The 115,343-nt window shown below is 40.5% G+C and carries 109 protein-coding genes and 5 other annotated features (2 of these 114 running past the window's edge); of the genes, 12 read left to right on the top strand and 97 right to left on the bottom strand.

Annotation, left to right across the window (positions count from 1 at the left end):
* Positions 1-523: the beginning of an MFS transporter gene (locus tag BN1609_RS00590; RefSeq protein WP_088808922.1), read on the bottom strand. 653 nt of this gene lie to the left of the window's left edge; the window shows 523 of its 1,176 coding nt (coding positions 1-523); its start codon is at positions 521-523; the stop codon falls past the left edge of the window.
* Between the two features lie 123 nt (positions 524-646).
* Here BN1609_RS00590 and BN1609_RS00595 point away from each other — a divergent pair, with 123 nt between their 5' ends.
* A complete protein-coding gene (locus tag BN1609_RS00595; protein WP_162859578.1) occupies positions 647-1,225 on the top strand; it encodes a PadR family transcriptional regulator in 579 nt (192 codons plus the stop codon).
* A 25-nt stretch (positions 1,226-1,250) separates the two neighbouring features.
* Here the strand turns inward: BN1609_RS00595 and pflA are convergent, their stop codons facing one another.
* The 50 genes from pflA to BN1609_RS00845 form a co-directional block, all read right to left on the bottom strand.
* Positions 1,251-1,997, bottom strand: coding sequence for a pyruvate formate-lyase-activating protein (gene pflA, locus BN1609_RS00600; RefSeq protein ID WP_088840398.1), 747 nt, complete (start codon positions 1,995-1,997; stop codon positions 1,251-1,253).
* An 86-nt stretch (positions 1,998-2,083) separates the two neighbouring features.
* The gene (gene pflB / locus BN1609_RS00605; RefSeq protein ID WP_088808919.1) at positions 2,084-4,315 is read right to left on the bottom strand and encodes a formate C-acetyltransferase; all 2,232 of its coding nucleotides are present in this window, start codon (positions 4,313-4,315) and stop codon (positions 2,084-2,086) included.
* 392 nt (positions 4,316-4,707) lie between these two features.
* Positions 4,708-5,268 carry a glycerol-3-phosphate responsive antiterminator gene (locus BN1609_RS00610; RefSeq protein ID WP_088808918.1) on the bottom strand — a complete coding sequence of 187 codons (561 nt, stop codon included), beginning with the start codon at positions 5,266-5,268 and terminating at the stop codon, positions 4,708-4,710.
* Positions 5,269-5,278: 10 nt separating this feature from the next.
* Positions 5,279-7,081, bottom strand: a complete 1,803-nt coding sequence (gene mutL, locus BN1609_RS00615; protein ID WP_088808917.1) for a DNA mismatch repair endonuclease MutL — start codon at positions 7,079-7,081, stop codon at positions 5,279-5,281.
* A 14-nt stretch (positions 7,082-7,095) separates the two neighbouring features.
* A complete protein-coding gene (mutS, locus tag BN1609_RS00620; RefSeq protein WP_088808916.1) occupies positions 7,096-9,681 on the bottom strand; it encodes a DNA mismatch repair protein MutS in 2,586 nt (861 codons plus the stop codon).
* A 103-nt stretch (positions 9,682-9,784) separates the two neighbouring features.
* Positions 9,785-10,138, bottom strand: a complete 354-nt coding sequence (locus tag BN1609_RS00625) for a RicAFT regulatory complex protein RicA family protein (RefSeq protein ID WP_088808915.1) — start codon at positions 10,136-10,138, stop codon at positions 9,785-9,787.
* A gap of 15 nt (positions 10,139-10,153) precedes the next feature.
* Complete coding sequence (locus BN1609_RS00630) at positions 10,154-10,954, bottom strand: TIGR00282 family metallophosphoesterase (RefSeq protein ID WP_088808914.1); 801 nt, start codon at positions 10,952-10,954, stop codon at positions 10,154-10,156.
* Between the two features lie 32 nt (positions 10,955-10,986).
* On the bottom strand, positions 10,987-11,475 hold the full coding sequence (locus tag BN1609_RS00635) for a GNAT family N-acetyltransferase (RefSeq protein ID WP_240310276.1): 489 nt from the start codon (positions 11,473-11,475) through the stop codon (positions 10,987-10,989).
* A gap of 16 nt (positions 11,476-11,491) precedes the next feature.
* On the bottom strand, positions 11,492-12,337 hold the full coding sequence (pheA, locus tag BN1609_RS00640; RefSeq protein ID WP_088808913.1) for a prephenate dehydratase: 846 nt from the start codon (positions 12,335-12,337) through the stop codon (positions 11,492-11,494).
* An 88-nt stretch (positions 12,338-12,425) separates the two neighbouring features.
* Positions 12,426-13,715 (bottom strand): GTPase ObgE, encoded by a 1,290-nt coding sequence (gene obgE / locus BN1609_RS00645; protein ID WP_088808912.1) that lies wholly within the window; start codon positions 13,713-13,715, stop codon positions 12,426-12,428.
* A 127-nt stretch (positions 13,716-13,842) separates the two neighbouring features.
* Entirely contained in the window at positions 13,843-15,336 is a 1,494-nt protein-coding gene (gene glpK, locus BN1609_RS00650) for a glycerol kinase GlpK (RefSeq protein ID WP_088808911.1), read from the bottom strand.
* A gap of 60 nt (positions 15,337-15,396) precedes the next feature.
* The gene (locus BN1609_RS00655; RefSeq protein WP_088808910.1) at positions 15,397-16,215 is read right to left on the bottom strand and encodes an MIP/aquaporin family protein; all 819 of its coding nucleotides are present in this window, start codon (positions 16,213-16,215) and stop codon (positions 15,397-15,399) included.
* Positions 16,216-16,547: 332 nt separating this feature from the next.
* Positions 16,548-16,838 (bottom strand): 50S ribosomal protein L27, encoded by a 291-nt coding sequence (rpmA, locus tag BN1609_RS00660; protein WP_007475125.1) that lies wholly within the window; start codon positions 16,836-16,838, stop codon positions 16,548-16,550.
* A gap of 12 nt (positions 16,839-16,850) precedes the next feature.
* A complete protein-coding gene (locus BN1609_RS00665; RefSeq protein WP_088808909.1) occupies positions 16,851-17,168 on the bottom strand; it encodes a ribosomal-processing cysteine protease Prp in 318 nt (105 codons plus the stop codon).
* Between the two features lie 17 nt (positions 17,169-17,185).
* The gene (gene rplU, locus BN1609_RS00670) at positions 17,186-17,494 is read right to left on the bottom strand and encodes a 50S ribosomal protein L21 (RefSeq protein WP_088808908.1); all 309 of its coding nucleotides are present in this window, start codon (positions 17,492-17,494) and stop codon (positions 17,186-17,188) included.
* Positions 17,495-17,504: 10 nt separating this feature from the next.
* Positions 17,505-17,576 (bottom strand) — a sequence feature (ribosomal protein L21 leader region).
* A 54-nt stretch (positions 17,577-17,630) separates the two neighbouring features.
* Positions 17,631-18,962: a ribonuclease E/G gene (locus BN1609_RS00675; protein WP_088815256.1), complete on the bottom strand. Its 1,332-nt coding sequence runs from the start codon at positions 18,960-18,962 to the stop codon at positions 17,631-17,633.
* A gap of 56 nt (positions 18,963-19,018) precedes the next feature.
* Positions 19,019-19,819 (bottom strand): septum site-determining protein MinD, encoded by an 801-nt coding sequence (gene minD / locus BN1609_RS00680; protein WP_088808906.1) that lies wholly within the window; start codon positions 19,817-19,819, stop codon positions 19,019-19,021.
* Between the two features lie 2 nt (positions 19,820-19,821).
* Positions 19,822-20,496, bottom strand: a complete 675-nt coding sequence (gene minC / locus BN1609_RS00685) for a septum site-determining protein MinC (protein ID WP_088808905.1) — start codon at positions 20,494-20,496, stop codon at positions 19,822-19,824.
* A gap of 160 nt (positions 20,497-20,656) precedes the next feature.
* Entirely contained in the window at positions 20,657-21,178 is a 522-nt protein-coding gene (mreD, locus tag BN1609_RS00690; RefSeq protein ID WP_088808904.1) for a rod shape-determining protein MreD, read from the bottom strand.
* A 2-nt stretch (positions 21,179-21,180) separates the two neighbouring features.
* Positions 21,181-22,062: a rod shape-determining protein MreC gene (mreC, locus tag BN1609_RS00695; protein ID WP_088808903.1), complete on the bottom strand. Its 882-nt coding sequence runs from the start codon at positions 22,060-22,062 to the stop codon at positions 21,181-21,183.
* Positions 22,063-22,141: 79 nt separating this feature from the next.
* Complete coding sequence (locus BN1609_RS00700) at positions 22,142-23,155, bottom strand: rod shape-determining protein (RefSeq protein ID WP_088808902.1); 1,014 nt, start codon at positions 23,153-23,155, stop codon at positions 22,142-22,144.
* A gap of 204 nt (positions 23,156-23,359) precedes the next feature.
* On the bottom strand, positions 23,360-24,025 hold the full coding sequence (gene radC / locus BN1609_RS00705) for a DNA repair protein RadC (protein WP_088808901.1): 666 nt from the start codon (positions 24,023-24,025) through the stop codon (positions 23,360-23,362).
* Positions 24,022-24,732 (bottom strand): A24 family peptidase, encoded by a 711-nt coding sequence (locus BN1609_RS00710; protein ID WP_088814581.1) that lies wholly within the window; start codon positions 24,730-24,732, stop codon positions 24,022-24,024. The genes radC and BN1609_RS00710 overlap by 4 nt, the downstream gene beginning before the upstream one ends.
* 241 nt (positions 24,733-24,973) lie before the next feature.
* A complete protein-coding gene (locus BN1609_RS00715) occupies positions 24,974-26,254 on the bottom strand; it encodes a folylpolyglutamate synthase/dihydrofolate synthase family protein (protein ID WP_088808899.1) in 1,281 nt (426 codons plus the stop codon).
* Positions 26,255-26,311: 57 nt separating this feature from the next.
* Entirely contained in the window at positions 26,312-28,963 is a 2,652-nt protein-coding gene (locus BN1609_RS00720) for a valine--tRNA ligase (RefSeq protein ID WP_088840399.1), read from the bottom strand.
* Positions 28,964-29,011: 48 nt separating this feature from the next.
* Positions 29,012-29,231 (bottom strand) — a binding site (T-box leader).
* A gap of 40 nt (positions 29,232-29,271) precedes the next feature.
* Positions 29,272-30,561, bottom strand: coding sequence for a glutamate-1-semialdehyde 2,1-aminomutase (gene hemL / locus BN1609_RS00725; RefSeq protein ID WP_088808897.1), 1,290 nt, complete (start codon positions 30,559-30,561; stop codon positions 29,272-29,274).
* Between the two features lie 2 nt (positions 30,562-30,563).
* Positions 30,564-31,544, bottom strand: a complete 981-nt coding sequence (hemB, locus tag BN1609_RS00730; RefSeq protein ID WP_088840400.1) for a porphobilinogen synthase — start codon at positions 31,542-31,544, stop codon at positions 30,564-30,566.
* Complete coding sequence (locus BN1609_RS00735; protein ID WP_088808895.1) at positions 31,531-32,247, bottom strand: uroporphyrinogen-III synthase; 717 nt, start codon at positions 32,245-32,247, stop codon at positions 31,531-31,533. The genes hemB and BN1609_RS00735 overlap by 14 nt, the downstream gene beginning before the upstream one ends.
* Positions 32,244-33,176 (bottom strand): hydroxymethylbilane synthase, encoded by a 933-nt coding sequence (gene hemC / locus BN1609_RS00740; RefSeq protein ID WP_088840401.1) that lies wholly within the window; start codon positions 33,174-33,176, stop codon positions 32,244-32,246. The genes BN1609_RS00735 and hemC overlap by 4 nt, the downstream gene beginning before the upstream one ends.
* Complete coding sequence (gene hemA / locus BN1609_RS00745; protein ID WP_088815248.1) at positions 33,166-34,476, bottom strand: glutamyl-tRNA reductase; 1,311 nt, start codon at positions 34,474-34,476, stop codon at positions 33,166-33,168. Before hemA ends, hemC begins: the two co-directional genes overlap by 11 nt.
* Positions 34,477-34,596: 120 nt before the next feature.
* Positions 34,597-35,181 carry a ribosome biogenesis GTP-binding protein YihA/YsxC gene (gene yihA, locus BN1609_RS00750; protein ID WP_088808892.1) on the bottom strand — a complete coding sequence of 195 codons (585 nt, stop codon included), beginning with the start codon at positions 35,179-35,181 and terminating at the stop codon, positions 34,597-34,599.
* An 88-nt stretch (positions 35,182-35,269) separates the two neighbouring features.
* Positions 35,270-37,192, bottom strand: a complete 1,923-nt coding sequence (gene thrS / locus BN1609_RS00755; RefSeq protein ID WP_088808891.1) for a threonine--tRNA ligase — start codon at positions 37,190-37,192, stop codon at positions 35,270-35,272.
* 67 nt (positions 37,193-37,259) lie between these two features.
* Positions 37,260-37,485: a binding site (T-box leader), on the bottom strand.
* A gap of 59 nt (positions 37,486-37,544) precedes the next feature.
* Positions 37,545-38,465 carry a primosomal protein DnaI gene (gene dnaI, locus BN1609_RS00760; protein ID WP_088808890.1) on the bottom strand — a complete coding sequence of 307 codons (921 nt, stop codon included), beginning with the start codon at positions 38,463-38,465 and terminating at the stop codon, positions 37,545-37,547.
* A 9-nt stretch (positions 38,466-38,474) separates the two neighbouring features.
* Positions 38,475-39,839 carry a replication initiation and membrane attachment family protein gene (locus BN1609_RS00765; protein ID WP_088825203.1) on the bottom strand — a complete coding sequence of 455 codons (1,365 nt, stop codon included), beginning with the start codon at positions 39,837-39,839 and terminating at the stop codon, positions 38,475-38,477.
* Between the two features lie 6 nt (positions 39,840-39,845).
* On the bottom strand, positions 39,846-40,310 hold the full coding sequence (gene nrdR, locus BN1609_RS00770; protein WP_088808888.1) for a transcriptional regulator NrdR: 465 nt from the start codon (positions 40,308-40,310) through the stop codon (positions 39,846-39,848).
* A 33-nt stretch (positions 40,311-40,343) separates the two neighbouring features.
* Positions 40,344-40,952 carry a dephospho-CoA kinase gene (coaE, locus tag BN1609_RS00775; RefSeq protein WP_088808887.1) on the bottom strand — a complete coding sequence of 203 codons (609 nt, stop codon included), beginning with the start codon at positions 40,950-40,952 and terminating at the stop codon, positions 40,344-40,346.
* A gap of 9 nt (positions 40,953-40,961) precedes the next feature.
* Positions 40,962-41,783: a DNA-formamidopyrimidine glycosylase gene (gene mutM / locus BN1609_RS00780; RefSeq protein WP_088838752.1), complete on the bottom strand. Its 822-nt coding sequence runs from the start codon at positions 41,781-41,783 to the stop codon at positions 40,962-40,964.
* A 9-nt stretch (positions 41,784-41,792) separates the two neighbouring features.
* On the bottom strand, positions 41,793-44,420 hold the full coding sequence (gene polA / locus BN1609_RS00785; protein ID WP_088825205.1) for a DNA polymerase I: 2,628 nt from the start codon (positions 44,418-44,420) through the stop codon (positions 41,793-41,795).
* 144 nt (positions 44,421-44,564) lie between these two features.
* The gene (icd, locus tag BN1609_RS00790; protein ID WP_088825206.1) at positions 44,565-45,827 is read right to left on the bottom strand and encodes an NADP-dependent isocitrate dehydrogenase; all 1,263 of its coding nucleotides are present in this window, start codon (positions 45,825-45,827) and stop codon (positions 44,565-44,567) included.
* A gap of 13 nt (positions 45,828-45,840) precedes the next feature.
* Positions 45,841-46,965, bottom strand: coding sequence for a citrate synthase (citZ, locus tag BN1609_RS00795; protein ID WP_088808883.1), 1,125 nt, complete (start codon positions 46,963-46,965; stop codon positions 45,841-45,843).
* A 21-nt stretch (positions 46,966-46,986) separates the two neighbouring features.
* A complete protein-coding gene (locus BN1609_RS00800) occupies positions 46,987-47,451 on the bottom strand; it encodes a DUF441 domain-containing protein (RefSeq protein ID WP_088808882.1) in 465 nt (154 codons plus the stop codon).
* A gap of 164 nt (positions 47,452-47,615) precedes the next feature.
* Positions 47,616-47,990: an FxsA family protein gene (locus BN1609_RS00805; protein ID WP_088809076.1), complete on the bottom strand. Its 375-nt coding sequence runs from the start codon at positions 47,988-47,990 to the stop codon at positions 47,616-47,618.
* Positions 47,991-48,113: 123 nt separating this feature from the next.
* Positions 48,114-49,871: a pyruvate kinase gene (pyk, locus tag BN1609_RS00810; RefSeq protein WP_088808881.1), complete on the bottom strand. Its 1,758-nt coding sequence runs from the start codon at positions 49,869-49,871 to the stop codon at positions 48,114-48,116.
* A 230-nt stretch (positions 49,872-50,101) separates the two neighbouring features.
* A complete protein-coding gene (gene pfkA / locus BN1609_RS00815; protein WP_088808880.1) occupies positions 50,102-51,061 on the bottom strand; it encodes a 6-phosphofructokinase in 960 nt (319 codons plus the stop codon).
* 255 nt (positions 51,062-51,316) lie between these two features.
* Positions 51,317-52,273 (bottom strand): acetyl-CoA carboxylase carboxyl transferase subunit alpha, encoded by a 957-nt coding sequence (gene accA / locus BN1609_RS00820; RefSeq protein WP_088808879.1) that lies wholly within the window; start codon positions 52,271-52,273, stop codon positions 51,317-51,319.
* Complete coding sequence (accD, locus tag BN1609_RS00825; RefSeq protein WP_088808878.1) at positions 52,263-53,147, bottom strand: acetyl-CoA carboxylase, carboxyltransferase subunit beta; 885 nt, start codon at positions 53,145-53,147, stop codon at positions 52,263-52,265. The genes accA and accD overlap by 11 nt, the downstream gene beginning before the upstream one ends.
* A gap of 207 nt (positions 53,148-53,354) precedes the next feature.
* Complete coding sequence (gene dnaE / locus BN1609_RS00830) at positions 53,355-56,684, bottom strand: DNA polymerase III subunit alpha (RefSeq protein ID WP_088825208.1); 3,330 nt, start codon at positions 56,682-56,684, stop codon at positions 53,355-53,357.
* Positions 56,685-56,791: 107 nt separating this feature from the next.
* The gene (locus BN1609_RS00835) at positions 56,792-57,727 is read right to left on the bottom strand and encodes a bifunctional oligoribonuclease/PAP phosphatase NrnA (RefSeq protein WP_088815243.1); all 936 of its coding nucleotides are present in this window, start codon (positions 57,725-57,727) and stop codon (positions 56,792-56,794) included.
* A gap of 18 nt (positions 57,728-57,745) precedes the next feature.
* A complete protein-coding gene (gene ytoI / locus BN1609_RS00840; RefSeq protein ID WP_088840475.1) occupies positions 57,746-59,059 on the bottom strand; it encodes a CBS-HotDog domain-containing transcription factor YtoI in 1,314 nt (437 codons plus the stop codon).
* A gap of 17 nt (positions 59,060-59,076) precedes the next feature.
* Positions 59,077-59,760 carry a metal-dependent hydrolase gene (locus BN1609_RS00845; protein ID WP_088815242.1) on the bottom strand — a complete coding sequence of 228 codons (684 nt, stop codon included), beginning with the start codon at positions 59,758-59,760 and terminating at the stop codon, positions 59,077-59,079.
* A gap of 215 nt (positions 59,761-59,975) precedes the next feature.
* On the opposite strand from BN1609_RS00845, the gene BN1609_RS00850 reads away from it, so the two are divergent.
* Positions 59,976-61,073 (top strand): Xaa-Pro peptidase family protein, encoded by a 1,098-nt coding sequence (locus tag BN1609_RS00850; protein ID WP_088840402.1) that lies wholly within the window; start codon positions 59,976-59,978, stop codon positions 61,071-61,073.
* A gap of 50 nt (positions 61,074-61,123) precedes the next feature.
* Here BN1609_RS00850 and ald read toward each other — a convergent pair whose 3' ends face one another.
* The gene (gene ald, locus BN1609_RS00855) at positions 61,124-62,254 is read right to left on the bottom strand and encodes an alanine dehydrogenase (RefSeq protein WP_088815240.1); all 1,131 of its coding nucleotides are present in this window, start codon (positions 62,252-62,254) and stop codon (positions 61,124-61,126) included.
* Positions 62,255-62,540: 286 nt separating this feature from the next.
* Here ald and BN1609_RS00860 point away from each other — a divergent pair, with 286 nt between their 5' ends.
* Entirely contained in the window at positions 62,541-62,999 is a 459-nt protein-coding gene (locus BN1609_RS00860) for a universal stress protein (protein WP_088808872.1), read from the top strand.
* 63 nt (positions 63,000-63,062) lie between these two features.
* Here BN1609_RS00860 and BN1609_RS00865 read toward each other — a convergent pair whose 3' ends face one another.
* The 6 genes from BN1609_RS00865 to sppA form a co-directional block, all read right to left on the bottom strand.
* Complete coding sequence (locus tag BN1609_RS00865) at positions 63,063-64,631, bottom strand: restriction endonuclease (protein WP_088815239.1); 1,569 nt, start codon at positions 64,629-64,631, stop codon at positions 63,063-63,065.
* Between the two features lie 148 nt (positions 64,632-64,779).
* Positions 64,780-65,976: an acetate kinase gene (locus BN1609_RS00870; RefSeq protein ID WP_088809074.1), complete on the bottom strand. Its 1,197-nt coding sequence runs from the start codon at positions 65,974-65,976 to the stop codon at positions 64,780-64,782.
* Between the two features lie 10 nt (positions 65,977-65,986).
* Positions 65,987-66,997: a class I SAM-dependent methyltransferase gene (locus tag BN1609_RS00875; protein WP_088840403.1), complete on the bottom strand. Its 1,011-nt coding sequence runs from the start codon at positions 66,995-66,997 to the stop codon at positions 65,987-65,989.
* A gap of 208 nt (positions 66,998-67,205) precedes the next feature.
* Positions 67,206-67,703, bottom strand: coding sequence for a thiol peroxidase (tpx, locus tag BN1609_RS00880; protein WP_088808869.1), 498 nt, complete (start codon positions 67,701-67,703; stop codon positions 67,206-67,208).
* 53 nt (positions 67,704-67,756) lie between these two features.
* The gene (locus tag BN1609_RS00885) at positions 67,757-68,272 is read right to left on the bottom strand and encodes an RDD family protein (protein WP_255377281.1); all 516 of its coding nucleotides are present in this window, start codon (positions 68,270-68,272) and stop codon (positions 67,757-67,759) included.
* A gap of 7 nt (positions 68,273-68,279) precedes the next feature.
* Positions 68,280-69,296, bottom strand: coding sequence for a signal peptide peptidase SppA (gene sppA / locus BN1609_RS00890; RefSeq protein WP_088808867.1), 1,017 nt, complete (start codon positions 69,294-69,296; stop codon positions 68,280-68,282).
* Positions 69,297-69,461: 165 nt separating this feature from the next.
* Here sppA and BN1609_RS00895 point away from each other — a divergent pair, with 165 nt between their 5' ends.
* A complete protein-coding gene (locus tag BN1609_RS00895; protein ID WP_088808866.1) occupies positions 69,462-70,262 on the top strand; it encodes an NAD kinase in 801 nt (266 codons plus the stop codon).
* A 46-nt stretch (positions 70,263-70,308) separates the two neighbouring features.
* Here the strand turns inward: BN1609_RS00895 and argF are convergent, their stop codons facing one another.
* The 9 genes from argF to BN1609_RS00940 all read right to left on the bottom strand — a co-directional run bounded on the left by argF (position 70,309) and on the right by BN1609_RS00940 (position 80,189).
* Complete coding sequence (gene argF, locus BN1609_RS00900; RefSeq protein WP_088808865.1) at positions 70,309-71,265, bottom strand: ornithine carbamoyltransferase; 957 nt, start codon at positions 71,263-71,265, stop codon at positions 70,309-70,311.
* A 4-nt stretch (positions 71,266-71,269) separates the two neighbouring features.
* Positions 71,270-72,406, bottom strand: coding sequence for an acetylornithine transaminase (locus BN1609_RS00905; RefSeq protein ID WP_088840404.1), 1,137 nt, complete (start codon positions 72,404-72,406; stop codon positions 71,270-71,272).
* Positions 72,403-73,155 carry an acetylglutamate kinase gene (argB, locus tag BN1609_RS00910; RefSeq protein ID WP_088808863.1) on the bottom strand — a complete coding sequence of 251 codons (753 nt, stop codon included), beginning with the start codon at positions 73,153-73,155 and terminating at the stop codon, positions 72,403-72,405. The genes BN1609_RS00905 and argB overlap by 4 nt, the downstream gene beginning before the upstream one ends.
* A gap of 13 nt (positions 73,156-73,168) precedes the next feature.
* On the bottom strand, positions 73,169-74,368 hold the full coding sequence (gene argJ / locus BN1609_RS00915; RefSeq protein ID WP_088808862.1) for a bifunctional glutamate N-acetyltransferase/amino-acid acetyltransferase ArgJ: 1,200 nt from the start codon (positions 74,366-74,368) through the stop codon (positions 73,169-73,171).
* Positions 74,369-74,384: 16 nt separating this feature from the next.
* Complete coding sequence (gene argC / locus BN1609_RS00920; protein WP_088840405.1) at positions 74,385-75,407, bottom strand: N-acetyl-gamma-glutamyl-phosphate reductase; 1,023 nt, start codon at positions 75,405-75,407, stop codon at positions 74,385-74,387.
* A 134-nt stretch (positions 75,408-75,541) separates the two neighbouring features.
* Positions 75,542-75,988, bottom strand: a complete 447-nt coding sequence (locus BN1609_RS00925) for a GtrA family protein (protein ID WP_088808860.1) — start codon at positions 75,986-75,988, stop codon at positions 75,542-75,544.
* Between the two features lie 20 nt (positions 75,989-76,008).
* The gene (gene thiI, locus BN1609_RS00930; RefSeq protein WP_088840406.1) at positions 76,009-77,220 is read right to left on the bottom strand and encodes a tRNA uracil 4-sulfurtransferase ThiI; all 1,212 of its coding nucleotides are present in this window, start codon (positions 77,218-77,220) and stop codon (positions 76,009-76,011) included.
* Positions 77,220-78,356, bottom strand: a complete 1,137-nt coding sequence (locus BN1609_RS00935; protein ID WP_088825215.1) for a cysteine desulfurase family protein — start codon at positions 78,354-78,356, stop codon at positions 77,220-77,222. Before BN1609_RS00935 ends, thiI begins: the two co-directional genes overlap by 1 nt.
* A 135-nt stretch (positions 78,357-78,491) precedes the next feature.
* Positions 78,492-80,189 (bottom strand): septation ring formation regulator EzrA, encoded by a 1,698-nt coding sequence (locus BN1609_RS00940; RefSeq protein WP_088838743.1) that lies wholly within the window; start codon positions 80,187-80,189, stop codon positions 78,492-78,494.
* A gap of 218 nt (positions 80,190-80,407) precedes the next feature.
* On the opposite strand from BN1609_RS00940, the gene BN1609_RS00945 reads away from it, so the two are divergent.
* From BN1609_RS00945 to BN1609_RS00955, 3 genes are all read left to right on the top strand, one after another.
* Positions 80,408-80,896, top strand: coding sequence for a GAF domain-containing protein (locus BN1609_RS00945; protein WP_088808856.1), 489 nt, complete (start codon positions 80,408-80,410; stop codon positions 80,894-80,896).
* A gap of 209 nt (positions 80,897-81,105) precedes the next feature.
* Positions 81,106-81,708: a 30S ribosomal protein S4 gene (gene rpsD, locus BN1609_RS00950; protein WP_088808855.1), complete on the top strand. Its 603-nt coding sequence runs from the start codon at positions 81,106-81,108 to the stop codon at positions 81,706-81,708.
* 179 nt (positions 81,709-81,887) lie between these two features.
* Positions 81,888-82,235, top strand: coding sequence for a YxeA family protein (locus tag BN1609_RS00955; protein WP_088808854.1), 348 nt, complete (start codon positions 81,888-81,890; stop codon positions 82,233-82,235).
* A 43-nt stretch (positions 82,236-82,278) separates the two neighbouring features.
* On the opposite strand, the gene tyrS is transcribed toward BN1609_RS00955, so the two are convergent.
* From tyrS to BN1609_RS00980, 5 genes are all read right to left on the bottom strand, one after another.
* Entirely contained in the window at positions 82,279-83,538 is a 1,260-nt protein-coding gene (tyrS, locus tag BN1609_RS00960; RefSeq protein WP_088809073.1) for a tyrosine--tRNA ligase, read from the bottom strand.
* Between the two features lie 55 nt (positions 83,539-83,593).
* Positions 83,594-83,778: a binding site (T-box leader), on the bottom strand.
* Between the two features lie 58 nt (positions 83,779-83,836).
* The gene (gene ccpA, locus BN1609_RS00965; protein WP_088808853.1) at positions 83,837-84,835 is read right to left on the bottom strand and encodes a catabolite control protein A; all 999 of its coding nucleotides are present in this window, start codon (positions 84,833-84,835) and stop codon (positions 83,837-83,839) included.
* Between the two features lie 245 nt (positions 84,836-85,080).
* Complete coding sequence (locus BN1609_RS00970; protein WP_088808852.1) at positions 85,081-86,166, bottom strand: bifunctional 3-deoxy-7-phosphoheptulonate synthase/chorismate mutase; 1,086 nt, start codon at positions 86,164-86,166, stop codon at positions 85,081-85,083.
* 200 nt (positions 86,167-86,366) lie between these two features.
* Positions 86,367-86,873: a YtxH domain-containing protein gene (locus tag BN1609_RS00975; protein ID WP_088808851.1), complete on the bottom strand. Its 507-nt coding sequence runs from the start codon at positions 86,871-86,873 to the stop codon at positions 86,367-86,369.
* A 14-nt stretch (positions 86,874-86,887) separates the two neighbouring features.
* A complete protein-coding gene (locus BN1609_RS00980) occupies positions 86,888-87,343 on the bottom strand; it encodes a DUF948 domain-containing protein (RefSeq protein ID WP_088808850.1) in 456 nt (151 codons plus the stop codon).
* Positions 87,344-87,531: 188 nt separating this feature from the next.
* On the opposite strand from BN1609_RS00980, the gene BN1609_RS00985 reads away from it, so the two are divergent.
* Positions 87,532-88,644 (top strand): aminopeptidase, encoded by a 1,113-nt coding sequence (locus BN1609_RS00985; RefSeq protein WP_088808849.1) that lies wholly within the window; start codon positions 87,532-87,534, stop codon positions 88,642-88,644.
* A gap of 109 nt (positions 88,645-88,753) precedes the next feature.
* Here the strand turns inward: BN1609_RS00985 and BN1609_RS00990 are convergent, their stop codons facing one another.
* The 6 genes from BN1609_RS00990 to BN1609_RS01015 form a co-directional block, all read right to left on the bottom strand.
* Positions 88,754-89,275 carry a peroxiredoxin gene (locus BN1609_RS00990; RefSeq protein WP_088808848.1) on the bottom strand — a complete coding sequence of 174 codons (522 nt, stop codon included), beginning with the start codon at positions 89,273-89,275 and terminating at the stop codon, positions 88,754-88,756.
* Positions 89,276-89,355: 80 nt separating this feature from the next.
* Positions 89,356-90,702: a UDP-N-acetylmuramate--L-alanine ligase gene (gene murC, locus BN1609_RS00995; protein WP_088808847.1), complete on the bottom strand. Its 1,347-nt coding sequence runs from the start codon at positions 90,700-90,702 to the stop codon at positions 89,356-89,358.
* Positions 90,703-90,960: 258 nt separating this feature from the next.
* Positions 90,961-93,153: a DNA translocase FtsK gene (locus BN1609_RS01000; RefSeq protein ID WP_088840407.1), complete on the bottom strand. Its 2,193-nt coding sequence runs from the start codon at positions 93,151-93,153 to the stop codon at positions 90,961-90,963.
* 254 nt (positions 93,154-93,407) lie between these two features.
* Complete coding sequence (gene ytpR, locus BN1609_RS01005; RefSeq protein ID WP_088808845.1) at positions 93,408-94,025, bottom strand: YtpR family tRNA-binding protein; 618 nt, start codon at positions 94,023-94,025, stop codon at positions 93,408-93,410.
* 6 nt (positions 94,026-94,031) lie between these two features.
* Positions 94,032-94,808, bottom strand: coding sequence for a DUF1444 domain-containing protein (locus BN1609_RS01010; protein WP_088809072.1), 777 nt, complete (start codon positions 94,806-94,808; stop codon positions 94,032-94,034).
* Positions 94,809-94,843: 35 nt separating this feature from the next.
* Entirely contained in the window at positions 94,844-95,218 is a 375-nt protein-coding gene (locus BN1609_RS01015) for a thioredoxin family protein (protein ID WP_088808844.1), read from the bottom strand.
* A 75-nt stretch (positions 95,219-95,293) separates the two neighbouring features.
* On the opposite strand from BN1609_RS01015, the gene BN1609_RS01020 reads away from it, so the two are divergent.
* Positions 95,294-95,737, top strand: coding sequence for a YtoQ family protein (locus BN1609_RS01020; protein ID WP_088840408.1), 444 nt, complete (start codon positions 95,294-95,296; stop codon positions 95,735-95,737).
* Between the two features lie 19 nt (positions 95,738-95,756).
* Here the strand turns inward: BN1609_RS01020 and BN1609_RS01025 are convergent, their stop codons facing one another.
* On the bottom strand, positions 95,757-95,957 hold the full coding sequence (locus BN1609_RS01025) for a hypothetical protein (protein ID WP_240310277.1): 201 nt from the start codon (positions 95,955-95,957) through the stop codon (positions 95,757-95,759).
* Positions 95,958-95,961: 4 nt separating this feature from the next.
* The gene (locus BN1609_RS01030; RefSeq protein WP_088808841.1) at positions 95,962-97,035 is read right to left on the bottom strand and encodes a M42 family metallopeptidase; all 1,074 of its coding nucleotides are present in this window, start codon (positions 97,033-97,035) and stop codon (positions 95,962-95,964) included.
* A gap of 156 nt (positions 97,036-97,191) precedes the next feature.
* On the opposite strand from BN1609_RS01030, the gene BN1609_RS01035 reads away from it, so the two are divergent.
* Positions 97,192-97,503, top strand: a complete 312-nt coding sequence (locus BN1609_RS01035) for a PepSY domain-containing protein (RefSeq protein ID WP_088808840.1) — start codon at positions 97,192-97,194, stop codon at positions 97,501-97,503.
* A 123-nt stretch (positions 97,504-97,626) separates the two neighbouring features.
* Here BN1609_RS01035 and BN1609_RS01040 read toward each other — a convergent pair whose 3' ends face one another.
* From BN1609_RS01040 to BN1609_RS01075, 8 genes are all read right to left on the bottom strand, one after another.
* Positions 97,627-98,466 carry an MBL fold metallo-hydrolase gene (locus BN1609_RS01040; protein WP_088815225.1) on the bottom strand — a complete coding sequence of 280 codons (840 nt, stop codon included), beginning with the start codon at positions 98,464-98,466 and terminating at the stop codon, positions 97,627-97,629.
* 68 nt (positions 98,467-98,534) lie between these two features.
* Entirely contained in the window at positions 98,535-99,173 is a 639-nt protein-coding gene (gene trmB / locus BN1609_RS01045) for a tRNA (guanosine(46)-N7)-methyltransferase TrmB (RefSeq protein ID WP_088808838.1), read from the bottom strand.
* Positions 99,174-99,180: 7 nt separating this feature from the next.
* Complete coding sequence (locus tag BN1609_RS01050; RefSeq protein WP_088815224.1) at positions 99,181-99,957, bottom strand: phosphotransferase family protein; 777 nt, start codon at positions 99,955-99,957, stop codon at positions 99,181-99,183.
* A gap of 164 nt (positions 99,958-100,121) precedes the next feature.
* Positions 100,122-101,582, bottom strand: coding sequence for a multidrug efflux MFS transporter MdrM (mdrM, locus tag BN1609_RS01055; protein WP_088808836.1), 1,461 nt, complete (start codon positions 101,580-101,582; stop codon positions 100,122-100,124).
* Positions 101,579-102,016, bottom strand: coding sequence for a MarR family winged helix-turn-helix transcriptional regulator (locus BN1609_RS01060; protein ID WP_088838738.1), 438 nt, complete (start codon positions 102,014-102,016; stop codon positions 101,579-101,581). Before BN1609_RS01060 ends, mdrM begins: the two co-directional genes overlap by 4 nt.
* 213 nt (positions 102,017-102,229) lie before the next feature.
* Complete coding sequence (gene dat, locus BN1609_RS01065) at positions 102,230-103,102, bottom strand: D-amino-acid transaminase (protein WP_088808834.1); 873 nt, start codon at positions 103,100-103,102, stop codon at positions 102,230-102,232.
* Positions 103,103-103,177: 75 nt separating this feature from the next.
* Complete coding sequence (pepV, locus tag BN1609_RS01070; protein WP_088815222.1) at positions 103,178-104,590, bottom strand: dipeptidase PepV; 1,413 nt, start codon at positions 104,588-104,590, stop codon at positions 103,178-103,180.
* A 92-nt stretch (positions 104,591-104,682) separates the two neighbouring features.
* Positions 104,683-105,090, bottom strand: coding sequence for an NUDIX domain-containing protein (locus tag BN1609_RS01075; protein WP_088808832.1), 408 nt, complete (start codon positions 105,088-105,090; stop codon positions 104,683-104,685).
* A gap of 106 nt (positions 105,091-105,196) precedes the next feature.
* On the opposite strand from BN1609_RS01075, the gene BN1609_RS01080 reads away from it, so the two are divergent.
* Entirely contained in the window at positions 105,197-106,027 is an 831-nt protein-coding gene (locus tag BN1609_RS01080) for an NAD(P)H-hydrate dehydratase (protein WP_088808831.1), read from the top strand.
* A 67-nt stretch (positions 106,028-106,094) separates the two neighbouring features.
* Entirely contained in the window at positions 106,095-106,610 is a 516-nt protein-coding gene (locus tag BN1609_RS01085; RefSeq protein ID WP_088840409.1) for a topology modulation protein, read from the top strand.
* 22 nt (positions 106,611-106,632) lie between these two features.
* On the opposite strand, the gene BN1609_RS01090 is transcribed toward BN1609_RS01085, so the two are convergent.
* From BN1609_RS01090 to trpE, 9 genes are all read right to left on the bottom strand, one after another.
* Positions 106,633-108,246 carry a polysaccharide biosynthesis protein gene (locus tag BN1609_RS01090; protein ID WP_088840410.1) on the bottom strand — a complete coding sequence of 538 codons (1,614 nt, stop codon included), beginning with the start codon at positions 108,244-108,246 and terminating at the stop codon, positions 106,633-106,635.
* A 172-nt stretch (positions 108,247-108,418) separates the two neighbouring features.
* On the bottom strand, positions 108,419-108,844 hold the full coding sequence (locus tag BN1609_RS01095) for a hypothetical protein (RefSeq protein WP_088808828.1): 426 nt from the start codon (positions 108,842-108,844) through the stop codon (positions 108,419-108,421).
* A gap of 58 nt (positions 108,845-108,902) precedes the next feature.
* Positions 108,903-109,670 (bottom strand): tryptophan synthase subunit alpha, encoded by a 768-nt coding sequence (gene trpA, locus BN1609_RS01100; RefSeq protein ID WP_088825226.1) that lies wholly within the window; start codon positions 109,668-109,670, stop codon positions 108,903-108,905.
* Positions 109,667-110,866 (bottom strand): tryptophan synthase subunit beta, encoded by a 1,200-nt coding sequence (gene trpB, locus BN1609_RS01105; protein WP_088815218.1) that lies wholly within the window; start codon positions 110,864-110,866, stop codon positions 109,667-109,669. Before trpB ends, trpA begins: the two co-directional genes overlap by 4 nt.
* Positions 110,844-111,473, bottom strand: coding sequence for a phosphoribosylanthranilate isomerase (locus tag BN1609_RS01110; RefSeq protein ID WP_088840411.1), 630 nt, complete (start codon positions 111,471-111,473; stop codon positions 110,844-110,846). Before BN1609_RS01110 ends, trpB begins: the two co-directional genes overlap by 23 nt.
* A complete protein-coding gene (trpC, locus tag BN1609_RS01115) occupies positions 111,470-112,234 on the bottom strand; it encodes an indole-3-glycerol phosphate synthase TrpC (protein WP_088808824.1) in 765 nt (254 codons plus the stop codon). Before trpC ends, BN1609_RS01110 begins: the two co-directional genes overlap by 4 nt.
* Entirely contained in the window at positions 112,231-113,250 is a 1,020-nt protein-coding gene (gene trpD, locus BN1609_RS01120) for an anthranilate phosphoribosyltransferase (protein WP_088808823.1), read from the bottom strand. The genes trpC and trpD overlap by 4 nt, the downstream gene beginning before the upstream one ends.
* Entirely contained in the window at positions 113,243-113,833 is a 591-nt protein-coding gene (locus BN1609_RS01125; protein ID WP_088808822.1) for an aminodeoxychorismate/anthranilate synthase component II, read from the bottom strand. The genes trpD and BN1609_RS01125 overlap by 8 nt, the downstream gene beginning before the upstream one ends.
* Complete coding sequence (trpE, locus tag BN1609_RS01130) at positions 113,830-115,188, bottom strand: anthranilate synthase component I (protein ID WP_088840412.1); 1,359 nt, start codon at positions 115,186-115,188, stop codon at positions 113,830-113,832. The genes BN1609_RS01125 and trpE overlap by 4 nt, the downstream gene beginning before the upstream one ends.
* Positions 115,189-115,241: 53 nt before the next feature.
* Positions 115,242-115,343: a binding site (T-box leader), on the bottom strand; it runs 109 nt beyond the window's last position.

Raw genomic sequence — 115,343 nt, forward strand, 5'->3', positions numbered from 1 at the left:
AACATGCGATGAAAATTAAAATAGCTGTTGCTAAAAATGGATAACGCCATGAAAGATTCCCTAAAACACCACCAAGCAATGGACCAAATGCCATTCCGAGCCCCATCGCCGATTCATATAAGCCAATGGCGTGTGAGGTTGTATGAGAAAGTGAAATTAAAAGCGTCATAGCGGTCGCTAGAAACATCGAATTTCCGAATCCCCACCCTGCCCTAAAAATGGATAAAGCACCAATGCTATTTGAAAAACTACATAAGAGTGCAAAAATTGTTACTAAGAAAAGACCACCAACTATGAGCTTCTTATCTCCTACTTTACTGGCAATAATCCCGATTGGAATCATCATGATGGCCATTGTGAAAATATAGGCTGTAAACAGCATTTCAACTTGTGAATGTGTGGCACCAATACTTGAAGCGATACTCGGTAAAATTGGATCGACAATGCCGATCCCCATGAAGGCAAGTAGCGAAGCCGCAAAAGTAATCCACTTACCAGTATTTTTCTGTTGTTCAGTTAACATGTTCGTTCAACTTCTTTCTATTTTTTTCGACTTTATTAGTGTATCGCTATTTTATTTATATGTCAATATTTACATATGTTATTTTTGGCGAATTCTTTGCACAAATCTGCGAAATAGATTACAATGAGCAAGAAGAAAGCTACGAGAAAGGAAGTAAATTTTGTGAAGTCAAATATTAATTTGCTCGGCTATACTTTGCTTGAGATGATTGCCCGTGAAGCTTCAAGCGGCTATGACCTCGCTAATCGCCTGCGCATCATGCAAAATACAAATCACAGTCAGATTTACCCAATGCTCGCAAGGCTCGAAGATGAAGGCTATTTGATCGTTCACACGCAGCTGCAAGAAGGTAAACCAAATAAAAAGATTTACGCCATCACAGAAAACGGCATTTTTTTATTAAAAGAATGGTCCGAAACGGCACTTAAAATACCAGTGACGCGTGATGAATTTATTATTAAACTGCAACTGGATTGGCTGAACCCTGAACGAACGGCAATTCTTTTAGAAGAACGCATGACCTATTTAGAGGGCCAACTGCGATTGACAGAAGATAGTTTAGTCCATTTCGAGCAACTTTTAGGATTAGCCACAAAAAATGATTTTGTAAATAACATGTCCTACCAAATTTATTTGCGAAAACGCGACTTAATTCGCGCTGAAATCGATTGGTGCCGGGATATTTTAAAACATAAAAAATAAGCCTCCTATAGCGAAGGCTTATTTTTTATGCGTATGTGGCCGTTTTTAAAATCTCATTGGCCATTTTAATCGTTTCCTCATCAGGTGGTTCAATTCCTTCAAGCGGATAACGAATACCAAGTTCTTTCCATTTATAGACGCCCATCGTGTGATATACCAACACTTCAACGCGTTTTACGTTTGGCAACGTATCGATAAAGTCGCGTAAAGAAGTTAAATCAGCAGGATCATCTGTTTTTGTTGGGATTAAGACGTGGCGCACCCATATGGGTTGATTTTTATCGCGTAAATAATGCGCAAAATCTAAAATGGGGGCATTGGATTTCGTTGTAAGTTTTAAGTGCTTCTCAGGATTCATTTGTTTGATGTCAAGCAAGATTAAATCGGTCACTTCCATGAGCCGGTCTAACTTTTCAATGAATTCGGGTTCTCGTGTGAAACAACCACCACAACTATCGATGGTCGTATGAATCCCAGCTTTTTTACATAAAGTAAAGAACTCAATCAAGAAATCAATTTGCAGAAGTGGTTCACCACCACTCACAGTAACACCGCCGTCTGAAGCCTCCCAAAATTCACGGTATTTAATGGCCTCATCAAACACGTCTTGTGCGGAACGTTCTGTGCCTGTGCCAATTTTCCAAGTATCGGGGTTGTGACAGAACTGGCAACGCAGCAAACACCCCTGCATAAAAACAATAAAACGGATTCCCGGACCGTCAACCGTCCCCATTGATTCAACTGAATGTACGCGTCCCATTACTTCTGACATTACTAACCTCTTCCTTTCGATTGGCTTTAAAAAGGGGGATGCTGCTTCTCGCCTAGCATCCCCTTTTTTGAAATCTAATTTTTTAATTACATGCTTTCGTGCATTGTACGGTGGATAACGTCTAGTTGTTGTTCACGAGTAAGTTTGATGAAGTTAACTGCGTATCCAGAAACACGAATGGTTAATTGCGGATATTTTTCTGGGTGATCCATTGCATCCATTAACGTATCACGATTGAATACGTTGATGTTTAAATGATGCCCCATTTTACTAGAATAACCGTCTAACATCGCAACTAAGTTATTAATTTGAGATTCATCTTCGCGACCAAGCGCTTTTGGTACGATAGAGAATGTGTTAGAAATACCATCTTGACCATATTCATATGGTAATTTTGCTACGGAAGAAAGGGAAGCAAGTGCTCCTTTAGTGTCGCGTCCGTGCATTGGGTTCGCACCAGGTGCAAATGGTTCGCCAGCACGACGTCCGTCTGGTGTATTACCAGTTTTCTTACCATAAACAACGTTCGAAGTGATTGTAAGAACAGAAGTTGTATGAACAGAATCACGGTAAGTTTTGTGTTTTTTAACTTTTGTCATGAAGCGTTTTAGTAAGTCAACTGCAATTTCATCTACACGGTCATCATTGTTACCATATTTAGGGTATTCACCTTCGATTTGGTAATCTGTTACGATACCATCTTCGTCACGAATTGGCGTTACTTTAGCATATTTAATTGCAGAAAGTGAGTCGGCTGCAACAGATAAGCCGGCAATACCAGTTGCCATTGTACGTAAGACATGTGTATCATGTAAGGCCATTTCAATGCGTTCATAAGAATATTTGTCATGCATATAGTGAATAACATTTAATGTATTAAGGTAAAGTTCTGCAATCCATTCCATCATCGCATCATATTTTTCCATTACTTCGTCGTATTCAAGAACATCGCTCTCGATTGGACGGAAAGCTGGGCCAACTTGTGCTTTTGATTTTTCATCAACGCCACCGTTAATTGCGTATAGCAATGTTTTCGCTAAGTTCGCACGAGCGCCAAAGAATTGCATTTGTTTACCAACGCGCATGGCAGATACACAACATGCGATTGCATAGTCGTCGCCCCATTTAGGACGCATAACATCGTCATTTTCATATTGAATAGCAGATGTTTTAATCGACATTTTTGCACAGAATTTTTTAAATCCTGATGGAAGTTCAGTAGACCAAAGTACAGTTAAGTTTGGTTCTGGAGCTGGTCCTAAGTTGTCTAATGTATGCAAGAAACGGAAAGAGTTTTTCGTTACAAGCGGTAAACCATCTTCGCTAATTCCGGCGATGGATTCAGTTACCCAAGTAGGATCTCCAGAGAATAAGTCATTATAGTCAGGTGTACGAGCAAATTTAACAAGACGAAGTTTCATGATGAAGTGATCCACAATTTCTTGTGCTTCTTCTTCAGTAAGAACGCCGTTGCGCAAATCACGCTCTACATAGATGTCTAGGAATGTAGAAGTACGTCCTAAACTCATTGCCGCACCATTTTGTTCTTTAATTGCTGCTAGATAGCCCAGGTATAACCATTGGAACGCTTCTTGAGCAGTTTTTGCTGGCTTAGAAATATCAAAACCGTGTTTTTCCCCTAAAACTTTAAGTTCTTGAAGAGCACGAATTTGTTCGTTGATTTCTTCGCGTAAACGAATGATATCATCGCTCATAGTGCGAAGACCTGTGTTATTTAAATCTTGTTTCTTTTGGCTAATTAAGTAGTCAACGCCGTAAAGAGCTACGCGACGATAGTCCCCGATAATACGACCACGGCCATAAGCATCTGGTAAACCAGTAATAACCCCAGATTTACGAGCAGCACGCATTTCAGCAGTGTAAGCATCAAATACACCTTGGTTATGTGTTTTACGATATTCTGAGAAAATATGGCTGATTTCTTCATCAACTTTAAAGCCATAAGATTCTGCAGCTACTTCCGCCATACGGATACCACCGAATGGTTGTAAACCACGTTTAAATGGTTTGTCCGTTTGGAAACCAACAACTTTTTCTAAGTCTTTGTTTAAGTATCCTGGGTCATGTGAAGTGATGGTCGATACGATTTTTGTATCCATATCCAAAACGCCGCCGTTTTCACGTTCTTGCTTTGTTAAGTCCATAACTTGATCCCATAACTTGTTTGTTGCGTCTGTTGGGCCAACTAAAAAGCTGTCGTCCCCTTCATATAAGCGATAGTTTTTCAAAATGAAATCTCGTACGTCTACTTCTTCTTGCCAGTTACCACCAGTAAATTCATACCATTGTTCAGTCATTATGGAAACCCTCCTGTTATTTTGCTCATCTTCGAGCGTTTGTTAGTGAGCAAAGTTAGTTATATTTATACTGTTATCATAACATAAAATAAAAAAAATGCTACAGTTTTGTGCATCTTTTTTCAATCTTTTCTATTACATTTATGTTACATAATGCACAAATGGCTTTATTATCACTTGTTTTAAAGGTGTTTTAACTTTAGTGGAAAAAAATATTTTTATTTTAAAAATGATTTTAATTTGCCTGTATTAGTAAAAAGCACCATTTTTGTTATAGTACAGTTTTAGAAACCGCTTTCTGTTTCATATAATTGTTTTTCATGAAAACAACTACAGACTGATGACGAGGTAAAGCTTCCCTTTGTCATCAGTCTGATACGATACGCATTAGTTTAGAGTTGTTTCGTCCATAATTCTTTATTAGAAGTTGTAATTGCAGTCGCGCCAGCAGCTAAGACGGCATCAATTTGGCTTTGCCGTTCAATCAATCCGCCAGCAATAATGGGAATTTGAAGCTTTTCATGCATGTTTGCAATTTGTTCAGGTAAAATCCCTGGCAAAAGTTCAATCGCATCAGGCTGCACTTTTTCAACCAATTTCATGCCTTTTTGGTAGGCGCTTGAATCAATCATGAATAAACGCTGAATGGCCAGGACTTTATGTTGTTTGGCCTTTAAAATGACATTTCCACGTGTGGAAATAATGCCATCTGGACGAATTTGCTGGCAAATAAAATCAACCGCATAGTCATCATTCTTCAAACCATTAATTAAATCCGCATGGAGCAATACTTTTTTTCCCGTAGACTTCGCAAAATCAACGAGTGATTTCACTTGTGCCACATGTGTTTCAAGCATTACCATATACTGCACAGATTGCTCAGCGATTTTTTCAATATCGCGTTGATGATGAGCAGCCGGAATAATTTTTTGTCCGCCAAATAATTCCTTCACATTGTTCTCCTTACATGACCCGCTTAAACATTTTTTCAAGCTCATAGGTCGTATATTTAATAATAACAGGTCTCCCGTGCGGACAAGTAAACGGATCACTAGCCTCGCGGAGCGTATCAAGCAGTGCTTCCATATCAGCGGTCGTCAAATAGTGATTCGCCTTGATGGATTTTTTACAACTCATCATAATCGCAGTGTCTTCACGGAGCTTATGAATGCTAATGTTTGGAGCATGGAGCGCCTCATCCACAATTGCCCGAAGCGTCTCCTCCTCTTCTCCTTTTGGAAACCAGGTTGGATGAGCGCGAATAATAAAGCTATTTTGGCCGAAAGACTCTAAGAAAACGCCGACTTCTTTAAGCCGCTCCGTTTCAGCACTTAGACGAATGTATTCATCATTGGAAAATTCTAAGACAATCGGGACGAGCAATTCTTGTAGCTCGCGTTCCACCTCACCAATTTTCTCACGGAAAAATTCGTACTTAATGCGTTCTTGCGCCGCATGTTGATCGATGATAAAGAGCCCCTCTTCGTTTTGCGCCAAAATGTACGTCGCATGCATTTGCCCAATCGGATACATTTTTGGAATGCGCTCCTTCTTTTCTTCTGGCACAGGGGCCGCGTCCGTCACGTACTCTTCAGGCGGTTCTTTTAAAATCGAATCCCAATTCTCAACACCTTTTTCTTCAGGAATAAAGTCTGGGACATTTGGCTTTTCAAACAAAGTGGGTGGTTCTTGGCGCTTCGGTTCGCTTTCTGCTTCAAAGTCAATCTGCGTTTGTTCCGAAATGAGCTTCTCGCGTTTGGACACGCTCCCGTCTGGAATGAGCTGTAGCTTATGAAAAGCCTCTTTGATGGCCGCTGTAATCAGCTGACCGAGTTCCTTTTCTTTGCTTAGGCGGACTTCCAATTTTGCGGGGTGCACATTGACGTCAATGATAATCGGATCCATTTCAATTTGCAAAACAATAATCGGAAAACGCCCAATTGGCAATAGCGTATGGTAGCCTTCCTGAATGGCTTTCACAAGTGCGAAATTTTTAATGAAACGTCCGTTAATTATCGTTGAAATATAATTGCGATTCGAGCGATTGACTTCCGGTAAAACCCCGTACCCGCTCACTTTAAAGTCGAGTGATTCAGCAGAAATCGGCACAGTTTTCTTGGCAATTTGCACGCCATAAATCGCCGCAATGACTTGGCGTAAATCATTATTGCCGCTCGTATTTAAAAGTGGCTTGCCATTATGACTCAGGCGGAAACTAATTTCAGGATGCGCAAGCGCTAGACGGTTGACAACATCTGTAATGTTTCCGAGTTCAGTTGGCAAACTTTTTAAATATTTTAAGCGCGCTGGCGTATTGTAGAAAAGATCGCTTACTTCAATTTGCGTCCCGCGCCTTGCCGAATCACTATGCTTTTCTTTTTCGCGACCACCTTCGATGACAATTTTTGTCCCAGTTTCCCCCGTTGAAGTTGTCATTTCAACGCGTGCCACAGAAGCGATACTCGGAAGAGCTTCTCCTCTAAACCCTAGCGTGTGCACACGGAATAAATCATTTTCGTTTTTTATTTTGCTCGTTGCATGGCGCAAAAAGGCTGTTGAAACGTCTTCTGGATCAATGCCTGCACCGTTATCGATGACCGTCATTTTTGTCAGACCAGCTTCTTCTATTAAGATGTCAATGACAGTGCTTCCCGCATCAATCGCGTTTTCTACGAGTTCCTTGATGACCGAAGCAGGTCGTTCAACCACTTCACCTGCAGCAATTTTGTTCGATAGGTCGTCTGTTAATTCAATAATTTTGGCCATAAAATCACAACCCTTTATAATTTGCTTTGTAGTTCATACAATTTGTTCATTGCGTCCATTGGCGTCATCTGCATCAAATTCAATTTTTTAATTTCTTTTTCAACCAAACTACTTGCTGCCTGCTGCTTAACCGGCGTTTCCATTTCAAACAGCGGCAACTGCATATCGTCAGATACATCAGTCTTAGTTTCTTCTTTTGGAGCAGCGACCAGTTGATTCCCTTCCGCTTCAAGCGTTGCCAAAATCTCGGAAGCACGCTTAATTAAAGGGGCCGGCAATTCCGCAAGCTCCGCTACATGAATCCCGTAACTCTTATCTGCTGGACCTTCATTAATCTTATGAAGAAAAACGACTTTTCCATTTTCCTCTACCGCACTAACATGAATATTGCGCAGTTTTGGTAATTCGTCATCTAAAACCGTCAGTTCGTGGTAGTGGGTTGAAAATAACGTTTTGGCATGGACTTCACTGTGAATGTACTCAATAATCGCCTGAGCGAGCGCCATACCATCGTAAGTTGCCGTCCCGCGACCAATTTCATCGAATAAAATTAAGCTATTTGCTGTTGCATGCACAATCGCATTGCGCGCTTCAAGCATTTCCACCATAAAGGTACTCTGGCCAGCGATTAAATCGTCTGCCGCCCCAATTCGTGTGAAGACTTGATCGAAAATAGGAAGTGTCGCACGCTCTGCAGGAACAAAACAGCCAATTTGCGCGCAGATTGCCGTTAGCGCGACTTGACGCATATACGTACTTTTCCCCGACATGTTCGGTCCTGTAATGAGCAGGATTTCGCGATTCTCGTTCATCAGGCAATCATTGGCGACATAGCTCTGTGCACCCATTACTTTTTCAACGACCGGATGGCGACCTTGAACAATTTCGAGCTTGCCGTCTGCGCTTAACTCCGGGCGAATAAAGCGATTTTTTTCGCTAATTTCAGCAAAGCTTTGCAAGCAATCAATTTCACTTACCGCCTTTGCAAGCGCTTGAAGCCGCTCGATGTAGTCTTTGACAAATTCCCGAACTTCCGTAAACAATTTGTACTCAAGCTCAACACTTTTTTCTTCCGCATCTAAAATCAGTTTTTCCTTCTCTTTTAGCTCTGGAGTAATATAACGTTCGGCATTCGTCAGCGTTTGTTTTCGCTCATAACGCCCCTCTTGTAATAAATGCGTATTGGCGCGAGTCACTTCAATATAGTAGCCGAACACCCGATTGAAGCCCACTTTAAGCGATTTAATCCCCGTGAGTTCGCGCTCCTGCCGTTCCAGTTCAGCAATCCAAGTCTTCCCGTTTCGGCTGGCATCGCGGTATGTATCAAGTTCATCGTTGTAGCCATCGCGAATAATGCCCCCTTCACGAATCGAAATCGGCGGGGAATCAATTACAGCTTTTTCAAGTAAGTCAGTAAGGTCCTCACATGGATCAAGTTTTTCACCTAAACTATTTAAATGTTTGGCGCCTTCCATGTTCGTAAGTACAGCTTTAATCTTCGGAATTTGAAACAGTGAATTGCGGAGCTGAACTAGGTCGCGAGCATTGACATTTCCGTATGCAACCCGGCCAGATAAGCGTTCCAAGTCATAGACATTTTTTAAGTTTTCAACAAGTTCAACGCGCTCGAAGAAATGTTTCATCAATTCTTCTACATCATTTTGACGCCCAGTAATCATTTCATGATCAATAAGCGGGCGGTCAATCCATTGTTTGAGTAAGCGTCCGCCCATTGCTGTTTTTGTATGGTCTAGCAACCATAAAAGCGTCCCCACGCGTCCTTTGCCACGAATCGATTCCGAGAGTTCCAAGTTGCGCTTAGAATAGTAGTCCATTTTCATGAAGTGGCTCGTTTCGTAGTGAACAGCTTTTTGAAGGTGCCCTAAATCGCGTTTTTGTGTATCAGAAAGGTAGTTCAGTAATAAGGCAATCGCTTTTTTCTCCGAAAGAGCAGTGATGCGGTCAATAAGTTTATTCGCGAGCTCACAGCCTTCCGTTTCTTCATGATTTGAGATAAGCAGCCCCATTTGTTTAGTCAGTTCCTCAGATAAAAGGAGCGCGTCATCTTTACGAGCCACAAGTTCTTTTGCAGAAAGCGTTGTGAGTTCATTTAATAAACGATCTTCGCGTGATTCTAAAACGGTCGATTTGAGTTCCCCGGTTGATAGGTCACAGTAGGCAAAGCCAAATTCTTTATCCTCGTATAAATAAAAAGCCGCGATGTAGTTGTTTTCCTTCTCTTTCAACCCTTTTTCGTCCATCACGGTCCCGGGAGAAATCAGCTGAACAACTTCTCGTTTTACCATGCCTTTTGTCGTTTTTGGGTCTTCTACTTGTTCGCATATCGCTACTTTATAACCTTTTTCAATCAATGTATCAATATAGCCACTTGCTGAATGATAAGGTACACCACACATTGGGATTTTACCTTCTCCTCCGCCTTCACGCCCAGTTAGTGTAATTTCTAAAATTTGCGACGCATTTAACGCATCTTCAAAAAACATTTCATAAAAATCACCTAAGCGAAAGAAAAGGAAAGCATCTTGATAGTTCTCCTTAATACTCAAGTATTGTTGCATCATTGGTGTGTACGTTGTCATTTTCTACATCATCCCTTACTTCATCGCGTTTTTTTCATCTTTATATTATACCATAAATTTTTTATCGATTAAAAAATAAACAGACTGATGACGTTTTTTATCATCAGTCTAGATCTTTTTTCAATTCACTGTAAATCGAATCCGTAATCGTTTGGAGCAAATCATTGGCGTCGCTTTGGGCACGTCTAAATTCCCTCACAACAGGCAAATCATCAATTTCTTTTTTTAACTCTTCAATTTTTGCTTCTGACTGTTTCATTGCTTCATACTTTCCGTAATGTTCAAGGTTGACGGATTGCTTTTGCAGCTGTTTAATCTCCGCGATTTTAGCCTGCACTTTTTGGTTCGCATTAATTTGCTCTTCCGCTTTTTTATAAAATTCGATTTCCTCTGTATGTTCAAGCGCTTCTTTTAATTCCGCCGCTTTTTTCAAAATGTCTTCTTTCTTATACGGCATGCTTACACCCCTCTTTTATTCATAAAATGGATGATCATCATTGATTAAAATACGTTCAATTTTGGAAGCACGTCCTGTTTTTTCGTCTAAAGTTATTAAGCAACCAGATAATACGCCGCGTCCTTCTTTTGGTACTTCAAATCGCGTTGGCAGCTGTGTTTTAAAGCGGCGCAGCACAGCTTCTTTATTCATACCAAGAATCGCATCATACGGTCCAGTCATTCCCGCATCTGTTAAATAGGCCGTGCCTTCTGGCAAAATGCGATTATCCGCAGTTTGCACATGCGTATGTGTACCAACAACAGCTGAAACACGTCCATCTAAATGCCAACCCATCGCTTCTTTTTCACTCGTTGTTTCCGCGTGGAAATCAACAAAAATGACATTCGTTTTTTTAGTGGCTTCAGTAACGAGCGTATCAATCATTTCAAATGGATCTTTCAAATCTTGCCCCATAAACGTGCGCCCCTGCAAGTTAATCACCGCAACAAGCGTTTCATTTACTTTTACATACACAATGCCCGTTCCAGGCGTACCTGCTGGGTAGTTTGCTGGGCGCGCTAAATATTTCGCCTCATCAATAAACTCAAACACATCACGATTATCAAAACCATGATTGCCAAGCGTAACGGCATTCGCCCCTTGCTCTAAAAAGGTTTTATAAATTTTTTCTGTGATACCACGACCAGATGCAGAATTTTCACCATTCACAATCGTCACAGTAGGTTTGTATTTCTGCTTTAATTTCGGCAAATATTCCGTAATCATCTCACGACCAATCGAACCGACACAATCACCTATGAATAAAATTTTCATTTTTTGTTTCTCCGTTTCCTTCAAAAATTCGCTTAAAAAGCTTGATTTCGGCGTTCTAAAAGAGCAACATCCCGAAAAACACCATCCATCTTCCCTAAATTCTTATGTATACAAAGAGTTTCAAAACCAAATTTGTGATGGAGCGCAATGCTCGCCTGATTCTCCGGAAAAACAAGCGATGTCAGCGTCCAAAAGCCCGCTTTTTCACTCTCCGTAATCAAGCTTCTCATAAGCGCCTTGCCAACGCCCATTCCTTGTGCAGCCTTCGCAATATAAATACTTATTTCAGCAACACCACGGTAACTTGGCATGCTTGAAAAAGGCAAAAGTGCTGCCCAGCCAATGACTTCCCCCGCTTTTTTCGCAACGAAGCGGCAGTCCTTGAGGTATTTTGCATCCCATTCATAAAAGGTGAGCGGCTCAGTGAGAAACGTGGCATTTTTTGATTTAATGCCTTCTAAATGAATGGCCGCAACCTCTACATAATCATCTTGCTGCATCTTCTCAATTAAAATTTCCATCTCACATTGCCTCCCTTCAATTTAAAATCCGATACACGTTATAAATCCCCAAAACACTTGCCTTCCCGCCTAGCAAGCGAATTTCTTCGAGTGCATTTTGAACGAGCTCCGCCTTGTCTTCCGATAACAAGTCAATTAAAAAGAAATATTCCCCAAGCGCCGTTTTCAACGGACGCGATTCGATTTTGCTCATATCAATATTCCGCCAAGCAAACGTCGATAAAATTTTATGTAAGGCACCGGGAATATTGTTTGGTAGAAGAACGCTCACGGACGTTTTTTCCTCTTCTTTTTTTAAAGGAATCGACATCTTTTCCCTACTTAAAACGACAAAACGCGTTTGGTTTAACTCGATATCTTGCGCATTTTCCTTCACAATTTGAAGTCCGTATTCTAAAGCCGCCATACGCGGTGCAATAGCCGCCACAAGCTCATTTTCATGTTCACTCACCCATTTAGCAGCATAAGCCGTAGAAGGAGTTGCTTCGCGCACCGCGCCGTATAATTCTTCTTTCAAAAAAGTCTCACATTGTGCGAGCCCTTGTGGGTGACTCATGACTTTTTGAACAGACTGCCAAGAAGCCGCATTCATTTTATGTACCATAATATGTTGGGCAATGGGCAAAACAAGTTCCGCCTGAATAGGCACATTTGAAAAGTGAAACAAGTAATCAAGCGTAATATTTACGCCACCTTCAATCGTGTTTTCAACAGGAACGACAGCCGCATCGACTTCGTTATTTTGAATCGTCATAATGCACTCTGGAATAGAGGTAGCAGGAATTAAATCAGCCGTAGGAAAAGCACTCTTCGCCGCACTATGCGTAAAAGAAGCCGCAGGTCCAAGATAAGCAATTTTCATAAGGTAAACGCTCCTTTCTAACCAAGTATCAGGCTGATAAACATGTTTATCAGCCTGATTTTAGTTTTCTACGCCAAAACGGCGCCGGTTACTCTTGGAATTCGAATTCAAAATCAAGCAGGCGAACCGTGTCGCCATCTTCCGCACCGCGCTTACGGAGTTCCTCATCAACGCCCATCGCACGGAGCTGTCTTGCAAAGCGATTAATCGAAGCATCTCTTTCGAAGTTTGTCATCGCAAATAGTCGCTCTACTTTTTCACCACTTAACACAAAAGCGCCGTCTGGGTCACGTGAAATGACAAAATCAGGTTCTTCTGCTTCAAATTTATATAACACCGTATTTTCTTCTTCTTTTTCGAGCAGTTCATCGAGCGGGAATTCAGGCGTTGTTTCCAGCTTGTCAGCGATAGCGAGTAGGAGAGCATTCAACCCTGTTTTAGTTAAAGCTGAGATTGGAAAAACGGGAATATCCTCGTCTAGTTTTTCTTTGAATTTTTGCAAATTAAGTTCAGCATCCGGCATATCCATCTTGTTCGCCACGACGATTTGCGGACGCTCTAAAAGGCGTAAATTGTATTCTTCAAGCTCCTTATTTATCGTCACGAAATCTTCATAAGGTTCGCGGCCTTCCGCACCAGACATATCTACGACGTGTACAATGACACGCGTCCGTTCAATGTGGCGTAAAAATTGGTGTCCTAAACCAACACCTTGGCTCGCGCCTTCAATGAGCCCCGGCAAGTCAGCCATTACAAAACTACGACCATCGCCTGTATCCACCATACCTAAGTTTGGAACAAGCGTCGTAAAATGATACGCAGCAATTTTTGGGCGCGCCGCAGAAACAATTGAAAGTAGTGTTGATTTTCCAACGCTTGGGAATCCAACTAGCCCCACATCAGCAAGCACTTTTAATTCAAGCTGAATATTGCGTTCTTGTCCCGGTTCTCCGTTTTCAGATAGTTCTGGTGCAGGATTCGCTGGTGTTGCAAAACGTTTATTTCCGCGTCCCCCGCGTCCACCTTTGGCGATAATAGCGCGCTGTCCGTGTGCCACTAAATCTGCAATCGTTTCGTCCGTATCAAGATCTTTCACAAGCGTACCAGGCGGGACAGGAATAACTAAATCGCTTGCACCACGTCCATGCATACTTTTACTCATTCCGTTTTCTCCGTGCTCCGCTTTAAATTTGCGTTTAAAACGAAAATCGACTAAAGTACGCAATCCTTCATCTACTTGAAAAACAACATTGGCCCCTTTGCCACCGTCGCCACCAGCAGGTCCACCATTTGGAACGAATTTCTCGCGACGAAAAGCAACCATACCATCGCCGCCATTCCCCGCTTTTACATTTATCTTAACCTGATCTACAAACATATCGTTTTAATCTCCCGTTCTTTAAAAGTCTTATTTAACATTATATCAATAAAATTGCCAATCACACAACATTTTATTTACGCGCACAAAAAAAGGTGCTAGAAACATCCTAACACCTCTTCTTTTCTTATTTAAATGCTTGCGCCGCTTTAACAGCTTTGTGCCAGCCTTCATATAGCGTTTCGCGTTCATCGTCCTTCATTTCAACTTCAAATTTCTTGTCGAGTTTCCAACGTTTGACGATTTCGTTTTTGTCTTCCCAAACACCAACCGCAAGTCCCGCCAAATACGCAGCGCCTAAAACGGTCGTCTCCAAATTGTCTGGCCGCTCAACTGGAACATTCAAAATGTCCGCCTGGAACTGCATCAGAAAATCGTTTGCGGAAGCACCTCCGTCAACACGAAGGGCTTTAAGCTTAATCTTCGAGTCTTCCTCCATCGCATGAAGCACATCACGTGTTTGATACGCCAGTGATTCAAGAGTCGCCCGAACAAATTGCTCTTTCTCTGTGCCGCGCGTTAAGCCGAAAACAGCACCACGCACATCTGAATCCCAATATGGTGCGCCTAGTCCAACAAACGCCGGTACGACATAAACACCATCAGAGGACTCAATCTTTTCTGCATAGCCTTGTGAGTCGCTTGATTGACGTAACATACGTAAACCATCGCGTAACCACTGAATAGCTGATCCAGCAACGAAAATACTACCTTCTAGCGCATACTCCACTTTTCCATCTAATCCCCATGCAAGTGTTGTCAGCAAGCCATTTTCAGACCGAACTGCCTTTTCTCCAGTATTCATGAGCAAGAAGCAACCCGTTCCATACGTATTTTTCGCCATACCACTTTCAAAACAACCTTGTCCGAATAAAGCAGATTGCTGGTCACCGGCAATGCCTGCCACTGGGACTTCCTCGCCAAAGAAATGGTAAGGTACGGTTGTTTCATAAACCTCAGAAGAAGGACGAACTTCAGGAAGCATCGATTTTGGAATATTTAACATATCCAGTAGTTCATCGTCCCATTTCAAATCATAAATATTGTAGAGCAGTGTACGTGATGCGTTAGAATAATCTGTGACATGAGCTTTTCCGCCAGTTAATTTCCAAACAAGCCAACTATCAATCGTTCCAAATAGTAATTCCCCATTTTCAGCGCGTTCTTGTGCGCCTTCCACATTGTCTAAAATCCACCGAACTTTCGTACCTGAAAAATAAGCGTCAATTAAAAGACCCGTTTTTTCACGAACCATATCTTCCTTGCCTGCTTCTTTTAGCTCCTTACAAATGTCTGCCGTTTGGCGCGATTGCCAAACAATTGCATTATAGATTGGATTTCCAGTTTCCTTATCCCAAACAACAGCTGTTTCACGTTGGTTAGTAATCCCGATACCCGCAATTTGTTTAGAGGAAATATTCGTTTTCAACAGAACGCCTGCAATGACGGCTAGTATGGAAGCCCAAATTTCGTTTGCATTATGTTCCACCCAACCTGGCTTTGGGAAAATTTGTTCAAATTCTTCTTGTTCTACCCCAATAACTTCGCCGTCACTATCAATAATCATTGCCCGTGAACTGGTTGTCCCTTGATCGAGCGCTAAAATGTATTTTTTTTCCACTACAATTGCCTCCTTTAAGTATTTTGGGGATACGCTCATCCCCAGATTATCTTATGTGTATTATACTAAATCTTTTTTCTTGTCGATTGTCATTGCAAAAATTAAAACGAGTACGAATAATGCCGCAAAAACCCATAACCAGACACCCATGTCTTTATTTACGACAGCGTTATAAACAAGTGCTCCAAGTCCTCCGCCTAAAATTGGTCCAAGGACTGGGACCCAAGAATAAGACCAATCTGAGCCACCTTTTCCCGAAATTGGCCAAACAAAGTGAGCAATACGCGGTCCTAAATCACGAGCGGGATTAATGGCATAACCTGTCGTTCCACCTAGACTCATACCAATTACAACGATTAGTCCGCCAACAGCAAGTGGATTCAAGCCGTTAGCAAATTGGTTCGCTCCTAAAGATAATAACCCAAAAACTAAAATAAAAGTACCTAATGCTTCACCAAAAAAGTTAGATGTATAATGCCGAATTGCTGGTGCAGTTGAGAAAACGCCTAATTTTGTCGCTTTATCTTCTGTTTTTTTCCAGTGCGGGTAGTAGTGTAACCAGACGAGTGTTGCCCCAATAAATGCGCCGATAAACTGAGCGGCAATATACGGGAGAACATAGTCCCAAGGGAATGCTCCTGCAAGCGCCATTCCAACGGTTACAGCAGGATTTAAGTGCGCCATGCTCATGTAACCGGAAACATAAACGCCCATTGTAACGGCGAGTCCCCAGGCAATCGCAACAACGACCCAGCCTGCATTCTCAGCTTTAGACCATTTGAGTGAAACGCCAGCTACAACGCCTCCCCCAAAAAGTACCAGTACAGCAGTCCCCAGTAACTCTCCTAAGAACTGTGTGCCTAAACTAGTGTCAATCATTTAGAACATCTCCTTTTTATCCTTAAGTTTGGTCCGTCTTTCTTTTATTCCCCTTAACGAACAAGCCAAACTTCATTTTATTTCAAAAAAAGAATGACAACCAAAACATTGGCAAATTATGAAAATTGCCGTTCTGATTGTCATCTCTTCTCCTGACAAGTTGATTAACTTGGTTCTATTAAATCACACTAGGAAAGCGCTGTCAACGAATGAACTTGCTATATTTTTCACATGTGGGAAGGATATATTTCATTCTTATGTAACGATTTTCAGCTATGACAGAAATATTTTCACATAAAAAAACCAAGGTGATAAACACCTCGGTTTTGATTTTACGCTTCTTGCGCAGCAGGATAAACACTAACTTTTTTCTTGTCACGACCCATACGTTCAAAACGTACGACGCCGTCAGTTTTAGCGAAAAGTGTATCATCGCCTCCACGACCAACGTTAGTTCCTGGATAAATTTTTGTTCCACGTTGACGATAAAGGATGGAACCGCCAGTAACGAATTGACCGTCTGCACGTTTCGCTCCTAGACGTTTAGACTCGGAATCACGACCATTGGAAGTGGAACCACCGCCTTTTTTGTGGGCAAAATGTTGAATATCAAATTTTAACATGAAATACACCTCCTATTTGGAGTTTATTTTAATATGATCAGGATAGCTGTACGCTAATGACCTAAGTTGATTCACCATTCCATTTAATAGGATTTGAACATTACTGTTTGCTACAAATTCTTCTGGAACTGTGTAAAAAAGATAACCGGATTCCTCTTCAAAAATCGGGGGAACACCTTCCATATCTTCTAAAGCACCAATCATTCCAAAAACAATGGATGACGCCCCTGCACAAACAAGATCTCTCCCATTTTCCGCAAAATCAGCATGTCCACTCATTGTAAACGAAACAATTTGTTCATTTTTCCAATTAATATTGACTTGAATCATGGTTTCGTCCTTTCAAATTAAGCATTGATTGCATCAATCGTTAATTTTGTGTAAGGTTGACGATGACCTTGTTTTTTGTGGTAGTTCTTCTTAGGTTTATATTTATAAACCGTAAGTTTCTTAGCGCGACCTTGTTTTGTAAGCTTAGCCGTAACAGTTGCTCCTTCAACAAAAGGAACACCCACCTTAGCTGCATCGCCGCCTACGAAAAGAACTTTATCAAAAGTTACCACATCACCAACTTCTCCTGCTAATTTCTCAACATAGATTTCTTGGCCAGCTTCAACTTTGATTTGTTTCCCACCAGTTTCAATAATTGCGTACATACTTGCACCTCCTCATACTCAGACTCGCCATCGTTGGGGGCAAAAATGCACTTGACCCAATTCTGTGCGGTTGTAGCGTGGTGCGCTACAAACATAACAGTAAAATAATATCATACAGAGTCTCTAGTGTCAATCTTTATTCTACTCGCGCAATTTGATAAAAAGGTACCGTTTCATCTGCAATTTCCCAGTCAATTGGTGCGTCAGCTAAAACGCCTAGATCTAAAAAAGCAGATAAAACAGCTTCCGTTGTGATGATTAAAATAAAATTAAGCGAACTAAGGTTATATGTTTTGAGCTCTCGTTCGAGTTCATACGCAAGTGAATTGGCAGATTTCACATGCCCTATCCCTTTGCAACTTGGACAGACATCAGAAGTGATTTCAAGAAGAGAGGCCTCTTTTTTTCGCCGTGTTAGTTGCATAAGCCCTGTTTTCGAAAAACCAGCAACTTGTGTTGTCACGAGCTCTTCTCTCACCAAACGTTCCATTTCCTCCAAAAGTTTTGCATGATCAACATCAGACATACCACCAATAAAGTCAATCACAATAAACCCACTAATTTGTCGCAGGCGCATTTGACGTAAAATTTCAGGAATAGCTTCAAAATTCACTTTTGATACTGTTTTTTCCTTCGTGAAATCACCTGAAAAGCTCCCTGAATTCACATCAATCACCCACATTGCTTCGGTTTTTTCAATAAACAAGGAAGACCCGTTTTTTAGATGAACGATAGGCTGCAACAATTTGACAAGGCTCCCGCTCAGCTTAAACGTATCGAAAATATCATCGTCTGCCACTAACTTTGTAGCAAACGGAAAGGAAACATCAGAAAAAACTTCTTTCACCTGATAAGCCTCGATAAAACGTGTGATTTTTTCAAAAAATAAATCTTCTGATGCATGAATAAGTCCCGGACGCTTTTGTTTCGCCGCTTTCTGCTCAAGCAAAGCGAATTCCCCGCGCAATTCTTCCAAGTGCGAAAAAAGCTCCGCTTCCGCCAAATTTTCCGCATCAGAACGGATAATAACCGCTTCTTCTGGCTTTAAAATATTGGTCACTGTGTCCCGTAACCTCGTTTTCTCATTTTCAGTTATGCGCTTTGAAACCGATACATATGATTTTCCTTTCATATAAACCAAATAAGAATTTGAAACCTCGACAATCCCCGTGACAAGAGGCAATTTTGTTTTCGACCCCATTCGAACAACTTGTACAAGCAAACGTGCGCCTTGCGTTGCGGCAACGTATTCAGGCAAGTCTTTTAAATGTAGGAAGCCCTTTTCAAACCCAAGATTCAAAAAAGCAGCATCTAATTTTTTATCAATCTTTTCAATTTGCGCTAAAAAAATATGACCTACTTGAGCATTTTGGCTCGGCCGAAAAAGTTGAAAATCAACCAATTGTTTATTATGAGTGACAGCAATTCGTTTTTCCGTATTTTTTGCATTAATAATAAGTTGCGGCATTAAAATCCCCACCTTCTTTAAAAAAAGCCCCCTTTTCAGAGGGCCTGTCTCATCTATTATTTACCACTAAAAAGTTTTTTTAACCGTGCAAAAAAGCCTTCTTTTTTAGTTTCAATCGACATAAGTGGAATGGATTCGCCTAAAATGCGGCGTACAATGTTTCTATAGCCTTGTGATGCCCGATTATTCGGTAACATTGCAACTGGATCTCCACTATTTGAAGAACGAATAACCTCATCGTCATCAATAATAATACCTAGAAGTTCGATGGACAAATGCGTTGTAATTTCATCAATATCCATAACATCCCCATTTTGCATCATTTGTGTACGGATACGATTAATAATTAATTTTGGTGGCTCGATATCTTCATTTTCGAGTAAACCAATAATTCTATCTGCATCACGAACCGCAGAAATTTCAGGTGTTGTAACAACAATGGCTTTATCAGCTCCAGCTACAGCATTTTTATATCCAGTTTCTATACCTGCAGGTGAATCAATTAAAATATATTCGTAATCCGGTTTTAGCTCATCGATTAACGTTTTCATTTGATCAGCACTTACAGCTGTTTTATCCGTAGTTTGCGCAGCTGGTAAAAGAAACAGTAAATCATCAAAACGCTTATCTTTAATTAAAGCTTGATGAATCTTGCATCTCCCTTCGATTACATCTACTAAATCGTAAATAATTCGGTTTTCCAGTCCAAGTACTACATCTAAGTTTCGAAGGCCAATATCCATATCAACCAAGCAGACTTTTTTGCCTTGAAGTGCAAGTGCTGTTCCTAGATTGGCAGTTGAAGTTGTTTTTCCAACGCCACCTTTCCCAGAAGTAATGACTATAGCCTCACCCATGTTTATCGTCCTCCCTCAAAATTCGAAATTTCAGGTCTAATTTTTCTAATTTTATGTATGTCATCAATTATGATTTCATCTTCGCGAATATAGGCTGAAAATAGTTCCGTATCCGCGATATCCTTATAATCTTCACTATCAAAGCCAAAAAACTTTTCCGCAATACGCACTTGCGAAGGATATAAGAATTTACCAGCAATGACCGAATCTTTATCGCCTTCAAAACCAGCGTGTACAATTCCTTTAATCTGCCCTAAGACAAAAATATTTCCAGTTGACCGTATTTGCCCACCAGGATTAATGTCACCAATAAGAAGCACATCACCTGTAACTTGAATAACCTGCCCAGACCGAATGATTGTTGCGAGCGAATAGATTTGATCTGCTTCTTTCCACTTTTTCGCATCCGCCTTCGTCATCACGTTACTATAAAAAGCACCAATCTTCATTTGGCTATTTTGAACGATAATTTTCGCAATTCTAGCCTCTTCCTCTTCTGAAAAAAGCCGGTTCCCAATTTGGACTTGGACCGAAAGTTTCTCGCCAGAATAAGGTGCTGTTTTTTGTTCTTTTAAAAGGCTAATCAATTCTGCTTCTAGTTCGTTAATACTTGCAGTGTCGCTTAAGAAAATTTGAATACCTTCTTTTGTTCCTTTCATTTGGACATTCTTTTTCATTCCCATATCACCCCGCTAAACTCATTTTCTTAAAACCGATTGCTTGTTTTATTATAGCAGAACTTTTATCTCTTTAACATAAAAAACAGCTTAATCGTGCTTATCAAGCATAGCAACCTTCCATACTTGATAATGACTCACACGATTTTAGCTGTTTTTATTAGGATTCAGATTTTTTTAATTTGAATAAGAAATATCGGAACGGAAAGAAAACAACTAAATAAAAAGCAAAATTCAATATAAGCGTTGTCCACAATCTATAATCAATGAATTCCGGGAAACTCATTGTCGTTGTTCCAATTAAATAATAAAACGCATAAACAAGTACTTCACATAATATAACATTAAAAACAGCTATCAAGCCAACTAGAACGATATTATTCTGCAAAACCTTCAAGAACTTATCTGTTATATAAACGATGAATGGGAAAATAGCAAAGTAAATACCCATAACACCCGTATAATAAATATCAAATAAAATCCCTAAAGTAAATGCATAAATAAGCGTCGTATTTCGTCTGTAAAAAGCTGTCATAATGACTAACATAATAAGAAGAAAATGAGGAATAAACAATCTCTCTTCTCCAAATAATACGTGTCCAAATTGAAGACTAACGACACCTTCTAAAATAAAAGTACCAATCATGATTGCCGGAAGCCAAATGATTTTCTTGACATTCATGACTAATTGCCTCCAGACGAATCAGTATTTTCATCACCAGACGTAGAAGTTTCCGCAGTACGTTTTAAAATCGTCACATGATTTAAATCATACATATCAGCTCCTGGCTTTACATAAGCAGTTTGTGACAATCCCATTTTATCTGTTTCAACTTTTTCAATGGTTCCAATAAAAATGCCAGATGGGAATTTCCCACCAAGTCCCGACGTCACAATCTTTTGGCCTTTCGTAAACTTCATATCATAAGGTAATTGTTTTAATTCCAATAACTTATCATCACTATTATAACCATTAATAATCCCATAAGCCGAGGCGCTACCTTGAACCATTGCCGAAACACGATTACGCGTGTCAGACGATGTTAATAGCTCAACAGTTGATGACTTTGCACCAGTTGTCGTTATTCGCCCAACTAGCCCACCTGATGTAACAACCGCCATATCAGGTTTCACGCCATCTCTTGAACCTTTATCAATCTCAACTTGCTCATTCCAATTTGTCGGATTACGTGAAATGACAGAACCGTTTATAGGATCATAATCGCTTAAACTCGATTGAATATTAAGTGAGTCCTTTAATTCTTTATTCTCTTTTCGTAAATCTGCAACATCACTTTCCAGTTGCGCCAATTCTTCTAAACGTTCTTTTAAATGCTCATTCTCTGTATAAGTATTTTTTAAATCTTGCGCGCCACTTATAACACCAGAAACAAAGCTTGCTGGTTTCGAAACAACATTTTCTCCAAAACCAACAACATCTTTTACAAATTGTTCAGGCCACGATGCATTTTCTCTGTCTCTGAGAGAAAAACCGACAAGGGCCACAAGAACAATGATAGCTATCAGCATAATAATTAAACGCTTATTTAGAAAAAATTGTGGCATAATGAACACCTCATCTCGTTAATCCTCTTTTTTCGATTTGAAGCTAACACTTTCTAGTTGAAATAAATGAGTGTTCCATTTAGTTCATTTTTTTCTTTTTATACAAGTCCATATTTTCAAGTGCTTTCCCTGTCCCAATTGCCACACAATCAAGCGGCTCATCCGCAATAATTACAGGCATTTTTGTTTCTTCAGAAATGACAGAGTCTAAATTGCGCAGTAACGCACCTCCGCCAGTAAGTACAATACCTTTATCCATAATATCAGCTGACAATTCGGGCGGTGTATTTTCAAGTGTACTCTTAACCGCATCAATAATAGCTGAAATGGTATCGGATAGTGCTTCGCTAACTTCTTCAGGTGTTACTTCGATTGTTTTTGGTAAGCCAGTTACCAAATCACGACCACGTATACTGAAAGGTTCTAAATTGAGATTTGTAGCATCGGCAGAACCAATTTCCATTTTAATGGACTCAGCAGTACGATCGCCAATAAGTAAGTTATATTTTTTACGAATGTAATTAATAATAGATTCATCAAGGTCATCACCTGCAGTACGTACTGAACGGCTTGTGACAATACCTCCTAGAGAAATAACAGCAACTTCAGTAGTTCCCCCACCAATATCGACAACCATGCTACCAGTCGGATCCCATACAGGAAGCCCAGCACCAATTGCTGCAGCGAATGGTTCTTCAATTGTATAAGCATCTTTTGCCCCAGCTTGTCTTGTTGCATCAATAACTGCTCGTTTTTCTACGCCAGTGATGCCAGAAGGAACACAAATCATTACAAATGGTTTGCTAGCGCTCATTCCTTTGCTAGCTTTTTGGATATAATACTTCATCATGGCTGCTGTTGTATCATAATCCGCGATTACCCCGTCCTTCATTGGACGAATAGCTACAATATTGCCTGGTGTTCTACCAATCATATTTTTAGCTTCATTACCAACTGCCACTATTTCTTGCGTGTCTTTCTTCATCGCAACAACGGAAGGCTCTCTTAAAACAATACTCTTTCCTTTCATGTATACAAGTGTATTCGCAGTTCCTAAGTCAATGCCGATATCTTTGTTTCCAAATCCAAACATCTGTATTCTCCTTTTCTTTCAAAAATTAACTTTTGTATAAGTAATAATGAAGCTGACACATTTGCACAGTTCAAAAATTAAGTTTACCTTATCCCTCGAGTGCCACTATTTCTATCTAAACACATATACAACCATTACATTATAACATAACTGTTTCATCACGGCATTAATTTTTAATAAGAAGAAATAAAATTAAAGTTTTCTTTAGAAATACTTTTTTTCTTTCATACTAAGATGGCTGTTTTTGCCTATAATAATGTGGTCTAGCAGGCGAATACCTAATAGCTCACCAGAATTTGCAAGCCGTTTTGTGACTCTGATATCTTCTTGTGAAGGCGTTGGATCACCAGATGGATGATTATGAAAACAAATAAGCGAAGCAGCAGATAATTTTAGTGCAATTCGAAAAACTTCACGTGGGTGCACAACACTAATGTTTAAACTACCGATAAACACTGTTTCGCGATGAATAATTTGATTTTTAACATTTAAAAAGACACAGTGAAAATGTTCTTGATATAAAAAACTAAGTTCCGGCTGCACAATTGAAACTGCATCAAACGGTGTTTTTATCACATAAGTTGTGCTTTTTTCGTTTTGATTTAGCCTTTTTCCCATTTCAAGTGCTGCAACAATTTTCGCAGCTTTTGCAATGCCGATACCATTTATTTTTTGAAATTCTTCGATTGTAGCGTGTTGAACGCTATCCAGTTCCCTAAAGCGCATAACAATCCGATTCGCCACAGAAAGGACAGACTCGTTTTTTGTTCCTGTTTCAATAATTAAAGCCATCAATTCAGAGAGAGTTAGTGCATCAGGGCCATGCCTTACTAATTTTTCCCTAGGCGGGTCGTCCAATTTTAAATTCATTCAAATCCACCGACTTTCAAACATAAATAACTTAAATACCCAAGAAATATAAATGGGACAAAAGGAATCATTTTTTTTCGTGAAATTTTATGGGTTAAACAGGCTACACCTAAAGAAATGGCAGCAATTGTCAGCGCGTAGATAAATATTTTATAACTTGTTGCAAATCCAACTGCAGTACCTAGAATAATCAATATTTTAATATCCCCTAGTCCAAATCCTTTTTTGACAAAATAATAACAGGCACTATAAGCGATAAAGCTAATTATAAGTTGTATAGTAGCGAATAAAACCGCTTGATTTAAAAATTGAAAAATGAGTATTATTGTTAGAAAAAAGCCCAATGCAAGGTTAGGAACATGCAGAAAATAAATATCTGTTAAAAGAAAATAATACAAAAAGAGAAATACAATGAAATGAACCATACCGATATGATGCATAAGATAAAATTGATACAGGACAAGCATTAAAATTGGAAAAGTAATTTCTTGCCAAAAATACATCTTGTGTAGCGCTTTTTGACAGCAAATTGTTTTCCCTTTTTGGACGATATATGAAACAATTGGAATCATGTGTTTGAATGAGATTTCCTGTTTGCAGTAATCGCAATGAGAATGACGAAATAGAAATGGTTTCTTTTGTGGTGAATTTTGCGCGCAAACGTGTAAAAAAGAACCAAAGATCGAACTGTAAATAAAAACAAACATATAGCACAATTTATTTGAACCTCCATTTTTTCTAGATTCTATCAGTATTTTTTAAGAAAGTCATATTGATAAAAATCTATTTTGGAAATGAATTACATTTAAATTCGTAAAGTTTGCTTAGTTAAAAATGCAATTTTGTAGGCAGACTTTCTTCGTAAAATCTTTTTTTCACCGTTTGCATTTTAGTTTGCGATAAACTATATTAAAAAAACTCCCCCATCTAGGAGGAGAAAATCAAACACTACTTTCTTAATAAAAATTTTCGAACTTCCGAAATAAAATAGAGCGAGCCTGAAATATATATAGTCGTCGTCAATTTAGCCGATTGTTTTTCCTGTATAAATTCTTTCCAATCTAGTACAGCGTTTATTCCGTTTTCTTTTGAAATTCGTTTCACATCGTCCTTCGAAAGAGATCTTGGAAAATCAAAAGTTGTTAGATAGAGCTGTACATGTTGAAGTTTTTTTAGAGATTGAATCATACTCGTATAATCTTTATCACTTAAAATGCTAATTAGAAGTTCTATATTATCTTCGTGTTGTAAATTATTAATAAGCGATTGAATGCCTTCAGGGTTGTGTGCGCCGTCCAAGACAAAATTAGGCAGCCCTTGAATTTTTTCTAATCTTCCCGGCCAAAAAGCCTCTTTTAAGCCTTGATAAATAGATTTCGTAGTTAGAGAAATATCACCTATTTCCCGTAAAATAAATAACGTTTGAATGGCAACAGAAGCGTTTTGAATTTGGTGATCACCATTTAAACCTGTTTCAAGATTAGGAAGTTCTTGATTTTTTGTATGAAAAACAAAACTATTTTTTGAAACTTTTTTAGAATTAAAATCCTTGCCGTAAAAATAAATAGTAGAATTTTGCTTATTGGCTAATTTTTGCAATACATCTATCACGCTTGGTTGAACTACACCTGAAACGGTTGGGACGTTTTGCTTGATAATACCACCTTTTTCAAGCGCAATTTCTTCAATAGAATTACCTAGAAACTCCATATGATCAAGGCCTATTGTTGTAATAACAGAAATAAGTGGCGTTAACACATTCGTTGAATCAAGGCGGCCACCTAACCCAACTTCAATGATTCCAAAATCGATTTGATCATATTCTGCAAAGTAAAGAAACATCATTGTCGTGATAATTTCAAATTCTGATGGAGGGCCAAAATCGGTTTTGGCGATTTCGGAAGCTATAGGAGCAACACGATTAGCTAACGTTACAATCATCTCATCTGAAACCGGTTCATTATTGACAGAAATGCGCTCATTAAACCGTTCGATATATGGGGATGTGAAAGTCCCAATTCGATATCCTTCTGCTTCAAGAACGGAGCGAATAAATGTTAATGTAGAACCCTTTCCGTTAGTTCCAGCAACGTGAATCCATTTTGCTTTTTTCTCTGGATTTCCTAGCGTTTCTAACATTTTTTCCATTCGCGAAAGCCCTGGTTTAATTCCTAGGCGTAACGTTCCATGAATCCAATCTAAAGCTTCATCATATGAAGTGAATTTCAAATATACCAGCTCCCTTAAAAAACAGCCCTATCTTATTCAATAAGGCTGTCATTTAGATTAGTTTTTCTTCAAATTAGCAATACGTTCTTCAACGGATGCTTTTTTAGCTAAATAATCTTGTTCTTTCGCTTTTTCTTCTGCAACAACTTTTTCCGGAGCTTTTGAAATAAAGCGTTCATTGGATAGTTTGCCTTGAACTCTTGCCACTTCTTTGTTCCACTTCTCAAGTTCTTTCTCTAAGCGAGCAATTTCTTCCTCAATATTAATTAAACCTTCTAATGGTAAATAGATTTCTACACCGGATATGACTGCGGTCATTGCTGAATCAGATGGTGTCAAATCAAAAGAAATTGTCAACGTTTCTGGATTACAGAAGCGTTCAAGGTAAGAAATATTTTCTTCCAAAATGGTTTTGAATTTTTTATTGGCTGGTTTAAGTTCAATTTTAATTTGTTTACTTAAAGGTGTGTTAACTTCAGCTCGGATGTTACGCACTGCGCGAATAATATCAACCAAAGTTTTCATTGCTTCAGATGATGCACGATCAATGTGACTTTCATCTACTTGCGGCCATGCAGCAACAGTAATAGACTCGCCTTTATGCGGTAAATTTTGCCAAATTTCTTCTGTAACAAATGGCATAAATGGGTGAAGTAATCGCATTGTATTATCCAGTACAAAAGCAAGAACTGAACGAGTAGTTTTCTTCGCTTCTTGATCTTCACCGTACAAGGAAATTTTTGCAATTTCAATATACCAATCACAAAACTCATCCCAAATAAAATTGTACAATGTCCGTCCCACTTCTCCAAACTCGTATTTTTCAGAAAGTGCAGTAACAGTTTCAATGGTTTCATTTAAACGAGTTAATATCCATTTATCACTTACTTCAATAATTTTTGATAAATCAATTTCATCGTATTGTAAGCCATCCATATTAATAAGCGCAAATCGTGAAGCGTTCCAGATTTTATTAATAAAATTCCAAGATGCTTCAACTTTTTCAAAGCTAAATTTCAAATCTTGCCCTGGTGAGGTTCCTGTTGATAGTGTGTAACGCAATGAATCAGCGCCATATTTATCAATAACATCAATTGGATCTACGCCATTGCCTAGAGATTTTGACATTTTACGTCCTTCTGCATCACGTACAAGTCCATGAATAAGTGTATCTTTGAATGGACGTTCTCCTGTGAATTCCACGGATTGGAAAATCATTCGTGAAACCCAAAAATAAATGATGTCGTATCCTGTTACTAATGTGTGATTCGGGAAGAAATGCTTATAATCAGAAGCATCAGTATCTGGCCAACCCATAGTTGAAAAAGGCCAAAGTGCAGAACTAAACCACGTATCTAAGACATCTTCATCTTGTTCCCATTCAGAAATATTTTCTGGTGCTTTCTCACCAACATAAATCTCGCCAGTTTCTTTGTGATACCAAGCAGGAATGCGATGCCCCCACCATAGTTGTCTTGATACACACCAATCGTGAATGTTTTCCATCCAAGTGGTATACGTCTTCTCAAAGCGATTTGGAACGAAATTAACTTTTGTTTCTTCTTCTTTTTGTATCGCAATAGCAGCTTCTGCTAAAGGTCCCATTTTGACGAACCATTGCATAGATAAATATGGCTCTACGACAGCATCAGTACGTTCTGAATGCCCTACTGCATGCATATGAGGTTCTTGTTTAATAAATAAATCAAGCTCTTTAAAATCTTGAATGATAGCTTTACGTGCTTCAAAACGATCCATGCCGTTGTACTTACCAGAAGCTTCGTTCATTGTACCGTCTTCATTCATAATAATAATCCGTGGTAAATCATGACGGTTCCCAACTTCAAAATCATTAGGGTCATGAGCGGGTGTGATTTTAACAGCGCCAGAGCCAAAGTCGCGTTCCACATACTCATCTGCAACAATTGGGATTTCGCGATTTAAGATGGGAAGTAAAATAGTTTTCCCAATTAAATGTGTGTAGCGTTCGTCTTTTGGATGCACAGCAACCGCTGTATCGCCAGGAATGGTTTCAGGACGAGTTGTTGCCACTTCTAAAAAGCCAGAACCATCAGCTAGAGGGTATTTTAAATGGTAGAAGTTTCCTTCCACTTCTTTATGAATAACTTCAATATCGGAAAGCGCAGTTTTAGCAACCGGATCCCAGTTAATAATATATTGTCCGCGGTAGATTAAACCATTTTCGTATAGAGAAACAAAAACTTTTTTTACAGCATCTGAAAGACCTGCGTCTAGCGTGAAGCGTTCTCTTGAATAGTCTAGACCTAACCCTAATTTTTCCCATTGTTCGCGAATAAAAGAGGCATATTCTTCTTTCCATTCCCAAGATTTCTCAAGAAATTTTTCGCGGCCAATGTCATGACGAGAAATATTTGATTCTTTTAATTTAGCTTCCACTTTTGCTTGAGTAGCGATTCCAGCATGATCCATACCCGGTAAATATAATGTATCGAAACCTTGCATGCGTTTCATACGGGTAATAATGTCTTGCAATGTAGTGTCCCAAGCGTGCCCTAAATGAAGTTTACCAGTCACGTTTGGCGGGGGAATTACAACGCTATAAGGCTCTTTTTCTAAATTCCCTTCTGCTTTAAAAAAGCCCTGTTCAAGCCACCAAGCATACTTACCTTCTTCTACGTTATTTGGTTCATATTTAGTTGGCATTTCAATTTCATTTTGGTTTTCCATCTTAAAACCTCCTATTTTTATCAAATAAAAAAACTCTTCTTGTCCTTATAAAAGGACGAAAAGAGTTTGGATTCGCGGTACCACCTTTTTACTCAAAAATTTTGAGCACTTCATTCGTTTAACGATGAGTTTCACCGGCTTCTCCTACTTTATTGTTCAGAAAAGCAGCTCCGAGGCTACCTTCAATTATTTCGAATGAAAGTTTTCACCAACCACTTTCTCTCTAAAAAAACGAAAATAATTTACTCTTCCTCTTCAAAGCTTTTTATCAATATATATTTGTAGTTTACCAAAATGAGGCTATTTCGTCAATTGGCTTTCAATGTTTTACACGTTTGTTCAAAAGCTTCAAGCGTCTTATCGATTTCCTTTTCTGTATGAGCTGTAGAAATGAAAATGCCTTCAAATTGAGATGGTGGCAAGAAAATGCCTTGATTTAACATTTCGCGATAATAAGCATTAAAGAAATTCAAATCGCTCGTCTTAGCTTCTTCAAAATTCGTCACTTTTTTGTCTGTGAAGAAAAAGCCAAACATGGAACCCGCCTTATTGATAGATAGCGGCACTTCATATTTTGCTGAAATACTTGTGAGGCCTTCTTCCATGCGTTTAATTAAGCTGCGAAACTGGTCATAGTGATGTGGCGTTAGTTGAGAAATCGTTTCATAGCCAGCGGTCATAGCCAATGGGTTACCCGACAATGTACCAGCCTGATAAATAGGCCCAGCTGGAGCAATTTGTTCCATAATTTCTCGTTTTCCGCCATAAGCGCCAACGGGCATTCCCCCGCCAATCACTTTCCCAAGACACGTTAAGTCTGGCGTCACAACGTAGTAGCCTTGAGCAGAATAATAATCGACGCGGAAACCTGTCATTACTTCATCGAAAATAAGCAGACTACCATATTCAGTAGTGAGCTTGCGAAGTCCTTCTAAAAAGCCGGCAATTGGTGGAACCACACCCATATTCCCAGCAACGGGTTCAACGATGACGCATGCAATTTGCTCGCCGTAATGACTGAAAGCTAGACGCGCACTCTCTAAATCGTTATAAGGGACGGTAATAGTATCTTGTGCAAGTCCGCTCGTGACACCGGGAGAGTCAGGTAAACCAAGCGTTGCGACACCAGACCCTGCTTTAATTAAAAGAGAGTCACCATGACCGTGATAGCTGCCCTCAAATTTTAAAATCTTGTCGCGTTTTGTGTAGCCTCTTGCTAGGCGAATGGCGCTCATCGTTGCTTCCGTACCTGAAGAAACCATACGCACAATATCAATTGATGGCACACGGTCAATGACCAGTTTAGCTAATTCATTTTCAATTTCTGTGGGCGTCCCGAAACTTGTGCCCTTTTGGATAGTTTTTGTCAGGGCCTCCACCACATTTGGATTTGCATGGCCTAAAATGAGTGGCCCCCAAGATAAAACATAATCAATATAGTTGTTGCCATCGATGTCAGTTAAATAGGCACCAGTTCCGTGGTCCATAAAGACGGGTGCTGCGTCGACCGATTTAAATGCCCGAACAGGGCTGTTGACCCCACCAGGCATGAGCTTTATTGCTTCAGAAAAAGCTTTTTTTGAGTTTGAAAAATCCAATGTTATCCCTCCTGCTTGTTTAGATAAGTCGCAACATCTTTCGCAAAGTAAGTGATGATTAAGTCAGCCCCTGCGCGCTTCATGCTGAGGAGCATTTCCATCACGATTTTTTCTTCATCAATCCAACCGTTTTGGCTAGCGGCTTTAACCATTGCGTATTCGCCACTTACGTTATAGGCGACAACGGGTAGATGTGTTTCGTTTCGGACATCGCGAACAATGTCTAAATACGCTAAAGCGGGTTTGACGATAATAAAGTCTGCGCCTTCTTTTTCGTCGCTTTTAGCTTCTAAAAAGGCTTCATGGCGATTGGCTGGATCCATTTGATACGTCTTCCGGTCGCCAAATTGCGGCGCGCCATCTGCGGCATCACGAAACGGGCCATAGAAAGCTGAGGCATATTTCACGGCATATGACATGATGGGGATATTTTCAAAACCTGCTTCGTCAAGGCCACGGCGGATAGCTTGGACAAAGCCATCCATCATGTTGGACGGCGCAATAATATCAGCTCCAGCACTCGCTTGGCTGACAGCGGTTTGAACGAGAATGTCAAGCGATTCATCATTTAAGATGCGTTCACCTTGAACAAGCCCGCAATGCCCGTGGTCAGTAAATTCGCATAGGCACGTATCAGCGACTACAAGAAGATTGGGATATGTTTCTTTAATTAGTTTCGTCGCTCTTTGAATGATACCGTGCGAATGAAAGGCACCTGTTCCGATTGCATCTTTTTCAGAAGGAATTCCGAACAAAATGACTGCTTGGATACCGCACGCAACAACGCTTTCTATCTCTTGCTTTAATGCAGATAGAGGGTATTGGTACACGCCGGGCATAGAAGCAACTTCTGTCACCTCATCGCCTTCTTCTTTAACAAAAAGTGGGTATATGAAGTCGTTCATTGTTAAGGTATTTTCACGAACTAAGTCACGCATTGCGCCAGATGACCTTAGTCGGCGATGTCTATCAAAATTCATCATTTTCTATCTCCTTTAGTAAATTATCCATCGTAAATATTGTCGGCTGAACATCGACTTTAAAGCCATCTCGCTCGATTGCTTCACTTGTAACAGAGCCAATCGAAGCAATTTTAACTGATTTACAAACAGCCTTTTTTTTAATAATTTTTTTGAAATTTTCCCATGCAGAAGGGCTCGCAAAAGCGATGTAAAAGTTGTCTTCTGCTTCCATGAAAGCGCGCAACTGACTAGGTGCAACTTCCGGCATAAACGTGTCATATAAAAACACTCGGTTCACCAAAATCCCTTTTTCTTTTAGTAAAGTTGGGATAACGCTCCGCCCCTTCAAGCTTTGCGGAAAAAGGACCGCCGGATTTCCACTTATAAATTGCAACCACTCAAAAACAAAAGCCTCCGTTTCGAATTCGCTCGGAATAAAATCAGCATGCAAATTATATTTTTTTAAGGCATCTGCTGTTTTTGAACCAATGACAGCTATTTTGAGTGTAGGTGGACATTTTTTGAAACGCTTGAAAAAATAGTGCACAGCATTTTGGCTTGTAAAAAAAAGCCAGTCATACGTATCAAGAATTATTTCTTGTTCTAACGGGAGTGGGCGTGTTTCAATTAGTGGTATCGAAATAGCGCGAATAGCCTTTTTTTCTAGATTTCGAATGGCCTCGTGATTTTTCGCTACTTCACGCGTTAAAACGACCGTCTTCATAGCGAACGAAGCGCGTCAATTAGTTCTTTTGCGCCCTGCTTTAAAAGGATATTGGCCGCTTCAATGCCAATTGTTTCTGGGGTGTCGCCACTTGTTTGCACGTCTAAGCGTGTCAAGCCATCAACGCTTCCAACGAATCCAGTGAAGACAAGTCCGCCGTCAGCTTCTTTTTGGGCAAAACCAGCAATTGGGATTTCACAGCCGCCGTTTAGCGTTTTTAAAAAGGCGCGTTCAGCACGTACACAAAAAGCCGTTTCTGTATCATGGATTTCGCTAAGCATCGCGAGTACTTCTGCGTCATCATTTCGGCATTCAATTGCGAGGGCACCTTGTCCGACTGCCGGTAAGCAAGTTGTGGCATCGAGGGTTTGCCTTCTTAACGTTTCATCAGAAAGCCAGCCCATACGCGATAAACCAGCTTCTGCCAGAAGGATAGCATCGAAATCTTCCGCATACAATTTTTTTAAGCGCGTATCAATGTTGCCGCGAATTGACTTGATTTGAAAATCTGCGCGATAGCGTTTTAACATCGAAGCACGACGTAAACTACTCGTTCCAATGACAGCGCCTTGCGGAAGCTCATCCAAGTTGGTTTTTTCTGCAAAAACAACGCAATCATAAGGAGATTCTCTTTTTGGGATAGCGCCAATTGTTAAACCTTCTTGCAGTTCGGAAGGCACGTCTTTCATACTATGAACAGCGAAATCAATTTTTTTATCAACTAAAGCCTGCTCAACTTCTGAAACGAAAAGTCCTTTTCCACCAACTTTACTTAACGTGACGTCTAAGATTCGGTCGCCTTTTGTCACGATTTCATGAATTTTAAACGTAACATCTGGAAATTTTGCTTGCAATGCGCTGATGACATGCCCCGTCTGTGTTAAAGCTAGTTTGCTCTTTCTTGAGCCAACAATTATTTCACGTTTCATAGGTTTTCCTCATTTCTTTAGCGTTCTGCGAAGATTCAGTTACCTGCAGTCCAAAAATTTCTTTAAATAATTGGATTTTCATTTCAGAATCGGCGTCAATGGACATTTCCTTGATTTCTGAAACCGGATTTTTTAAAAGTTGGTTAATAATGCTCTTCATATGTTTGCCAATCAGCACATACTCACGCTCCGTCAAGCCCGGCAGCTTGTTCTCGAGACTTTTCATCGTTTCAGATTGAATGCATAGCGCCTTTTCTCTAAGTTCACGAATTAAAGGAACAACACCTAACTGCTTCTCCCATTCAAAAAAGGCAGCAGTTTCGGCTTCAATTTCAAATTCTAAGGCCTTGACGATTTGTTTGCGTTCTTCCGTATTTGCCGAAATAATACCATCCAGATCATCTAAATCATATAAGAATACATTGGCTAATTGTGCGCATGCAGGTTCGACATTACGTGGCAGAGCAATATCGATAATGAGCAGTGGCTTTGACCGTTTTAAAACGGCATTTTTTGCCATGCTTTCCGTAATAACGAATTCATTTGCCCCAGTTGAAACGATAATGATATCCGCTTGTTCCATTTCCACTTGTAATTTTTGCATCGGTGAAAACGACGCATGAAAATGACGTGCGAGCTCAAAACCAGTCTGCTCGGTTCGGTTCATAATTGTAACATTTTGCACACCACTGCCAGTTAAATTTTTTAATGCGAGTTCGCTCATTTTGCCAGCGCCAAGTAATAAGACGGATTGCTTATCTAAGTTTGTATGAATTGATTTTGCGACTTCAACGGCTGCGTAGCTCACTGAAACCGCATTTTCATTTATGCGTGTATCATGGTGTGTCTTTTTTGCAAATCGAATCGCTTCAGGAAAAAGCTGGTTTAATAGCGTTCCGGTTGTTCCAACTGATTGCGCCAATTGGAAAGCTTGTTTGACTTGACCTAAAATTTGCGTTTCCCCCAAAACGAGTGAATCCAGCCCGGCAGCAACTTCAAAGAGATGCTTAACGGCCTGTTTTTCCTCGTAAAAAAAGAGGTAATTCGCGAGTGTATCCATATCTTCTTGAAACCATTCTGCAAGAAAGCGTTTCATATAATAACGCGCTGTGTGAAGCTGATCCACAACAGCGAAAATTTCGGTTCGATTGCATGTTGAAATAATCACATTTTCAAGGATGCTTTTTTCCTTGTTTAATGTGCTCAGTGCCAGTTCTGCTGCTGATGTTTGGAAGACGAGCTTCTCCCTAATCTCGATGGGTGCCGTTTTATGGTTAAGCCCGACAGACAATATGTACATCTAAAAGTCCCCCTACAATTGAGATAATTTTATTTTAGCATTTTACTAGGTCGAAGTTCAATTAGCTAGTTTGTAAAAATTATAATCTGCCACAAAAAAATGAGCTTGAATGGTCGTCATTCAGCTCATCTTTTGTTCAATGAATTCCCATGCCTCTTCTTTCCCCATACCTGTTTCCGAAGAGAACATGACGAAATTATCATCTTTATCAAAATCGAGTGTTTCGCGTACGATTTTAGCATGTTTCTGCCATTTACTACGTGGGATTTTATCTGCCTTTGTCGCAATAATAATGACAGGAATTTGATAGTATTTAAGAAATTCGTACATCATTACATCGTCATTTGTTGGTTTGTGTCTTAAATCGACAATTTGAATGACTGCCCGCAATTGTTCGCGTGAAGTAATATACGTTTCAATCATTTCGCCCCACTTTTCACGCTCACGCTTAGAAACTTTAGCAAAACCGTAGCCTGGAACATCGACAAAATAAAATTTTTCTTCTATTTTATAAAAATTAAGTGTCTGCGTTTTGCCAGGTTTTTGTGAGATTCGCGCCATGCTTTTTCTGCGAATCATTTTATTGATAAATGAAGATTTCCCAACGTTAGAGCGTCCTGCTAGCGCAAATTCAGGCAAAGAGTCTGCCGGATATTGCTCTTGCCAAACCGCACTAATGACAAGTTCTACATGATTTACATCCATAATTTAAGCCCTCGCTTTTCTAATCTCGTTCTAGTATAACGGAAAAACGCTTTTCTCACAACAACTATTGCAAGAAAAGCGCATTTGCTTAATATTTATTCACTTCTTGAAGCACTTTTTGGATAAAGTCTTCTAGTTTTATTGTTTCGGAGTCTTTTGAACCATACTTACGGACATTTACTTCGCCGCTTTCTGCTTCCTGATCCCCAAGAACGAGTGCGTAAGGGATTTTTTGAGTTTGCGCTTCGCGGATTTTATACCCGAGTTTCTCATTGCGGTCATCAATTTCTACACGTAGACCAGCGCGTTGCAATTTGTCTTGCACATCTTTTGCATAGGCTAAATGTGCATCTGCATTAACTGGGATAATTTCCATTTGCACGGGCGCAAGCCAAGTTGGGAAAGCCCCTTTATACTCTTCAATTAGGTAGGCAACAAAACGTTCCATCGTTGAAACTACACCGCGGTGAATCACGACTGGGCGATGTTTTTCCCCGTCTTCCCCGATATAAGTTAAATCAAAGCGTTCAGGGAGCAAGAAGTCCAGTTGTACTGTCGAAAGTGTTTCTTCCTTGCCAATCGCAGTTTTAACTTGCACGTCGAGTTTCGGTCCGTAGAAAGCAGCTTCGCCTTCTGCTTCGAAATAATCCATGCCCATTTCGTCCATCGCTTCTTTTAACATAGTTTGCGCTTTTTCCCACATCGCATCATCATCAAAGTATTTTTCAGTGTTTTCAGGATCGCGGTAGCTTAGACGGAAATTAAAGTCGTTGATATTGAAGTCTTTATACACTTCTAAAATAAGTTCCAAAACGCGTTTAAACTCATCTTTAATTTGGTCAGGACGAACGAAAACGTGTGCGTCGTTTAAAGTCATGCCTCGAACACGTTGTAAGCCAGAAAGTGCGCCACTCATTTCGTAGCGGTGCATAAGACCAAGTTCCGCGATACGAATTGGTAATTCTCGGTAACTATGAATGTCATTTTTATAAATCATCATGTGGTGTGGGCAGTTCATTGGGCGAAGAACTAGCTCTTCATTATCCATTTTCATAGTTGGGAACATATCTTCATGATAGTGATCCCAGTGACCACTTGTTTTATACAACTCAACATTCGCCATTACTGGAGTGTAGACGTGATTATAACCTAAACGTTCTTCTTTATCTACAATGTAACGCTCAATCACGCGGCGAATTGTTGCGCCTTTCGGTAACCATAGTGGCAACCCTTGACCAACTTCAGCTGAGTTTGCAAATAAATCGAGCTCTTTTCCAAGTTTACGATGGTCACGTTCACGAGCTTCTTCTTGCATTTTTAAAAAGTTCGCCAAGTCTTTCTTATCGAAAAAGGCAGTTCCGTAAATCCGTTGAAGCATTTTATTATTGCTGTCACCACGCCAATATGCCCCAGCAACACTCAACAATTTGAAAATTTGGATTTTGCCTGTAGATGGCACGTGAATTCCGCGGCATAAGTCGAAAAACTCGCCTTGCGTATAAATTGTGACGTTCTCATCTTCAGGAATGGCATCAATTAATTCAATTTTATAAGGATCATTGATAGCCTTAAACCGTTTAATTGCTTCGTCACGAGAAACCACTTCGCGAGAAATAGGTAAGTTTTCGCGCACAATACTTTGCATTTCTTTTTCAATCGCAGCAAATGATTCTTCACTAATCACGCTGTCTGTATCAATGTCATAGTAAAATCCTGTGTCAATCGCTGGTCCAACGCCAAATTTAGCATCTGGATATAATCGTTTTACCGCTTGAGCTAAAAGGTGAGCGGAGCTGTGACGTAAAATGCCAAGCGCATCCGCGTGGTCAGGAGTCACAATTTCAATTGCCCCGTCTTCTTCAATTGGTGTCACTAAGTCAACCAATGTGCCATTTATTTTTCCTGCTAATGCTTTCTTTTTAAGACTTGGGCTGATTGATTCTGCGATGTCTGCAGTTGAAACGCCCTTATCAAATTCTTTTACTGCGCCATCTGGGAATGAAATTTTCATGTGATCTACTCCTTTATTTAGATTACAACTAATGAATAAAGAACAACAAAAAAACTCGCCCCTCTAAACAAGGGACGAGTTTGTATACTCGTGGTTCCACCCAAGATTTGGAATAAGACGAGCTTACTCCCTCTTGTCGCCGTTAACGTGAGCGAATCGTCTATCTTTACTAGCTAAGCGTTCCAGATAGAAGTTCAAAGGTGGTCCAACTTAATTTACTGTTAGGAGGTTCTCAGCTACCCCTCCATCTCTGAAACATGCCATTAAGCGGTTGTCCTTATCATTACTTGTGATTTATTAGTACTCATTATACGCACAAAGAAATTTTTTTGCAAGCTTTTCTTTAAAAATTTTAATTTCGGCGATTGGTGCCGTTCAATTCGATTTCTTTGGCTAAAAAGCGAATGCGCTCCATGATGCGTCGTGCTTTTAGTTGCTCTTCCATCCCGTTTTGTGAAAAAGTAAGGTGGTTTTCGAGTTGTGCCATGTTGTAGTTCGATGAGAAAAATGTTGGCAGTTGCTCTTGCATGCGGAATTGTAAAATCGCGCCGAGCACTTCATCGCGCGTCCAAGCTGTCATCGCTTCTGCCCCAATATCATCGAGCATAAGGACTTCTGTTTCTTTGGCAAACTGGATTTTTTCGCCTACGGTATTATCGGAAATCGATTGCTTAATTTCACGCATGAACTCAGGTAAATAAACAAGCGTTGTCGAAACGCCGCGTAGCGCGAGTTCTCTTGCAATGGCTCCTAGCAAATAGGACTTTCCTGTACCAAAACTACCATGAATATATAAGCCTTTTACCATGCCAGCATCAGCTTCATATTCTTTCAAAAAATTAAAAGCTTCCACGAGCGCATATTGCCGCGCATCCTCATCTGTGTAAAATTGGTCGAGCGAGGCTTCGACAACTTGTTTCGGCATATAAAGCGAGCGAATCCGTCTTTCTACAGCACGGCGCTTGTCTTGTTCGATTTTTTCTGGTGTTGGATAGTATGTCACCGTCATAAATTCACCGTTTAAAACAAGTTTTGGCGCGTATCCAGGCATAAGCGTTTCTTTCTTTTCTTTAAAATTTCGGTCTTGCGTCATAAATTCATAAAGGTTAGAAATATTTTGATTGATCATTTGTTCGGAAATATCCGTCTTGTTTTCCGCCAAAAATGCGCGAATAGGTTCATACGACAGGACTTGTTCTTTCACTTGTTGGTATTCCTTTTCAAAGTCCCGTCCTTCAAATAACTGGCCTAGCGTACGTTCGATTTTATCCACTTGTTTCACCTACCTTTTCAATTGTTCTTTTATTTTTTGAACTTGCTCTTCAAGTGCTGTTTTCTCTTTATCCGAGAGCTTACTGTCTGCTGGTTTGGTTTCTTCTTTATCGAACCAATCTGGCAGCACTTCTTTTCTTTTATTTTGGGAAAAATGACGATTTCGTTTTGTGTTATTTTCCGGTTCTTCCTTCAAACGTTTATATTTCTCATGTTCAGAAAGCGCCAGCTCCATTGCTTCCTTTGCCGTCTTCACATTTTTACGCTTCCAATGAGCCGCAATCGTCATCATGTAGTTCTTCGAAAGCTTGCGGTCAAGCCGTAAAAGGACGTATTCAATGAGCACATTCATGACGGGTTCTGGTAAATTTTGTTGTGTCATCACGTCCTCGACAACGCGTAAATCCGTTTCAGCAGGCGTTGCTCCGTCCGCAATATCGACTAAAAGTTGGAACGGGGTCACACGTTCAAGGTAGAGTTGTAACGCTGTTTCGTCATTCATTTCGAGCGGAGGCGCTGCGTCTACATTTTCCTGCTTCGTCTGCAAAGTCGGCAGAGCGCGGTGCTCAATTTGATAGCTGTCCCGAATGATTTTCCGCAAAAGTTCGCAATTGATGGAGCCGTCTGTATTTAATGCGCGATATAAAAAGCTCGTCATTTCCTTTTCAGCGGTGCCGTAAATGCTATTCATATTTAAAATCGTCTGCTCCACTTCTTTTGTGATGGCAGAACGGCGAATTAAATTCGGCGACAAAATTTGGTAGAACGTCTTGAAATCAAAATTTTTCGCGTCCAGTTCAATTTCTTTCGGCCGATTTTTAGCAAACAACTCTTCGTTTTCCACTTCTGGACTCGCAACTTCATTCAAGCGAAACGCTTCAAACACGTCTTGGAAGGCACGCGTCACTTCTTGAAAATCGGACTCATGAAAGGCATCATCAGCAAAAAATTGACGTAGCCGGTTGTACTGGCGCGCCCCGATTTTACTATACAAATAAATATTTAATAAACCATCGTTGAAGAATTGCGCAGGACTTAGCGGTGGCAAGACTTCATACACATAACGACGGTCTTCATTTTCTGTCTGCACGTAGGTTTTTAGGAGTCCCAAACCTTCAAGTTTTATGCGCGCATCAAAAAAATCCTTTAAGCTTAAAGAAAGCATATTTAGAAGTTGTGTATGCGCGTGTTCTTTGCTCCACAAGCGATTCTCCTCGACTTCAGCAAGAAGCGTCTGATAAATAGCAAGACAATTCGCGCCCATGAGCGGCTGATAAAGCATTGTCGCCACTTTTTGATCGAAATTTGTGATGACGCCGTTCATTTTGACACGATAAGCATCGACGGGTCTAAGTTCCATCCAGAATTCACTCAACTGCTATCATCCTTTTTTATTTTTATCCATAAGTTCTTTTAATTCATCTACAAACACATTAATATCTTTAAACTGACGATATACCGAAGCAAAGCGCACATAGGCAACTTCATCAAGCTTCGCAAGTTTATTCATCACTTTTTCGCCGATGAGGTCAGAAGGAACTTCGCTATCTCCGATATTTCGAAGTTCGCGCTCAATTTCCGTTACAATTTCTTCTAGTTGTTCCATGCTAACAGGACGCTTTTCACAAGCGCGAATTAGACCACGGCGCACTTTCTCACGAGCAAATTCCTCGCGTGCCCCGTCTTTCTTTACGACAACAAGCGGACTTTCTTCCACTTTTTCAAAGGTTGTAAAACGAAAACCGCATTTCTCACATTCACGTCTTCTACGAATGGAGTTTCCATCATCAGCTGGTCTTGAATCCACAACACGTGTACCATTATATTTGCACGTAGGACATTTCATTCATTCGTTCAACTCCTAAGACTCATTTCTTTTTTATTCATTATACCATGACTTTAGTCGCTGTAAAAACTCATCCACTTGTTTTCTTGTTGTAGCAAGCGAATCATCATTATCAATGACGATATCTGCATAAAGTCGTTTTTCGGCGATGGGCATTTGACTTTCTATTCTAAGCCGCGCTTCTTTTTCAGTTAAATGATTGCGTTTCTTGAGCCGCGCTAACTGCGTTTCTTCGCTCGTTGCCACGACAAGCGTAATATCGACTAAATCTGTCAATTTACTTTCAAACAAGAGCGGAATATCAAACACAACCCACTTTTCCCCTTTAGAAAAAAGGATTCGTCGTTTAGCGAGCATATCGGCACGTACAAGTGGATGGACAATTTGATTCAGCAATTCTCGTTTCGCCGCGTCTTCAAAAATGATTTCGCCAAGTTTGGCGCGATTAAGCGTCCCATCTGCTTGTAAAATATCCGTCCCAAAAGCCTCAGCAATTTGCTTGAGCCCAGTTGTACCCGGCATGACGACTTCGCGCGCTGAAATATCCGCATCAACCACTGGAACACCAGCATCTTGCAGCATTTTGCTAACCGTCGATTTTCCCGTTGCAATGCTTCCCGTAAGTCCGATTGTCATTCCCATCATTTCCACCTACTTTTGGCATTTTGGACAAAAATGCGTCCCGCGTCCATTTAATTTTATTTTTTCAATTTCCGTCCCGCAAATCGGGCAAGGCTCGCCGCTTTGACCATACACAAACAGTTTTTCCTGATAACGACCGAGTTTTCCTTCTGAATTCACATAGGTGCGAATCGTGGAGCCGCCCAGTTCAACAGCCTCTGCCATAATCGTTTTTGTCGCCTCATAAATGCGCGTAATTTCAGTATTTGTCAAGGAATTCGCCGGCCGAGTTGGCATCACTTTCGCCATAAAACAAATTTCGTCCGCGTAAATATTTCCAACCCCTGCAACTAACTTTTGGTCTAAAAGCACAGTTTTAATCGCACGTGTTGTTTTCTTTAAGCCAGCCGCAAATGGCGCTTTCAAAAACTGCGCATCAAGCGGTTCAGGACCCAATTTTTGAATGGAACGCGTTTTTGCTTCACCAAATTTTTCAATCAGTTCAAGCGTGCCAAATTTACGAACATCTAAAAAGCGCAATTCCGTTTGATCAGTAAAATGGAAAATAACATGCGTATGCTTCGAAACTTCATCGGTTTCGTGATGCAATCGAAATTTCCCTTCCATGCGTAAATGTGCCAAGATGGAACAATTCGTTAAATCAAAAATGAGAAATTTGCCACGGCGTCTGACCGCTTCGAATTTTTCTCCCACAAGCAAATGAACGAATTCATCCGCTTCAGGCTGTACAATCATTTTCGTTACATTTACCGTCACTTGGTCGATTTTTTTCGAGATAATAAGGTCTGAAAGTGTACTTCGAACGTTTTCAACTTCTGGTAATTCTGGCATAATAGCTCCTTACTTCGCGTCATACCAAGTGTTTCCAAATGCCGTATCCACTTTTAGCGGAACGTTTAACAGAGCTGCATTTTCCATAACATCCGGAACGATTTTTTCTAAAATCTCAATTTCGTGTTCAGGAGCTTCAAAAATCAGTTCATCATGCACTTGAAGTAGTAAGCGCGCTTCTAATTTCTCTTTCTCTAAACGATCTTGCATCAAAATCATCGCTTTTTTAATAATATCAGCAGCACTACCTTGAATAGGCGTATTCATCGCCGTCCGTTCAGCAAAACTACGAACATTGAAGTTTCGACTCGTAATTTCAGGAATGTAGCGTCTGCGATGTAAAATCGTTTCCACGTATCCTTTTTCTTTTGCAAAACGTACGATAGAATGCATGTATTCTTGCACATCAGGATAGCTCGCAAAATAGCGGTCAATAAAATCCTTCGCTTCTTTTCGCGTAATCCCAAGATTTTGTGACAAACCATAATCGCTAATCCCGTAAACAATCCCAAAATTAACCGCCTTCGCTTGCCGACGCATGAGCGAATCCACTTCGCCCTCACTCACATGAAAAACGTCCATCGCCGTTTTCGTATGAATATCGTAGTCATGCTGGAAGGCATAAATTAAGTTCTCATCACCCGAAATATGTGCCAATACACGAAGTTCCACCTGCGAATAATCGGCCGAAAAAATCTTCCAACCCGCGACACTCGGCACAAACGCCTGTCGAATTTTCCGCCCTTCCTCCAGACGAATTGGGATATTTTGAAGATTCGGATCCACCGAGCTTAAACGACCCGTTTGAGCTAAAGTCTGATTGAAACGCGTGTGCACCTTTTGCGTTTCCTTGTCGATCACTTTTAGCAAGCCTTCAATATAAGTTGACTGAATTTTTCCAAGCTGGCGATACACTAAAATTTCATCGATAATCGCATGACTGCCAGATAAAGCTTCCAAAACATCAGCAGCGGTTGAATAACCCGTTTTAGTTTTCTTAATAACAGGCAAATTCAGCTTTTCAAATAAAACGACACCAAGTTGTTTCGGTGAATTAATATTAAATTCATAACCAGCGAGCGAATGAATCGATTTTTCAAGCGTCGCAATTCGTTCGGAAAGCTCCGCCTTCATTTCCAGCAATCGCTTCGAATCCACACGAACGCCCTGCATTTCCATGTCTGCCAAAACAATTGAAAGCGGCAGTTCTAGTTCAGTCATAAGCGCTAATTGTTCATTGTTTTCAAGTTCACGAATGAGCGGCTTTTCAAGCTCAAATGTAGCAACCGCCTTATAAGCTAAATGTTTTGCAACAATTTCTTCTTCCGGAATAGCGCGCTTAGCCCCTTTACCGTAAATCGCCTCGTCCGTTTGCACATTATCATAATCATGGCGCACCACAACGCTCGCAAAATCATCAATGTTGTCTGACGGATTAAGCAAATACGAAGCAAGCATAATATCGAAAGTCAGCCCTTCCGAGAGAATTCCAAGACGACTCGCCGCCACCTTTGTTTTTTTCGCGTCGTACACAATCTTTTGACTTTTTTCTGAGGAAAGCCAGTTTTTAAACGCTTCACTCGCTTGAGCAGTCTTTTCATTAAAGAAAAATGTCCCTTTTGACGAATGAACGGCAAAACCAACAAAACCAGCCGTATGATAATTTTCATTTTCTAATTCAATGTAAAGGGCCGTCTTATCCGCATAATGCGCGCTCGTAAACGCAGTTATCGTTTCAAATTCAATTTCAGCAAGCGGCTGTTTCTCGGTTGCTTCATCATCAAAATTTTTCAAAATGGATTTAAAATCCATCTCCTTTAAAAATGGAACTACTTTGTCCGCCTGGAATCCAGCGTATTTCGTATCAGCAAGCGACGTTTCAATCGGCGAATCCGTATTAATTGTCGCCAGTTCCTTACTTAAAATCGCCATCTCTTTATTGTCTAGCACTTTTTCTTTCAGCTTTTTGCCAGAAATTTCATCAGCACGCGCTAAAACGCCTTCGACCGTCCCACCAAATTCATGCAGCAATTTAAGCGCCGTTTTTTCCCCAACGCCCGGAATCCCTGGAATATTATCCGAAGAATCCCCCATTAAACCTTTCATGTCAATAATTTGCTCCGGTGTAAGACCATATTTTTCCTGCAAAGTCTCCGGCGTATTTTTTTCCATATCTGTAATGCCTTTTTTAGTAATATAAACCGTTACTTTTTCGCTTGCAAGCTGTGTTAAATCCCGGTCACCTGTAATGATAACCGTTTCCATATTTTCGCTTTCTGCTTTTTTTGCAAGCGTGCCAATAATATCATCGGCTTCATAATCTTTTAGCTCATAACGTGGAATATCATAAGCATCTAAAAGCTCACGAATAAACGGAAATTGTTCCGAAAGTTCACTTGGCGTTTTTTGTCGTCCACCTTTATATTCTTTAAACGTTTTATGCCGAAAAGTTGTTTTTCCTGCATCAAAAGCAACTAACACATGGTCAGGCTTTTCATTATCGATGACATTGTTTAACATCATTGCAAAACCATACACCGCATTCGTATAAATTCCTTTGTCATTTGTTAATAATGGCAACGCATAAAATGCGCGATTTGCAATACTATTCCCGTCGATTAATACTAATTTACTCACAGGAAAACCTCCTTCTATTCAAGTTCTCACTTATGACCATTTTACCATATATATTGGCTAAAAGAAAAAGCTGGAGATCATCTCCAACTTTTCCGAACGTTTTTTTATCATTTCAAAAATACAGCCCAGTAAAACTGTACGTTTTTATAGATTTTTAATTAATTCATCCGCAAATTCCGAACATTTAACTTCGGTCGCGCCATCCATTAGACGAGCGAAATCGTATGTGACCGTTTTGCTAGCAATGGTTTTTTCCATGGAATCAGTAATTTTCTTAGCCGCTTCTCCCCAGCCAATATGCTCTAAAAGAAGTGTCCCTGAAAGAATAACAGAAGATGGATTTACTTTATCTAAACCAGCATATTTCGGTGCCGTCCCGTGTGTTGCTTCAAAGATGGCATGTCCTGTGTCGTAATTAATATTCGCACCAGGAGCAATTCCAATCCCACCAACTTGGGCAGCTAGCGCATCAGAAATGTAATCACCATTCAAGTTCATTGTCGCCACAACATCAAATTCAGCTGGACGCGTTAAAATTTGCTGCAAGAAAATATCCGCAATCGAATCTTTAATTAAAATTTTTCCTGCCTGAAGCGCTTCTTTTTGTTGTTTATCAGCTTCCGCCGCGCCGTGCTCTTCCTTGATGCGGTCGTATTGATTCCACGTAAACACTTGATCCTTAAACTCGCGTTCAGCAAGCTCATAACCCCAGTTTTTAAACGCCCCTTCGGTAAATTTCATAATGTTTCCTTTATGGACAAGTGTCACCGACTCGCGTTTTTCACTAATCGCATATTCAATAGCCGCACGAACAAGGCGCTCAGTCCCTTCTTTAGAAACTGGTTTAACGCCAATTCCAGACGTTTCAGGAAAACGAATTTTATCAACGCCAAATTCAGTTTTTAAGAATGAAATGAGTTTTTCAGCTTCTGCACTACCTTCTTTAAACTCAATGCCTGCATAAATATCTTCCGTATTTTCTCGGAAAATGACCATATCAGTGTCCTCCGGTCGTTTAACAGGCGAAGGTACACCGTTAAAATAGCGAACTGGACGAAGGCAAACGTATAAGTCTAATTCTTGACGAAGTGCAACGTTTAACGAACGAATTCCGCCACCAATTGGTGTTGTAAGTGGGCCTTTAATCGCAATGAAGTATTCACGAATTGTGTCAAGCGTTTCTTGTGGCAGCCATTCGCCTGTTTGATCGAATGCTTTTTCACCAGCAAGCACTTCTTTCCATTCGATTTTACGAGTTCCTGCATAAGCTTCTTTGACAGCAGCATCGAGGACACGACGTGCAGCACGCCAAATATCTGGTCCAGTCCCGTCTCCTTCAATAAAAGGGATAATCGGTTCATTTGGTGTATTTAAAACGCCATTTTGTACAGTGATTTTTTCAGCCATTCCATTTTCCTCCTTAAACTCTCTTTTCAATTGGTTGATAAACGCGCGCTTCTGGCCCTACGTAAATCGCACGCGGGCGAATTAAGCGATTATCACGATATTGTTCAAAAATATGTGCCAGCCAGCCTGAAACTCGACTTACCGAGAAAACAAGCGTAAATAAATCTGCATCAATTCCAAGCGCATGATAGACTGACGCCGAATAAAAGTCAACGTTTGGACGCAAATGCTTTAATTCCCAAACAGCTTCTTCTACTTGGCTAGATAGTTCAAACCATTTTTCCTCATTTTTTTCTTTTGTAAGACGCTCAGACATTTCTTTTAAATGTTTTGCACGTGGGTCGCCGCCGCGGTAAACACGGTGCCCGAAGCCCATAATTTTTTGTTTTTGGTCGATTTTATATTGAATATAGTCGCGCACATTACTAGAAGCACTATCAATTTCTACAAGCATATCAAAAACTCGTTCATTTGCTCCCCCGTGGAGAGGTCCTTTTAGAGCACCAATCGCTGCAGTAACCCCGGAGTATACATCTGATAAGGTCGCGACGCAAACACGCGCTGTGAAAGTTGAAGCGTTAAATTCATGGTCAGCGTGTAGCACAAGCGCCTTATTCATCGCCTCAACAGATAGAGGATCAGCTTCTTCCCCTGTCATCATATACAGGAAATTAGCTGCAACACTGAGCCCAGGCTTTGGTGAAATTGGATCAAGTCCTCTACGAATGCGCGCAAAAGCAGCAACAATTGTCGGCATTTTCGCCTGTAAACGCAACCCTTTTTTATAAATGGACTCACCGTCATCAAGCTCCGATTCTGTATCAAACACACCCAGCATTGAAACCGTTGTCCGGAGCACACTCATCGGGTGTAATTTTTGATGATTTTGCATGCGTAAACTCGTAATAATCGTGTCAGATATAGCCATATGCTCATTAATTTCATCTTTAAACTTAATCAACTCTTCCTTATTCGGAAGTCTAAGATGCCAGAGCAAGTAAACAACTTCCTCAAAGCTCACATTATTTTCGACTAAATCATCAATCGAGTAGCCCACATATTTTAATGTATCGTCTATAATCGAACTAATAGACGTTTCTGCTACGTAAACATTTTCTAATCCTTTTGAAACTGTCATAGAAATCCTCCTTCACGCTTCTTATTTTGTAAAGAAAGTAACCAGTTGCATGGCCATGTAGGCAATCCCTGCCGCAATAACAGGGCCAGCTGCAATGCCTCGAAATAACACAACAGCTAATATCGTCCCAAAAACGAGCGAAACCGTAATTTGCGGATCCGCAGCCATATAACTAACACCTTTTCTAGATAAAATGGATACTAAGATACCCGCCGATAAGCCAATCCAACCAGCTGGTGACTTAAACGATTCAATCAGGTCTTTAAAGCCAATTTGCCCTGTCGCAATCGGAATCAAGATGGCAATCGTAATAATGGTAACCCCCCAATTGATCCCTTTTGCTTGAACCACTTCCATAATCTTTGTATTTCCCGCAAAAAGTTTTAGTAAAATGACAACCGCCACGCCAATAATTAATGAGTTGTTTTTGGCGATAATCCCTAGTAATAAAAATAAGAGTAAAAATAGCATGCTTTCTGTAAACATTTTTGACACCCTTCTTGCTACCTTGAAAACACACAAGATAGAAAATATTATAGCATAAAATGGAGAAATAGTATAAAACAAACCTATCTTATTTTGAAAACAACATAAGAAAATGCTATTAAAGTTTTTTCAAAAAGAAGCGAGCTTTTCACAGCCCGCACTTTTTACATATCAAAATAGTAGTCTGTTTTATGTTTTTTAGTCGTAAACCATTTCGCGAGCCTTGGTTTTATGAGGTTCCGTATAAAAGGAATGAAAAGCAGCAAACCAAGAATCGTTGTTAAAATACCCGGAATGGTCAATAATAGCGCAGAAATAAAGAAACAAATTGTATCTAGCAAATACGGCGCCACCGTTCGACCATCACGAATATTTCTAAAAATATTCCGCCCTACTTTTTTAAACATATAAACGCCAAGTGTCGTTGAAGCAATTTGAACAAAAACAAGCGGCCAAAAACCAATTGCCTTAAACAGCCACACATAAATAAGAAGTTCAACAAAGCCGTATAAAATCCAATATAAAAATACATTTTTCAAGCTATCAACTCCAATGATAATCATATTTTTATTATAACGCATTTTGCTTTGATAAAAAAACAAAAGGCTAAGACACTCTTAGCGTCTTAGCCCTTTTGTTAGTTATTTTTAGATTATTTCATTTTAGTGTGTTGCTGTTTTACCGTTATATACGCTGCCTTGGCGTGCGTCAACTGTAACAGTTTCACCGTCGTTGATTAAAGATGTCGCATCTTTTGCACCCACAACGACTGGAATGCCTAAATTAATTCCTACAACAGCAGCATGGCTAGTTAAGCCACCTTCTTCGACGATAACTGCGGCACTCTTCTCAAATGCTGCCATCATGTCTTTATCTGTTGTCTTCACAACTAGAATTCCGCCTTCTTCAGCTTTAGCTAGCGCTTCTTCATTTGTTTTCGCTACAATCGCTTTTCCACTTACAGAACTACGTCCGATTCCGTGGCCTTTTACGACTTTTTCACCGATTAGTTGGATCTTCATCAAGTTTGTTGTACCACTTTCAGTTACTGGTACACCAGCTGTGATGATGATTAAATCGCCTTGTTGTGCTAATCCAGAAGCAATGGATTCTTTAACAGCAAGATCAAACATATCATCTGTATTTTGAACTGGTTCTGCTAGACGCGCATATACGCCCCATGAAAGTGCCAATGCACGACAAACATGTTCGTTAAATGTGACCGCTAAAATATGAGATTTTGGACGGTATTTCGAAATCATGCGTGCGGTATGACCACTTTGTGTCGCAGCAACAATTGTTTGAACATCTAAATTACGAGCAGTGTGTCCTACTGCTTGACCAATTGCTTCAGTCATATCCGTATTAGCATGCATTTTAAGCGCAAATTTGTCTTGCGCGATAAGTGCTTCTTCAGTGCGAAGTGCGATTTTTGCCATCATTTGAACGGATTCAACTGGATAATCCCCAGCAGCTGTTTCACCTGAAAGCATGATGGCATCAGTACCATCAAAGATAGCATTCGCTACGTCTGACGCTTCCGCACGTGTTGGGCGCGGGTTACGTTGCATAGAATCAAGCATTTGAGTAGCTGTTACAACTGGTTTTCCTAATTTATTACATTTACGGATTAATTCTTTTTGTACAATTGGAACTTCCTCAGCCGGAATTTCAACACCAAGGTCACCACGTGCAACCATTAAACCTTGAGAAACTTGAAGGATTTCATCGATATTGTCGACACCTTCTTGGTTTTCGATTTTAGGAATAATTTGAACGTGAGTTGCATCGTTATCTTCTAAGATTTTAGTAATTTCTAACACGTCAGAAGCACGACGAACAAATGAAGCCGCAATAAAATCAATACCTTGTTCTAAACCAAAACGGATGTCATTCGCATCTTTTTCGGTAATTCCAGGTAAGTTAATAGAAACGTTAGGAACGTTAACACCTTTTTTATTTTTTAAAACACCTGCGTTTAAAACTTTTGTAACTAATTCGCGGTTGCTTGCGTCTTTTTCTGTAACTTCTAAGCCGATTAGACCATCATCTAAAAGAATGCTAGAACCAATTTCAACATCGTCAAAAAGTTCACCGTAAGTAACAGAGAATTTTTCTTTTGTACCTTCAACTGGAGTCATGGAGATACGAACAACGTCTCCTGTTGTAAATTCAAGTTTTCCACCGACCATGTCATTCGTACGGATTTCTGGACCTTTTGTGTCAAGTAACAAAGCAACTGGTTTCCCAGTTTTTTTCGCTGCTTCACGGATATTTTGAATACGTGCGCCGTGCTCCTCGTAATCACCGTGTGAGAAATTCAAACGTGCAACGTTCATTCCTGATTCGATTAATTTTACTAGTGTTTCTACTGATTCACTAGCAGGTCCGATTGTACAAACAATTTTCGTTTTTTTCATTTTCCTATTCCTCCTAGAAACTACCATTCATACTTTTCATTATAAACACATCTTACTCATTTTACCAGTAACAGCCATAGGACACAAGCTGTTTGTGAACTTTTATGCAAGTTGCTATCATTCCTCATACTTTTTTGTGCAACTTGACAATCTCCACATTTTCATGAATTATTTTCATAAATCTTCGCGAAAAAAGGCCACCAAAGTTCGTCCCGGTGACCGAATTTCAATTAAATCGAAAGAATCGATGCCAGTTTAAACATGTCATCATCCAATTTATGTTTTTCTTTTAAAATTTCTGTAATGTCGTTTTCCACGATTTTATTTTCACGGATTCCGACTGCCAGACCACCGCGATTTTCAATCAATAAATCAACCGCACGTGACCCTAAACGGCTTGCTAAAACACGGTCAAAGGCTGTTGGGCTACCACCACGTTGTACGTGTCCAAGAACTGTTACACGTGCGTGATAATCGCCGTATTCAGCAAGGCGGTTCGCAAATTCATTACCAGACATTACGCCTTCAGCAACAACAATAATACTATGTTTTTTACCGCGTTCACGCCCTTTATTTAAGCGAGCAACAATTTCGTCCATTTTAAATTCTTCTTCTGGTACGATAATAGCTTCTGCTCCGCCTGCAAGACCAGACCAAAGTGCGATATCACCAGCATCACGGCCCATAACTTCAATAATGAAAGTACGTTCATGACTTGTCGCTGTGTCGCGAATTTTATCGAGCGCATCCAATACCGTATTAAGCGCAGTATCAAACCCAATCGTAAAATCAGTTCCAGAAATATCGTTATCAATCGTTCCAGGAATTCCAATGGTTGGGAAGCCGCGTTTTGTGAGCGCTTCAGCCCCGTGATAGGAACCATCTCCACCAATTACAACAAGACCATCAATTTGATGTTTTTTCAGTTGTTCGATTCCTTTCAACTGACCTTCTTCTGTAGCAAACTCCGGATAGCGAGCTGAATACAAGAAGGTACCACCACGTTGTACTTTATCGCCAACAGAGCCAAGTTCAAGTTTATGAATATTACCGTTCACTAAACCAAGAAAACCATAATTAATTCCGTAAACTTCTAACCCTGCATAAATAGCCTTACGAACAACAGCACGGGCTGCAGCATTCATACCTGGCGCGTCCCCGCCACTTGTTAAAATTGCAATACGTTTCATCTTTTACTACCACCTCAGAAAATGATATTTTTCCATTACACGCTCTTATTTTACATGAAAATACATAAAATGAAAAGTATGAATACAGACTTTTTACAAATCTTTTCCTGTTTGAAAAATATTGGTTAAGTATGCGCAAACAATTAGTTTCGCGATTCCAAGTTAATTGGTCTATACAAAAACAAGCTTGCTAAAAAGCTCACAACATAAAAAGAAGCATGATACGTTTTGCAACAAAACATACCACGCCCAATTTTACATATCGGCATATACGCCAATTTTTTTAAATTTTGTATAGCGTTGTTCTATTAATTGTTCTTTCGTAAAGGATGTTAATGTGCGAATTGATTTGGCTAGCGTTTCATCAATCCGTTTCGCCTGTTCCTTAACATTTTGATGCGCACCGCCTAGAACTTCTGGAATGATACCATCTGTAATGCCTAAGTCAAATAAATCTTCTGCCGTAATGCGCATCGATTCTGCCGCTTTTTTCGCCATGCTCGCATCTTTCCATAAAATCGCAGCAGCGCCTTCTGGTGAAATAACGGAAAAAACCGCATTTTCTAACATGAAAATTTGGTTACCTAAACCAAGCGCAAGCGCCCCTCCGCTACCACCTTCACCAATTACAATAGAAATAACGGGAACTTCTAAATCGCTCATTTCATAAAGATTGCGCGCAATAGCTTCACTTTGTCCGCGTTCCTCAGCAGCGCGTCCAGGATATGCCCCTTTCGTATCAATAAAACAAATAATCGGCCGCCCAAACTTATTAGCTTGCTTCATAAGACGCAGGGATTTTCTAAAACCTTCTGGGTGAGGCATACCGAAATTACGATATAAATTATCTTTCGTATCTTTCCCGCGCTGATGTCCAATGACCGTGACCGGAATGCCGCGGTATTTAGCCACGCCACCAACAATCGCTGGATCATCGCCAAAATAACGATCACCGTGCAGCTCCATAAAATCTTCAAACAAAAGATTGATATAATCAAGCGTTGTCGGACGCTCAGGATGTCTCGCTACTTGAAACTTATCCCACGCAGACATGTTGCTATAAATATCATCTTCAAGTTTCGCTAAACGATGTTCAAGTTTTTCAATTTCCTTTGTAAGGTCCACATCTGACTTTTCATTGTACTCTTTTAAGTCAGCAATTTTTGTTCGCAGTTCGAGTACTGGCTGTTCAAAATCCATTTCATTCGCCATTTGATTCGGTCGCCTCCTCACCTGGTTTTTGGTGAAACTCTAGCAGAAAACGCAGTTTCTCTCTTAGTTCCAGTCTTGAAATGACCGCATCAAGTTGCCCATGTTTTAATAAAAATTCTGCGGTTTGAAAATCTTCTGGAAGTTCTTCGCGCACTGTCTGTTCAATGACTCGTCTACCGGCAAAACCGATTAGCGCACCTGGTTCCGCAAAGTTAAAATCGCCTAGTGAGGCAAAACTTGCCGAAACGCCGCCTGTCGTCGGATGCGTCATCACCGTAATAATGAGCCCTTTATGATTGCTGAATCGTTTGAACGCCGCCGATGTTTTCGCCATTTGCATAAGGGAAAGCATTCCTTCTTGCATGCGCGCACCACCTGATGCCGTAAAGATGACAAAAGGCTCTCCTGTGCGGTCCGCTTCTTCTACCGCTAACAAAATCTTCTCCCCAACAACAGATCCCATACTCGCCATACGGAAACGTGAATCCATGACAGCAACAACAAGCGGCTGCCCATCAATTTCTGCATGCCCCGTTAAAATGGCTTCATTTAAATCGGTTGTTTCTTTATCTTTCTCGATTTTTTCCATGTAATTTTCAAACCCAAGAGGATTTGCTGCTGTTAGTTCTGGATTCAGTTCACGAAAAGAATTCTCATCTACCAACATTTCAATTCTTTTTCTGGCTCCGATAGGATGATGAAAACCACAATGACTACACACCATCAAATTTTTCTCGAGCTCTTTGGTGTACATAATTTTTTTGCATTTTGGACATTTGGTCATAATCCCTTCAGGAACATCGCGTTTCGCTCCTTCAGTAGGAATGGCCGCATATTTTTTCTTCTTTGGCTTCGTAAATAAATCTCCTAACAAAGATGAAACCTCCCCTATCTATGCTTTTTAAATTATCCATAACGAAAATAAAAATATATAAGTGCTTAAAATAACTGCTACGGATAGGAAAATTATTTCTTTTAAAGAAACAGCAGCCCACTAAAATGCGTTAGCAGACTGCAAGCATCGTTTTCCACTCTAAACTATACCATATTTTTATATCGTATAGGAAATGAAAAAATTATTTTACTTGAACACAACATTTTGTTCCCCTAGCCAATCTTTTAATTCTTTTTCTAATTTTGTTGAAAAGGTTACGTTTAATTTCGCGGGGAGCGCCATCGTTTCGCGCGTTCCTGAAAGATGGACGACAACAACCGATGGCCCTGGATTCGCTTTTGCAAGTTGACGTATTTTTTCAAGTGCTGATTTCTCTTCCACTTTTAAAAACAACCGTTTTGGAAGCTCCAAAGAATCCAGTGTTTGCACGTGTTGCACAACCGCCTGAAGTTCCCCGTTCCGCTCGTCCATTTTAACTTGCAGCGCAACTAAACTCCCTTTTTCAGTGAGCGCCGCAAATTGCCGATATGCTTCGGGGAATAACACAGCACTCAATTCTTTACTATCATCACTGATGGTCAAGAAACACATGTTTTCCCCTTTTTTCGTACGAATGATTTTTTGATTTAAAATATAGGCCCCAATTGTAGCTTTCTGCCCTTTTTTTAGTTCATGAAGAGCTGGCATGTTTAGTTTCTGCATTTTATCTTGATAGCGTGAAATCGGGTGTGAGGACACATATTGCCCCGTATATTCTTTCTCAAGCTCTAGCATTTCCTGCTCAGTTAAAGGCGGCACTTCGCGGTACCGCGGCTTGATGGATTTTAGGAAATCATCATCTTCCGTAAATAAATTCATACCTTTTTCATCATTTCCAAGTAAATTCGTAAATTGAAGCGCCCCGTCAATGGACGCGATGAGCGTTGCGCGCTCTTTACCAAACTCATCAAAACAGCCCGCATAAATGAGCGCTTCTAAAATGATTCGCGTCATCATTTTGCTTGGCATGCGCTCACAAAAATCAAAGAAATCTTGGAACGGCTTCATTTTACGCTCTTCGATGAAAGCCAAAATAAATTTATTCGGCACTTTTCGAATGACGCGAAAACTATAACGAATGGCGTCTCCTTCTACTTGGAAATAATAATGACTTTTGTTGATACTAGGCGGAAGCATCGAAATGCCGTATTTTTTCACTTCCGTTACATATTGACTGATTTTCGCATCATTTCCGAAAACCGAACTAAGTAAGGCGGACATAAATTCTGCGGGGAAATGGGCCTTTAAGTAGGCAAGCTGAAACGCGATTTTGGAATAGGCTGCGGCATGACTGCGGTTAAAGCCGTAATTGGCGAAGCGCACAATCATATCGTAAACTTCATTTGCACTCGATTCCAAATAGCCTTTTTTGACGGATCCAAGCACAAAATGTTGGCGCTGCTCGTTTAAAACGTCGGCTTTCTTCTTGCTGACTGCACGGCGAAGTAAATCGGCCTCACCAAGCGAGAACCCTGCCATTTGATTCGCCACTTGAATAATTTGTTCTTGGTACACGATAACGCCATACGTGACTTCTAAAATCGGCTTTAAATCGGGATGTGGGTATTGGGCGGCTTGTTTGCCATGTTTTCGCGCAATAAACGTGTCGATTTGCTCCATTGGTCCTGGACGGTACAGCGCATCGACCGCCACAATGTCTTCAAAGGAAGTCGGCTGCAAATTGCGGAGCACACGCCTGATGCCGTCTGATTCAAATTGGAACACACCCGTTGTATCACCGCGTCTAAACAATTCAAGCGTTTTTTTATCGTCTAAAGGAATGTCTTGAATGGTTAAAGACAATTTGCGATTGTAGTTTACTGAACGCAAAACGCGATCTAATAAACTTAAGTTACGCAAACCTAGAAAATCCATTTTAAGCAAACCAATAGCTTCTAAATCATTCATCGGGTATTGCGTCAAAAGGGCATCGTTACTGCCTGCCTGTAGCGGTACTTGGCTCACTAGCGGCTTGTCCGAGATGACGATGCCGGCTGCGTGCGTTGAAATATGGCGCGGCAAGCCTTCAAGCTGACAAGCGACGTCCCATATCATTTCATTTTCTTTTGTGCTCGCAATATGTCGGTCAAGGCGGTCGTTTAGCTCACGTGCTTTCGCAAGCGTAATACCAAGCTGATTCGGAATTAATTTCGCCCACTCCGCGAGTTGTACCGTGTTTAAACCAAATGTTCGTGCCGTATCACGAATCGCCGCTTTCGCCGCAAGCGTTCCAAACGTGCCGATTTGCGCAACATGTTTCTCACCGTATTTGTGAACGACATAAGAAATAACGTCATCGCGTTTATTATCTGGGAAATCCAAGTCAATATCGGGCATCGTCACCCGCTCAGGATTTAAAAAGCGCTCAAATAGTAAATTGTACAAAATCGGATCGACATCGGTAATCTGCAAGGCATACGAAACGAGCGAACCCGCAGCAGAGCCACGCCCCGGTCCCGTTAAAATATCGTGTTCCCGTGCATATTTCATCACGTCCCACACAATCAAAAAGTAATCCGCAAAACCCATTCGAACAATGACATCAAGTTCGTAGGAAAGCCGCTCCTCGTATTCAGGACGGCCGTCAAGCCCGCGCGAGACGAGCCCAGCTCTTGCCACTTCTTGCAAAACGTCTGGCGCAAGTTCCCCTTTTTCTAAAGGAAAGCGAGGTAAAAGATGTTGGTGCATAGCGACTTCTGCGTTACACCGGTCCGCTATTTCGCCAGCCCGCATTAAGGCCTCCTGCTCAAAACTAGACGTGTAGTCGCGTGCCATTTCATCAGGACTTGCAAAATAAGTTGGCCCAACGAGTTCGAGTGATGTCCAATCGACCGTTTGATTATCGCGAATAGCCTGCAAAACCGTGGTCGCTTGTATGTCTTTTGGCCGCATGTAACGCACATTTTTCGATGCGACAACGAAAAGCCCATTGGACTGCGCAAATTCGGCAACAGCCTGTGCCATATTTGCCTGATGCTTCTGAAGCGTCAAATAAAAATTAGTCTCACCAAATATACTTTGCCATTCTGAAACAACTTCTAGTGCGGCAACTTGATTTCCGTCTAAAAGTAGCTGTTCAATCTCACCCGTTCGTCCGGGCGAAAGCGCAATAATCCCATCGCAATAAGAGCGCAGCCATTTTAGTGGCATCTCCTCGCCTTCTTCTCGCGTTTTAATTGCACTAGCTATTTTTAAAAGGTTGTAATAGCCTTCTGTCGTTTCGGCAAGTAAAACAAGTTCGTATGTGTTTCCGGGATTTATGACACCTTCAATATCAATGGTCATCCCAATTATCGGCTTAATCCCTTCTTTTTTGCAGGTCGTATAAAATTCAATCGCTCCGTAAAGCGCATTTTTATCTGTAATTGCTAACGCAGAATAATGGTAATCTTTCGCCGTTTGGACGAGTTCTGAAATTCGCGCTGTGCTCGACAGCAAATGATAGGCGCTCGCCACTTGTAAATGAACAAATCCCACTATCCTCGCTCCTTTCGAGTTGTTCTCCTTTTATTATAGCTTTTGCATGCAAAAAAAGAAAGTATGTTCGTAAAAAAAGGGGGTGTCAATTTGACAGCCCCTTTTGGTCATGCGCGTTCACAAATTTGATCAAGTTTTTGTTCCATTTCCGAAACTTCCTCTTGCGTATAAACAGTTGCACCAGATGCAAGTGGATGTCCGCCGCCCCGATATTCTTTGGCAAGCCCGTTAATAATTGGTCCTTTTGAACGGAGGCGAGCGCGAATTTCTTCACCATCCTCAACGAACATTATCCACGCCTTTAAACCTTCAATGTTTTCAATAGAACTGACTAAATCAGAAGCTTCTTTTGCGGAAACATCAAATTTCTTCAAAATTTCTTTGGAAATATAAATGGTTGCGGCCCCGTTTTGATGCATGTTGAGATTTTCGAAGATATAGCCGGATAGTTTCACGGTTTTAAGCGGTCGCTGATAAAGGTTTTGAAATAGCATGAATCGATCAAACGGAAAGGTGACAAGTTTTGCGGCTAGGCGCAAAGTCTCTTCTGTTGTACTTTGATATAAAAATCTGCCCGTATCGCCAACTATGCCAGCAAAAAGGAGTCTTGCCGCAGTTTCATTCAAAACAAGCTCTTCCGAGAAGCTTTCGTAAAAAGAAGTGATCATTTCGCTGCACGAAGAAGCGCTCGTATCAACCCATAGTAAGTCGCCGTAAGCGTCGTCGTTTGGATGGTGGTCTATTTTGATTAATTTCGCGCCGCTTGAATAACGCGCATCATCAATCCGTTCAGTATTGGCTGTATCGCAAACGATAACAAGTGCACTCGCGTATACTTCGTCTGGAATCTCGTCCAGTTCGCCTAAAAAAGATAGCGTCGGTTCAGGAGTACCAACTGCAAAAACCTTCTTTTTTGGAAAAGTAGCGCGAATGATTTCCGCTAGTCCCATTTGTGAACCGTAGGCATCTGGATCGGGGCGTACATGTCGATGTAAAATAATGGTTTCATACGCTTTGATTTCATCTAAAATTTTCTTTTTCATTTCTACACCTCTTTTAAGTTAGCGCTCCATCATTTGGCAAGCGACAATGGCTTTTCCGGTTAAAATACCTTCTAAGTATAATTCAACGTCAAGTTTCCCCGCTTTTCGTCCCATTTCAAGAACACGCGGCTTAATGGAAAGAATCGCATCCATTTGAACCGGTTTTAAAAAGTACATCGTGACGTTTTCGATAGCGACATTTCTTTTTTTCATCGTAAATAATTTTTGTTGCACGACATCGCAAACGAGCTGCGTGAACACACCGTATGACAACGTTCCAAGTGAGTTGGTCATTTGCGGTGTCACTTTAAATTCATATGTATGTTCTTGGTCGTCCGTTTCTTTTTCATCAAGTTGTTTTGCAATGGTATCATCAATTGTTTCACCAATTTGAGGCTGTTTTTGAATCATTTGCATCGATTTTAAAATGTCTTGGCGACTAACAATGCCAAGTAAAGTTAAATCATCTTTTACAACAGGGATAACTTCAATGCTTTCCCATACCATCATATGCGCCACAGAGGCTACGCTCATTTTTGATCCAACCGTCAGCGGGTTCTTTGTCATGACGCGTTCAATTGAGATAGCTTGATTTTTATCAATCACATCTTTATTTGTAACCATGCCAACAAGACGATTCGCTTTATTGACAACTGGAAAGCGACTGTGCCCTGTTTTTTCTTGCAATTTATGCCAATCAGCAACTTTTCCAGATGTGTCTAAATAAGCAATGTCTTCAAGCGGTGTTGAAATATCTTCCACAAGAACGACTTCTTTTTTGATTAATTGGTCATAAATGGCGCGGTTAATCATCGTTGCGACTGTAAACGTATCGTAAGAAGTTGAAAGAATCGGTAATTCTTTTTCATCTGCTAAACGTTTCACTTCATCGTTTGTATCAAAACCACCTGTAATCAAAACGGCAGCGCCTCTATGTAGTGCCAGTTCATGTGCACGTTCGCGATTTCCGACAATGACTAAATTTCCAGCGTCGGTATAGCGTTCCATCGCTTCAACCGTCATCGCACCAATGACGAATTTATTCAGCGATTTATATAAGCCTTCCCGTCCACCGAGCACTTGACCATCAATCATATTGACTATTTCAGCAAATGTTAATTTTTCAATACTATCTTTTTGCTTCCGTTCAATTCGGAGTGTTCCAACTCTTTTTATCGTTGACACGAAACCGATAATTTCTGCGTCTTTAATGGCCCGATAAGCGGTACCCTCACTAACAGATAGATTTTTTGCGATTTTTCGCACCGAAATTTTTTCGCCAACAGCAAGATTTTCAATGTATTTTAATATTTGTTCATGTTTAGTAGCCAATTTTTTCACCTATTTCTTTAAACTTCGATTTCGTCTCCTATTTCCATCACTTTTCCAGTAATATTCGCAGATAGTGAATTTACAAACGCTTCGGCATTTTGTTCGATAAGTGGAAATGTATTGTAATGTATTGGAATAACTGTTTTCGCCTGTAAAAAGTCAGCCGCAATTTTGGCATCATCTGGTCCCATCGTAAAATTATCACCAATTGGCAAAAAGGCTAATTCAAGCGAATTTCGTTCGCCAATTAGTTTCATATCGGAGAAAAGGCCCGTATCGCCAGCATGGTAAACAGATTTTCCTTCCAAAGTAAAAACAAATCCATTTGGCAAACCTAAGTTGACAATTTGGCCGTCTACAACGGTAGAAGAACCATGGAAGGCTTGTGTCAATTTAACCGTTCCAAAGTCAAACTCCCTTTTTCCCCCAATGTGCATGGGTGCAATATTTTGGACGCCTTGTAAACTGAAAAAAGCAGCGAGTTCTGCGTTACAAATTATCGTTGCACCTGATTGTTTGGCGATTTCCACTGTGTCCCCAACATGATCATCATGTCCGTGAGTTACCGCGATATAATCTGGTTTTTGTTCCGCAACAACTAAATCACATGCTGGATTGCCTGAAATAAAAGGATCAACGAGTATTGTCCGTTCGCCCGTTGTCATTTTGATACATGACTGCCCGTGAAATGAAATTTTCACATTCAAAACTTCCCTTCGCATTTTTTGTGTTATAAACTGCTATAGTATAGATGACAAAACTACAGAAAAAACAAAACGAACCACTGATATACATAGCTTTATCTGTACCACTCTAATTTTATATTTATTAGAATAGAAAAGCAACTGAAAGCGTGCGAAAAGCTAAAAATCGTGCTATGATGAAGAGGAACTCGCTTCGGAAAGAAGGTAAAAAAATGGAGAAAAATATTGATGTTTTAGAAAATTGGTTAAAAGAGCAAAATGCCTCGGCTGCCTTTATTACCGAGCCAGAAAACATTGCGTACTTCACAGGCTATCACAGCGATCCACACGAACGCGTACTCGGATTAATTGTTTTTGCAGACCATCCGCCGTTTCTTTTCACGCCCGGTCTTGAAGTCGAAGATGCTAAGACGAGCGGCTGGAAACATGATGTTTACGGCTACAGCGACACCGAAGATCCTTTTAAAATCATTGCCGAACAAATTCAAGCTCGGGTTAAAAATCCGACCAAGATTGCGCTTGAGAAAAACCACATTACTTTGGACCGTTTTGAGCAACTTTCAGGCAAATTCAGCTCCACTTCTTTTGTGCCAATTGAGCATAAAATCCAAATGATTCGCCTTGTCAAAACACCAGACGAACTTAAAATTTTAAAAGAAGCCGCACTCCTTGCTGATTATGCCGTTCAAGTTGGCATTGATGAAATTGCTGAGGGGAAAACGGAAGCCGAGATTGTGGCCAAAATCGAATACGAAATGAAGAAAAAAGGCGTTTCTAAAATGAGTTTTGATACGATGGTTTTGACCGGCAAGAATGGCGCACTTCCACATGGAACACCGGGTGACACAAAAATCAAAAAAGGCGATTTAGTCCTATTTGATTTAGGGGTTGTTCATAAAGGTTATTGTTCGGATATTACGCGCACAGTTGCGTTTGGTGAGATTTCCGCGGAGCAAAAGAACATCTACGATACGGTTTTAGATGCGCAGCAAAAAGCGATTGCGAAAGTTCGCGCTGGTGCGCCAGCTAAAGAGCTCGATTTGACGGCTCGAAACACGATTCGTGACGCTGGATACGGCGATTATTTCCCGCACCGGCTTGGACACGGTTTGGGTGCTAGCGTTCATGAATTCCCTTCTATTACGGAAACAAATGATATGCCGCTTGCGGAAAATATGGTCTTTACAATCGAGCCAGGTATTTATGTTCCGGGTGTTGCAGGCGTTCGGATTGAAGATGATATTGTGGTGACAAAAGAGGGATATGAAATTTTAACGGAGTTCCCGAAAGAATTATTAGTGATTCATTAAGAAACAAAAAACGAACTTTTCAAGGAACGAAAAGTTCGTTTTTTGTTTGCCTATTTCGCTGTTGTATTATTTAAGAGTGTGCTTAGCTCCTTATAATCATAGCCTAAATCGCGGGCTACTGCTTGATAAGTGACGTTTCCTTCAAAGGTATTGACACCTTTATAGAGATGGAAATCGTTCGTCACGGCTTGAATGAGGCCTTGGTTCGCCAGTTTTAAGCCATATTGTAATGTTGCGTTTGTAAGTGCCATTGTTGATGTACGCGGCACGGCACCTGGCATGTTTGCTACTGCGTAATGAACAACACCATATTTTTCATAGGTTGGATTGTCATGAGTTGTCACGCGGTCGCTCGTTTCAAAGATGCCACCTTGATCGATGGCGATATCTACTAAAACAGAGCCTGGTTTCATTTGTTTAACCATATGTTCTTTCACGAGTTTCGGTGCTCTTGCTCCGGGAATTAAAACGGCGCCGATGACGAGATCGGAATTTTTCACGGACTCTTCAATGTTGAAATCGTTACTCATTAACGTCGTGACATCATTGCCAAAAATGTCATCTAATTCGCGAAGACGATGCAAATTTAAATCTAAAATCGTGACTTTGGCACCTAAACCAATTGCAATTTTAGCAGCATTGGTTCCTGCCATACCTCCGCCAATAATGGTGACATTGCTCCGCTCAACCCCGGGCACACCGCTAAGTAAAACGCCCATGCCACCGTGGATTTTTTGGAGAAACTGCGCACCAATTTGGGTCGCCATTCGTCCTGCCACTTCACTCATTGGACTTAGAAGTGGTAACGAGCGGTCATCGAGTTCTACGGTTTCATACGCCACACTGTTTACTTTATTTTTAACTAAAGCTTCGGTTAGTTCTGGTTCGTTCGCTAAATGTAAATATGTGAAAAGAAGCAAGCCTTCACGGAAATATTGATATTCAGAAACAATCGGTTCTTTTACTTTTACGACCATTTCAGCAGCCCAAACTTCTTTTGCTGTGTCTACGATTTTCGCCCCTGCACTCGCGTAATCAGCATCATGAAAATTCGAACCTAAACCCGCATTTTTTTCGACTAAAACATGGTGTCCAGCATTAACGTAAGAAAGTACGCTAGCTGGTGTCATTGCAACTCGGTTTTCATTGTTTTTTATTTCTTTCGGTACACCTATAATCATTTAAAACCTCTCCTTTTGTAGTGAAATATACCCACAGTTAACCGCTTACATTTAAATTCTAACACAATATTCCTAAATTGAGCAATAATAAAACTTCAATTTTAACAAATTTATTCATCACGTCATGCCCTGCCTTTATGCGCTTTTTATCACAATCTTTTCCTATGCAAAAGGATGAATAAACTTACCTCTTCTTATTCAAAAATTTTCGCCATTTTTGTGGTTGTTTTTTCCAAAAAGGGGTAAAATATAAAGTATAGAAAAAATTATCTTGGGAGGTTATTTTATGTTACAACAATACAAACGAATTCTAGTAGCGGTGGATGGATCAAAAGAAGCGGAGCGCGCGTTCCAAAAAGCGATTCAAGTGGCAAAACGAAATGATGGTTCCCTTGGACTTGTTCATGTTATCGATACACGTGCTTTTTCATCAGTGGCGAATTATGACACGAGCATGGCGGATAAAGCGACAGAATATGCGGATGAACTTTTAAGTGGTTATAAAGAAGATGCTTTAAAAGCTGGCGTAACAAACGTAGAAACTTACATTGAATATGGCTCCCCGAAAACAGCGATTACTAAAGAAGCTGCAAAAGCATTCCAAGCTGATTTAATTATGTGTGGTGCAACCGGTTTGAATGCGGTTGAACGTTTACTTATTGGTAGTGTTTCTGAGTACATTATTCGTCACTCCCCTTGCGACGTGCTTGTTGTGAGAAATGATGAACCTGAGTATGTAGAGTAAAAAAAAACGACTAGGATAACCATAGTCGCCAATGACCTTAGATGAAATTGTCTAGGGTCTTTCTTATTTTTCTTTTAAATCAATTCGAATATTTTCATATCCATGCTCTGATAACATGCTTAATAAATTATTCCCATTTAACAAAGAAATAGGCTTGTTTCTAGCGAATTCATAGGAATCAGGGCCATAGTCAGAAGTTGTTACTAAAATCCCTTTTGTAGCACCTTCGTTCATGATAGTTCCATACAAATCTCTAACTGCAGAAACACCAACTAAATTTGTATACCTTTTAGCTTGAACAATAAACTTCCCACCTGTTATAGGGTCTGAATCAAACATTACTGCATCAACACCACCATCTTTAGAAGAACGAGTAGTTTTGATTTCAATTCCTTTTTCCGTAAATACTCTTTCAAACAACTCTCGAACAAGATGTTCAAATTCCTCCCAATTCATCGTAGCGAGGTTTGTACCATTAATTTTTTCTCCAATAGATTTTGATTCTACAAATCTTTCATCTTCCCGATTTAATGTAAGAATCGGAACAACTGGAACTAAATCATTTAGATTCGATTTGGCAACACCTTTTAATTTTCTAAAGCATTCTTTCGGTTCAACTCTGCTTAAGTTTAGTTCTTGAAAATCTTCCTTGTTAGTTTGTAGACTCATAAGACAAAAATTCTCTAGATTTCCTGTTGCTTGATTGATATCCTCTAACCAACCGTTTATTACAACAGAATCGATATGCGCGTTTTCATCAGCTTTATAGATAACATTTGTCACCTCTAAAATAAGGCTATATAGCAAGTTATTGTATACATCATTTATTTGTTTTTCAGAAATTTGTGATTCAGTAAACTCTTTTCTAGATTGGACATACTTCATTAACTTAAGTCTAGGAATAATTTCTCGGGTTGGTAAATAATAATCAACGAGAAGTATTTTACCTGTTTCTCTGTATTCTATGTTAGATAATGTTTCTAAATCAAAATCATATATCAAGCTTTCAAATACACGGTTATAATATAATTCAATGCTTTCCTGCTTGCCCATTATTAAACCATCTTCTAATTCTTGAATATATTTATTATGCTCATCTTGTTTTTTTAGAAATTCCTCTTCGCCTTTCAAATATACAGTTAAATCTGCTTCATATTTTTTATATAAACTTGCATTGTACTCTTCAACTTTTTTGAGCTCACTATCCCATTTAATTAATGCATTATCATAGGCTTCCTTTTTCTTTAATTGCCTATTATTCGATAATTTATCTACAAAATTATATTTTAAAACAGGTTTTTCTGGATTATTCTTAGTAACAGGTGGAACAGGTTTTTCATTTAAAAATGGTGTTACTTCTTTTAAATCTTGAAAATTCGACGCCTCACTGTCAAATTGAATCGTATCAATGACATTGTTCAACGCCTCTCTTTCAGATTGTACTTCTTCAGTGGTTGATTTTGCATATTCTATTGCACGTTCTTTTTCATAAGCTAACTGTTGTTTTTCATACTCCTTTTGCCTTTTAATTTCTTCTTTACGTCGTCGTTCTACTTCTCTAGCGTTTGCTCTCGATTGACGATCGACTTCTCTACCTATTTTCTTCATTGTACTGTAAAAGCTTTTTGCCATGTTGCTTCCTCCCCATTTGTAGTTAATTCATTTTAATATAATTATATCAAATTAACTGACTAAAAAACAAAGATATATAGGGGAAAATAAAAGAAGTGGAGTCAAGCACTAATACTCTGCTTGAATTCCACTTCTATAAATCTATTCATTATGCGCGCTCAGCTTTAATCCGTTCAACATCACGTGCAATCATTAATTCTTCATTTGTTGGGATAACAATAACTTTAACTGGCGAATGCGGGTAGTTTAGGAATGCTTCTTCGCCGTGAACTTGGTTAAGTGCTGGATCCCAGTAAACGCCCATGAATTCTAAGCCGCGTAAAACACGTTCACGAATGAAAGAACTGTTTTCACCGATTCCAGCTGTAAAGATGATAGCATCAACACCGTTCATGCGCGCTGCATAAGAACCGATATATTTATGGATACGGTCAACAAAAACTTCCAGCGCCAAATCAGCGCGTTCGTTTCCTTTTGAAGCTTCTTGCTCAAGGTCACGAAGGTCGCTTGAAATACCAGATACCCCAAGCATGCCTGATTCTTTATTCAAAACGTCTAAAACTTGTTCAGCCGTTTTTCCCGTTTTTTCCATAATGAAAGGAATAAGTGCTGGGTCAATGTTTCCTGAACGAGTTCCCATGGAAACCCCTGCAAGTGGCGTGAAGCCCATTGAAGTATCCATCGATTTACCACCTTCGATAGCAGCGATACTTGCGCCATTTCCGAGGTGACATGTTAATAGGCGTAATTCTTCTACAGGACGACCTAGAAGCTCTGCCGCACGTTCCGATACATATTTATGACTTGTACCGTGGAAACCATATTTACGAATGCCATAATCCTCATAATAGCTATACGGCAAGCTGTATAAGTAGCTCGCTTCTGGCATCGTTTGATGGAATGCTGTATCAAATACAGCAACCGAAATAATATTAGGTAAGATTTTTTTGAAAGCTTTAATTCCGGTTACGTTCGCAGGATTATGAAGCGGCGCAAGCTCGGAAAGCTCTTCAATATCTTGAATAACTTGTTCATCAATAAAAATAGAATCAGGGAATTTTTCTCCACCATGTACAACACGATGACCAACACCTGTAATTTCATCATAAGATGCGATAATGTTGTTAGAAATTAATTTTTCTAGTAGCATTTGAACGGCTACTTCATGATCCGGAATATCTGTTGTTTCGGTGATTTTCTCTCCGTCTACAGAAATCGTGAAGATTGAATCCTTTAAGCCAATACGTTCGACAATACCTTTCGTAATGACTTCCTCAGAGGGCATGTCATAAAGTTGAAATTTGAGTGATGAGCTTCCAGCGTTAATCGCAATTGTTTTTTCCATTTTGTTTTGTTCAATTCCCTTCTCGTTTATTTTCACGGAACCAATCTTCAATCTGTGCCAAGATCGGCGCAGTAATGCGCGGATCAGAAAGTGAAGATAGATTGGCCAGTAAAACTTCTTTTGGCTTACGGACATTGTCTCCGTCTTTTTGTAACATTAAAATGCTTTTTCGTGCTTCTTCTGACTTAAATAGAGAATCAGGTAACTTGATGATTCCTTGCATATAGCCATATTTTTTTACAAAGCGATCTAGTTTTGCAAAATCGGCTGTGCTAAACATGGCATCTGGCACAAGGAAAAATAAATAGCCGCCTGGTTTTGTGTAACGCATCCCTTGCTCGATAAATAAATAGTGAGAAAATGAATGTCCGTCTGTTCGGTGTAACTCAAAATCTTCCGCACGTGTATCATTCGGATAGTAGCCAATAGGCAAATCGCTGATCACAACATCTACTGGATCAACTAATAAATTGCTAAGACCATCCTGATGAATCAAATTGACTGGTACACCTTGCAAATCAGCACTCACAAGGGCAAGCGAAATAAGCAAATCATCCACTTCGACACCAGTAGCCGCAACCGAAACGTTATCTTTTAATGTCAGTTGGTTCATCATCGTTGTTAACAAGTTGGCCGTTCCAACAGCTGGATCAAGCACAGTGATTTGTTCTCTTGATTTCATAGCCTTTTCCACTAAATACGTTAAAATAAAACCAATCGAATCCGGCGTCATTTGATGATTCATTTGAATTCCATGCTTCATGCCTTTTAAAAGCGCGAGTTGAAAACTTTTACGAATATCTTCTGCTGCAAAATCCGCTAATTGAATGGTGTCATATTGCGCCATCAATTTTTTGACTTGCTCATCGGATAATTCGTCTTTTTGCAAAACTTCATGTTGAAATAAATTCTCGCTAGTTTCATAAACGGCTTCCAAATAGCTCATTTCAAGTGCATTTTGCAAAATAATTGCCGTTTCATCAAGCACTTGGAATATTTCCGGAGTTGCTGTATTTCCCAAAAATAACACCTCGAATTTTTTTCATTACTAACACCACAAAATATTATACAGCATTTCCTACCAACTTAAAAGCATTTTCTTTTAAAGAAAAATGCTCTTTTAATACAGTTTCTAGGCAAAATTGATACAGGAAAACAGCTCCCTATCACAAGACAGAGAGCTGTTAAACAAGAAGCTTTACTATTTGCCATCAAGGCGACTGGTTTTATTAGGCTTGTTTAGCACTTTCAATCGCTTTTTCATAGTTTGGATGATTCGTTCCCTCTGGCACATACTCCGCATAAACAATTTTACCTGATGCGTCTACAACAAAAACGGCACGGGCGAGCAAGCGTAACTCCTTCATAACAACCCCGTAAGCTTCTCCAAACGACAAGTCGCGGTGATCAGAAAGTGTAATCACGTCTTCAAGTCCGGAAGAAGCACACCATTTCTTTTGGGCAAAAGGTAGGTCAACCGAAATCGTTAACACAACCGTATTTTCTAACCCACTCGCCTCTTCATTAAAACGGCGAGTTTGTTGTGAGCAGACACTCGTATCAATCGATGGTATGACGCTAATGATGCGCACTTTGCCGTCAAAATCATGTAGCGTGACTGGTTCTAAATCCCGATTTAACACCGTGAAATCAGGCGCCAATGCTCCAACTTTTTGTTCGCTACCTAGAAGTGTTACCGGATTCCCTTTAAATGTAACATTTGCCATAAAAATCTCCTCCTTTAGCTTTCCACTTCTCTATTGTAGGGAAAATTTGTCCTTCAAGCCATTAATCTGCTTTCAGAAAGCGCCATTAAATTTTCATGGACAACGGCTGTTTTTTCCATCAAATCTGCAACACCTTGCTTGTGCGGCGTAAAGGCAACAACGAAGTAAAGCGGCAAAATGGTTTTTTGGATAAATCTCAAGGCACCTTCGCGAAATAAAACGTTGAGCCATGTTAATTTTTCGCCGTCTTCTCGAATGACTTTTAACCCAAAAATTATTTTCCCAAGTGTTTGCGCGAAAAACTTTGTCATTAGAATAAAATACAGCAAGAAAAGAATGGTTTTGACGAAACCAACCAAACTAAAAAGTCCGCCTGACATGTCAACTTGTAATACGCGCAAAACCGGATTGACAATTATCCCATTTAAAGCGGCAATCACAATTAAATCCACGATATAGGCAAAAAAGCGAATCCAAAATCCGGCGAAATAGGGTTTTGGTATTTTCCGAAAAGGTGAACTTGGCGCTTCGTAATGATAAACTTGTCGTTCTTTTTCTTCCAAAATAATCCCCTCCTTATTCTCCGTAAAGATACATCATGCGTGGTGCTTCAAGCGTGCCGGTTTGTTTCATAATCGCGATTAAATCAGCGTTTTTTCCGCTTAGCGAAGTAGCGGCGCTTGAGAAGAAACTGCTAAAGCCTGTTGGTGTATCATATTTAAAAACCGTTGCGTCTTGTAGATCATAATCTTTTTGTAAAGCGGCGAGAGCGGTTTCTTGATAGCCGAATTCATCAATCAAGCCGTTTTCCTTTGCTTGGCGACCATCATAAATCCGACCGTCGGCGATTTTTCTCACTTCTGCTTCTGGCATGCCGCGTCCTTCTGCGACAACTTGAACGAATTCATTATAGGAATCATCAATCATACGTTGCATAATTTGCTTCTCTTCAGAGGTCATCGGTCTTGAGCCACTCATGATATCTTTATATTCACCACTTTTAATGGTATTGTCAGAAATTCCTACTTTTTTCATCAATTCACTATAATCATAGCCACGCATAATAACGCCGAGCGACCCAGTTAACGTTTCTTTACTTGCAAAAATTTTGTCGGCCGGTGCCGAAATATAATAACCGCCTGATGCGGCCATACTTCCCATCGAAACGTAAAATGGAATTTTTCGTTCAGCTTTAATTTGTAAGATTTTATCACGAATTTGTGCGGATTCCATCACTCCACCACCAGGTGAATTGACATAAAGCAATACAGCTTTCACTTTGGTGTCTTTTCGAACAGCTTCAAGCTCTTCCATAAATGTAACATGATTATAACCTGTTGAACTAAATAACGATGCGTCTTCTCCCGTGTTTTGAATGGTGCCATCTACAGATAAAATCGCTACCTTATCGGCATCTCCGGTTTTAATTTCTTCTTCTGTTAATTCATTGTTAGAAAGTAGCGAACTCACAACGCTTTTTGTACGCTGTTCTTCCTTGTCACTCGTTAAAAATGTAGAGGTGATTTTTGCAACCCCTGAGATGATGACGATAACAAAAACAAGTAACAGTGCAATCCATCGTTTAGCATTCATTATTTTCTCTCCTTTTTTATTTACAGATAATGTAAGTGTATCAAGAGAAAAACATCTCGACAACTAAAAATTTTCAGTTTTAAAAAGCAATCTTTTGAAAAGCATGATATGATAATAAAGAAGATTTTCTACTAAAATTTTGAAATTGCCACTGGAGGGACAAACATGTCAAAACAAATTTTCCACTTTTCTTACCGGAAAACCGAAGAACTGCATAAAATCGCGAAAGATTTAAAGAAAATCACAACAGATTATGGTTTTGAACTAACAGAAGACTATCAAAAAGCAACCGTTATTATTAGTATCGGTGGTGATGGTGCTTTTCTAAAATCCGTTCGTGAAACAAATTATCGTCAAGATTGCTTATACGCTGGGATTGCTCTAACTGAACAGCTCGGTCAATATTGCGACTTCCATATCCATCAATTAGATGAAATCATCAAAGCGGCTTCTGAGGAACGCTGGCTCGTTAGAAGATATCCAACGATTTACGGAACCGTGAACAATACGAAAGCTTTTTATGTACTAAATGAGTTTAACATTCGTTCTTCAATTATCCGAACGCTAACCATGGACCTTTACATTAACGGTAGCCACTTTGAAACATTCCGTGGCGATGGCATGGTTATTTCAACGCCAACTGGAAGTACGGCTTACAATAAGTCTGTTAATGGCTCTATTGTTGACCCTTTACTCCCTTCTATGCAAGTTAGTGAACTAGCATCACTCAACAACAATCGTTTCAGAACGCTCGGTTCATCGTTCATTTTAAGTCCAAAACGCAAACTTAAAATCGTCCTAGGTTCTGAAGGAAACAATGAATTCCCTCTTATCGGCATGGATAGCGAAGCACTAAGTATTCAACACGTCCACGAAATCAACTTAGAAGTCGGCGACCGTTTCATCAACATTATTAAACTTCCAGACAACTCTTTCTGGGACAAAGTAAAACGCAATTTCTTATAATGAATAAAAGAACCTGCCAAATGGTAGGTTCTTTACTTATTAAAAATCAGCGTACAGATTCTTTTAAAACGGCAACTAGCAAAGCTTTTTGCGCATGCAGCCGATTACCCGCTTGCTGATAAATAAGCGAATGCAGCGGATTATCAATGACCTCACTACTCACTTCTTCGCCGCGGTGTGCAGGTAAACAATGCAGGAAGTGATAATCTGGTTTTGCGTGGCTTGCTAGCGTTTCATTTACTTGATAATTTTCCCCAAAAGTTTGTAATCGTACTTGATTTTCCTCTTCTTGCCCCATGCTCGTCCACACATCTGTGTAGATGAAATCGGCATCGTTTACTGCGGTAACTGGATCGGCAGTGTGCTCTATACTTGCCCCACTATTTGCCGCGAGTTGCTTCGCGAGCGCCAGAATGTTAGGACTTACAGCGAAATTTTCTGGCGTTGCAAACGTCATATCAAGCCCCACCTTCGCACAGGCAAGGAGTAGCGAATGACAAACATTATTTCCGTCGCCAACATAAGCCAGCTTTACGCCATCAAACCGATCTTTCACTTCAAAAATGGTGAGTAAATCCGCTAGCGCTTGGCACGGGTGATGCAGATCGGTCAGCCCATTTATAACCGGGATTTTAGCGTGCGTCGCAAGTTCTTCAACATTTTCATGACTGAACGTTCGAATCATTATAGCGTCCAAATATTCATCAAGCACGTTAGCCGTATCGATAATCGGCTCGCCCCGCCCAATTTGAAGCTCTTTTGCGTTCATCACAATCGCTTGTCCACCAAGTTGCAAAATCCCCGCCTCAAACGAAACACGCGTCCGCGTTGAAGGCTTATCGAAAATCATGCCAAGAATTTTCCCACTAAGCGCGTGGCTATAATCGGCAGGGTTTGTTTTCATATCAAGTGCGACCGTAAGCAAATCCAAAATCTCCTCTTTTTCCCATTCCAAAAGTGTCAATAAATCTTTCCCAACTGTTTTCTCCGCTTTTATTTGCATGTTTTCACCCTTCTTTCAAAATTTTTTGTAGAACTAAAAATGCAGCATCGAGCTCCTGCCGTGAAACCGTGAGTGGTGGCATAATTCGCACAACCTTTTCTCCCGCGCTTAAAAGCAACAAACCGTTCTCCCTTGCCTTTTGAAGGATACCTCCTGCATTCGTTTGAAGTTCAATGCCTAGCAAGAAACCTTCGCCGCGGACTTCCTTCACGACCTCGTATTCTGTAAACGTAGCTAACTTCCCTCTGAAATAAGCTGCCTTTTCTCTAACCTCTGCTAGAAAAGCAGCATTTGAAATTTGCGTCACGACCGTTTCAGCCGCTGCCAGCACAACTTGATTCCCACCAAAAGTTGAGCCATGCGTTCCATTTGAAAAAGCAGCAAACAATTTCGCGTCACCAACTATCGCACCAATTGGTAAGCCATTCCCGAGCCCTTTTGCAAGCGTTATAATATCTGGTTCAATTCCAGCCTGTTCATACGCGTACATCGTTCCAGTGCGCCCCATTCCCGTTTGTACTTCATCTACAATGAGGAGCGTTCCGTTTTGCTTACATAACCCCGAAACTTTCTGCAAAAATTCATGACTCGCCGGGTGGACACCACCTTCACCTTGCACAATTTCAAGCATTACCGCGGCCACATCTTTATCCAATAAATTTTGAAAAGTAGCGAAGTCATTGTAAGGCGCATAAATGAAACCTTCTAGCATCTTTCCAAAACCAGTTTTCACCTTTTCTTGTCCCGTCGCCGCCATTGCCCCAAATGTTCGCCCGTGAAAAGACTGCTCAAATGTAATCATTTTCGTACGTCCTGTATGCTTTCTAGCAAGCTTAATTGCCGCTTCATTTGCCTCGGCACCACTGTTGCAGAAAAAAGCATATGTTAAATTCCCCTTCGCAAGTAGCGCCGCCACACGTTCTTGCTTTTGGTTTAAAAATAAATTAGATGTGTGCCAAATTTGGTCTAGTTGCGCGCTAACCGCCTGATGTACTAAAGGATTAACATGCCCCAAATTGCAAACCCCAATTCCACTCGTAAAATCTAAATAATGTTTGCCTTGTTCATCGTATACCACCGTACCGCTTCCTGAAACTAGCTCAATTGGCAAGCGTTGATAGGTTGGGAATAAATGTGTCATGATGTCGTTACCTCCTGTTTTATTTGCGTTCCTGCTATACCAATTTGGCTTGTGATGAAAACATTTTCGACGCCACTTTGAATAGCGAGCTTGGCACTTTCAAGTTTGGGAATCATGCCACCACTGACATCTCCATTTTCAATCAAAAAATTAATTTTATTTGTCGTCATATCGCGTAAAACAACATTATTTTGTTTGACACCCGGAACATCTGTTAGCAGGTAAAAGGTACGCGCTTGCAGAGCTGACGCTACAGCGCAAGCAGCCGAATCAGCGTTCACATTCCACCACTGTTGGTTTTCGTCAATGCCGAGCGGTGCGAGTAGGAGAACCGAATTGACCGCTAACAGTTCCATCAGCAATCCCGCATTTACCCGCTTTATTTCGCCAACAAATCCTAGCCCCGCCTCATTTGCCGGCATCGCTTCAAGCAAACTCGCATCGCCTGCATTTAGACCAAGGAGCGGAATATTTTCTTTTTGAAACTTTGCAGAAATTTCCGGTTGTACTTGCCCAATCAACACCATTTTCGTAATCTCAAGCGTTTCTTTCGTCGTCACCCGTCGCCCATTTTTCATCTCAACCGGCATGTTTAGGCGCGCCATCATTTCGCTAATGTATTTCCCACCACCGTGAACCATCACAATTTTCTTGTTTTCCAGACGCCATTTTTGAATTTGACCAAAAAACTGCTCATCTAACGCCTGACTCGCCAGTCCACCAAGTTTCACAACAATGATATCTTCCATCAACACAACTCCTTCACGTCCGGTAACAGGCGTTAATTTTGACATATTCATAACTCAAATCACAGCCCCAAGCAAGACCCGTCTCAAGTCCCACATGCAGATCCACTTCAATCCGAATCAGCTCCGCTTCCCGCAAATAATCTTGTAGCGCCGCTTCCGAATACTTACAAGCTTCACTCTTGTTTAAAATAAGGTGTGGCCCTACGCGAATCGAAATGTAGTCAGGCGAAAACCTGCCGCCAGAATACCCAATCGCACAAATGATGCGCCCCCAGTTCGCGTCACCGCCAAACATTGCCGTCTTCACCAAACTCGAAGAAACAATTTTTTTCGCAATCATCCTCGCGTCAAGTTCGCTCGTCGCCCCATTAACAGCCACCTCAATAAGTTTCGTTGCACCTTCACCGTCACGAGCAATCGCCTTTGCCAAATGTTCAAAGACCACATATAACATATCCGAAAATTTTTTAAATTCAGGATTTTCTTCTGTCAATGCTTCGTGTTCGGCAAGACCATTCGCGAGTACAATTACCATGTCATTTGTTGATGTATCTCCATCAACTGTAATTTGATTAAACGTTTCATTCACTAATTGTTTCACTAGCACTTGCAAAATTTCACTTGAAATATTGGCGTCAGTCGTCAAAAATGCCAGCATCGTTGCCATATTCGGATGAATCATTCCAGATCCTTTCGCAACACCGCTCAGTGTCACAAGTTGTCCGCCAATCATGTCCTGCACTACTATTTGTTTTTCTCGCGTATCTGTGGTTAAAATGGCTTCCTCGAAATCACTTGCCTGACCATGTTTTAACCGCAACATTTTAATCCCATTCGTGATTTTATCGAGCTCCAAAAACTCCCCAATTACGCCCGTTGAACAGACAGCGACCGCCTCATTCGCGACACCCAATTGCTTCGCCGCACAGTCTTGCATATAAAAAGCATCTTCGAGTCCCCGTTTTCCCGTGCATGCATTAGCATTACCGCTGTTTACGACAACCGCTTGGAGCGTGTCACTTACTTTCATCGCCTGTTTCGTCACTTGAATTGGTGCCGCCTGAATTTGATTGGTCGTATAAACAACCGCCGCACTTGCTGGAACTTCCGAAAAAATCCAACCTATATCTTTCCTCTTCCGTTTTAATCCCGCATGCTTTCCGTCTGCATAAAAGCCTTTTGGCGATGCAATGCTCCCTTTGATTACTTCCATGTAAAAGCTCCCCTTTCTAAGGAAAAATCGGCGAATGAAGGAGCCCAGTACTTTCCTCCAAACCGAACATCAAATTTAAATTTTGAACAGCCTGCCCAGAAGCCCCTTTTACTAAATTATCCAGCACAGAAACGACAGTTAAAATTCCTGTTTCAGTATTATACGCCAGCCCAATATCACAGAAATTTGAGCCAATAACATGTTTAATATTTGGCAGCTTGCCGAGCGGCTGAATCCGAACAAACTTTTTCTGTGCAAAAGTAGTTTGCAAAATCGCTTCGCACCGCCTAGCCTCCACTTCATCAAGTGCAAGATAAATCGTCGATAAAATGCCCCGCGCAACTGGCAAAAGCGACGTTGAAAATTGAATTTTAGGGCTCAACTGATTTCGCTGCTTTAAAATTCGCATTATTTCTGGAATATGCTGATGCTCGTTCAATTTATAGACACTCAGATTGTCATGAACATGAACAAAATGATTCGCCTCACTTGGCACCTTCCCCGCTCCTGAAGCGCCTGATTTCGCATCAATCACAATCGGACTAGAAAGCTTCACTTCTGAAATGAGCGGCAATAGCGGTAATAAAACAGACGTGGCATAACACCCAGGATTCGCGACCCATTTCGCCGTCAAGTTTTGCCTAAATTCCGCCAAGCCATATACCATTTTTTCTAAATAAACGGCATCCGCCGGCGCTTTGTTATACCATTTTTCATAGCTTTCTGCCCCTAACCGAAAGTCGCCTGATAAATCAATCACCGGAAAACCAGCTTTCATAAACGGAATTGCTGCCGTGCTCGAGACACCAGCTGGAGTTGCAAAAAAAACGCAATCAGCTTGTGCCATAATGCGTTCTGGGATGACTTCTTCTAAAATGCCGCTGTATATCGATTTTAAATGCGGAAAAAGCGTCGTAATTTCTATACCGATATTTGAATAATTATGTATAGAAACGATATCAAAGTTCGGATGATTATGCAAAATCCGAATCAGCTCTAAACCGCTATAACCTGTTGCTCCTACAATAGAAACTTTCATACACATCACCCCATATCTGATTTTCAAAATATTAATACTCATTATAATATTGTATATTTATAATGTCAAATGGTTTTTTATAAAAAATAAAAAACCTTAAATCAAAGTGCTATCACTTCAATTTAAGGTTTTCGTTAATTTGGCTTTCTTATTTTAAAAATTATCCATTTGCTAAATACGTAATTCAGTACGAGAACCACGATATTTACCAAAATTTTCGCCCACGTTTCATTCATGTAGAAAACGTCAATGAACACGACCATTAGGGCCATATCGATTAGAAAAGTAATAAATCGAAATCCTACAAATGACGTAAATTCAGCTAATTTTTCTCTAAAACCAGGTGTATAGCTTTCGAATACATACTTTTTATTTGAAAAATAAGCAAACAGCACAGATAAAATCCACGCTATCGTATTGGCAAGTCGGTAATCCCACTCCAAGAAAGAAGCAAAGAACCAAAAGGAAACAACATTGATAACCGTTGCAAATCCTCCCATAACAAGATACATAAAAATACTATGAATCTTCTCCGTATACCACGGGAACGTTTGAATTAACCAATTTTTCAGCTTTTCCATCTAGCAGCCTCTCTTTCTAGTTAAAATAAGTCTGCAAACTCATCTTTGATTTCAGCCTCTTCCGCTACTTCCACAGAAAATGTTTCAATTCCTGCTAAAGCTTTGTCTATAAGCGCATCGAAATCAATGAAACTTTCATAGTGCAAGACTTTCTCTAATTTTGGCTTTGTTTTTGGTGCTGCTGGCGTAAAAATCGTACAACAGTCTTCAAACGGTTGAATGGAAAGCTCAAATGTATCAATGTCTTGCGCAATTTTAATGATTTCATTTTTATCCATCGATACAACCGGTCGAATAATCGGCGTTGTCGTCACTGCATTAATAGCTAGCATACTTTCTAGCGTTTGACTCGCCACTTGGCCCAAACTCTCGCCATTTACAATGGCAAGACCATTTCGCTTTTGCCTAAGCAGATCCGTAATTCGGAGCATCAGACGCCGCGTGACGGTCATGATATAGCTTTCCGGCACTTGTTTCTTAATGGTTTCTTGAATTTCTGTAAACGGCACCACATGCATTTGAATTTGCCCGCTATATTTCGCAATCTTACGCGCCAAATCAATCGCTTTTTGCTTCGCCTGCTCGCTCGTGTACGGTGGACTATGGAAATGCACCGCTTCTACCTCAACACCGCGTTTCATCGCCAGATAACCCGCAACAGGACTATCAATTCCACCAGATAACATGAGCATCGCACGCCCCGAAGAACTAACTGGCAAACCACCAGCCCCTAAAATCGTTTCGCAGGATAAAAACACGCCGTCTGAACGGACTTCAACGTTTAGTTTCAAGTCTGGCTTTTTGACATTAACCGATAAATCTTCTAGGTTTCGAAGCACAAAAGCACCGACTTCTTGATTGAGCTCATTTGAATCGAGCGGGAAGTCACGAAAACTCCGTCTAGCCACCACTTTAAACGTGCCACCCGCTTGATGATGTGCCTTCACAAGTTCGTAAGCCGCTTCGTTTATTTTAGCCACATCAAGTTCAGCTTTCACGACGGGACTAAATGATTGAATCCCAAAAATCGGCTTTAAACGTTCCATCGCAAGCTTATAATCCGCGCCGTTCAAATAGAGCTGCATCCGGTCGCGTTCGCCGTGCACTTTAATTTCTGGCATATCCTTTAAAACGCGCTTAACATTCGTCGCCAGGCGCGCCACAAATTGTTTGCGATTTTTTCCTTTTGTCGATAATTCGCCGTAACGAATTAAAATACGTTCGAATTTCATTATTTCACCACTTCATTAATTTTTTGTAAAATATCTTTTAAAATTCCAATAAATTGTTCCGCTTCATAGCTTGTATTTTCATAAGATAAGCTTAGCCGAATGGCCCCCGTCGCCTGGTTTTCCGGGACTTTCATTGCGTGGAGCGTACTGCTTTCAAGCTTAGCGCGCGAGGAGCAGGCACTTGTGGTCGAAACAAAAACCTCCTTTTCCTCCAAAGCGTGAACAAGCACTTCGCCGCGTTGCTTTTTAACGGAAAAACAAATGATGTGCGGCGCGGAACTAGCTGCATCAGTATGAATCGTGACACCGTCAAGCTTGCTAATTTCTGCTAGTAGGAAGTCGCGTAAATTGGTCAAATTAGAAACTTTCTTCTGGAAATCTTCGAGCGATAAACGCATTGCTTTGGCAAGCGCTACTATGCCTGCTGTATTCTCTGTGCCGCTCCTTAACCCCAGCTCCTGACCACCGCCAAGCATTTCTGGTTGGAGGTTTAGCTTGTTTTTCTTGTATAGGACGCCTGTACCACGCAAACCGTGCAATTTATGCCCAGAGATGGACATCGCATCAATTTTCGCAAGGTCAAGTTCCATTTTTGCGAATCCTTGTACGTTATCAACATGGAAAAGCGGCATTTCTGTTTCTGCTAAAAAATCGGCCACTTCTTGAATGGGCTGAACCGCACCAACTTCATTATTAACATGCATAATCGACACTAAAATCGTATCTTTACGTAATGCTTTTTTTAAATCTTCAAGGCGAATTTGCCCGGTTTCTGTCACTGGTAAATAAGTCACACTAAAGCCGTTTTGTTCGAGTTCTTGCATCACATTTTTAACCGAAGGGTGTTCGACTTGTGTTGTAATAAGATGTTTACCGCGATTTTGATACGCATGGGCAATGCCTTTAATGGCTAAATTATTACTTTCTGTTCCACCTGATGTGAAAATAATTTCTTCAGTGCGAGCCGACATGAGTGTCGCAATTTGTTTCCTCGCTTCCTCGTGAAGCTCCCGCACTTTTTGTCCAAATTTATGCAAAGAAGAAGGGTTAGCGAAATAATGGCTCGCCACTTTTGTATATGTTTCAAGTGCTGCTGCATAAGGCTTTGTCGTAGCACTATTATCAAAATAAATCATTTGGGACATGCGCCTCCTAAAAGTTATCCTTCACTATTTTACCACACATGTCAAGAAAAAGAAGTACAGACTGATGGCAAACGACGAAGAGTGCCGTTTGTCATCAGTCTGATTGTCTTTAATAAACAAAATTGATTACACCTCAGAAAATGCTTTTTCGATTTTCTTAAATGCACCGACTTCCACTTTTTCAAGTGCGGTGACAGCAATTTCAAGTGCTTTTTTGTATTGGAAATCTTCGTAGAAATGCTGTTCTGCTTTTTTGAGTTCCGCATCAAGCTCTTGACTTTCAAAGCGATAACGGTTCGCGTATTGAATAACCGACTCAACAAGCGCCGCATTTTCAATAATCTCAGCGACCTTACCCGAAATATGTTCTAAATCTTCTTTCGCAGTTTGCCAGTTTTTCGAAACTGTTTTCATTTTAAGCGGGCGATCACTCAAACTTTCTTCCATTTTTTCAAGCGCTTCATACATATGTGCTTCAAGTTCATCATATTCAGCTGGAACACCAGGCAGGCGCGCTCGGTCAATTTGGCGCTTCAGTTGTACCGTTTGACGCTTCATACGCTCCATATCTTCACGCGCTTCAAGTTCATCTTTTCTAAGCGAGCGTAAATCCTCGCCAATTTTATCTTGCTCAACTGCAATAGTTAACAGTTTATCGTCAATCTCTTTTAATGCATCTTGAATGACAGAATAGGCCATCTTTTGCTCGCTAAGCTTCGCAAGTGTTTGGCTGAAAATCTCTTTTTGATCCGCGAGATTTGCTGAAGTGGCAAGATAAGTCGCAAGCTCTTCTTCAGAAACATGGTACGTTTCTTTCACTTCCGCAATTTGTTCAGCAAGTTTCGCTGAAAGTTCAATTTGCGCCTCAAGTTTATCAGAAACTGCAGCGCGGTTTTCACTAACAAAATTTTTCGCATGAACTTCGCCTTCAAGCGCATCATAAAACAAATTAATTTCCGTATGTATTTCAGCAATTAACGTTTCCGCATCAGAAAGTTCCCCCTTTAGCACGAGGTCATTGGCTTTCTTCACTTGATCCGTCAATCTCGCATGTTCTTTATCAAACTCAAGTTGTTCCAAAAAGTAGCCAGCCTGTATCATTTCCGCATAGCCCTCTTTAAGCTGCTCTAAATCGCCCGATAACACTGTTTCGGTTTCATGTAGCAGTTTCGGCGTCTTCTCCATTTCTTCTTCTAAAACCTGTAAATCTTTTTTGGCTAAAATAATAATTTCGCGAGCCTCTAAATGATCCCCTTGATCCGTGTAGTCATCATAGCGGTTAATTTTTTCACCCGCTTCATTAAGTGCCGCCTCATAACGTTCAAGCGTTCCACCAAGCTTAAAACCTTGTGTTAAAATCACGCGACGCATTTCCGCTAACTTTTCCTTCGTCGCCCGGCTTTCCTGCGCATTTTTTTCCTCGCTCGTTAGAAGTTCCTTTAAGCCGTTTAAAATTTGATTCATCTGCCGGTCAATCATAACTAGCATCTGCTCTAAATCATTTTCATTTTGGGTCGCCGAGCCAAAACGGTACTTATCCGTATTCATCTCTGCTTCCATCAATACTTCTTCAACATCAGGGAAAAGTCGCGTTTCAATTTCATCCCATGACCTTCTCCAAGATTCAAATAATTCTTCCGTTTGCCCCGTCAATTTTAATTTTTTCACTTTTGAAAGCTCATCAATTACTGGACGATCCCTAAGCGCCAATTTTTGCTCCTCAAGTGAATTAATTCTCGTATAATGTTTCTTTTTTAGTAAATAGCCAGCGCCGAAAAGGGCAATAGCAACAAGTATTATCCCTATTAAAATATAAAAAAACATCCAAAATCCTCCATTTCCACAAATGCTGTCCTTAGCTTTCTTACAAAGCCCTAATTAAAGTGCTAGGCACGACCTAATTCATCCTTTATTCTACCATGATTTAGAAAATTTTACTCCCGTTAACTTCATTTTTTTGAAAAAAAGTCATTCTGCTAGAAGCTACTTTTTAAATTATGCTATACTTCTTGCATAAATGAACATAGAAATGTGGTGAAATTATGATTGAAATCCCAAAATTTCAAGGCTCAAAAGAACAAAATTACGAACTAGCCTTTAAACAAGTGGCTGCACTCATTCAAGGTGAATCAAACATGATCGCGAATTTAAGTAATGTATCCGCCCTTTTAAATCAAGCTTTAGACACTATTAATTGGGTTGGTTTTTATTTATATGAAGAAGAGAGCGATCAACTTGTTCTCGGTCCATTTCAAGGTCTCCCAGCCTGCATTCGTATTCCGAACGGTCGAGGCGTTTGTGGAAGCGCATTGAAAGACCAGAAAACGTATATCGTTGAAGATGTTAACGCCTTTCCCGGACACATTGCTTGTGATGCGGCGAGTCAATCCGAAATTGTGATTCCTCTTTCAAAAAACGGCAAAATGATTGGCGTGTTAGATATCGACAGCCCTATCACATCACGTTTTGATGCAACTGATCAAAAATGGCTTGAGAAAATGAGAGACTTAATCATCGCTGAAATCAGTTGACAATACTGGTGTTTTTATACTATACTAGAAGGCGTGTAAAATGCAGCTTGTTTGATGAGCTCTAGTAAGTTGTTTACCCCCAGATTTCTGTGGTATATTGTGTAACCCTGCGGCTGCATAGGTGAAGATATATGAAGGTAAACTGCCCTAGCAGTGATGCAAACTCGTTTGTTTTATGCCAAAAAACAAATTAAAAGGAGGAGTCTTTAATGGCTCGATACACTGGTCCAAGCTGGAAAATTTCCCGTCGTCTTGGGATTTCACTTTCCGGTACTGGTAAAGAATTAGAGCGTCGTCCGTACGCTCCAGGACAACATGGTCCTAACCAACGTAAAAAAATGTCTGAATATGGTTTGCAACAAGCTGAAAAGCAAAAATTGCGTCATATGTATGGACTAACTGAACGTCAATTCAAAAACACGTTCAACAAAGCAGGCAAACTTCAAGGTAAACATGGTGAAAACTTCATGATTTTACTTGAACAACGCCTTGACAACTTGGTTTACCGCATGGGTCTTGCGCGCACTCGTCGTGCAGCTCGTCAACTTGTAAACCATGGTCACATTCTAGTAGACGGAAAACGTGTTGATATTCCTTCCTACCAAGTTTCTGTAGGTCAAGCAATCAGCATTCGTGAAAAATCTGCTAAAAACTCTGCAATTGCTGAAAGCTTAGAAGTATCTAGCTTCGTACCTGAGTACGTAACATTTGATGCTGATAAATTAGAAGGTTCTTTAAACCGCCTTCCTGAGCGTTCTGAACTTGCTGCTGAAATTAATGAAGCGTTTATCGTTGAGTTCTACTCTCGTTAATCGTCTAATGACACTTCAGTCAAAACCCTTTGCTTCTTGCAAAGGGTTTTTTTATATGACAATCACACTTTCAAAACTGTAAGCCAAACATTCCACTTTGTCATCTACATCGAGGGAATCCCCTACTTTCGCTTGCTATACTACATTTATACAATAACAAAAGAAAGTTGGTATTTTTTATGAAAGCATTATGGGGTACAATTATTACAGTGGCTGTTTTAGCCTTACTTATTGGTGGAGGCTACTATTTTATGAATTATAATCACATCGGGGCAGACACTTACTATACAAAAATCACAACAGATGGCGAAAAAGAAAATGAACATGCCCAATCCACACGTTATAACTACTCGCTTCCGGGCTTTAATGAAGACGGTGAGAAAAAAGAGCTTGATTTTTCTGCCATTAAAAACTTGCGCAAAGGCGCCTACTTGAAAATCTATACCAAACCGATAAAAGGCGTTACTTCCTATGAAGAAGTTCAAAAAACAGACATTCCAAAAGAAGCACAAGAAAAAGTTAATTAAAAAAAGGAATTTCACTGGTTAAAGTGAAATTCCTTTTTTTGATTTACGCGTAACGGACTAAGAAATATTTTTTCTTTCCGCGTCTAACAATCGTAAATTGTCCTTCAATGCGGTCAGAAGCACCAATTACTTTTTCAAGGTCTTGCGTCCGCTCTCCGTTAATATAAATGGCACCATTAGAAATATCCTCGCGCGACTGGCGTTTAGAAGGCTCGATACCAAGATCAACTAGCCAATCAACTAATTTTGCTTCATCTGTTCCCGCTTCAAAAGTTGGCACATCTTTAAAACCTTGTTCAATTTCTGCTGCCGTCAAACTCGCTACATCGCCACTGAAAAGCGCCGCCGAAATTTTTATCGCCTGACTAAGAGCCGCCTCATCATGGATGAATTTTGTCATTTCTGCCGCAAGCGTTTTTTGTGCCGCACGCAAATGAGGCTCTTCTTCTACTTGACGTGCTAAATCGTTAATTTCTGTCTCAGACAAGAATGTAAAGTATTTTAAGTATTTCACGACATCACGGTCATCTGTATTAATCCAAAATTGATAAAATTCATATGGCGTTGTTTTTTCTGCGTTTAACCAAATTGCGCCGCCTTCTGTTTTCCCGAATTTCGTTCCGTCTGCTTTCGTTAAAAGTGGAATCGTTAAGCCGAATGCTTTCGCGTTTTCACCTTGTTTTTTGCGGATTAAGTCGAGGCCTGCCGTAATATTTCCCCACTGATCGGAACCGCCGATTTGCAAGCGGCAATTGTTGTGTTCATATAGATGATTGTAATCCATCGCCTGTAAGATTTGGTAAGCAAACTCCGTAAACGAAATACCGACCTCTAGACGACTTGCTACGATATCCTTGGCAAGCATTGTATTCACGTTAAAGTTTTTCCCGTAATCACGAAGAAAATCAAGTACGGATAAATCCTTTGTCCAGTCATAGTTATTCACCATGGTTGCAGCACTATTTCCCTCGAAGTCAAAAATTTGACCAAGTTGGGCGCGTAAACTTGCGACGTTTTGATTAATTTGTTCAAGCGATTGCAGCTTGCGCTCTTCTTTTTTGCCACTTGGGTCTCCAATCGTTCCTGTAGCGCCGCCAACTAAAATAATCGGACGGTGACCAGCGTCTTGAAAGCGACGCAAAATCATAAAGGGAATTAAATGTCCAATATGCATGGAATCTCCTGTTGGGTCAATGCCGCAATATAATGAAATGGACTCTTTTGCGGTTAATTCGCGCAAGCCAGCCTCATCTGTCTGCTGATAAATTGCTCCGCGCCATTCTAGTTCATCGATAATATTCATTTTAAAACCTTCTTTCTCGTTTTTAGTCAATAAAAAAGCCCTCCGCTAAAAATAGCGAAGGGACGTGTTAACGTGGTACCACCCAACTTTGAACTTCATTGTTTAACGGTTTTTAACCGGCTGCACTGCTGCACCGTGACTCCAGGATGTAATTCATTCCTTATTTGTACCAGTTTACAGCAACCACTGGTTCTCTTGTAACAGGGATAAGAAACTACTTCGTCCGTTCATTGTCATTTACATATTCAAATTATAGTTTTAGTTATACCATTATTAAAATCGTTCGTCAAGATTTGTTTTACTTTGTCGTACCGCGAAGTTTTTCGCTATGCGGTAAAACAACTGTTTTTTCTTCGACATCTTCATTTGTCATGAGCTTCGTTAAAAGACGCATGGCTACGGCACCAATATCATAAAGCGGTTGAACAATTGTCGATAATTGTGGGCGCGCCATAAGTGTTAGTTTCGTATTATTGCTTGTCATCACTTCTAGCTCATCAGGAACGCTGACACCAGCATCTAGTGCGGCATTTAAGACGCCGATAGCCAGTTCATCATCGGTCACGATAGCCGCATTTGGTCTCGATTTTAATCCAGAAAGTTTTTCCCAAGCTTTTACCCCAGCATCGTAGTTATAATCCGCTTCGATAACATAGGTTTCGTCGTACTTAATTTTAGCTTCTTTAAGCGCATCTTTATACCCTTCTAGCTTAAACTCGCGGTTAACTGGCTCATCTAAAGAACCCGTGATAAACGCGATTTGTTTGTGCCCGTTTGCTATAAAGCGCGCGACAGCCGATTTTGTAGCTTCCCGGTAATCAATATTGACAGAAGCAAGTTTCTGTTCCATATCGACAGCTCCAGCGAGTACTACAGGTGCTGGCGAGCGATCAAACTCCTCTTGCAATTGCGCCGTGATTTTTTCACCCATATAGATAATGCCATCCACTTGCTTTCCTAATAAAGTATTCAAAACTTGCAGTTCTTTATCTTCGTTTTCGTCCGAGCTACTTAGGATAATATTGTATTTATACATCGTCGCAATATCTTCAATCCCTCGTGCAAGCTCCGCATAAAAAACGTTGGAAATATCAGGAATAATAACGCCAACTGTTGTTGTTCGTTTGCTAGCAAGCCCTCGTGCGACAGCATTTGGACGATAGCCTAACTGATTAATGACATCTAAAACTTTTTTTCTTGTTACGGGTTTAACATTTGGATTTCCGTTCACGACACGTGATACCGTTGCCATTGACACATTCGCTTCACGTGCAACATCATAAATGGTCACATTCATCTCAATTCACACTCCAAAAAAATATTTAAAGAAGCAAGTTGCTTCCAATGTAAACGTAAACATGCTTACCTTCACTTTATCATACAGCAAACATTTGTGTTATGCAATTGTTTTCATCTCTGTTTTTCATTTATTTTCATATTAAAATAGCATGGATACACCATGAATATACATATTCCGATATGAAAAGGCTTACTTTTGAATGGAAAATAGTAGCTCTCCGCATGCAGAAAGCTACTCCTTTTTTATTTTACTCGATGAGCCATTAATTTTGATGCTAAAATTTCTTCCCAGAAAGCATCAAACTCTGGAATGTTCATTTGCTGTGCAGAATCAGAAAGTGCAACAGCAGGATCTGGATGAACTTCCGCCATCACACCGTCCGCTTCAATCGCAAGCGCCGCCTTCGCACATGGCAAGAGTAAATCTTTACGGCCAGTGGAATGCGTCACATCAACCATAACAGGCAAATGCGTTTCTTTCTTTAAAATCGGAACAGCAGAAATGTCTAACGTATTCCGAGTTGCCTTCTCATACGTTCTAATTCCGCGCTCGCATAAAATAATTTGACCATTTCCTTGGGACATAATATATTCTGCCGCCCCAATGAATTCCTCAATTGTAGCCGACAAACCACGTTTTAAAAGAATAGGTTTATTCACACGACCAGCTTCTTTTAATAGTTCGAAGTTTTGCATGTTGCGTGCGCCAATTTGAATAACATCCACATAATCAAGTGCCGTTTCAATATCAGCAGGCGTCACAATTTCGCTAATCACGCCTAAACCATACTCATCTGAAATGCGCTTTAAAATTTGCAAGCCTTCAAGACCAAGACCTTGGAAGTCATACGGACTTGTGCGCGGTTTAAACGCTCCGCCACGAATTAATTTGAGGCCTTTATCGCGAATAGAAGCTGCCACTGCTGCCACTTGGTCGTAGGATTCAACCGAACATGGTCCAAAAACAAAAACCGGTTCCCCGTTTCCAATTGGAAGGCCATTGACATTGACAATGGTATCTTCTTTTTTATTTTTACGAGAAACAAGAAGCGCTTTGGAATGGTCCTCTTCTTGTAATTCGAGTCCAGCTTTAAAGATTTCTTTAAACAAATGTTCAATTGTTGAATCCTCAAATGGTCCATTATTGCTTTCAACAATTTGATTTAACATTTCTCTTTCGCGGAGTGGATCAAATCGTAGCGAACCTTGCACTCCTTTAATTTTACCAATTTCTTGCACTAAATTTGCGCGCTTGTTAATCACATTTAGCAATTCAAGGTTGAGCTCGTCCACTTGATTGCGAAGCGCATCTAAGTCTTTGTTCACCATCAGTATTCCACCCTTCTGTTACCTTATATAAAGATTACCATTCATTATAGAGGATAACTCGTTCTTTGTCATCATTCTTTTACGCTTAATCGCTTTTAAGTGATAAAGAGTTATACCAGTTATATTATCATTCCTCACATGATTTGGCAACCTTTTCGACAAAAAAACATTGCACCAAATTAGTGCAATGTTTTTAAGCTTTATTTTTTAATTATTTTTTCGGCTTCCTCTTTGCCTGACTCGATTGTTTTTTTAGCATCGGATTTAGCTTTATCAGCAGCTTTTTGTACGCCTTTAGAAGCGCTTTCCACTTCTTCTTTCACGTTTTCAGCAGCTTCAGACGCAGCCTCAATATCTTCTTCTTTATTTTTTAAAACGACATCTTTTACTGATTTACCTTGTTTAGCAACTGTATCTGCTAATTGCTGTGACTTGTCTCTTACCACTTCTACAAAACCACCTGCGGAATCTTTTAATTGGCTTGTTTTGTCTTTAGCAACACCGCCAATTTCAATACCTTTTTCGTAGGCAACATCTTTCCATTCGTTACCTTTTTCTTTAAGTACATCCACATGTTCATTTAAATCACTACGCAATTCTTTTCCTGACTTAGGCGCTAAAAGCAAAGCCGTTACTGAACCGACAATCCCGCCGATTAAACCACCAATTAGAAAATCTTTTACATTTAAACCATCTTTATCTGCCATTTTTTTCCCCTCCATCAAGATATTGTTTCGTTCGTAGCTTCTTTTGCGGCTTCCTTAGCTCTTTTGCTTGCTTTCATTTTGTCTTTAAAAGCAAGGATTGAGTTGCTGATCGAAACTGCTTGAGCAATTTTTTTATCGTTTGCAGAAACTTTGTTCGTCGCTAATGTTGCAAGTTCACGAACAGATTGACTTAAGCCAAGTAGAGAAGTTCCAACATCACCAATAGCATCAAAAACTGGGTCGACTTTCGCAACTTTTCCGTTCACATCTTCAAGTAAATCATTTGTTTTGTCGAGTATTTTTTGCGTTTCCCCCGAAATTCCTTGTAGCTCTGTCGCCATCTTGTCTACTGTTTTTGCTACTTCATCAAGTGTTTGTGATGTTGATTTCAACGTCTTGCTTAAGTAAATTGCAATAACAAATAAGCCGATTGCCGCGATGAGTGCTGCAATATATAGAATGACAATCATGTACTCACACCTCCATATTCTACTTCTTTACCCTATCGTTAATTATGTAAAACTAAAACGATTTCACGTGTTACACATCTATTTTAGCAATTTCAAACGAAAAAATAAAATAAAATGAATTTTTATGCGTTCCCATTCCTTCTTTTTTCATGTAAAATAAGAGAGAAAACTTTTAGGGAGGCATTTAAATGAAAGATCCACGTATCCAAAAATTAGCCTATAATCTCATCAACTATTCCATCAAACTTCAAAAAGGCGAAAAAGTATTAATTGAAAACTTTGGTTTGCAAACAGAACTTGTTCAAGCTTTGGTGAAGGAAGCCTATGACGCTGGCGGTTGCCCATTTGTTTCTATCAAAGAACCTAAAATCGACCGCGCCCTTTTACTCGGAGCAAATAAAGAGCAGTACGAACTTATGGCTTCTTTTGAAGGGGCTGTGATGAAAGAAATGGACGCTTACATCGGTCTTCGTTCCGGCGACAACATTAACGAATTATCTGACGTTCCTGCTGAAAAAATGAAAATTTCTGGTGGTACGCTTGGAAAAATGCACACGGATATTCGTGTAAAACAAACGAGGTGGGTTGTTTTACGTTATCCAACTTCTTCAATGGCGCAACTGTCCGGTATGAGTACGGAAGGTTTTGAGGACTTTTATTTTGATGTCTGTACACTCGACTACGCGAAAATGAGTGCTGCCATGGATAGTTTAGTTGCTTTAATGAATAAAACTGATAAGGTGCATCTCGTGGGCCCTGGGACTGATTTGCGTTTTTCGATTAAGGATATTCCTGCTGTTAAATGTGCAGGCGAACTAAATATTCCTGATGGCGAAGTCTATACGGCACCGGTTCGCGACTCTGTACAAGGAACATTAAGCTACAACGCGCCAAGTCCCTACCAAGGCTTTGTTTTTGAAAATGTGTCGTTTACATTTGAAAACGGTCAAATTATTGAAGCTACAGCTAATGATACCGAACGCATCAATGAAATTTTAAACACAGATGACGGAGCCCGTTTCATCGGCGAATTCGCAATTGGTGTGAATCCATTCATTCATGAACCGATGGGCGACATTTTATTTGATGAAAAAATCGAAGGTAGTTTCCATTTCACGCCGGGACAATGCTATGACGAGGCGTATAACGGCAACACTTCTGCAATTCACTGGGATTTAGTTAACATTCAGCGCAAGGAATACGGCGGCGGGGAAATTTATTTTGACGATGTTTTAATTCGTAAAGATGGTTTGTTCGTGTTACCTGAATTAGAAATTTTAAATCCCGCAAATTTAGTTTAAAAGATACAGATAATTAGATAGCGGAAAAACAAAGAAGCATAAATCCAGTAATAATGCCATCGGGCTTTACTGAGTTTATGCTTCTTTTCATTTATGTCACGGACTCTTTTTACCACTCTATTTCGCACAGTCCACCGGTTTGCAAAGTTGTAAGTACTCGTAAAATTTCATCGACTTCGCGTGATACGGTGTTCACATGAATCGTTTCGTATTGAATTTTTCCAGTTGGGTCGATAATAAAAAGTCCGCGCAAGGCTTCTTCATTTTCTTCGTCAAAAACACCATAATTCAGCGCTACAGTGCGCGATACATCTTCAAGTAAAGGATAGGTGAGTTGACCAATTCCGCCTTTTGAAATGGGCGTTTGTATCCACTCTAAGTGCGTTTGAACACTATCTGTTGAGATGCCGACAATTTCCGTGTTCAGTTTTTGGAATTCCTTTACTCTAGCCGAAATCGCGTTGATTTCTGCCGGACAAATGAACGTAAAATCTTTCGGATAAAAAAACAGCACGAGCCATTTATCAGATGTTAAAAAATCTGCTAGACTTCGCTTTTTGATGGTCGAATCCGGCATTACTGCCAGTTCACAGAAATCTGGCGCCTTATTGCCTACTAAACGAATAGCCACGTCAAAATTCCCTCCTAGTTGCTTTTTAGTGTCATATTTAGAAAAGAGCTGATACAAAAGTACCAGCTTAATCGTTCAAATTAAAATGCAGCTTTTTCTCCTAATGCTTGTGTTTTCGATTGGTTATCTAGTACTTTTTCATAAGCGGCTTGGAATTTTTGAACATCTCCAGCCCCCATAAATAAAATGACAGCATTATCGTAAGCAAGAAGTGCATCAGTATGCTCTTCTTTAATAACATGATTTCCTTTTGTTTTTTTGGCCAAATCATAGATGGTTAAATTCCCAGTTTTTTCCCGGGCTGAACCAAAAATATCGCACAGATAAACTTCATCTGCTAAATTCAAACTATCAGCAAAACCTTGTAAAAATGCTTTTGTGCGTGTAAAAGTATGTGGTTGAAAAACCGCAACTACTTGTTTATCAGGGTATTTTTGTCGCGCCGCATTCACTGTTGCACGAATTTCAGATGGGTGATGTGCATAATCATCCACTAAAATTTGATTCGCTTTTTCCGTAATGCTAAAACGTCTTTTTACACCTTCGAATGTAAGTAACTCTTTTTTCACTTCTTCCATGCTTAACTGGTCATAATGAGCAAGCGAAATAACGCTAAGAGCATTTAAAACATTATGGTCCCCGTAAGTTGGAATTTCGAAGTTCCCTAAAAGTTTGTCTTCATGGTAAACATCGAATAAAGTGCCTGTTGTTTTTTTAACAACATTTTTTGCGATGTATTCATTTTCACTGCCAAAGCCAAAATAAACAACTGGAATAGTTAACACGTCTTCTAAGCGACGAAGTTGAACGTCATCACCTAAAGCAAAGACAGCTTTTTTTACCTGCTTACCAAAAGATTCAAACGCGTTAAAAACATCATCGACACTTTTAAAGTAATCAGGATGATCCCAGTCAATATTTGTCATGATCGCATATGTAGGCTTATATGCAAGGAAATGACGTTGATATTCACACGCTTCTATAGCAAAATATTCCGCGTTTTTATCCCCTTTACCAGTACCGTCACCAATTAAATAAGACGTTGGTTTGATGGCTTCTAATACATGCGAAAGTAAACCCGTTGTTGATGTTTTGCCATGAGAACCTGTCACCGCCACACTAGTATAACCATCTAACAATTGGCCTAAGAATTTATGGTAACGAATAACTGGCAAATCCATTTCTAATGCTTTTGAAATTTCCTCATGCGTATCTGGAAAAGCATTACCAGCCACAATAGTTAAACCTTCTTTGATGTTTTCTGCACCAAATGGGAAAATTGGAATAGATTTATCTTCTAATACTTTTTGTGTAAAGAAATACTTCTCAACATCGCTGCCCTGCACTTTGTATCCTTTATCATGTAAAATTTGAGCTAACGCACTCATTCCCGCGCCTTTAATCCCAACAAAATGATAAGTTGTCATTGTTTCGAACCCCCGTATTTTCAACTTGAAGAGGGTGTCTAAAAAGATATATATCCTGTAATTTTAGACATCATCTTATTTCCTGTTCATAATAGTGTTTAATGTAAAATAGTTTATGCACTCGTTCACTCGTTATATTATAGCATTTATCGCCTGTTTAGAACAACGATTCTTCTAAATCACGGAAAAAGGCTTAGATAATCAAGTAAGAAAACGTTTTAATTTATTCATTATCTGCGCTTTCATATGAATTTAGCCCTAGTTTGCCGTATCTTTATTCCGCAACTTTTCAAGCTGCTCATGTGTGATAATTACATCTCGTGGCTTAGAACCATTCGTACCTGAAACAATATTATAGTTTTCTAATGTTTCCATCAGTCTCGCCGCGCGATTATAGCCAATTCTAAAATGACGTTGTAGAAGCGAAGTTGAAGCGGCTTTTTGATTCATCACAAAATCGCAAGCTTCATCAAAAAGTTCATCTTCCTCCTCACGTAGCGTTTCTTTCGCAAGGAGCTCTTCTTCCACAAATAAATAGCTTGGCTCTCCTTGGTTACGTACATGACTAACAACTGCATCAATTTCTTCATCACTTACAAACGTTCCTTGCAGTCTGACTGGTTTACTTACGCCACTTGGTAAAAAGAGCATATCCCCTTTTCCAAGCAACTTCTCAGCACCAGTGGCGTCAAGAATCGTTCGTGAATCAATCGAACTCGATACGGAAAAGGAAACACGTGTTGGAATATTTGCTTTAATAAGTCCCGTAATAACGTCAACAGACGGACGTTGTGTCGCCACAATCATATGAATACCACAAGCTCTAGCTTTTTGAGCAATGCGACTAATTGACTCTTCCACATCATTTGGAGCGACCATCATTAAGTCGGCTAATTCGTCAATTACGATTAAAATATACGGGAGTTTTTCCCCAGAGTGCCCTTCTGCTTCTGATAATTGATTATAACGCTCCATATTGCGAACCCCTGTATGCGAGAATAGCTGGTAGCGTCTTTCCATCTCTTCAACAGCCCATTTTAACGCTGCTGTGGCTGCTTTTGCATCAGTAATAACCGGACTCACGAGGTGTGGAATACGATTATACGGTGCTAGCTCGACCATTTTCGGATCAATTAAAAGTAGTTTTAGTTGATCTGGTCGCGCTTTATAAAGCAAGCTAACTAAGAGCGAGTTAATACACACACTTTTCCCTGAACCCGTTGCCCCTGCAATAAGTCCATGTGGCATTTTTTGCAAATCCGTCACGATAGGCGCTCCTGAAATATCGAGCCCAAGCGCGGCGGTTAGCGGAGAATGGTTCTCTTGGAAAATCGATGTATTCATAATTTCAGAAATCATCACTGGTCGGCTAGAAGGATTGGGAATTTCAATACCGATTGTGCTTTTCCCTGGAATCGGTGCTTCAATTCGAATATCTTTTGCCGCCAAGCTCAATTTAATATCATCAGTTAAATTCGTAATTTTGCTTACTTTAACACCTTTTTCAGGTTGTACTTCAAAACGCGTCACTGATGGACCTTGCGTTCGGTTCACAACATGCGCTTCCACATTAAAGTTTTTTAGCGTTTCATTCAAAAGCTCTTCCTGATAATCAAGCCAGCCCTCATCCTTGTTCGATGAAACTGGAGGACTTAATAGGCGCAGCGAAGGAAGATAGTAAGAGGACGGTTGCTCCCCCTCTTCTCGCACTTTTTTCTCAGGAACGGTCACAACTTGCTCCGTTTGCGCCAAATAGGAATCCGCTTCCTCTTTTGACTCGTCTTTCTGATCATTATTTACCATCATGACATTAAACGGAATATGCGATTTCGTTGCTGTTTTTTTCTGCGAAAACGTTTTTTCTGTTTTTTTCACTTGAGGTTCTTTCACTTCTTCGCTTTTTTGGAAAACTGGTTCTTCCGTGACTACAGCTGTATTTAAATCCTCAATAACTTCCGGTTTTTCCTCCACAAACTGCTCCACTTCTTCAGTAATTAACGAAATGCGTTCTTGTGTTGGCTTTTCAGATGTTTGGTCATCTAAATCAAATTCAAAATGGCTTGGTCGTTTATGGAAAGCAAAAACTGGCGACGGAACATCTGTCGGCGTGAATTTTTCTTTCGCTACAACTTTAGTTTCTACAGTAGTGTGCGTTTGTGCCACTTTATCGATTGTATTATTTCTCGTTTGCACAACTGGTACCCTTTCTGCCTGCGCTTTGTCAGGTATAACTGGAAAGCGAAAATTACCTTTTGGGTATTCATATACCATTTTCGTTGCGACTGTCCGTTTTTTTTGCCCTATATTTACTGGACGTTCTGCGGTCCTTTTCATATTCACTTTTGGTTGTTCTCGTTTTATTTTGGTTTCTACGACTGCCGTCTGCTGTTTCGGCACTTCTTCTTTTGAATCTTCAAAATCCCCAAAGAAAAAATCTTTTAACCATCCCATATCTATCACACCTAATTTTGATTTTCTTTTTTGATTCTAACAGAGAAAAATAATTAAAGCTATACATGACCATCGTAATTTCGTCATTAATATTTCAGAACCTACTTTAACCGTTGCTGTATAAAGCTTCAAAGGGGTCATAATATAATCTTATATCCCAATTCTTAGGTAAAAAAAGAACATTTCGAAGCAGTATTGTACACACTTTTATTTACAAAAAAACTAGCTAGACGATGCTAGCTAGTTTGATTGGATTAAAAAGAAACTGGAAAAGCTGCGCCGACTTCATTGTCGGCCTCTAAAACTAAAATACCTTTTTCTTGTGGCGCATCTGGAATCGCTAATTCTCGCGCAGCGCATAACATCCCGAAAGAATCGACACCACGTAAGTTAGATGGTTTGATGACCAGTCCGCTTGGCATCACTGCACCAATTTTTGCAACAACTACTTTTTGGCCTGCATCAACATTTGGTGCGCCGCAAACAATTTGTAATTGCTCGTTTTTAACACTCACTTGGCAAATGCGAAGTTTATCGGCATTTGGATGTTTTTCGATACTTTCAACGTAACCCACGACAAATTTTGGTGATAAATCGATATCTAAATTGTCAGCAAAGCCGGCGTTTTTAATCACCTCTTGCATTTTTGCGACAAATTCTTCCGTCAATTTGACTTTTCCATTTGCTTGTAGTGCGAAATAATTGGAAGCGTTGAAAATGTTAAAGCCGCTTAAATCGCCTGTTTCAGTGTCAAAAATTCGTACTACATCGCCTTTTTTCTCAAAAGAACGTGTGTATCGATTAATGTCTTTGATGGCAACAATTAGGGTGTCGCCGATTCCTTTTTCATTGTAAAATACGTTTGCTATCAAGTTCCCCTACTCCTTTGGTCTATTTTTCGCCATAATAAATATCGGTTCCAGTTTACCATTATTATACACAAATGGCAAAGAGGTAACTGGAACAATTCCTTCTGAAAAAAATTGCATCGTCATGTGTGCCAACACATCATAGCCAGTATTGTTTTTGATGTCGGCTAAAATCAGTACATCTTGATGTGGTATCGCAAGGACCATTTCACCCGTGAACTTGGCACGCATCTCCGCTAAAAAGGCGTCATTGCAAACGCGACTGGCGTCATAACCATCATTCGTTCTTAAAAAATAAAAGTCATTGCCGGAAACTGTATCCTTCTTCAGTGGCGTATCTAGTTTTCTTACATTTTGCATGGCGCTGTTGCGCAAATCATTTGGCGAAATGTTCGCCGCTTCTAAATCATTTTCCGTTAAAAATTTGTAGGCTTTTCCTGTATCAAAAACATAAAAAATGTTTGTTTCGGCTGTATGTTTCTCGCAAAATAATTTTTCTCCCGCTTTTGTTTTTTGCGGAAAAGAGCCAGCACGAATAACAGGCAAAATTTTGTCGCTATTTCCACTTAAATTGACTTTTTGACGGCTCGCCTGAAAGCCTTCATTGACGTAATACACGACTTTTTGAAAGGAGGCCTCCCCTTCTTCTTCAAATCGTGCAATGATTTGCGGAACGGATAGCGTTATCGTATGCTCATTTTCTGAAACTTTTAAACGTTCTTTTTCCCTATCGAAAGAAAACGTTCTTCCATCTTTTCGTAACATGTCTTCTAATTTTGCTTTCATGGCAAGTGTCGTGATTTTCAAAGAGCTTCCTCCTTTTAAAGCGCAGCTAAAAAGTCATTGATTTCTTCTTTTGTTTTACGATCTTTGCTGACAAAGCGGCCAATTTCTTCCCCGTCTTCAAATGCTAAAAAACTTGGAATGCCGAAAATCGCTAGTTCTGCGCATAAATCGATAAATTCATCACGGTCAACATGATAAAAAGCAAAGTCTTCATTTTCTGCTTCGATTTCTGGCATGACAGGCTCGATAAAACGGCAATCGCCACACCAATCCGCACTAAACATAAAAACGGTTTTTCCTTGTTCTTTTACTTGTTGAAACTGCTCAACAGATTCTAAATTTTTCATTTTAAAACGCTCCTTTAAGTTCTTCCTTGTTAAATCGTACCTAAAGTTGTGCCATTCGTCCAGAAATCCGCTTTCTGTAAAACATTTGAAGCGTTTTCTTTTTTTCGTTATGATAAATGAGAAAGGAGTGTTATAAAAATGAACTATAACATTTATTTAGCTGGCGAAATCCATTCTGATTGGCGAAACGAATTGCGTCATGCAATTAGCAACATACAAGGCGTTTCATTCACATTCACTGCTCCAGAAGAAAACCATGAAAAATCAGATTCTATCGGCGAAGTTATCCTAGGCGAGCAACCAAACGCGCTATATCGCGACATCCAAGCTTCCAAAATCAACAATCTCCGAACACAGCTTTTTTTAAATAAAGCCGATCTTGTGGTGGCCTATTTTGGGGAAGAATTTAAGCAGTGGAATACGGCATCGGACGCCTCGTTCGCTGTTGCGAGCGGAAAACCGCTCATCTTAATTCGCCCGGAAAAATTGCATCACCCGTTAAAAGAATTGTCAGAACGCGCGAACGTGACTGTTGCAACCATTGAAGCTGCGGCAAAAGTGCTTCATTATACATTTGGCTAGTCGCAAAAAAGCACGAAAATCAGCGATTTGATTTTCGTGCTTTTTTGCGTTCTGCGATATAAAATTGCAAGCCTTCATAAATGAGTATCATCACCCCTGCTACAAAAGCGGTGAGCGCCCAGCCTTGCTCGAAGTTTCCAATCTTTAGCGCACTTAAAATGAAACAGATGACGCCACTCATGAGAAGAGCCACACCGATTAAAACCGTCGCTTTTTTCAAAAACCTAAGCATTTTCACGTATGGTGTTGTATGTTGTTTGGTCGAGACTTCGAATGATGGTTGTAATCATTTCTTTGGCAGCAGCGTAGTCATCGACGTGCAAAATAGAATTGCTGGAATGAATATATCTTGATGGGATACCGATAACCGCGCTTGGAATGCCGCTTAACGAAGTATGTACTTTCCCAGCGTCTGTGCCGCCTGGTGATGTGAAATATTGATACGGAATTTGATTGCTTTCGGCTGTATCGAGTAAAAATTCGCGCATGCCTCGGTGCATAATCATCGTTCGATCAAAAATCCGCATTAAGAAGCCTTTACCAAGTTGACCAAACTGTGTTTTGTCTCCTGTTGTGTCGTTTGCAGGGCTAGCATCTAAAGCGAAGAACAAGTCTGGTTGAATCATATTAGCACTTACGCCAGCGCCTCTAAGTCCGACTTCTTCTTGGACGTTAGCTCCTGAAAACAATGTATTAGGGAGTGCTTCGCCTTTAAGCTCTTTTAAAAGTTCAATTGCGAGCCCGACACCATAACGGTTGTCCCAAGCTTTTGCTAAAATTTTCTTCGGATTTGCGAGCGGTGTAAATTCAGATACTGGCACGATAAATTGCCCCGGTTTAAGTCCGAGTTCTTTTGCTTCTTCATTGGAGTCGGCGCCAATATCAATCAGGAGGTTTTTTGGATCCGTTGGTTTATTTCGTTCTGCATCGGACATTAAATGTGGCGGTACAGACGCGATGACGCCAATGACTGGGCCGCTCTCTGTCATAACCTGAACGCGCTGCGCTTGCATGACTTGCGGATTCCAACCACCAATTGTTTGAAAGCGGAGCATACCGGCTTTTGTAATCTGTGTCACCATAAAGCCTACTTCATCCATATGTCCAGCAACTAAAATGCGCGGGCCAGCTGCGTCGCCGTGTCGCACACCAAAAATGCCGCCTAACCCGTCTTGAATGACCTCGTCTGAAACTGGTTCAATTTCTTTTCGTACAAAATCCCGCACTCGAAATTCATCACCGGATGTTCCTTGTAACTCGGTCAATGTTTTAAACAATTTTAATGTTTCTTCTTTCACTGTTAACCACCCTTTCGCTCTAACTCTTTTAGTATAGCAAGATTACGTGTGTTTTGAAAGCGTCATTAAAAATACTTTCCATTTTCCGAAAGTGTAGTATAATGAGTACGTGAGTAAATTTCGCACATAGAGGGAAATTATTGAGGGAGGAAAAACATGGACTGGAAAGCTTTTATTGCAGGTGCTGCTTTTGGCGCTGCTGCTGGTCATTTACTGAACCATTACTGTCTTTCGGATAAATCGATATCTGGTGATGTTATTTTAGAAAATGTCAAAGATGCTTTTAAAAAGGAAGGACCTATTGAAGGCTCTTGGATTCAACTAAAAAAACAGCATTATAAAAAATATGCGATTGATACTTTCGTATATCACGGAGGAATTACGGCAATTCGCGAAGGCGAAAAGAAACAGTTTGAATTTATTGCAGATGCAAAAACGGGTACGATTATTGACGTATACCTTACATAAGAGAGCATGCCCCTTTTACATGAAGGGGCATTTTTATGCAATTTTCTAATACCCCCTACAAGTATCCAGATGAACATACCCCTGCCCCCTATGTTAATTTTGAGCGCAAAAAAAAGAAGCTTATCAGCCCCTTTTCTTTTCCATTTTATTCGTTATCTCGCCAGCGCGATTGAGTTGAATCGCTTCATAAAATGCATCATGGTAAAATAAAAACCATGTTTGCTCATCCATCCATTTGGCAAACAATTTTTCTTTCGCAAAAATGCTGTCCATTGGATAGTCATCATAGGCAGTCACCCATAGTGGATTTAAATGCGCGTGTGTTGGGAAAATGTCGCCTAAATGAACGGCGTGCATCCCGTCAGAAGAAATTTCAACGATACCGTGTCCCGCACTGTGCCCCCCCGTATGGTGCATCGTTACGCCAGGAAGAACCTCCATTTTTTCCGAATAAGTATGTATTTGGGCTTCAATTTTTTGCCAATTTTCCGGCCAGTACGTCGCTTTTGAGCGAATATTTGGGGCGCGCATCTCGTCCCATTCCGTTTCAGAAGCAATAATTTTTGCATTCGGAAAAACCGATGTGAGTGTTCCGTCCTCAGCAGTTCCCGTCAACCCTGTCACATGATCGAAGTGCAAGTGCGTCATGAGCACAAAGTCAATTTCTTCAGGCGTCACACCTAAACGAGCTAAATCCTGAACGATAAAAGATTCTTCTTCTACGGAAAAATTCCTTTTTTGTTTTTCTGTAAGTCGGTTTACCCCCAGTCCTGCATCAATTAGGACATGTTTGCCTGCGACTTTTAAGTATATTGGATCGGCATATGCCGCAATTTGGTTGGCTTCATTGACCGGATATTTTTTCTTCCAAAGCGCTTTTGGTACAACGCCAAACATCGCCCCACCATCAAACGCCAATTTTCCGCCTCTTAACCAATGAATTTCAATTTTGCCAATTTTCATAAGAGCACCCCTTGTTTACATAATATTATTATAGAAAAGAAGTCGCGCTGAGCAACTTCTTGTTTCGTTTATTTAAATGATGCTTCTAAACGGTAAATTGGAAAGCCTTTTTGTGAAAATTTCTCTTCGTATTCCGTCATCACATTGTCGCTGATTTCGTCGGCATGCAAATCGAGTGACACATAGCTTAGTTGCAAGCCATAGTCAGAAAATGCAACGAGCGAATATTCAAACAATCCACGATTATCCGTTTTAAAATGGATTTCACCATCAGTTGGCAAAAGCGCTTTATAAATATCTAAAAAGGTCGGGTTCGTCAAGCGCCGCTTCGTATGCCGTTTTTTTGGCCATGGATCAGAAAAATTCAAATAAATTCGCGCCACTTCGCCCGGTTCAAAATATTCAAGTAGTGCTGCACCGTCAACAGACAATAGACGTGCGTTTGAAACGCCCGCATTTAATACTTTATCAAGCGCAACAACAAGTACGCTTTCAACGACTTCAATGCCGATATAATTGATTTCCGGATTTTGTTTAGCCATGCCGCTTACAAATTGGCCTTTTCCTGAGCCGATTTCAATGTGAATGGGATTTTGATTGCCAAAAAGCTCTTGCCACTTCCCTTTAAAGTCAGCCGGATTTGCGACGCAAACTTCAGGATGGCTTAGCAATTTATCTTTCGCCCATGGTTTATGCTTTACACGCATGAATTGGTTACACCTCATTATCTTCTAAGATTACTTTTAAAAGCTCGCTCGCTTTTGAACGTTCTTGCTCGGCTAGATTAGCCGCATAAATACGTGTTAATGCCTGACATAAACCGTACCATTTTAACTTGTGGTGCAGTTTTTCCGAGTATGCTTCTCCGTATGCACTTAGCCACTCGCCCCACTTATTTCGTGAGATATATTGATAAAGGAGCATCGCTAAATCGCTTGCGTGATCGGCAAGCATCGCGGAATCCCAATCAACTAAATAGAGCTCGTCTTTTAAGGAAATCATCCAGTTGCTATGGTTCATATCCCCGTGACAAACGACCAGCTCATCTGAATTTATTTGCTCAGCATGATCTAAAAGGTATGTATAGGCCACATTTTCTGCGTCGTTAAACTGTTCCTTAAAGCTGTTTAAATTCGCGAGCATTTTTTCAGAAGATAAAGAACTGTTCTCGATTTTCCGCAACATTTTTTTTAGTGGCTTCGAGCGATGAATTTTACTTAAAAGTTGTGCCACGCGTTTATCCATCATTTCATCTGCGTCTAAAATATGAGCTTCGACCCATTTTTGCGCTGTAATAACATCTCCATTTTCAACACGTCTTGTCCATACAAGTTTAGGAACAATGTTCTCAGCAGAGAGCGCAGCTAAAAAAGGCGAAGAATTCCTCTTTAAAAAGAATTTTTCGTCTTCCTTTCTCGCAACAAAAGCTTGACCGGTTTCTCCGCCGGCAGAACTTATTTCATATTCAGCCCCAAAAAAATAATCCTTCATCTTGAAACACACCTTTTTAGTAAATGATTCATTACTTCGCAAATAAATCATGTCTAAAATTGATTGTACTTCTCCAACGGAAGTAAGTCAAGTCAACATATGTTCGGGCTTTCATTTTTTTGAAGTGAAAAATCCGCCTACTGGTTTTTTAGGCGGATTTCAAATTAATTTTTATGGACAACTGGATTTAGTCCAGAAGGATTTTTACGAATGAATAACGTTAGAACGCACGCAATAACGCTTGAGAGTGCGGCAATCAAAAAGGCTGTATCAATCCCGTGAATCAGAACGTGATTCGCAAGCTGTTCTTTCGTCTTTCCAACGACATCAGTTGCGCTGAGTGAATTTGCGAAGCTGCTAGCACTTTTAGACATTACAGTGATGAGCGCTGCTGTTCCAATTGACCCGGCAACTTGTCGCATTGTATTAAACATTGCAGAGCCGTGTGACGCCATCTCAAGCGGAAGAGAGTTGAGCGCCGCTGTTTGAAGTGGCATCATGACCATGGCCATTCCACCCGCACGAATCGTTTGGACTATAACAATATAAGTAAGTGTTGTCGATTCACCAATGTTCGAAAACATAAACGTCGCTCCAGTCATAATAATAAGACCTACTAACGACAAATATTTCGCACCAAATCGGTCAAACATCATCCCCGTAACTGGCGATAAAACAGCCGTTATAAGCGCTCCTGGAAGCAGAACTAAACCAGAATCTAGCGGTGAAAAGCCGCGCACATTTTGCAAGAATATTGGCAGTAACAGCATGCCTCCAAAAAGACCCATAAAAACAAAGAAACTAATAATCGTGGTTAAAGCAAAGGTTGGATTTTTAAAAACCTTAAAGTTAAGAAGTGGCGTTTTGGCTCTCCCTTGGTACCAAATGAATAGCGAAAGAACAACAAGCCCAATCGCGATAAAACCAACGACTTTAAACGTAAGCCAGTCATGGTCTCCAGCATTACTAAATCCGAGTAATAAGCTCCCGAAACCAACTGTTGACATGACGACGCCAAGAACATCCAATTTAGGAAATGAACGTTTCCCAACATTTCGCAGTAAGAAAATGGCTACGATAATATCGACAATCGCAAATGGAATGATGATGAAAAATAAATCGCGCCAAGCATATTCTTGGACAATCCACCCTGAAAGAGTCGGACCAATTGCGGGTGCAAAGTTCATGGCAAGGCCAATAAGTCCCATCGCACGGCCACGTCGTTCAATTGGAAATAGATTTAAAACAACCACCGTTAAAAGTGGCATAACAATTCCGGCACCAACCGCTTGAACCATACGCCCAGCAATAAGCATCGTATAATTTTGCGCAAATCCCCCAATTGCGGTCCCAATTGCAAAGGTAATCATCGCAAATAAATAAAGCTGTCTAGTTGTAAATCGCTCTATCAAAAATGCGGTCATTGGAATCATGACACCATTTACAAGCATGAAACCTGTAGATAGCCACTGTCCTTGACTCGCTGTAATGTTAAAATCTTTCATAATACTCGGTAAAGCTACATTCATTAGTGTCTGATTTAAAATTGTTACAAAAGCACCCATCAGCATAACTATTAAAATACCGTTTCTTTTTACCGAGGTCGTCTTCGCCTGTACATTCATTCTTGCATCCCTCTTTCTAAAATTTGAATCATTTGCTGATGTGTTGCAAGCATTTCCGTAAGTTTGCGCTCACCAATTTCAAGTATTGGTTCAAGTCGTTTAAAGAAAACATCATATGTAGTGGACGCCTTCTCTTCGCCAAGTTCTGTCAAGGCTAAATTTAACGTCCGGCGGTTTAGCTCCACCCGATTTCGTGTTAAAAATCCAGCTTTAACAAGACGATCAACGATTCCTGATGTCGTACTTTTACTTAATTTCATTCGGTCTGCTAACTCACCAAGCGTAAGATGAGGCTCACGTTTTAATGAACTTAGAGCAAGTAATTGTGTCGTTGTGATACCACGTTTGTCTGCCTCTTCAGCTAGATATTGATGCGTTTTTCGAGACACTTCACGAAAAGACAAAATAACTTCTCTTACTAACTTCTCATCCACAAAATCTTACCCCCTTTTACAATTGTTTGCATAGGAATAATTCGCATGCGAACAATTAGCAAAATGAATTATACGCCTTTATTCTAATCAGGTCAAGGCGGTTTTTTCGTCTCTCCCTAAGAGAAAGCGTTATCAATCCTTATATACGAGCGTTCAGGTCATATATGTAATTTTTTACATATAAAAAACAGGGAGTGTTCCTCCCTGTCATAATTAAATATTTTCTTTCACAAAAGCGCCGCAAGCTGCGACAATTTCTTCTTCAAATAATTGATGTAATTGTGCTGTAAGCGGTCCACGTTCTCCGTTTCCAATGACTGTTTCATCAATTTTTGTGATGGGGGTTACTTCAAGCGTTGTACTCGAAATGAAAACTTCGTCGGCATTCAATAATTCTTGTACTGTAAAATCGCGTTCTTCATAAGGGATTGCCCCTTTTTCTGCGGCTTTTAAAATCACTTGTCTTGTAATCCCGTTTAAAATTAAATTATCCGCGGCATGCGTAATTAATGTACCATCTTTAATAATTGAAACATTGGAAGCTGAACATTCTGTGACTAAATCACCACGATGGAGAATAGCTTCTAGCGCCCCTTTTTGATGGGCTTTATTTTTGGCTAAAATATTGCCAAGTAAGCTAATGCTCTTAATATCACAGCGTAACCAGCGTACATCTTCTTCCGTTATTGCCGTTCCGCCAGTGACAAATTGTGCTTCATTTCGTGGCACTTCTCGGGCTGCTGCCGTCAAAATCCCTTCAAGGGGAAACTCATCGGGAATAATATGGTTTCTCGGTTGCTGTATGCCTCGTGTTACTTGTAAGTATACATTTCCTGTCGAAATTTGATTTGCTTTTGCAAGCTCTAAAAGAGAATTATAGAGCTTTTCTTTAGGGAAAGGAATGACTAAATCAATTTTTGACGCACTCGCATATAAGCGATCAATATGTTCTTCGGCGGTGAAAAATTTCCCGTTATACATACGTACCACTTCATAAACACCGTCACCAAATTGATACCCGCGGTCCTCAATATCAACGTAGGCATCTTCTCGGTCTACGATTTTATCTCCAACTAATACTTTCAAGTAACTCACTCCTTTATTAAAGTAAAAGCTGCCACGAAACTAACGCAGCAGCTAGAATTTTTTCAATTATACTCCTTATTTTGCTAATTTGTAAAGAGCTTCAGCGTAAATAGCTGTCGCTTTTAATAAATCATCAAAATAGCTAAACTCATCTTTTTGGTGCATTGTGTCTTCACGTCCTGGGAAGAGAGCTCCAAATGCGACACCTGTTTCTAAATGGCGCGCGTAAGTCCCACCACCAATAGCAAGAAGAGTTGCTTCTTCGCCTGTTTGGTTCGTGTATACTTCTTGCAGCGTTTGAATAAGCGGGTGGTCTTGTGGTACGAACAATGGTTTGGAATCATCATAGTGCGTATAGCGACCGTTATATTCAAATACAACTGTTTCCATCTTCGTTTTAAGACGGTCCATGTTTGCTGTTACTGGATAGCGGAAGTTAAGACCATAACGTCCACCTTCCTCTAAGCTGTAGCGAATGATGCCGACGTTCATCGTCAAGTCGCCACTTTCTTTATCTTCATAGTTGATACCAAGTTTAACTGCGCGCGAATCATTGTATAAATAATCGCGACCGAACGTGACAAAATCATTTGCCGTTCCAGTCAACTCGAATTTACCTAAAAAGGCAACTAGGTGGAGTCCTGCATTGACGCCGTTATTCGGTTCCATCGCATGCGCAGATTTACCTACAACGGAAAGTGTAACGGACTTCGCACTCACGTCAAATTCCCCTGTTACATCATGGCTTGAAAGGAAATTATGAAATTCTTGTTTTAACAAATCAACGTCTTTTACTTCTTCTAAAACAGCACTCGCATGATCTGGCACCATATTATAACGCGCACCTGATTCAAAGCTTACCAATTGGAAAGCTTGATAACTGTCTGATTTGCTGTCTTTAAACGAAACGTCAAGTTCAGAAATCCCTTTTTCAGCATGAATGATTGGGAACTCAGCATCTGGAACGAACGCGACAGTCGGCTGTTCTTCTGTTTCAAAATAACGCTCAACACAGCTCATACCACTTTCTTCATCTGAACCCACAATAATGCGAATTCTTTTTGAAATCGGTAAATCTAACTCTTTTAAGATTTTTAGTGCATAATAACCGGCAATTGTTGGTCCTTTATCGTCGGCTACGCCGCGCGCATAAAGTTTGCCATCTTTCAGTACTGGTTCAAAAGGTCCATTTGTCCAGCCATCTCCAACTGGTACGACGTCAACATGTCCAAGAACACCAACAAGTTCATCGCCTGCTCCGTACTCAATATGTCCAGCAACATTGCCTACTTCTTTTGTTGTAAAACCATCTTTTTCACCTAAAGCAATCATATAATCTAGTGCTTGTTTTACATCTGGTCCAAAAGGAGCTTCAGTGGTTGCTTTTGCGTCATCACGTACACTTGGAATCCGGAGTAGCCCTTCTAAATCCTTTAAGAAAGCGTCTTTTCTACTTTCTACTTCTTTTTGCCAATTGATTTCCGTCATTTTCTTCATTCCTTCCAAAATAAACTCTGCACTACCATTGTAAACCCTTTTTCCTACATAAGAAAGTAGAAACCTAGGTTTTCATAAAATAATTACATGATCCCTTTTATCGCATCAAAATCCCAACGATTCATTCGCGAACTAAAGACAACATCTAAATCTTCTATACCCGCTTTTGAAAGCGGCAACCATTTGTAAGCTTTATGTTCATCCGACAAGTTAATTTCGCCGTCATTTGGCATTGACACTAAGTAAATCACGCCTGTAATTTGGTAATCTGTATGAAAAAATTCCCACGTATCATACAAAATAAATGGTTGTACTTGTAAAGCTGTTTCTTCATAAACCTCACGAAAAAGACATTCAGCATGCGTTTCACCGTAGTTCATTCTCCCTCCTGGTAAATCGTATACCTCTTCTTCTTGCTCCGATCGTTTTAAAGCTAAAAAATGCCCGTCCTGTACGATAACGGCTTTTACGGCTGGAAATACAGGTTTCATTTTACAAACACCCCTATCCTTCGATAAAATTAAAATAAATTATCCGCCACCTATTTTATCTTCTTTGGCGAATAAAATCCAATTTTTATAAAAGGATGTGGCATTTATGAAAAAAATAACGCCAAAAGCGATTTGCAGCTTTATTCCAAAACGTGAAGATGAAGGATATAAAAATCAATACGGCAAAGTTCTCATAGTTGCTGGCAACGAAATGTACGGCGGAGCAGCCATTCTAGCAGCAGAGGGAAGCGTGTATAGCGGCGCTGGATTAACAACACTCGCCTCGCACCGCGTCAATCGTTCTAGTTTACATAGCCGCTTACCAGAATGCATGTTTTTAGATTACGCAAAATTAGTTGAATTAAAACGCTTGTTGCCAACTTTTGATACCATTCTAATTGGTCCGGGACTTGGTCTTGATGATGAAGCGTATACGCTAATGGAATTTATATTACAACATGCTGAAAATCACCAAAACATCATTATTGATGGTGACGGGATTACACTTTATGCGAAAGGCAATTTACCTAAAACAAATTGCGCGCTTTATTTCACTCCACATGCTGGTGAATGGGAGCGCTTAAAAAAACTGGCACCCCAAGACGAAGCGACACCAGATGAAGTTCGCCATTCACTTGACGCCACGATTGTTTTAAAAGGGCATCGAACGAAAGTGCTGACTGCGGAGGAAAATTGGCAAAATATATACGGTTCGCCTGCCATGGCGACTGGTGGAATGGGCGATACGCTAAGTGGTATCATTGCCGGTTTGATGAAACAAACGACCATACCGCTACACGGTGTTTTAGCTGGCGTTTTCTTCCATAGTTATATTGGCGATATTTTAGCGAAAAAAAACTTCGTTGTGCTTCCGACGCAAATTTCACGAGAGCTACCAACTTATTTGAAGATTTTTAGCGAAATGCAAGATGAATAAGAAAATTGACAGTTGTGCTGTAAAATGAGAGAATAGCTATCCATTTCAGCACTGATTGGGGGAAAATATGTATCGCATTAACATTATTGGTCCTTCTGGGGCCGGAAAATCAACATTGGCTAGAGAACTTGGTTATGCGCTCGAAATTCCCGTTATTCACTTAGATACTTTATTTTGCAAGCCTAACTGGGAGCCTATTCCTAAAGATGAATTTCTGAAACAAGTGGAAGAACTCACCTCCTTAGCGAAAAACTGGATTATCGAAGGCAATTATACGGATACATGGAAAACAAGATTTCCGCCGTCCAATTGCATCATCTTTTTAGATTATCCGAGGCGCATTTATTTTTTTCGCGTCCTAAAACGGTTAATTCAAAATTATGGCAAAACGCGACCAGATGCTGCAATTGGTTGTCCAGAACGACTAGACGGCGAATTTTTGAAATTCGTTTGGGATTTTCCGAAGAGACGCAATGAGCTTCTCAAGCAGCTTAAGCAAGAAACAACACCTGTGAAAATTTTCAAATCACCTAAGGAAACCTCTGCTTTTCTAAAAAAAGTAAAAGAAAAACGCCTTGCATGATGTAAGCAAGACGTTTTTTCTTTTATTTAATGCCTAATTTTTGGCGCAATCTCGTTCCTCGTGGGCCAAATAATTTATCTGAAAGATGCAATTTAAAGGCAAGATAGGCATATACAACAGCTCCGATACCGCCGCAAATGATGACTAAAATAGTGGCAGTCATTTTGTGGTCCGGACTTAAAACGAATGATAGTGGGAAGTAGACTGCTAAAACGGCTGCCGACATGATGAGCGTTAAAAAGATAAATAGAATCACCCTTCGGAAGACAAGTCCGAATGAAAAACGCACGTATTTTTTAATAATAATGAGCATGAATACGCATGAAACGGCATAGCCGATACCAGTTGCTAGAATGGAACCTTTCGCTTCCCAAAGCATGATAAGCGGCATTTGTAAGACTGATTTTGCGAGCAGGCCGAGAAGTAATCCTAAAACGGTGAAACGCTGTTCGTCAATCCCTTGAAGAACGGCAGCTGTTACTCCGAATAAGGAAAATAAGACGGCGATTGGCGCAAAAAATTGCAGCAAGTCAGTCCCTACTTCATTCGCTTTAAAGAAAACCGTAAATAAAGGTCTTGAAAGTAAAGCGATACCGATGCAAGCTGGAATGGTTAAAAAGAGCAAGATTTGGAAGACATCATTTAATTGGCGTTTTACTTGTTCTTTTTCGTTGCGTACGTAAGCGGCTGTTACGAGTGGAACGAGCGCCATGGAGAAGGCTATCGCGAGCGTTCCGGGAATCATGATTAATTTTTGAACGTCGAAGTTAATAACCGCCACATATTCTTTTACTTGGTTGGCTGTTACGCCGATATATTGTAAAACTCGCCCCATCGTAAACTGATCGATTAATTGGTAAAGTGAAGTGGCTGAGCCAACAATGATAAAAGGAATCGCCGATAAAATGATTTGTTTATATAAGGTTGGAATCGATACTTTAAGCTCATTTCGGCTGTCTACTAACATGCGGTCAAGCCCAGGTTTACGTTTAAAGTAATACCAAACTAATAGGGCAAAACTAGCTAGCGCACCGACAAAGGCAGAAAACGTCGCCATACTAATGGCTGTTACGATACTGCCATCTAATACGTAAAGTACTACAAATGTGCTGGCAAGCAAGAACAAAATGCGCACAAGTTGTTCGACGACTTGCGATACTGCAGACGGTCCCATGGAATTGTATCCTTGGAAAAAACCGCGAAGTAAGCTCATGACTGGAATGATAAGAAGAGCAAAACTAACTGCTCGAATGACTTGGATACCATCTGCCAGACTGTAGCCACCTTCTAGCTGTTGTAAGCTAGCAAGAAATGGTGCAAGTGAGTACATTGCGATGAAGCAAATAATACCTGAAACAATCATTAGATAAATCCCCGTTCGGAACAAGCGGCGACCAATTTCATATTCTTCCATCGCATTATATTTCGCTATGTATTTTGCAACAGCAAGTGGAATCCCAGCAGTTGCCACACTTAAAAACAATTGGTACGGGACATAACCAAAGTTGTAAAGAAGCATCGGATCGTCGCCCCCGACAATCGCGTAAAAAGGTATGACATACAAAATCCCGAGCACCTTGGAAAGAAGCGTACCAAGTGTCAGGATAAACGTTCCTCTAAGCAGTTTTGAACCCATCTTCAAACTTCCTTTACTAAAAATTAGAATATTCTTCAAACAGATGACAGGTATTGCCAACCGTTTAGTCTCTTGTTAACTTTACCACTTTATTCTCCAAAAAAAAAGAACAAACTTAAAAAGAACTGTAAGTAGCAAGCTAAAGCCCTTTTTCAAAGTTCATTCCTTTTATTCATTCTACCTTCTCGCTCATTCCCTTACGCAGTGAAGAAATCGCAATCACGCTGAGTAGAATTAACATTCCCGGTATAAGTAAACTGCTCAAATTAAATCCGCCATTCACCATGCCAAGAATGATAGAAAGAATCATGAATACAATATAAAACATATAGAGTCTTACACGAACGAGAAGCCCTTTTCTTAAACGGCGATACGCAAGCAAGAATAAAACCGAAAAAAGCACGAAAAAGATCACGTTGATTGACGTATTCACAAGTGCCGTACGAATCACTGCTTGCGTCAGCTTTAATTCTTCCTGATTAGGAATCACGAGCACCACTGTGACTAAGCCTACGATCGCAAGAATCGCTTGCAAAATGGAAACAAGCGCAATAATAATCGTTGTCGTTTTTGCTTGTTTTAAATAAATTTCAGGCATACAAACACCACGCTTTCTCACTGACTTTACCATACCGCAAGCGACCCGTCAAACCGAGCTAAACCTCACTGACTTTGGTTAAAAAATCAGCCAATTCCGCGTGCTTCGCCTCATGGAGGAGCGACACAATTTTACTCCCGATGACAACCCCGTCCGCGACTTGCATAAATTGTTCGACATGTTCCACTTTTGATACACCGAAGCCAGCTAAAACAGGAATGTCCGTTTGCGCTTTTAAGTTTTGCAAATGAGGACCAATATTTTCTCCAAACGTTTGTCTTGTTCCTGTCGTTCCGTTCACCGTTACAGCATAAATGAAGCCTTCTGCATCTTTTACAATCTGCTCAATTCGCTGTTTGGAACTAGTTAAGGAAACGAGTGGTACGAGGGCGATATCTGCATCGTCAAGGTATGGCGTCAGTAAATCTTGATGCTCATACGGCAAATCGGGAATGATTAAGCCTTTTACGTTTGTTCCGCGCAAACTTTCGATAAATGTCGGGACACCAATTTGGAAGATGGGATTAAAATAGGTCATCATGACGAGTGGCACGTTTGATTGTGTGTGTTGCAGCGTCTTCACAATGTCTCTTAAGCTTATTTGCTCGTTTAAAGCGCGTAGTCCCGCTTGCTGAATAATTGGTCCGTCTGCAACTGGGTCGGAAAACGGGATACCAATTTCGATGGCAGCGACTCCGTTTTCCTCCAAAAAAGAAATGGTTTCAGGTAATGTATCGAGTCCACCGTCCCCCGCCATAATGTAGGGCACAATAAGTGGTTTATGTTGAGCTTTTCGTTCGTTTAGTACGCGCGTCAAAGTTTTCATTCTGCTTCCCCCTTTAATCTCGCCTTCATTTGATCGACATCTTTGTCCCCGCGGCCTGACAAGCAAACGATGATGCTTGCATCTTTTGGAAGCGTCTTTGCAAGTTTAACGGCATAACTAATTGCATGGGAACTTTCTAACGCGGGAATAATCCCTTCTGTTTGGCAAAGTAGCTGGAAAGCTTGAACCGCTTCATCATCAGTAACGGACGTATAGCTCGCTCTCCCCAATTGATTAAAATAAGAATGTTCCGGTCCAATCCCTGGATAATCTAATCCGGCAGAAATCGAAAAGGCTTCTAAAATTTGGCCATTTTCATCTTGCAACACGTCCATCATCGCACCGTGTAGCACCCCTTTTTTCCCGTTTGTAATCGATGCAGCTTGGAAATTTGTTTCTAATCCTAATCCCGCGGCCTCAACGCCAATCATTGCGACAGCTTCATCTGCCACAAATGGATAGAATAATCCCATGGCGTTACTGCCGCCGCCAACACAGGCTACGACTGCATCTGGCAGTTTTCCTTCTGCCGCTAAATGTTGCGCTCGCGCTTCTTTTCCGATGACACTTTGGAAATCGCGAACAATTTGCGGAAAAGGGTGCGGTCCGAGCACAGAACCCATAATATAATGTGTATCCTCAATGTGTTCCACCCAGTAACGTAACGTTTCATTCACCGCATCTTTTAGCGTTCTACTCCCAGAAGTGACGCTCACGACTTTCGCACCTAGAAGCTCCATGCGAAACACGTTTAGTGACTGCCTTTTAATATCCTCCTCGCCCATAAAAATGGTGCATTCCATATTGAACAACGCTGCAACCGTTGCCGTTGCAACACCATGTTGACCCGCTCCTGTTTCTGCGACCACCTTTTTCTTGCCCATCGACTTCGCAAGGAGCGCCTGCCCAATTGTATTGTTGATTTTATGCGCACCCGTGTGATTCAAATCTTCACGCTTCAAATAAATTTTCGCCCCGCCAGCATAATCCGTTAGTTGTTGGGCTAAATAAAGCGGCGTTTCGCGCCCCACATATTGTTTTAAATAATCCGCCAGTTCTTCCTTAAATTCCTTCGTTTCAGACAGCTTTTGATACGCTTCTTCTAATTCTAAAACCGCACGCATCAGTGATTCTGGAACGAAGCGTCCGCCGTAACTCCCGTAAAAACCTTTTTCATTCGGTGCCTCGTAGTGCATGATTATCCGCTCCTTTTGCATGTTTAATAAATGCTTTGATTTTCATTTGGTCTTTCACATCATTTGTTTCTACGCCAGACGAAACATCCACGCCAAACGGCTCGAAAATTTGAATGGCTTCTGTGACGTTTTGCGGGTTTAGCCCGCCGGCAATGATAAGGCGGCTTTTTGGCAAATCGCCCATACCTATTTTCTCCCAATCAAAGGTCTCGCCTGAACCGCCTTCAAATTCTTTAGGTGGTGCATCGAGCAAAATTAGGCTATCCTGATACGCAGAAACATCGCCAACTATTTCGCCGTCCCGCACTTTAAAAGCCTTGATTGTTGGGCCAACTTTCGCCGCAAATTCCGGTGTCTCACTCCCGTGAAGTTGAACGATATCGAGCGGCACATTTTCTTTTAAAAATAAAACTTCCTCCAAATCAGGATTCACAAAAACGCCTACTTTTAAAACATTATCTGGTAAGACTGCTGCCATTTTGCGTGCTTCTTCGACTTGCACTTGGCGCTTGCTTTTAGCGAAAACGAAGCCGATCATGTCTGCCCCCATTTCGGCTGCGAATTTCGCATCAGCTACTGTTTTCAAACCACAAATCTTCACTTTCATCGTAGAACACGCAACCTTTCTGCTGCCTCGCGCGGATTTTTTTCACGCATTAACGCTTCGCCAACGAGAACAGCACGATAATTTTTCCGCACGCGCTGAACGTCTTCTGCCGTCTTAAATCCTGATTCACTTATATAAAATGCGGATTGATTGACCATTTCTTTTGCAAGTGATTCACTCACCGCAATATCTACTTCAAAGGTACTTAAATTTCGATTATTCACACCAATTAATTTAGCGCCTATCCACTCAGCAATTTTTAATTCCTCGAGGTCATGCACTTCAACAAGTGGCAACAAGCCGATTTCAACAGCCTTTTCATATAAGCTTTTAAGTTGTGGCTCACTAAGCGCCGCCACAATAAGTAAAATAACTGACGCACCGCAATTTTTCGCACGAATCATCTGCTTTTCACTAATAATAAAGTCTTTGCATAAAACGGGGACAGAAACCGCCTGCGCAACAGCTTGTAAATCCGCCATAGAACCTTTAAAAAAGATTTCATCTGTTAGAACAGAAATGAGACCAGCACCCGCTTGCTCATAGGCTTTTGCTTGCTTAACTGGGTCCACGTTCAAATTAATCGCTCCCTTAGACGGTGAAGCTCGCTTCACTTCTGCAATTAGTTGCATTCTTTCAGGATTGTTCGCTAAAAACGTTAGAAAATTTGGCTTGTCAGGCTGAACTTGCAGCACTTGTTCTTCCATTTTCGCCACTTCTTTGCGTTTTTCCATTAATATTTTATCTAAAAATGTTGTCATCCTACTAAAACCTCCTTTTGTGCAGCTAACAATTCCTGCAATTTGTACTTCGCTTCACCGCTTGCAACAATTTTTCGAGCCATGAGAACACCCTCTTCTATCGTCGTGACTTTCCCGTACGCATAAAAACCAAGTCCTGCATTCAGTAAAACCGTATCCAAACAAGGTCCTTCTTCATTGTCTAAAACACGTGTTAAAATTTGGCTATTTCGTTTCGCATCGCCACCTTGAATTTGTTCACGCGTCGTCTTTTTTAATCCCACATCATCAGGCGAAAACGTCAACTCTTGGAGGCTTCCGTCCGCATACACGGCGATATGATTTTCCCCAAGTAAAGTGGCTTCGTCCATATAACCCGCGCCATTGACTACAACCGCACGCTTGCGACCAAGTTTTCCGAGTGCTAGTGCGGTTTCGCGTAAAAGATCTCGCCGGTAACTCCCCATGAGCTGCGCCTCGAGTGGTACGGGATTCGTCATCGGTCCAATTAAGTTGAAAATGGTCGGTGTTTTAAGTGTTTGGCGGACGTGCATCACGTATTTCATTGCGGGATGAATGTTTGGCGCAAACAAGAAGGCGATTCCGACATTTTCGAGGAGATAAGCCATTTTGTCAGGCGTTAAAGCAATTTCAATACCTAGCTCCGAACAAACATCAGCGCTTCCAGAGCGACTCGATACACTACGATTGCCGTGTTTGGCCATTTTGATTCCCCCTGCCGCAAGTACAAATGCGCTTGTTGTACTAATGTTAAATGTATTCGATTTATCTCCACCTGTGCCGCAATTGTCCATCGCATCGCCTTTTGCGTACGGGATTTTCATAGCCAATTTTTGCATAGTGCTTGCTAAACCGGAAATTTCATCTAGTGTCTCGCCTTTTATTTTCAAAGCCATTAAGACTGCGGAAATTTCAATCTCGGATAGTTTTCCTTGGAGCATGTCTGTCGCTAAACTGCTCATTTCTAGTTCTGACAAATTTTCTTTCGCGTATAATTTTTCCATCGTCCTATCCATTTTTCACTCCACCTTCCTTTTTTGTAATTTCAATAAAATTCCCAATAATCTGTTTTCCAAAAGGCGTGCCAATTGATTCAGGGTGGAATTGCAAACCGAACACCGGCTTACCGCGAACTTGCATCGCCATCATTTCCTTGTCATCAAGTGCTTCCCCAAGCGAGCAAAGTTCTGCACCCAAACTGTTTTTTTGAACAATTAGTGAGTGATAGCGCATTACTTCAAACGTTGTTGGCAAGCCTTGAAATAGTTCCGATTCGGCGCATGTCATCTGCGAAATTTTCCCGTGGCGAATTTCATTTGCTTGGCTGACATTCGCGCCAAAAACCTCACCAATTGCCTGATGCCCTAAACAAATTCCTAAAATCGGCGTTTCATTCGCCTTCTTCTGAATAAGCGCTTCTAAATTTCCAGCAGCAGAAGGTTTTCCCGGTCCCGGTGATAAAATAATGCCACTCGCCATCTCTGCACGTTGGAACAAGTTGTCCGCATCATTTCGAATAACTTCAACTTCGGCAAACTCCTGAATAAATTGCGCCAAGTTATACGTGAACGAATCATAATTATCGACCAAAAGAATCATTTTCCCACCTCCAGTAACGCTTTCGCCTTTTGTAACGTTTCATCATATTCACTTTCTGGGTCAGAATCATAAACAATACCAGCCCCCGCTTGAACATAAACATGCTCTTTATGGATGACTGCCATCCGAATAGCAAGCGCAAAATCGGCGTTTCCCTGTTTCGTCACATAGCCTACCGCACCACCGTACGGGCCACGTTTCACATCTTCCCATTCATAAAGTCGCTGCATCGCTCGAATTTTCGGGGCACCGCTTACGGTTCCAGCAGGCAAAACAGATTTCAGAGCATCAAAGGCATGCAATTCCGGCAATAGTCGTCCTTCCACAACAGATACGAGATGCATCACGAAACGATAGCGTTCGATAGTTAAATAGATGGGAACTGAAACGGAGCCAACCGCGCTCACACGCCCGATATCATTTCTCCCCAAGTCGACCAACATACGGTGCTCTGCAAGCTCTTTTTCATCAGCCAACAGTTCGGCGGCTAACATTTTATCTTCAGCTGCTGACTGACCTCGTTTTCTAGTGCCAGCAATTGGATTGGTTTGCACAAAGTCGCCGTTTACGCTAACTAAGCTTTCTGGCGATGAACCAATTAGCTTCGTTTCTCCAAAGTCGATAAAAAATAAATACGGAGATGGATTAAGGAGGCGGAGCTTGCGATAAAACGAAAAGGCATCGCCCGTGAACTTTGCTTCGAGCCGCTGCGACAAGACAACTTGGAAAAAGTCCCCCGCTTCAATAAATGCTTTCGCACGCGCTACTTTTTCCATAAAAGCTGCCTTCTCAAGTCGACTTTTAAAGGCGAACGATTCAAGCTGAGCCGGATCTGCTTCCCCTTTTTTGGGGGTGAAAATTTCATGTTCCAAGTCTACAAGCGCCGCCTGCAATTCCGTGTCCTCACGCTTAGAATAGGCATTATCCTCAACTAGCGTCAAGCGCTCCAATTTATGATCATAAATGACGTAGGAATCGTATAAAAAGAAGTGCGCATCTGGCAGGTTTAAATCATCGCATTTTGGTTCTCCGATATTTTCATAAAGGCGCACCATATCATAGCCAACATAACCAATGGCCCCTGCTTCAAATGGAAGTGGTAATTTTTCTCTTTCCATAAATACAATTTGTTCGTACAATTTTTCAAGCGGATCTTCTGCCAATGTTTCGATGCCGTCCAAAATGAACGTGTTGCCAAAAATTTGAATTTCATGTACGGGATTAAACGCGATAATCGAATATCTGCCTGCCTCAGCATCTTTTGCCGTCCCTTCCAGCAAGCTTTTATTTTTTCCACTTAATCGCTTATAAATTAGCGGAATCGTCAATGTATCTGCTTCAATTGTTTTTTGCATCACACATCTCTCCTTTTTCAAAATAAAAAGCCCTCTAAAGAACAAATTGTCCTTTAGAGGGCGAACGTGTCGCGGTACCACCTCTTGTTTAAGAAAATGCTTTCTTAATCTCTTGTTTTTAACGGTAACAAACCGTCAATCCCTACTATTAGTTC

Source organism: Listeria sp. ILCC797 (genome assembly GCF_900186185.1).
GTDB classification, from domain to species: Bacteria; Bacillota; Bacilli; order Lactobacillales; family Listeriaceae; genus Listeria; species Listeria goaensis.

Coding starts and splice junctions, on each gene's coding strand:
- BN1609_RS00595 (WP_162859578.1), top strand. CDS start 647: ATGAGCAAGAAGAAAGCTACGAGAAAGGAAGTAAATTTTGTGAAGTCA.
- pflA (WP_088840398.1), bottom strand. CDS start 1,997: ATGTCAGAAGTAATGGGACGCGTACATTCAGTTGAATCAATGGGGACG.
- pflB (WP_088808919.1), bottom strand. CDS start 4,315: ATGACTGAACAATGGTATGAATTTACTGGTGGTAACTGGCAAGAAGAA.
- mutL (WP_088808917.1), bottom strand. CDS start 7,081: ATGGCCAAAATTATTGAATTAACAGACGACCTATCGAACAAAATTGCT.
- mutS (WP_088808916.1), bottom strand. CDS start 9,681: ATGACAACGTACACACCAATGATGCAACAATACTTGAGTATTAAGGAG.
- BN1609_RS00625 (WP_088808915.1), bottom strand. CDS start 10,138: ATGCCGTATAAGAAAGAAGACATTTTGAAAAAAGCGGCGGAATTAAAA.
- BN1609_RS00630 (WP_088808914.1), bottom strand. CDS start 10,954: ATGAAAATTTTATTCATAGGTGATTGTGTCGGTTCGATTGGTCGTGAG.
- BN1609_RS00635 (WP_240310276.1), bottom strand. CDS start 11,475: ATGGAAATTTTAATTGAGAAGATGCAGCAAGATGATTATGTAGAGGTT.
- pheA (WP_088808913.1), bottom strand. CDS start 12,337: ATGAAAATTGCTTATCTTGGACCTGCGGCTTCTTTTACGCATAGTGCG.
- obgE (WP_088808912.1), bottom strand. CDS start 13,715: ATGTTTGTAGATCAGGTTAAGATAAATGTAAAAGCGGGGAATGGCGGC.
- BN1609_RS00655 (WP_088808910.1), bottom strand. CDS start 16,215: ATGATTGACACTAGTTTAGGCACACAGTTCTTAGGAGAGTTACTGGGG.
- rpmA (WP_007475125.1), bottom strand. CDS start 16,838: ATGTTAAAATTTGATATTCAACATTTTGCCCACAAAAAAGGCGGTGGT.
- BN1609_RS00665 (WP_088808909.1), bottom strand. CDS start 17,168: ATGATTCAAGTCAATATTAATTGGAAAAATGAACAAATTGTTTCGTTT.
- rplU (WP_088808908.1), bottom strand. CDS start 17,494: ATGTACGCAATTATTGAAACTGGTGGGAAACAAATCAAAGTTGAAGCT.
- BN1609_RS00675 (WP_088815256.1), bottom strand. CDS start 18,962: ATGCCGCAACTTATTATTAATGCAAAAAATACGGAAAAACGAATTGCT.
- minD (WP_088808906.1), bottom strand. CDS start 19,819: ATGGGTGAGGCTATAGTCATTACTTCTGGGAAAGGTGGCGTTGGAAAA.
- minC (WP_088808905.1), bottom strand. CDS start 20,496: ATGAAAAAGAATGTCCAAATGAAAGGAACAAAAGAAGGTATTCAAATT.
- mreD (WP_088808904.1), bottom strand. CDS start 21,178: ATGAATGTCAAGAAAATCATTTGGCTTCCGGCAATCATGATTGGTACT.
- mreC (WP_088808903.1), bottom strand. CDS start 22,062: ATGCCACAATTTTTTCTAAATAAGCGTTTAATTATTATGCTGATAGCT.
- BN1609_RS00700 (WP_088808902.1), bottom strand. CDS start 23,155: ATGTTTGGATTTGGAAACAAAGATATCGGCATTGACTTAGGAACTGCG.
- radC (WP_088808901.1), bottom strand. CDS start 24,025: ATGAATTTAAAATTGGACGACCCGCCTAGGGAAAAATTAGTAAGGCAT.
- BN1609_RS00710 (WP_088814581.1), bottom strand. CDS start 24,732: ATGTTTGTTTTTATTTACAGTTCGATCTTTGGTTCTTTTTTACACGTT.
- BN1609_RS00720 (WP_088840399.1), bottom strand. CDS start 28,963: ATGGAAAACCAAAATGAAATTGAAATGCCAACTAAATATGAACCAAAT.
- hemB (WP_088840400.1), bottom strand. CDS start 31,544: ATGATGAATTTTGATAGACATCGCCGACTAAGGTCATCTGGCGCAATG.
- BN1609_RS00735 (WP_088808895.1), bottom strand. CDS start 32,247: ATGAAGACGGTCGTTTTAACGCGTGAAGTAGCGAAAAATCACGAGGCC.
- hemC (WP_088840401.1), bottom strand. CDS start 33,176: ATGAAACGTGAAATAATTGTTGGCTCAAGAAAGAGCAAACTAGCTTTA.
- hemA (WP_088815248.1), bottom strand. CDS start 34,476: ATGTACATATTGTCTGTCGGGCTTAACCATAAAACGGCACCCATCGAG.
- yihA (WP_088808892.1), bottom strand. CDS start 35,181: ATGGATGTAAATCATGTAGAACTTGTCATTAGTGCGGTTTGGCAAGAG.
- thrS (WP_088808891.1), bottom strand. CDS start 37,192: ATGAAAATTTCATTCCCAGATGGCGCAGTAAAAGAATTTGATAAGGGC.
- nrdR (WP_088808888.1), bottom strand. CDS start 40,310: ATGAAATGTCCTACGTGCAAATATAATGGTACACGTGTTGTGGATTCA.
- coaE (WP_088808887.1), bottom strand. CDS start 40,952: ATGGGAATGACAATCGGACTTACGGGAAGCATTGCAACGGGAAAATCG.
- mutM (WP_088838752.1), bottom strand. CDS start 41,783: ATGCCAGAATTACCAGAAGTTGAAAACGTTCGAAGTACACTTTCAGAC.
- icd (WP_088825206.1), bottom strand. CDS start 45,827: ATGGCTGAAAAAATCACTGTACAAAATGGCGTTTTAAATACACCAAAT.
- citZ (WP_088808883.1), bottom strand. CDS start 46,965: ATGACAGTTTCAAAAGGATTAGAAAATGTTTACGTAGCAGAAACGTCT.
- BN1609_RS00800 (WP_088808882.1), bottom strand. CDS start 47,451: ATGTTTACAGAAAGCATGCTATTTTTACTCTTATTTTTATTACTAGGG.
- pyk (WP_088808881.1), bottom strand. CDS start 49,871: ATGAAAAAAACGAAAATTGTTTGTACAATCGGACCTGCTAGTGAATCA.
- pfkA (WP_088808880.1), bottom strand. CDS start 51,061: ATGAAACGTATTGCAATTTTAACAAGTGGCGGGGACGCGCCAGGTATG.
- accA (WP_088808879.1), bottom strand. CDS start 52,273: ATGGCGAATGAAATGGATTTTGAACAGCCAGTACTCGAACTGCGAACA.
- BN1609_RS00835 (WP_088815243.1), bottom strand. CDS start 57,727: ATGAAAAAGAAAATTTTAGATGAAATCAAAGCGTATGAAACCATTATT.
- BN1609_RS00850 (WP_088840402.1), top strand. CDS start 59,976: ATGGAGAAAAATATTGATGTTTTAGAAAATTGGTTAAAAGAGCAAAAT.
- ald (WP_088815240.1), bottom strand. CDS start 62,254: ATGATTATAGGTGTACCGAAAGAAATAAAAAACAATGAAAACCGAGTT.
- BN1609_RS00860 (WP_088808872.1), top strand. CDS start 62,541: ATGTTACAACAATACAAACGAATTCTAGTAGCGGTGGATGGATCAAAA.
- BN1609_RS00865 (WP_088815239.1), bottom strand. CDS start 64,631: ATGGCAAAAAGCTTTTACAGTACAATGAAGAAAATAGGTAGAGAAGTC.
- BN1609_RS00870 (WP_088809074.1), bottom strand. CDS start 65,976: ATGGAAAAAACAATTGCGATTAACGCTGGAAGCTCATCACTCAAATTT.
- tpx (WP_088808869.1), bottom strand. CDS start 67,703: ATGGCAAATGTTACATTTAAAGGGAATCCGGTAACACTTCTAGGTAGC.
- sppA (WP_088808867.1), bottom strand. CDS start 69,296: ATGAATGCTAAACGATGGATTGCACTGTTACTTGTTTTTGTTATCGTC.
- BN1609_RS00895 (WP_088808866.1), top strand. CDS start 69,462: ATGTCAAAACAAATTTTCCACTTTTCTTACCGGAAAACCGAAGAACTG.
- argF (WP_088808865.1), bottom strand. CDS start 71,265: ATGCAAATAAAAGCGGAGAAAACAGTTGGGAAAGATTTATTGACACTT.
- BN1609_RS00905 (WP_088840404.1), bottom strand. CDS start 72,406: ATGACACATTTATTCCCAACCTATCAACGCTTGCCAATTGAGCTAGTT.
- argB (WP_088808863.1), bottom strand. CDS start 73,155: ATGGAAGATATCATTGTTGTGAAACTTGGTGGACTGGCGAGTCAGGCG.
- argJ (WP_088808862.1), bottom strand. CDS start 74,368: ATGGAAGTAATCAAAGGGAGCATTGCATCGCCAAAAGGCTTTTATGCA.
- argC (WP_088840405.1), bottom strand. CDS start 75,407: ATGAAAGTTTCTATTGTAGGAGCAACAGGTTATAGCGGTTTAGAGCTG.
- BN1609_RS00925 (WP_088808860.1), bottom strand. CDS start 75,988: ATGGAAAAGCTGAAAAATTGGTTAATTCAAACGTTCCCGTGGTATACG.
- thiI (WP_088840406.1), bottom strand. CDS start 77,220: ATGAAATTCGAACGTATTTTAATTCGTTACGGCGAATTATCGACAAAA.
- BN1609_RS00935 (WP_088825215.1), bottom strand. CDS start 78,356: ATGATTTATTTTGATAATAGTGCTACGACAAAGCCTTATGCAGCAGCA.
- BN1609_RS00940 (WP_088838743.1), bottom strand. CDS start 80,189: ATGTTTTTTTATATTTTAATAGGGATAATACTTGTTGCTATTGCCCTT.
- BN1609_RS00945 (WP_088808856.1), top strand. CDS start 80,408: ATGATTGAAATCCCAAAATTTCAAGGCTCAAAAGAACAAAATTACGAA.
- rpsD (WP_088808855.1), top strand. CDS start 81,106: ATGGCTCGATACACTGGTCCAAGCTGGAAAATTTCCCGTCGTCTTGGG.
- BN1609_RS00955 (WP_088808854.1), top strand. CDS start 81,888: ATGAAAGCATTATGGGGTACAATTATTACAGTGGCTGTTTTAGCCTTA.
- tyrS (WP_088809073.1), bottom strand. CDS start 83,538: ATGAATATTATCGATGAACTAGAATGGCGCGGAGCAATTTATCAGCAG.
- ccpA (WP_088808853.1), bottom strand. CDS start 84,835: ATGAATGTGACCATTTATGATGTTGCACGTGAAGCGAATGTGTCAATG.
- BN1609_RS00970 (WP_088808852.1), bottom strand. CDS start 86,166: ATGGTGAACAAAGACTTAGATGCGCTTCGCAATCAAGTGGACGAGCTC.
- BN1609_RS00975 (WP_088808851.1), bottom strand. CDS start 86,873: ATGGCAGATAAAGATGGTTTAAATGTAAAAGATTTTCTAATTGGTGGT.
- BN1609_RS00980 (WP_088808850.1), bottom strand. CDS start 87,343: ATGATTGTCATTCTATATATTGCAGCACTCATCGCGGCAATCGGCTTA.
- BN1609_RS00985 (WP_088808849.1), top strand. CDS start 87,532: ATGAAAGATCCACGTATCCAAAAATTAGCCTATAATCTCATCAACTAT.
- murC (WP_088808847.1), bottom strand. CDS start 90,702: ATGACAACTTATCATTTTGTTGGGATTAAAGGCGCGGGAATGAGTGCG.
- BN1609_RS01000 (WP_088840407.1), bottom strand. CDS start 93,153: ATGGGATGGTTAAAAGATTTTTTCTTTGGGGATTTTGAAGATTCAAAA.
- BN1609_RS01010 (WP_088809072.1), bottom strand. CDS start 94,808: ATGAAAGCAAAATTAGAAGACATGTTACGAAAAGATGGAAGAACGTTT.
- BN1609_RS01020 (WP_088840408.1), top strand. CDS start 95,294: ATGAACTATAACATTTATTTAGCTGGCGAAATCCATTCTGATTGGCGA.
- BN1609_RS01035 (WP_088808840.1), top strand. CDS start 97,192: ATGGACTGGAAAGCTTTTATTGCAGGTGCTGCTTTTGGCGCTGCTGCT.
- BN1609_RS01040 (WP_088815225.1), bottom strand. CDS start 98,466: ATGAAAATTGGCAAAATTGAAATTCATTGGTTAAGAGGCGGAAAATTG.
- trmB (WP_088808838.1), bottom strand. CDS start 99,173: ATGCGTGTAAAGCATAAACCATGGGCGAAAGATAAATTGCTAAGCCAT.
- BN1609_RS01050 (WP_088815224.1), bottom strand. CDS start 99,957: ATGAAGGATTATTTTTTTGGGGCTGAATATGAAATAAGTTCTGCCGGC.
- mdrM (WP_088808836.1), bottom strand. CDS start 101,582: ATGAATGTACAGGCGAAGACGACCTCGGTAAAAAGAAACGGTATTTTA.
- pepV (WP_088815222.1), bottom strand. CDS start 104,590: ATGACGGAAATCAATTGGCAAAAAGAAGTAGAAAGTAGAAAAGACGCT.
- BN1609_RS01075 (WP_088808832.1), bottom strand. CDS start 105,090: ATGAAACCTGTATTTCCAGCCGTAAAAGCCGTTATCGTACAGGACGGG.
- BN1609_RS01080 (WP_088808831.1), top strand. CDS start 105,197: ATGAAAAAAATAACGCCAAAAGCGATTTGCAGCTTTATTCCAAAACGT.
- BN1609_RS01085 (WP_088840409.1), top strand. CDS start 106,095: ATGTATCGCATTAACATTATTGGTCCTTCTGGGGCCGGAAAATCAACA.
- BN1609_RS01090 (WP_088840410.1), bottom strand. CDS start 108,246: ATGGGTTCAAAACTGCTTAGAGGAACGTTTATCCTGACACTTGGTACG.
- BN1609_RS01095 (WP_088808828.1), bottom strand. CDS start 108,844: ATGCCTGAAATTTATTTAAAACAAGCAAAAACGACAACGATTATTATT.
- trpA (WP_088825226.1), bottom strand. CDS start 109,670: ATGAAAACTTTGACGCGCGTACTAAACGAACGAAAAGCTCAACATAAA.
- trpB (WP_088815218.1), bottom strand. CDS start 110,866: ATGCACTACGAGGCACCGAATGAAAAAGGTTTTTACGGGAGTTACGGC.
- BN1609_RS01110 (WP_088840411.1), bottom strand. CDS start 111,473: ATGAAAGTGAAGATTTGTGGTTTGAAAACAGTAGCTGATGCGAAATTC.
- trpC (WP_088808824.1), bottom strand. CDS start 112,234: ATGACAACATTTTTAGATAAAATATTAATGGAAAAACGCAAAGAAGTG.
- trpD (WP_088808823.1), bottom strand. CDS start 113,250: ATGGATAGGACGATGGAAAAATTATACGCGAAAGAAAATTTGTCAGAA.
- BN1609_RS01125 (WP_088808822.1), bottom strand. CDS start 113,833: ATGATTCTTTTGGTCGATAATTATGATTCGTTCACGTATAACTTGGCG.
- trpE (WP_088840412.1), bottom strand. CDS start 115,188: ATGCAAAAAACAATTGAAGCAGATACATTGACGATTCCGCTAATTTAT.